This is a genomic window from Candidatus Clostridium stratigraminis (assembly GCF_045310675.1).
GTDB lineage: Bacteria > Bacillota > Clostridia > Clostridiales > Clostridiaceae > Clostridium_AT > Clostridium_AT stratigraminis.
Genome location: NZ_JBJHZZ010000002.1, coordinates 57,672 through 173,014, shown reverse-complemented (window position 1 = coordinate 173,014; position 115,343 = coordinate 57,672). Strand labels below are relative to the sequence as shown.

107 protein-coding genes and 1 riboswitch (2 of these 108 cut by a window edge) are annotated in these 115,343 nt (G+C 33.4%); of the genes, 19 read left to right on the top strand and 88 right to left on the bottom strand.

Annotation, left to right across the window (positions count from 1 at the left end; genetic code table 11):
* The 17 genes from ACJDUG_RS05150 to ACJDUG_RS05070 form a co-directional block, all read right to left on the bottom strand.
* On the bottom strand, nt 1–319 hold the 5' portion of the coding sequence (locus ACJDUG_RS05150; RefSeq protein WP_406768834.1) for a dihydroorotate dehydrogenase electron transfer subunit. 422 nt of this gene lie to the left of the window's left edge; only the first 319 of its 741 coding nucleotides appear in the window; it begins with the start codon at nt 317–319; its stop codon lies beyond the left edge, outside the window.
* A complete protein-coding gene (gene pyrF / locus ACJDUG_RS05145; RefSeq protein WP_406768833.1) occupies nt 285–1,166 on the bottom strand; it encodes an orotidine-5'-phosphate decarboxylase in 882 nt (293 codons plus the stop codon). The genes ACJDUG_RS05150 and pyrF overlap by 35 nt, the downstream gene beginning before the upstream one ends.
* A gap of 15 nt (nt 1,167–1,181) precedes the next feature.
* Nucleotides 1,182–2,369 (bottom strand): dihydroorotase, encoded by a 1,188-nt coding sequence (locus tag ACJDUG_RS05140; RefSeq protein ID WP_406768832.1) that lies wholly within the window; start codon nt 2,367–2,369, stop codon nt 1,182–1,184.
* Nucleotides 2,370–2,429: 60 nt separating this feature from the next.
* On the bottom strand, nt 2,430–2,852 hold the full coding sequence (locus ACJDUG_RS05135; protein ID WP_406768831.1) for an aspartate carbamoyltransferase regulatory subunit: 423 nt from the start codon (nt 2,850–2,852) through the stop codon (nt 2,430–2,432).
* Between the two features lie 43 nt (nt 2,853–2,895).
* Nucleotides 2,896–3,822 carry an aspartate carbamoyltransferase gene (pyrB, locus tag ACJDUG_RS05130; protein WP_406768830.1) on the bottom strand — a complete coding sequence of 309 codons (927 nt, stop codon included), beginning with the start codon at nt 3,820–3,822 and terminating at the stop codon, nt 2,896–2,898.
* Between the two features lie 299 nt (nt 3,823–4,121).
* Nucleotides 4,122–5,369, bottom strand: coding sequence for a phosphoribosylamine--glycine ligase (purD, locus tag ACJDUG_RS05125; protein ID WP_406768829.1), 1,248 nt, complete (start codon nt 5,367–5,369; stop codon nt 4,122–4,124).
* 126 nt (nt 5,370–5,495) lie between these two features.
* Nucleotides 5,496–6,995 (bottom strand): bifunctional phosphoribosylaminoimidazolecarboxamide formyltransferase/IMP cyclohydrolase, encoded by a 1,500-nt coding sequence (purH, locus tag ACJDUG_RS05120; protein ID WP_406769094.1) that lies wholly within the window; start codon nt 6,993–6,995, stop codon nt 5,496–5,498.
* A 71-nt stretch (nt 6,996–7,066) separates the two neighbouring features.
* A complete protein-coding gene (gene purN, locus ACJDUG_RS05115; RefSeq protein ID WP_406768828.1) occupies nt 7,067–7,633 on the bottom strand; it encodes a phosphoribosylglycinamide formyltransferase in 567 nt (188 codons plus the stop codon).
* Nucleotides 7,621–8,616 carry a phosphoribosylformylglycinamidine cyclo-ligase gene (gene purM / locus ACJDUG_RS05110; RefSeq protein ID WP_406769093.1) on the bottom strand — a complete coding sequence of 332 codons (996 nt, stop codon included), beginning with the start codon at nt 8,614–8,616 and terminating at the stop codon, nt 7,621–7,623. The genes purN and purM overlap by 13 nt, the downstream gene beginning before the upstream one ends.
* Nucleotides 8,617–8,797: 181 nt before the next feature.
* A complete protein-coding gene (purF, locus tag ACJDUG_RS05105) occupies nt 8,798–10,198 on the bottom strand; it encodes an amidophosphoribosyltransferase (protein WP_406768827.1) in 1,401 nt (466 codons plus the stop codon).
* 1 nt (nt 10,199) lies between these two features.
* The gene (gene purC, locus ACJDUG_RS05100) at nt 10,200–10,913 is read right to left on the bottom strand and encodes a phosphoribosylaminoimidazolesuccinocarboxamide synthase (RefSeq protein ID WP_406768826.1); all 714 of its coding nucleotides are present in this window, start codon (nt 10,911–10,913) and stop codon (nt 10,200–10,202) included.
* A complete protein-coding gene (gene purE / locus ACJDUG_RS05095) occupies nt 10,913–11,389 on the bottom strand; it encodes a 5-(carboxyamino)imidazole ribonucleotide mutase (protein ID WP_406768825.1) in 477 nt (158 codons plus the stop codon). Before purE ends, purC begins: the two co-directional genes overlap by 1 nt.
* Before the next feature lie 23 nt (nt 11,390–11,412).
* Nucleotides 11,413–15,177 (bottom strand): phosphoribosylformylglycinamidine synthase, encoded by a 3,765-nt coding sequence (locus tag ACJDUG_RS05090; protein WP_406768824.1) that lies wholly within the window; start codon nt 15,175–15,177, stop codon nt 11,413–11,415.
* A gap of 139 nt (nt 15,178–15,316) precedes the next feature.
* A riboswitch (purine riboswitch) is annotated at nt 15,317–15,418 on the bottom strand.
* Nucleotides 15,419–15,696: 278 nt separating this feature from the next.
* Nucleotides 15,697–16,143 carry a P-type ATPase actuator domain-containing protein gene (locus ACJDUG_RS05085; RefSeq protein WP_406768823.1) on the bottom strand — a complete coding sequence of 149 codons (447 nt, stop codon included), beginning with the start codon at nt 16,141–16,143 and terminating at the stop codon, nt 15,697–15,699.
* A gap of 232 nt (nt 16,144–16,375) precedes the next feature.
* On the bottom strand, nt 16,376–16,711 hold the full coding sequence (locus ACJDUG_RS05080) for a hypothetical protein (RefSeq protein WP_406768822.1): 336 nt from the start codon (nt 16,709–16,711) through the stop codon (nt 16,376–16,378).
* A 131-nt stretch (nt 16,712–16,842) separates the two neighbouring features.
* The gene (locus ACJDUG_RS05075; RefSeq protein ID WP_406768821.1) at nt 16,843–17,463 is read right to left on the bottom strand and encodes a response regulator; all 621 of its coding nucleotides are present in this window, start codon (nt 17,461–17,463) and stop codon (nt 16,843–16,845) included.
* A 21-nt stretch (nt 17,464–17,484) separates the two neighbouring features.
* Complete coding sequence (locus ACJDUG_RS05070) at nt 17,485–19,320, bottom strand: HAMP domain-containing sensor histidine kinase (RefSeq protein WP_406768820.1); 1,836 nt, start codon at nt 19,318–19,320, stop codon at nt 17,485–17,487.
* A gap of 474 nt (nt 19,321–19,794) precedes the next feature.
* Between ACJDUG_RS05070 and ACJDUG_RS05065 the strand changes: the two genes are divergently transcribed.
* The 7 genes from ACJDUG_RS05065 (at nt 19,795) to ACJDUG_RS05035 (ending at nt 26,943) form a co-directional block, all read left to right on the top strand.
* A complete protein-coding gene (locus tag ACJDUG_RS05065; protein ID WP_406769092.1) occupies nt 19,795–19,872 on the top strand; it encodes a potassium-transporting ATPase subunit F in 78 nt (25 codons plus the stop codon).
* A gap of 30 nt (nt 19,873–19,902) precedes the next feature.
* The gene (gene kdpA, locus ACJDUG_RS05060) at nt 19,903–21,582 is read left to right on the top strand and encodes a potassium-transporting ATPase subunit KdpA (protein ID WP_406768819.1); all 1,680 of its coding nucleotides are present in this window, start codon (nt 19,903–19,905) and stop codon (nt 21,580–21,582) included.
* A 15-nt stretch (nt 21,583–21,597) separates the two neighbouring features.
* Complete coding sequence (gene kdpB / locus ACJDUG_RS05055) at nt 21,598–23,607, top strand: potassium-transporting ATPase subunit KdpB (RefSeq protein WP_406768818.1); 2,010 nt, start codon at nt 21,598–21,600, stop codon at nt 23,605–23,607.
* Between the two features lie 252 nt (nt 23,608–23,859).
* Nucleotides 23,860–24,420: a potassium-transporting ATPase subunit KdpC gene (gene kdpC, locus ACJDUG_RS05050; RefSeq protein WP_406768817.1), complete on the top strand. Its 561-nt coding sequence runs from the start codon at nt 23,860–23,862 to the stop codon at nt 24,418–24,420.
* A 16-nt stretch (nt 24,421–24,436) separates the two neighbouring features.
* Complete coding sequence (gene kdpDN / locus ACJDUG_RS05045; RefSeq protein WP_406768816.1) at nt 24,437–25,561, top strand: KdpD-like non-kinase potassium sensor; 1,125 nt, start codon at nt 24,437–24,439, stop codon at nt 25,559–25,561.
* A 509-nt stretch (nt 25,562–26,070) separates the two neighbouring features.
* On the top strand, nt 26,071–26,682 hold the full coding sequence (locus ACJDUG_RS05040) for a sugar O-acetyltransferase (RefSeq protein WP_406768815.1): 612 nt from the start codon (nt 26,071–26,073) through the stop codon (nt 26,680–26,682).
* A gap of 21 nt (nt 26,683–26,703) precedes the next feature.
* Entirely contained in the window at nt 26,704–26,943 is a 240-nt protein-coding gene (locus ACJDUG_RS05035) for a PF20097 family protein (protein WP_406768814.1), read from the top strand.
* Between the two features lie 63 nt (nt 26,944–27,006).
* Here the strand turns inward: ACJDUG_RS05035 and galE are convergent, their stop codons facing one another.
* The 6 genes from galE to ACJDUG_RS05005 all read right to left on the bottom strand — a co-directional run bounded on the left by galE (nt 27,007) and on the right by ACJDUG_RS05005 (nt 33,659).
* Entirely contained in the window at nt 27,007–27,993 is a 987-nt protein-coding gene (gene galE / locus ACJDUG_RS05030; protein WP_406768813.1) for a UDP-glucose 4-epimerase GalE, read from the bottom strand.
* Nucleotides 27,994–28,127: 134 nt separating this feature from the next.
* A complete protein-coding gene (locus ACJDUG_RS05025; RefSeq protein WP_406768812.1) occupies nt 28,128–29,285 on the bottom strand; it encodes a galactokinase in 1,158 nt (385 codons plus the stop codon).
* Between the two features lie 108 nt (nt 29,286–29,393).
* Complete coding sequence (gene galT / locus ACJDUG_RS05020; RefSeq protein ID WP_406768811.1) at nt 29,394–30,956, bottom strand: UDP-glucose--hexose-1-phosphate uridylyltransferase; 1,563 nt, start codon at nt 30,954–30,956, stop codon at nt 29,394–29,396.
* Between the two features lie 111 nt (nt 30,957–31,067).
* Nucleotides 31,068–32,090 (bottom strand): LacI family DNA-binding transcriptional regulator, encoded by a 1,023-nt coding sequence (locus ACJDUG_RS05015; protein ID WP_406768810.1) that lies wholly within the window; start codon nt 32,088–32,090, stop codon nt 31,068–31,070.
* Between the two features lie 258 nt (nt 32,091–32,348).
* Nucleotides 32,349–33,068 carry a creatininase family protein gene (locus ACJDUG_RS05010; RefSeq protein WP_406768809.1) on the bottom strand — a complete coding sequence of 240 codons (720 nt, stop codon included), beginning with the start codon at nt 33,066–33,068 and terminating at the stop codon, nt 32,349–32,351.
* A gap of 18 nt (nt 33,069–33,086) precedes the next feature.
* Complete coding sequence (locus ACJDUG_RS05005; protein WP_406768808.1) at nt 33,087–33,659, bottom strand: phosphatase PAP2 family protein; 573 nt, start codon at nt 33,657–33,659, stop codon at nt 33,087–33,089.
* 307 nt (nt 33,660–33,966) lie between these two features.
* On the opposite strand from ACJDUG_RS05005, the gene ACJDUG_RS05000 reads away from it, so the two are divergent.
* On the top strand, nt 33,967–34,275 hold the full coding sequence (locus ACJDUG_RS05000; protein WP_406768807.1) for a hypothetical protein: 309 nt from the start codon (nt 33,967–33,969) through the stop codon (nt 34,273–34,275).
* 236 nt (nt 34,276–34,511) lie between these two features.
* Here ACJDUG_RS05000 and ACJDUG_RS04995 read toward each other — a convergent pair whose 3' ends face one another.
* From ACJDUG_RS04995 to citG, 4 genes are all read right to left on the bottom strand, one after another.
* Nucleotides 34,512–35,279 carry an SDR family NAD(P)-dependent oxidoreductase gene (locus tag ACJDUG_RS04995; protein WP_406768806.1) on the bottom strand — a complete coding sequence of 256 codons (768 nt, stop codon included), beginning with the start codon at nt 35,277–35,279 and terminating at the stop codon, nt 34,512–34,514.
* 15 nt (nt 35,280–35,294) lie between these two features.
* On the bottom strand, nt 35,295–36,992 hold the full coding sequence (locus ACJDUG_RS04990) for a methyl-accepting chemotaxis protein (protein WP_406768805.1): 1,698 nt from the start codon (nt 36,990–36,992) through the stop codon (nt 35,295–35,297).
* 278 nt (nt 36,993–37,270) lie between these two features.
* Nucleotides 37,271–37,852, bottom strand: coding sequence for a 30S ribosomal protein S4 (gene rpsD, locus ACJDUG_RS04985; RefSeq protein ID WP_406768804.1), 582 nt, complete (start codon nt 37,850–37,852; stop codon nt 37,271–37,273).
* A 267-nt stretch (nt 37,853–38,119) separates the two neighbouring features.
* The gene (gene citG / locus ACJDUG_RS04980) at nt 38,120–38,992 is read right to left on the bottom strand and encodes a triphosphoribosyl-dephospho-CoA synthase CitG (protein WP_406768803.1); all 873 of its coding nucleotides are present in this window, start codon (nt 38,990–38,992) and stop codon (nt 38,120–38,122) included.
* 190 nt (nt 38,993–39,182) lie between these two features.
* Between citG and ACJDUG_RS04975 the strand changes: the two genes are divergently transcribed.
* Nucleotides 39,183–39,461, top strand: a complete 279-nt coding sequence (locus ACJDUG_RS04975) for a LapA family protein (RefSeq protein WP_406768802.1) — start codon at nt 39,183–39,185, stop codon at nt 39,459–39,461.
* Nucleotides 39,462–39,515: 54 nt separating this feature from the next.
* On the opposite strand, the gene ACJDUG_RS04970 is transcribed toward ACJDUG_RS04975, so the two are convergent.
* Together ACJDUG_RS04970 and ACJDUG_RS04965 are read right to left on the bottom strand one after the other, a co-directional pair.
* Nucleotides 39,516–41,228, bottom strand: coding sequence for a methyl-accepting chemotaxis protein (locus ACJDUG_RS04970; protein WP_406768801.1), 1,713 nt, complete (start codon nt 41,226–41,228; stop codon nt 39,516–39,518).
* A gap of 262 nt (nt 41,229–41,490) precedes the next feature.
* On the bottom strand, nt 41,491–41,952 hold the full coding sequence (locus ACJDUG_RS04965) for a methylated-DNA--[protein]-cysteine S-methyltransferase (protein ID WP_406768800.1): 462 nt from the start codon (nt 41,950–41,952) through the stop codon (nt 41,491–41,493).
* A gap of 410 nt (nt 41,953–42,362) precedes the next feature.
* Here ACJDUG_RS04965 and ACJDUG_RS04960 point away from each other — a divergent pair, with 410 nt between their 5' ends.
* From ACJDUG_RS04960 to ACJDUG_RS04945, 4 genes are all read left to right on the top strand, one after another.
* Complete coding sequence (locus tag ACJDUG_RS04960; RefSeq protein ID WP_406768799.1) at nt 42,363–42,902, top strand: sigma-70 family RNA polymerase sigma factor; 540 nt, start codon at nt 42,363–42,365, stop codon at nt 42,900–42,902.
* Between the two features lie 11 nt (nt 42,903–42,913).
* Nucleotides 42,914–43,966, top strand: coding sequence for a DUF4179 domain-containing protein (locus ACJDUG_RS04955; protein WP_406768798.1), 1,053 nt, complete (start codon nt 42,914–42,916; stop codon nt 43,964–43,966).
* A 195-nt stretch (nt 43,967–44,161) separates the two neighbouring features.
* Nucleotides 44,162–44,686 (top strand): hypothetical protein, encoded by a 525-nt coding sequence (locus ACJDUG_RS04950; protein ID WP_406768797.1) that lies wholly within the window; start codon nt 44,162–44,164, stop codon nt 44,684–44,686.
* A 140-nt stretch (nt 44,687–44,826) separates the two neighbouring features.
* Complete coding sequence (locus ACJDUG_RS04945) at nt 44,827–45,087, top strand: glutaredoxin family protein (RefSeq protein WP_406768796.1); 261 nt, start codon at nt 44,827–44,829, stop codon at nt 45,085–45,087.
* Nucleotides 45,088–45,264: 177 nt separating this feature from the next.
* Here the strand turns inward: ACJDUG_RS04945 and ACJDUG_RS04940 are convergent, their stop codons facing one another.
* The 14 genes from ACJDUG_RS04940 to ACJDUG_RS04875 form a co-directional block, all read right to left on the bottom strand.
* A complete protein-coding gene (locus ACJDUG_RS04940) occupies nt 45,265–48,450 on the bottom strand; it encodes an ABC transporter permease (protein ID WP_406768795.1) in 3,186 nt (1,061 codons plus the stop codon).
* A gap of 105 nt (nt 48,451–48,555) precedes the next feature.
* Complete coding sequence (locus ACJDUG_RS04935; RefSeq protein WP_406768794.1) at nt 48,556–49,260, bottom strand: ABC transporter ATP-binding protein; 705 nt, start codon at nt 49,258–49,260, stop codon at nt 48,556–48,558.
* 217 nt (nt 49,261–49,477) lie between these two features.
* Nucleotides 49,478–50,080, bottom strand: coding sequence for a TetR/AcrR family transcriptional regulator (locus tag ACJDUG_RS04930; protein WP_406768792.1), 603 nt, complete (start codon nt 50,078–50,080; stop codon nt 49,478–49,480).
* 77 nt (nt 50,081–50,157) lie between these two features.
* Nucleotides 50,158–50,697: a ferritin family protein gene (locus tag ACJDUG_RS04925; protein ID WP_406768791.1), complete on the bottom strand. Its 540-nt coding sequence runs from the start codon at nt 50,695–50,697 to the stop codon at nt 50,158–50,160.
* A gap of 80 nt (nt 50,698–50,777) precedes the next feature.
* Entirely contained in the window at nt 50,778–52,178 is a 1,401-nt protein-coding gene (locus ACJDUG_RS04920) for a glycosyltransferase family 2 protein (protein ID WP_406768790.1), read from the bottom strand.
* A gap of 3 nt (nt 52,179–52,181) precedes the next feature.
* Nucleotides 52,182–53,255: a HEAT repeat domain-containing protein gene (locus ACJDUG_RS04915; RefSeq protein WP_406768789.1), complete on the bottom strand. Its 1,074-nt coding sequence runs from the start codon at nt 53,253–53,255 to the stop codon at nt 52,182–52,184.
* Nucleotides 53,256–53,327: 72 nt separating this feature from the next.
* Complete coding sequence (locus ACJDUG_RS04910; RefSeq protein ID WP_406768788.1) at nt 53,328–55,478, bottom strand: family 2 glycosyl transferase; 2,151 nt, start codon at nt 55,476–55,478, stop codon at nt 53,328–53,330.
* A gap of 237 nt (nt 55,479–55,715) precedes the next feature.
* Nucleotides 55,716–56,519, bottom strand: a complete 804-nt coding sequence (locus ACJDUG_RS04905; RefSeq protein WP_406768787.1) for a Cof-type HAD-IIB family hydrolase — start codon at nt 56,517–56,519, stop codon at nt 55,716–55,718.
* 100 nt (nt 56,520–56,619) lie between these two features.
* Nucleotides 56,620–57,108: a PTS sugar transporter subunit IIB gene (locus ACJDUG_RS04900; RefSeq protein ID WP_406768786.1), complete on the bottom strand. Its 489-nt coding sequence runs from the start codon at nt 57,106–57,108 to the stop codon at nt 56,620–56,622.
* Between the two features lie 6 nt (nt 57,109–57,114).
* Entirely contained in the window at nt 57,115–57,528 is a 414-nt protein-coding gene (locus ACJDUG_RS04895) for a PTS sugar transporter subunit IIA (protein ID WP_406768785.1), read from the bottom strand.
* Between the two features lie 120 nt (nt 57,529–57,648).
* Nucleotides 57,649–58,551, bottom strand: a complete 903-nt coding sequence (locus ACJDUG_RS04890; protein WP_406768784.1) for a PTS system mannose/fructose/sorbose family transporter subunit IID — start codon at nt 58,549–58,551, stop codon at nt 57,649–57,651.
* A 20-nt stretch (nt 58,552–58,571) separates the two neighbouring features.
* Nucleotides 58,572–59,339, bottom strand: a complete 768-nt coding sequence (locus ACJDUG_RS04885) for a PTS mannose/fructose/sorbose/N-acetylgalactosamine transporter subunit IIC (RefSeq protein ID WP_406768783.1) — start codon at nt 59,337–59,339, stop codon at nt 58,572–58,574.
* Nucleotides 59,340–59,507: 168 nt separating this feature from the next.
* Entirely contained in the window at nt 59,508–60,911 is a 1,404-nt protein-coding gene (gene gndA / locus ACJDUG_RS04880) for an NADP-dependent phosphogluconate dehydrogenase (RefSeq protein ID WP_406768782.1), read from the bottom strand.
* 19 nt (nt 60,912–60,930) lie between these two features.
* Nucleotides 60,931–61,920: a D-isomer specific 2-hydroxyacid dehydrogenase family protein gene (locus tag ACJDUG_RS04875; RefSeq protein ID WP_406768781.1), complete on the bottom strand. Its 990-nt coding sequence runs from the start codon at nt 61,918–61,920 to the stop codon at nt 60,931–60,933.
* Nucleotides 61,921–62,517: 597 nt separating this feature from the next.
* Between ACJDUG_RS04875 and ACJDUG_RS04870 the strand changes: the two genes are divergently transcribed.
* Nucleotides 62,518–63,375 carry a MurR/RpiR family transcriptional regulator gene (locus ACJDUG_RS04870; RefSeq protein WP_406768780.1) on the top strand — a complete coding sequence of 286 codons (858 nt, stop codon included), beginning with the start codon at nt 62,518–62,520 and terminating at the stop codon, nt 63,373–63,375.
* Nucleotides 63,376–63,456: 81 nt separating this feature from the next.
* Here ACJDUG_RS04870 and ACJDUG_RS04865 read toward each other — a convergent pair whose 3' ends face one another.
* The 12 genes from ACJDUG_RS04865 to ACJDUG_RS04810 all read right to left on the bottom strand — a co-directional run bounded on the left by ACJDUG_RS04865 (nt 63,457) and on the right by ACJDUG_RS04810 (nt 76,695).
* Entirely contained in the window at nt 63,457–65,307 is a 1,851-nt protein-coding gene (locus ACJDUG_RS04865) for an ABC transporter ATP-binding protein (protein ID WP_406768779.1), read from the bottom strand.
* 4 nt (nt 65,308–65,311) lie between these two features.
* Nucleotides 65,312–67,030, bottom strand: a complete 1,719-nt coding sequence (locus ACJDUG_RS04860; RefSeq protein WP_406768778.1) for an ABC transporter ATP-binding protein — start codon at nt 67,028–67,030, stop codon at nt 65,312–65,314.
* Between the two features lie 239 nt (nt 67,031–67,269).
* Nucleotides 67,270–68,157, bottom strand: coding sequence for an FUSC family protein (locus ACJDUG_RS04855; RefSeq protein ID WP_406768777.1), 888 nt, complete (start codon nt 68,155–68,157; stop codon nt 67,270–67,272).
* 39 nt (nt 68,158–68,196) lie between these two features.
* Nucleotides 68,197–69,057: an FUSC family protein gene (locus ACJDUG_RS04850; protein WP_406768776.1), complete on the bottom strand. Its 861-nt coding sequence runs from the start codon at nt 69,055–69,057 to the stop codon at nt 68,197–68,199.
* 187 nt (nt 69,058–69,244) lie between these two features.
* Entirely contained in the window at nt 69,245–72,328 is a 3,084-nt protein-coding gene (locus tag ACJDUG_RS04845) for an FAD-binding and (Fe-S)-binding domain-containing protein (RefSeq protein ID WP_406768775.1), read from the bottom strand.
* A 179-nt stretch (nt 72,329–72,507) separates the two neighbouring features.
* Entirely contained in the window at nt 72,508–72,843 is a 336-nt protein-coding gene (locus ACJDUG_RS04840) for a rubredoxin-like domain-containing protein (RefSeq protein ID WP_406765370.1), read from the bottom strand.
* Between the two features lie 266 nt (nt 72,844–73,109).
* Entirely contained in the window at nt 73,110–73,382 is a 273-nt protein-coding gene (locus ACJDUG_RS04835; RefSeq protein WP_406768774.1) for a metal-sensing transcriptional repressor, read from the bottom strand.
* 52 nt (nt 73,383–73,434) lie between these two features.
* Nucleotides 73,435–73,998 carry a class I SAM-dependent methyltransferase gene (locus tag ACJDUG_RS04830; RefSeq protein ID WP_406768773.1) on the bottom strand — a complete coding sequence of 188 codons (564 nt, stop codon included), beginning with the start codon at nt 73,996–73,998 and terminating at the stop codon, nt 73,435–73,437.
* Nucleotides 73,999–74,155: 157 nt separating this feature from the next.
* Nucleotides 74,156–75,031 (bottom strand): NAD(P)/FAD-dependent oxidoreductase, encoded by an 876-nt coding sequence (locus tag ACJDUG_RS04825; RefSeq protein WP_406768772.1) that lies wholly within the window; start codon nt 75,029–75,031, stop codon nt 74,156–74,158.
* A 58-nt stretch (nt 75,032–75,089) separates the two neighbouring features.
* A complete protein-coding gene (gene trxA, locus ACJDUG_RS04820; protein ID WP_406768771.1) occupies nt 75,090–75,404 on the bottom strand; it encodes a thioredoxin in 315 nt (104 codons plus the stop codon).
* 204 nt (nt 75,405–75,608) lie between these two features.
* Nucleotides 75,609–75,908 carry a HesB/IscA family protein gene (locus ACJDUG_RS17870; RefSeq protein WP_479723031.1) on the bottom strand — a complete coding sequence of 100 codons (300 nt, stop codon included), beginning with the start codon at nt 75,906–75,908 and terminating at the stop codon, nt 75,609–75,611.
* A gap of 286 nt (nt 75,909–76,194) precedes the next feature.
* A complete protein-coding gene (locus ACJDUG_RS04810; protein WP_406768769.1) occupies nt 76,195–76,695 on the bottom strand; it encodes a hypothetical protein in 501 nt (166 codons plus the stop codon).
* Nucleotides 76,696–77,114: 419 nt separating this feature from the next.
* Here ACJDUG_RS04810 and ACJDUG_RS04805 point away from each other — a divergent pair, with 419 nt between their 5' ends.
* Together ACJDUG_RS04805 and ACJDUG_RS04800 are read left to right on the top strand one after the other, a co-directional pair.
* A complete protein-coding gene (locus tag ACJDUG_RS04805) occupies nt 77,115–77,774 on the top strand; it encodes a response regulator transcription factor (protein WP_406768768.1) in 660 nt (219 codons plus the stop codon).
* Nucleotides 77,775–77,793: 19 nt separating this feature from the next.
* Complete coding sequence (locus ACJDUG_RS04800) at nt 77,794–79,089, top strand: sensor histidine kinase (protein ID WP_406768767.1); 1,296 nt, start codon at nt 77,794–77,796, stop codon at nt 79,087–79,089.
* Nucleotides 79,090–79,110: 21 nt separating this feature from the next.
* Here ACJDUG_RS04800 and ACJDUG_RS04795 read toward each other — a convergent pair whose 3' ends face one another.
* The 29 genes from ACJDUG_RS04795 to ACJDUG_RS04655 all read right to left on the bottom strand — a co-directional run bounded on the left by ACJDUG_RS04795 (nt 79,111) and on the right by ACJDUG_RS04655 (nt 109,190).
* Complete coding sequence (locus ACJDUG_RS04795; RefSeq protein ID WP_406768766.1) at nt 79,111–79,701, bottom strand: zinc dependent phospholipase C family protein; 591 nt, start codon at nt 79,699–79,701, stop codon at nt 79,111–79,113.
* A gap of 145 nt (nt 79,702–79,846) precedes the next feature.
* Nucleotides 79,847–81,115, bottom strand: a complete 1,269-nt coding sequence (locus ACJDUG_RS04790; RefSeq protein WP_406768765.1) for an MFS transporter — start codon at nt 81,113–81,115, stop codon at nt 79,847–79,849.
* Between the two features lie 184 nt (nt 81,116–81,299).
* The gene (locus tag ACJDUG_RS04785; protein ID WP_406768764.1) at nt 81,300–81,923 is read right to left on the bottom strand and encodes a hypothetical protein; all 624 of its coding nucleotides are present in this window, start codon (nt 81,921–81,923) and stop codon (nt 81,300–81,302) included.
* A gap of 27 nt (nt 81,924–81,950) precedes the next feature.
* Complete coding sequence (locus tag ACJDUG_RS04780; RefSeq protein WP_406768763.1) at nt 81,951–84,188, bottom strand: ATP-binding cassette domain-containing protein; 2,238 nt, start codon at nt 84,186–84,188, stop codon at nt 81,951–81,953.
* Nucleotides 84,189–84,459: 271 nt separating this feature from the next.
* Nucleotides 84,460–86,157 carry an acyltransferase family protein gene (locus ACJDUG_RS04775; RefSeq protein ID WP_406768762.1) on the bottom strand — a complete coding sequence of 566 codons (1,698 nt, stop codon included), beginning with the start codon at nt 86,155–86,157 and terminating at the stop codon, nt 84,460–84,462.
* Nucleotides 86,150–87,013: an ABC transporter ATP-binding protein gene (locus ACJDUG_RS04770; RefSeq protein WP_406768761.1), complete on the bottom strand. Its 864-nt coding sequence runs from the start codon at nt 87,011–87,013 to the stop codon at nt 86,150–86,152. The genes ACJDUG_RS04775 and ACJDUG_RS04770 overlap by 8 nt, the downstream gene beginning before the upstream one ends.
* A complete protein-coding gene (locus ACJDUG_RS04765) occupies nt 87,006–87,389 on the bottom strand; it encodes a GntR family transcriptional regulator (RefSeq protein ID WP_406768760.1) in 384 nt (127 codons plus the stop codon). Before ACJDUG_RS04765 ends, ACJDUG_RS04770 begins: the two co-directional genes overlap by 8 nt.
* Nucleotides 87,390–87,880: 491 nt before the next feature.
* Nucleotides 87,881–90,082, bottom strand: a complete 2,202-nt coding sequence (locus ACJDUG_RS04760) for a cell wall-binding repeat-containing protein (RefSeq protein ID WP_406768759.1) — start codon at nt 90,080–90,082, stop codon at nt 87,881–87,883.
* A 170-nt stretch (nt 90,083–90,252) separates the two neighbouring features.
* A complete protein-coding gene (locus ACJDUG_RS04755; RefSeq protein WP_406768758.1) occupies nt 90,253–91,872 on the bottom strand; it encodes an ABC transporter permease in 1,620 nt (539 codons plus the stop codon).
* Complete coding sequence (locus ACJDUG_RS04750; RefSeq protein ID WP_406768757.1) at nt 91,869–92,771, bottom strand: ABC transporter ATP-binding protein; 903 nt, start codon at nt 92,769–92,771, stop codon at nt 91,869–91,871. Before ACJDUG_RS04750 ends, ACJDUG_RS04755 begins: the two co-directional genes overlap by 4 nt.
* Before the next feature lie 24 nt (nt 92,772–92,795).
* Complete coding sequence (locus ACJDUG_RS04745; RefSeq protein ID WP_406768756.1) at nt 92,796–93,416, bottom strand: TetR/AcrR family transcriptional regulator; 621 nt, start codon at nt 93,414–93,416, stop codon at nt 92,796–92,798.
* A 329-nt stretch (nt 93,417–93,745) separates the two neighbouring features.
* Nucleotides 93,746–94,636 (bottom strand): VOC family protein, encoded by an 891-nt coding sequence (locus tag ACJDUG_RS04740; protein WP_406768755.1) that lies wholly within the window; start codon nt 94,634–94,636, stop codon nt 93,746–93,748.
* 155 nt (nt 94,637–94,791) lie between these two features.
* Nucleotides 94,792–95,250, bottom strand: a complete 459-nt coding sequence (locus tag ACJDUG_RS04735) for a hypothetical protein (RefSeq protein WP_406768754.1) — start codon at nt 95,248–95,250, stop codon at nt 94,792–94,794.
* The gene (locus ACJDUG_RS04730; protein WP_406768753.1) at nt 95,247–95,684 is read right to left on the bottom strand and encodes a LytTR family DNA-binding domain-containing protein; all 438 of its coding nucleotides are present in this window, start codon (nt 95,682–95,684) and stop codon (nt 95,247–95,249) included. The genes ACJDUG_RS04735 and ACJDUG_RS04730 overlap by 4 nt, the downstream gene beginning before the upstream one ends.
* A gap of 202 nt (nt 95,685–95,886) precedes the next feature.
* Complete coding sequence (locus tag ACJDUG_RS04725; RefSeq protein WP_406768752.1) at nt 95,887–96,705, bottom strand: trypsin-like peptidase domain-containing protein; 819 nt, start codon at nt 96,703–96,705, stop codon at nt 95,887–95,889.
* A 228-nt stretch (nt 96,706–96,933) separates the two neighbouring features.
* Nucleotides 96,934–97,698, bottom strand: a complete 765-nt coding sequence (locus tag ACJDUG_RS04720; protein WP_406768751.1) for an ABC transporter permease — start codon at nt 97,696–97,698, stop codon at nt 96,934–96,936.
* On the bottom strand, nt 97,699–98,460 hold the full coding sequence (locus ACJDUG_RS04715) for an ABC transporter ATP-binding protein (protein WP_406768750.1): 762 nt from the start codon (nt 98,458–98,460) through the stop codon (nt 97,699–97,701).
* 190 nt (nt 98,461–98,650) lie between these two features.
* Nucleotides 98,651–98,839, bottom strand: coding sequence for a cysteine-rich KTR domain-containing protein (locus tag ACJDUG_RS04710; RefSeq protein ID WP_406768749.1), 189 nt, complete (start codon nt 98,837–98,839; stop codon nt 98,651–98,653).
* Between the two features lie 58 nt (nt 98,840–98,897).
* Nucleotides 98,898–99,197 (bottom strand): DUF1048 domain-containing protein, encoded by a 300-nt coding sequence (locus ACJDUG_RS04705; protein WP_406768748.1) that lies wholly within the window; start codon nt 99,195–99,197, stop codon nt 98,898–98,900.
* A 9-nt stretch (nt 99,198–99,206) separates the two neighbouring features.
* A complete protein-coding gene (locus ACJDUG_RS04700; RefSeq protein WP_406768747.1) occupies nt 99,207–99,554 on the bottom strand; it encodes a DUF1048 domain-containing protein in 348 nt (115 codons plus the stop codon).
* Nucleotides 99,554–99,877, bottom strand: coding sequence for a PadR family transcriptional regulator (locus ACJDUG_RS04695; protein ID WP_406769091.1), 324 nt, complete (start codon nt 99,875–99,877; stop codon nt 99,554–99,556). The genes ACJDUG_RS04700 and ACJDUG_RS04695 overlap by 1 nt, the downstream gene beginning before the upstream one ends.
* 199 nt (nt 99,878–100,076) lie before the next feature.
* Entirely contained in the window at nt 100,077–101,024 is a 948-nt protein-coding gene (locus tag ACJDUG_RS04690) for a metallophosphoesterase family protein (protein WP_406768746.1), read from the bottom strand.
* Nucleotides 101,025–101,141: 117 nt separating this feature from the next.
* A complete protein-coding gene (locus ACJDUG_RS04685) occupies nt 101,142–102,620 on the bottom strand; it encodes an Lsa family ABC-F type ribosomal protection protein (RefSeq protein WP_406768745.1) in 1,479 nt (492 codons plus the stop codon).
* 514 nt (nt 102,621–103,134) lie between these two features.
* Entirely contained in the window at nt 103,135–104,490 is a 1,356-nt protein-coding gene (gene rlmD / locus ACJDUG_RS04680; RefSeq protein ID WP_406769090.1) for a 23S rRNA (uracil(1939)-C(5))-methyltransferase RlmD, read from the bottom strand.
* Between the two features lie 61 nt (nt 104,491–104,551).
* On the bottom strand, nt 104,552–105,613 hold the full coding sequence (locus ACJDUG_RS04675; RefSeq protein ID WP_406768744.1) for a hypothetical protein: 1,062 nt from the start codon (nt 105,611–105,613) through the stop codon (nt 104,552–104,554).
* A gap of 183 nt (nt 105,614–105,796) precedes the next feature.
* Nucleotides 105,797–106,927 carry an ABC transporter permease gene (locus ACJDUG_RS04670; protein WP_406769089.1) on the bottom strand — a complete coding sequence of 377 codons (1,131 nt, stop codon included), beginning with the start codon at nt 106,925–106,927 and terminating at the stop codon, nt 105,797–105,799.
* A 5-nt stretch (nt 106,928–106,932) separates the two neighbouring features.
* Complete coding sequence (locus tag ACJDUG_RS04665; RefSeq protein ID WP_406768743.1) at nt 106,933–107,715, bottom strand: ABC transporter ATP-binding protein; 783 nt, start codon at nt 107,713–107,715, stop codon at nt 106,933–106,935.
* Nucleotides 107,712–108,455, bottom strand: coding sequence for an HlyD family secretion protein (locus ACJDUG_RS04660; protein WP_406768742.1), 744 nt, complete (start codon nt 108,453–108,455; stop codon nt 107,712–107,714). The genes ACJDUG_RS04665 and ACJDUG_RS04660 overlap by 4 nt, the downstream gene beginning before the upstream one ends.
* 120 nt (nt 108,456–108,575) lie before the next feature.
* Nucleotides 108,576–109,190 (bottom strand): TetR/AcrR family transcriptional regulator, encoded by a 615-nt coding sequence (locus ACJDUG_RS04655; protein WP_406768741.1) that lies wholly within the window; start codon nt 109,188–109,190, stop codon nt 108,576–108,578.
* A 363-nt stretch (nt 109,191–109,553) separates the two neighbouring features.
* Between ACJDUG_RS04655 and ACJDUG_RS04650 the strand changes: the two genes are divergently transcribed.
* The 3 genes from ACJDUG_RS04650 to ACJDUG_RS04640 all read left to right on the top strand — a co-directional run bounded on the left by ACJDUG_RS04650 (nt 109,554) and on the right by ACJDUG_RS04640 (nt 111,956).
* Entirely contained in the window at nt 109,554–110,333 is a 780-nt protein-coding gene (locus tag ACJDUG_RS04650; RefSeq protein ID WP_406768740.1) for an arylamine N-acetyltransferase family protein, read from the top strand.
* A 47-nt stretch (nt 110,334–110,380) separates the two neighbouring features.
* Entirely contained in the window at nt 110,381–111,043 is a 663-nt protein-coding gene (locus ACJDUG_RS04645; RefSeq protein WP_406768739.1) for an HAD family hydrolase, read from the top strand.
* Between the two features lie 91 nt (nt 111,044–111,134).
* The gene (locus ACJDUG_RS04640) at nt 111,135–111,956 is read left to right on the top strand and encodes a hypothetical protein (RefSeq protein WP_406768738.1); all 822 of its coding nucleotides are present in this window, start codon (nt 111,135–111,137) and stop codon (nt 111,954–111,956) included.
* Nucleotides 111,957–112,059: 103 nt separating this feature from the next.
* Here the strand turns inward: ACJDUG_RS04640 and ACJDUG_RS04635 are convergent, their stop codons facing one another.
* The 4 genes from ACJDUG_RS04635 to ACJDUG_RS04620 form a co-directional block, all read right to left on the bottom strand.
* Complete coding sequence (locus ACJDUG_RS04635) at nt 112,060–113,202, bottom strand: glycerate kinase family protein (protein WP_406768737.1); 1,143 nt, start codon at nt 113,200–113,202, stop codon at nt 112,060–112,062.
* Nucleotides 113,203–113,551: 349 nt separating this feature from the next.
* Entirely contained in the window at nt 113,552–114,280 is a 729-nt protein-coding gene (locus ACJDUG_RS04630; protein ID WP_406768736.1) for an amino acid ABC transporter ATP-binding protein, read from the bottom strand.
* 43 nt (nt 114,281–114,323) lie between these two features.
* Nucleotides 114,324–115,052, bottom strand: coding sequence for an amino acid ABC transporter permease (locus ACJDUG_RS04625; RefSeq protein ID WP_406768735.1), 729 nt, complete (start codon nt 115,050–115,052; stop codon nt 114,324–114,326).
* A 101-nt stretch (nt 115,053–115,153) separates the two neighbouring features.
* On the bottom strand, nt 115,154–115,343 hold the 3' end of the coding sequence (locus ACJDUG_RS04620) for a transporter substrate-binding domain-containing protein (protein WP_406768734.1). The gene runs 659 nt beyond the window's last position; only the last 190 of its 849 coding nucleotides appear in the window; the start codon falls outside the window, past its right edge; it ends in the stop codon at nt 115,154–115,156.

Below are 115,343 nucleotides of genomic sequence, written 5' to 3'. Positions count from 1 at the left end.
CTATTGCAATTCTGCCACTTATTTTATCTATGTCAAAGCCATTACCCAAAGGGCCTAAAAGCTGTATACTATCATCTTCTTGAAGCTTACTCAGCACTTTTGTCCCTTTTCCCTTAGCTTCATATAAAAAATAAATCCCTTTTTCATTAACCTCATGTATGCTAATGGGCCTAGGAAGGAGGGTCTCTCCTTCTAAGACGCTTAGCATATAAAACTGTCCTGGTTTTACTTTATAATCCCCTTCAATATTAAGCAGAAACATCCCACTTGATATCTCAACATTACTAAGCACTTTGCCTGTTGTATATTTTAAACCCATCTATCTCTCTCCTTATTTTTAAGGCTTCCTCTCTTGCACATAGGTCAAAATCTAGTTCTCTTCCTTCCTGATTCTTATAGGCTAGTAATATACCTCTTGAAGAATTTACAATACCTCCATTGCTATTCTTTAAATAAGGTGCCACATCCTTTGCGCTTCCCCCTTGGGCCCCATAGCCTGGAATTAGAAAAAACATATTATGAAACTTTTCTCTTAGCTCTTTTGCTTCTTCTATATGTGTACATCCAACAACAGCACCAATGTTACTGTATCCACACTGTCCTACATATCCATCAGCCATGGTTTTTAATTTATCCCCTACAATTTCATAAACCTTATTTCCATGCCCATTTTCAATATATTGAAGATCATAAGCTCCTGAGTTAGAGGTCCTCATAAGTGGAAAAATTCCTTTTTCTCCGCTGCTTACATAGGATAAATAAGGTTCTATACTATCCATTCCCATATATGGATTCAAGGTTACAAAATCACACTGAAAGTCTCCTTCAAAGTGAGCCTTAGCATACATCCTTGCAGTGGCAGCAATATCTCCCCTTTTTATATCTCCAATTGAAATTCCACCTATACTTTTTATATATTCAAGAGTTCTTTGATAAACCTTAAGTCCCATTATTCCCATTGCTTCATAATAAGCTATCTGCAGCTTATAGCATGCTGCTGTATCAAATGTAGCATCTATGATAAATTGATTGTACCTAAATATCGCATGCTCTAAAAAGCTATATTTATTCAAGAATTCTTTAGGTATATACTCTACTGCAGTGTCTAGCCCGATGCAAACAGGGCCTCTTTTTTCCACGCTTTCATACAGTCTATCTATAATCATTTTAAAACCATCCTTTCACTTATTTACGTAAACAACCTTTCCGCCCTTAATGGTACTAGTTATAACCCCCATAAGAACTTTCCCATTAAATGGTGTGTTTTTTCCCTTTGAAATGAAGTCTTCTTTTTCTACCATATAGCTTTGGTTAATATCAACAAGTACTAAATCAGCCTCACAACCTATTTTTATTTCGCCCTTATTCCTGTAAAGAAGCTTGGCTGGATTTCTTGACATAAGCTCAGATAATTTATTAAGGGAAATATGTCTTTCAGCTACAAGCTTTGTATAGCATACAGAGAAGGCTGTTTCTAGACCAGATATGCCGTTTGCTCCCTTCTTTTTATCTTCACAGCTGTGAGGTGCATGGTCAGTAGCAATTGCATCTACATATCCTTCTTTGATTGCCTTTATTAGATAATTAATGTCCTCATCTTCTCTAAGGGGTGGATTTACCTTATATTCTACATCCTTTGTTAAAGCTAAGTGATGAGGAGTAACCTCACAGGTTAACTTTACTCCATCCTGCTTTGCCTTTATTACATATTCCATTGCTTCCTTGGTACTTACATGTGCTATATGAAGCTTGCAGCCTGTATATTTTGCTAAGGTAATATCTCTCCAGGTCATGGTATTTTCTGCAAGTCTTGTATCTATTTTAGTTAATTCTTCACTTTCAGCATGAGTTATTACAATTAGATCCTTCTCTTTTGCCTTTATCATGGCCTCTAGCATTATTTTGCTGTTCGCCACACCCTTTCCATCATCTGAAAGCATTTTGACCTCATTGCTTAGCCTATCTAAATGGCTTATGTCTTCCCCCTTAAGATCCTTAGTTACAGAGGCACATTGATGTATATCTATAAGCCTTATTGCCCTGGCTTTTTCCAGCACATAATTTACAGTTTCCATTTCACTGCAAATGGGCACTGTATTTGCCATAAGGTTAACCGTAGTGTATCCCCCTCTAACAGCTGCTAGACTTCCAGAATGTATATCCTCCTTGTAGGTTTGACCAGGATCCCTGAAGTGGCTGTGCAGATCTGTAAAGGCTGGCATAAGAATCAAGCCTTCTCCATCTATGGTTTCGCAATTTTTATTAAGCTCCAAGCCTATTTCCTGTATAACCCCAAAATTTATATAAATGTCCCCCTTAAAATCCTGACTCCAATCTACTATTCTTGAATTCTTAATTAAAAGCTCCATTCTCTAGACCTCCTTGTATTCCTCTGAAATGGGATCACCTCTCATTGGCTAGGTTATCGGTTATGCTGTATGCACTTCCTCACAATACTCACATCTATATTCCCCATTTTCTCTATCTATAAGGTAAAAGCTTTGAGGAATATTGAGTTCAGTATTGGTTATACATCTAGGATTTTTGCACTTTATTACTTCCTGTACCTTTTCAGGGAGCTCAAGCTTAAATTTTTTCGCAATAACTTCATTTTCTATTATGTCTACAGTTACATTTGGACAAATAAGTCCAAGCACCCTTATATCAATATCAATTGCATTTTCTATTTTAATAATATCTTTTTTAACACATTTTTCACTTTCAGCATTCATTATTAGTGCTACAGTAAAATGTGCCTTATCAAGTCCTAAATAATTAAATATCTTTATTCCAAAACCTGCTTTTATGTGGTCAATTACAATTCCGTTTTTTATACTGTTTATAGTTAACATATTAAATCCCTCCTTGTATTCCTCATTCTACATTGAACAATTATTAATTGTTCAGCCCCAAAAGCTTAGCTATTAGTGCCATTCTAACATACATTCCGTACTTGGCCTGTTGAAAGTAGCAGGCTCTCGGATCATTGTCCACCTCGTATGCTATTTCATTAACTCTTGGAAGAGGGTGAAGAATTATCATATCCTTTTTTGCATTCTTAAGCTTAATTTCATCTAATATATAACTGTCTTTAAGCCTTATATATTCATCTTCATTAAAGAATCTTTCTCTTTGAACTCTTGTCATATAAAGGATATCAAGCTTGTCTATAACATCCTCCATTCTTGAAGCTTCTATAAAACTTATATTATTCTTTTGTAATACTTCTTTTCTTATATAATCTGGAATTTTTAATTCTTCAGGTGAAATGAGAATGAATTTATTGTTTTCATATCTTGAAAGTGCCTTTATTAGTGAGTGAGCTGTTCTACCAAATTTTAAGTCTCCACAAATTCCGATAGTATGGTTACTAAGATTCTTCTTTATAGATTTGACGGTTAATAGATCTGTTAAGGTTTGAGTTGGGTGCTGATGACCTCCATCGCCGGCATTAATAACTGGAATATTAGAATACATTGCAGCAGCCTTTGGTGCTCCTTCCTTTGGATGTCTCATAACGGCAATATCAGCATAGCAGCCTACTGTTCTAATAGTATCTGCAACACTTTCACCCTTTGATACAGAACTTGAATTTGGTTCTGAAAATCCAATTACTTTGCCACCAAGTCGAAGCATTGCAGCCTCAAAGCTAAAGCGGGTTCTAGTGCTTGGTTCATAGAATAATGTGGCTAAAAGTTTACCTTCACAAAGCCTAGTAAACTTTTCTGGAGATGAAATGATTTCTTCTGATAGGCTGAAAATTTCTTCTAATTCCTCTAAAGTAAAATCCATGGGGTCAATTAAATTTCTTCCCTTTAACATATTCTTTTCCTCCTTTTTTAACCTCACTGGGCTAAATTAAAAGATTTTTTACATTAAAAAATGCCTTCCAATAAACGGAAGGCATAGTTATACAAAGTTAATAAAAGTATACAACTATTTCTACTATCCTTCCTGGTCTCTCTGGACCAAACTTAAAGGCTTTATAAAATAATAGCATATATTATGTTTTTCAGCAATAGAGATTTTTTTAGCAGCTATCATAATTTGAAATTATGATATTTTATTTGCATAATCTCTAGCTATTTTAATATTTTAATTTATTTCAATTGAATACTTGTTTATTTTTTACCTATATCTTTTCTATAGTATATACCTTTGAAATCAATAGTTCCAATATCTTGGTATGCCTTCACTGATGCCTCTTCTAAGGTGTTTCCAATACAAGTAACACACAAAACTCTGCCCCCAGTTGTTGAAAGCTCTTTATCACTTTTCTTAGCTCCAGCAATAAATACCTTGCCTTTAACCTTCCCAGTTCCATTAATTGCAAAACCTGTATTATATTCACCTGGATAACCTTCAGAAGCAGCAACGATGCAGCAGGAATACCTATCTTTCCATGCAAATTCAGTATTAAGCAAAGCTCTATTTATCGCTTTATTAATTATATCCATAAAGTCACTTTCCATTAATGGTAATACAGCCTGAGTCTCCGGATCTCCCATCCTTACATTATACTCTAATAGGTAAACTCCATTTTCATTTATCATAACTCCGAAAAATATAATTCCTATATAATCCATATCTTCTTCTCCTATACCCCTTAGGGTAGGAGCCATTATGTCATGTTTAAAGCTTTCATACATTTCATTTGTAAAGTAAGGATTAGGTGAAACTGCACCCATTCCACCGGTATTTGGGCCTTCATTATTTTCATAAATTGTCTTATGATCCTTGGCTGATAGCATTGGAACAATTGATTTTCCATCTGTAACAGCTAACATGGAAGCTTCAAAGCCTTTTAAATATTCTTCAATAACTAGCTTTTTCCCAGCACCCTTAAATATGTCCTTTACCATAAAGCTTTCTACAGCTTCTTTAGCTTCCTCATAGGAATTACAAATTACAACACCCTTTCCCGCTGCTAGTCCATCGGCTTTAATAACTATAGGAAAGGTGCAGCTTTGTAGATAAGCTTCTGCTTTTTTATAATCTTCAAAGACCTCATAAGCTGCTGTTTTAACCTTGTATTTTTTCATAAATTCCTTAGCATAGGCCTTGCTGCCCTCAAGCATAGCTGCCTTTTCTGAGGGACCAAATATTTTAAGCCCTTTTTCCTTAAATTTATCTGCAATACCCTTAATAAGTGGTGCTTCTGGACCTACAACAGTTATGTCTATTTTGTTTTTCTCAGCAAAGCTTAAAAGTTCATCTATTTCTCTTATATTAACATTCTCACACTTATCTTCCATGGCAGTACCTCCATTACCTGGAGCACAGTAAATTTTATGAACCTTATCACTTTGTGCCAATTTCCATGCTATAGCATGTTCTCTACCGCCGCTTCCGATTAATAAAACCTTCATATTTCACCTCCTATTAACAATGAACAATTAAGGAATAAGGTTTTCCTCCCGGCAAAATATCCTTAATTTGTTCATAAAATATATTCCAGAGCAATCTACTTTATTATTTTGTTCTTATTATGACTTTTAATGTTTAAAATGTCTGATTCCAGTAAAGACCATTGAGATTCCATACTTATTGCACTCCTCAATCGAATCCTTATCACGTATGGAGCCCCCTGGCTGGATAATAGCCTTTATATTATATTTTGCAGCTTCACGTGCAACATCGCCAAAGGGGAAGAAAGCATCAGAGGCAAGTACTACTCCGTCTTTTGCCCTGTCAAGTGCCTGCACAGCTGACCAAATTCTATTTGTCTGTCCCCCCGCAATTCCTTTCGCAGCTTTATCCTTTACAACTACAATTGCATTTGATTTAACGTATTTAGCTACCTTTATACCAAAAATCAATTCCTCTAATTCCTCTGAGCTAGGAGCTTTATCTGTAACACAGTTTATTTCATCTATTAATTCATTATCTCTATTTTGTACAAGCAATCCACCATCAACTGAAACAAATTCAAGGCTATCAACTGGCTTTACATTGCAGCTTATAACTCTTAAATTTTTCTTAGAATAAAGGATTTCTATGGCATCTTCATCAAATTTCGGAGCTATGACAATTTCTAAAAATATTTTTATAAGCTCCTCAGCAGTAGCCTTGTCCACTACTTTATTAAAGGCAACAATACCTCCAAAGATTGAAACCTCATCACAAGAATAAGCTTTAATATAAGCTTCTTTAGTGCTTTCTCCTAGAGCAACTCCGCAAGGGGTATTATGTTTAACCGCACAGCAGGCAGTTTCTTCAAATTCATTTACTACCTTCCAAGCTATATCCATATCCTTAAAATTATTATAGGATAGCTCTTTACCATGAAGCTTAACAAAGTTTTTCATGGAACCTGTGCCACAGGCAGCTTCATAGTATGCAGCAGCTTGGTGTGGATTTTCTCCATATCTTAAAGCTGTATTCTTTTTATAGGAAATTGTAAAGTAATCAGGATATTTTTCTTCTAATAAGAAGCTGCTAATAGCTGCATCATAGGCTGCAGTTAAATTAAATACTTTTCCAGCTAAAATTTTTCTTGTATTAAAAGAAAGCCCGCCGTGTTCTTTCATTTCATTAATTACACTATCATAATCTTTAACATCACTTAGAACAACTACATCTTTAAAATTTTTAGCTGCTGCCCTAAGCATGCTTGGCCCACCAATATCTATAAACTCAACCTTTTCATCAAATTCAATATCCTCATCTACCTTTTCAAAGAAGGGGTATAAATTAACTACCACCATATCAATTGGCACAATGCCTTTTTCCTTTATCTTGTCCATATGCATTTTATTTTCTCTAATAGCAAGAATCCCGCCATGAATAAAGGGATGAAGAGTTTTTACTCTGCCATCTAAAATTTCCTCAAAGCCAGTTACTTCTGAAACTTCAGTAACATTTATATTATTTTCTTTTAAATATTTATAAGTTCCTCCAGTTGAAATAATCTCAACATTACGATTTATTAAAAAGCTTACTAAATCAAGTAAATTTGTTTTATCATAAACACTTATTAATGCTCTTTTCAAAATTTTGCCTCCTTATTATATTATGAATGCTTCCTGAAGCTTTATGTGGCAATAGGGACGTTTCTTGTGCCACATTATTCAAAGCTTTTTATTACCTCTGATAGGGCCTTATGTTCCTCAATAAGTACTCTCTGTTGAAGCATCTCTGCTGTATCCTCTGGATACACAGGAACTACCCTTTGACAAATTATTGCACCAGTATCAATGCTTTCATCCACATAATGCACAGTACACCCTGAATATTTAACACCATATTTTATGGCACTTTCATGTACCTTTATTCCATACATTTTGGGACCGCAAAAGGCTGGTATTAATGAAGGATGAATGTTTATAATTCTATCTTTAAAGCAGTTTATTATTTCCTTACCCAAAATTGATAAAAAACCTGCCAATACAATTAAGTCTACTTTTCCTAAGGTAACTTTAAGTATCTCATTTGAAAGTGCAGCTCCGTATATTTTCTTGTCAAAGGTATAAGTTGTAATGCTATTTTTTCTTGCTCTTTCTAGCCCAAATGCCCCTGCTTTATCGCTTATTACCATTTCAATGCTGCAATTTAAGTATCCAGATGTAATATTATCAATTATTGCTTGAAGATTGCTGCCATTACCGGAAATAAGTACTGCTATTTTAAGCACAATCCTTCCCCTCCAGCTTCTACATAACCTAAATGATAAGCCTTAAGTCCAAGCTTTCCTAAAGCTTCAACTATATTTTCCACATCTGAATTTTTAATACAAAGCACAAAGCCAATGCCCATATTAAAGGTATTAAACATGTGCTTTTCTTCTGCTCCAAGACTTATTAGGTGCTTGAAAATGTCTAAAATAGGGAAACTATTTTTTTTAACAACAGCAGTATAATTATCCTTAAACATTCTTGGTATATTTTCACAAAAACCGCCGCCAGTTATATGAGCCATGCCTTTTATATCAAAGCTTTCCATAAGCTTTAATATTGGTTTTACATATATTTTAGTAGGTGTTAAAAGCTTCTCTCCAATTGGTCTTCCACTATATTCTTTCTCAATATCCTTTATAAGCTTTCTTACTAAGGAGTATCCATTACTGTGAATTCCAGAGGCTTCTATTCCAATAAGAGCATCCCCTGCCTTAATACTGCTTCCATCTATTATTCTATCCTTTTCTACTACACCGACTGAAAAACCTGCTATGTCATACTCTCCATCCATATAAAAACCAGGCATTTCTGCAGTTTCGCCACCAATTAAGGCACAGCCTGCCTGAAGGCACCCTTCTGAAACCCCTTTTACAAGCTGCTCTGCTACTGCAGCCTCAAGTTTTCCACAGGCTAAGTAATCTAAGAAAAACAGCGGTTTTGCACCATGGCAAAGGATATCATTAACACACATTGCAACACAATCAATACCTACTGAATCATATTTCTTCATTTTAAAGGCTATATCTAGTTTTGTACCTACTCCATCCGTTCCAGATACAAGTACAGGATTTTTATAATTTCCAAGTTCAAACATTCCTGCAAAACTTCCGAGTCCATTTAAAACTCCAGGTATATAAGTTCTTTTAGCATGGTTTTTAATTAAATCTACCGCCTTATAGCCTTCTTCTATATTTACTCCAGAATTTTTATAATCCAAAATAATTACCTCCTTATTTAAGAGCTTATTTATCTAAATATTTAACTTGCCAAATATCTATTTGTGAAGTAGTAATACTATTAATTGTTCCAAGTAATCCCTCTTAGTAAATCCCCATTTGTATGAGCAAAATCCTGATGTCCCTACAGGTTTTGCGAAATACAAATAGCAGATTTACTTGAAATTATTCTAAATGTTCCTTCGAAGCTTCTATTGGTGCAGCTACTGGATATATTCCATTAAAACAACCAAGACAGAACCTGTTTACTCCTCCAAGTGAAGAAAGCAGTCCCTCTATGCTAAGGTAGTTTAAGCTGTCTGCACCTATTTCCTCCTTAATCTTTGAAAGCTCTAATTGTGCACCTATAAGCTCTTTTCTATAAGGAGTATCTATTCCAAAGTAGCAGGGATATTTAACTACTGGAGAAGCTGCCCTAAAATGCACCTCAGTAGCTCCAGCCTTTCTTAAAAGTTCTACAAGTCTCCTACTGGTTGTCCCTCTTACTATTGAATCATCTATAAGTACAACCCTTTTTCCTGAAACATTTATTTTTAAAGGGTTAAGCTTTACTGCAACTGCCCTCTCTCTTATGCTTTGAGACGGGGCTATAAAGGTTCTTCCTACATATTTATTTTTTACAAAGCCCATACCATAAGGAATTCCAGAAGCCTTTGCATAGCCCATAGCTGCTGCCATGCCGGAGTCTGGCACACCTACGACCACATCAGCCTCCACTGGATTTTCTTTATACAATCTTTCCCCTGCTTTAAATCTTGCCTCGTAAACGTCAATTCCATCAATTATACTATCTGGTCTTGCAAAGTAAATATATTCAAAGGAACAAATTTCATGTTTAGCTCTCTCGCTAAAATCAATGGATTTTAATCCATCTTTATCTATAATAACTATCTCTCCAGGCCTTACATCTCTTATAAGCTCTGCTCCTACAGCATCTAAGGCACAGCTTTCAGAACATAGAATGAAACTATCATTTAACTTTCCAATGCAAAGAGGTCTTATGCCATTAGGATCTCTTACTCCTATAAGCTTGTCTCCTGTTAAAATTACTATAGCATAGGAGCCCTTAATTGCCTGAATAGCATCTACAACAGCTTTTTCTATGCCCCTTTTAGCCCCTCTTGCAATAAGATTTAAAATAACCTCAGAATCATTTGTAGTCTGAAAAATGCAGCCTCCATCCTCTAAAAGCTCTCTTATTATATCTGCATTTACAAGGTTTCCGTTATGGGCAATTGCAATAGAACCAAGCTTGTACTTTCCTATTATTGGCTGAGCATTAACTACGTTGCTTGATCCAGTAGTAGAATAACGAACATGTCCAATAGCCAAATTTCCATCTAAAGTATCAATTAAATTCTTATTAAATACTTCAGAAACTAACCCCATAGCCTTATAGCACTCAATTTCACTGTTCTTTGCAACAGCTATACCTGCACTTTCCTGGCCTCTATGCTGAAGTGCATAAAGTCCATAATAGGTTATAGAAGCAGCTTCTATAGCCTCCTTACCGAAAATGCCAAATACTCCGCATTCCTCTTTAAGCTTATCATCCTCAAACATCATATTAATTATCTCCGCTAATTCTTTTTAATATTTCTACATAAGCTTCCTTTACGTTTCCTAAATCCCTTCTAAATCTGTCCTTATCAAGCTTCTCATTTGTAACAGCATCCCAAAATCTGCAGGTGTCTGGAGATATTTCATCAGCTAAAATAATTTCTCCTTCTTTTGTCTTTCCAAATTCCAATTTAAAATCTATTAATTTAATACCCTGCTTTAAGAAAAACTCCTTTAGTATCTCATTAATATTAGCAGTCATTTCATATATAAGCTTAAGTTCTTCAAAAGTAGCTATGCCCATTGCCGCTGCATGATAATCATTAATTAAAGGATCTCCTAAGGAATCATTTTTATAGCTAAGTTCAAACACTGTAGTTTTAAGCTCTGTTCCTTCTGCTAGACCATACCTTTTAGCCATGCTTCCTGCAGCAACGTTTCTTACAATTACTTCTAGCGGAACTATATCCACCCTTTTGCAAAGCTGCTCTCTATCGCTTAATTTTTCTATAAAATGTGTTCTTACTCCGCTTTCTTCTAACAGCTTGAAAAGCATTGAGGTTATAGTGTTGTTAAAAACACCTTTATCTTCAATTTGACCTTTTTTCTCACCATTAAATGCTGTTGCATCGTCCTTATAATAAACTACAACCTTCTCACAATCCTCAGTAGTGTATATTTTTTTAGCTTTTCCTTCATAAATCATTTCTAATTTCTCCATTAAAATTCCACTCCTTCATTATTTTCTCTTATAAATTTTTCTTTTAAATTTGCTCTATATAACTTTAATTTTTCCTTAATTTCAGGGTACTTTAATGCTAAAAACTGCACTGCCAGCATTCCCGCATTGTAGCTGTTATTTATACCAACTGAAGCTACAGGAATTGATTTTGGCATCTGAACTATGGAAAGCAGTGCATCCATTCCATTAACTGCAGCATTTATCGGAACCCCTATAACAGGTAGGGTTGTATGAGAAGCAATAACTCCAGGTAAATGTGCTGCAAGCCCTGCTCCAGCAATAATTCCTTCACAGCCCTCATTTTCTAATTCTTTAATGACTTCTAAAAGTCTTTCAGGAACTCGATGAGCAGATAATATATAAGCTTTATAGTCAATACCAAACTCCTTTAATGCATCTGCAGCTCCCTTCATAATATCCTTGTCAGACTTGCTTCCAAAAATAATTGCAATCACTTATAAAACCTCCATTTTATCAACTATTTGAAGTATGAAACTCCTGCTTCAAAAATCTTCTGTTCATTAATTTCAGGTATATTTTTATAAAGTCCATTTCCTCTTCTCTCACTGTGAGCCATTTTACCAAGTATTCTTCCATCAGGACTTGTTATAGCCTCTACAGCATAGTAAGAGCCATTTGGATTGTGTTTAATGTCATAGGTTGCATTACCTTCAAAGTCTACATATTGAGAAGCTACTTGTCCATTATTAATAAGCCTTTTAATTTCCTCTTCACTGCATACAAAACGTCCCTCACCATGAGATACAGGTAAAGTGTGTATTTCTCCTATTGCTGCATTACTAAACCAAGGTGAAAGCTTTGAAACTACCTTTGTTCTAACCATGCAGGATACATGCCTTCCAATAGAATTATGGGTTAAAGTAGGACTATTCTCAGATAATTCTCTAATATCTCCATAAGGCACTAGGCCATGCTTAATAAGAGCTTGAAAGCCGTTACAAATGCCCAGCATAAGACCGTCTCTTTCATGTAATAGCCTCATGACAGCCTCATTAATTCTTTCATTTCTGAGTATTGCTGTTATAAACTTACCAGAACCGTCTGGCTCATCTCCAGCACTAAAGCCTCCAGGCAGCATCATTATCTGCGAGGCATCAATATACTTAACCATATTATCTATAGCTTCTTCTATATCTTTGTGATTCAAATTTCTAAATACAAAGGACTGCACCTCTCCTCCTGCTTTTTCAAAGGCTCTTTGTGAGTCATATTCACAATTTGTGCCAGGGAAAACAGGAATAAATACTTTTGGTTTTGGTACCTTAATAATTGGTGATTTATTGAAGCTTCTTTCAAAGCAAATATTATGAAGTACCTCTTTATCTTCATGAACTTTTGTAGGAAATACTTCTTCTAATGGGCTTGTATAACTTTCTAAGGCTTCATTAAGGGAAATTATTTCTTCACCAATTCGAATTTTTTCTTCTAGAGTTGTGCAACCTAACTCTTCATAATCAGTGCCTTTTAGAAGCTCATTTATATTTACCTCACTGTTAAGTTCTAAAATCATTGAGCCATAATCGGGGCAAAGTAGTGTATTGGTGGAAATGGATTTTGAAAATACAAACCCTATTTTATTTCCAAAACTCATCTTGCTTATTGCCTCACTTATACCTCCTGCTCTAACTGAAATTGCAGAAAGAATTTTACCTTTTTTATTAAGTTCTATTACTTTTTCGAAATTATTCTTAAGCTTATTGAATACAGGAAGCTCTTTATTATCACGTTCTGCCTTTAATAAAACCACTTTGCTGCCTGCTTTCTTAAATTCTGGTGACAAAACTGAATTTACCTCACTTAAGCAAACTGCAAAAGCTACTACAGTTGGAGGCACATTTAGCTCCTTAAAGCTGCCTGACATACTGTCCTTTCCCCCTATAGCCGGTACCATCAGTTCTTTTTGTACATAAAGAGCACCTAAAAGAGCAGAGAAGGGTTTTCCCCATTTTGCAGGATCTTTCCCCAGTCTTTCGAAATATTCTTGTAGAGAAAGCCTTGCCTTCTTATAATCTCCTCCTAAGGTGGTGATTTTCGCCAAAGCTTCAATTATTGCATATACCGCACCATGAAATGGACTCCATTTACCAATTTTCGAATTATATCCAAAGCTCATTAAGGATACAGTCTTTGTATCACCTTTTAATACTGGAAGCTTTGCTGCCATTCCTTCTGCAGGAGTAACTTGATACTTGCCCCCATAGGGCATCAGTACTGTAGCGGCTCCAATGGTACTGTCAAATCTTTCACCTAAACCCTTTTGCAGACATATATTTAAATCCTTTAGATTATTAAGCCAATCCCCTTTTAAATTTTTAATGTCGTAGTTATAATTATTAAAGTAATTTTTCTCCTCCAGAGGCGCTTGTACTGTTACATCAATGTTTTGTTTTGCACCATTTGTATCTAAAAAGCTTCTAGCTATATCAACAATATGTTTACCCTTCCAAAGCATTTTAAGCCTTTTTTCCTCTGTAACTCTTGCAACAACAACAGCTTCAAGATTCTCTTCCTTAGCAAGGGAAATAAAATCCTCTGCATCCTCCTTAGCTGTAACAACTGCCATTCTTTCTTGAGATTCTGAAATAGCAAGTTCGGTTCCATCAAGTCCTTCATATTTTTTAGGTATTAAATTTAAATTTATTAATAACCCCTCTGCAAGTTCTCCAATTGCCACAGCAACTCCCCCTGCTCCAAAATCATTACAGCATTTAATAAGCTTTGCTGCTTCAGGGTTTCTAAAGAGCCTTTGGAGCTTTCTTTCAACAACAGGGTTTCCCTTTTGAACTTCTGCACCACAGCTAATAATAGACGCTTCATCATGTTCTTTAGAAGAACCAGTAGCCCCGCCGCAGCCATCTCTTCCAGTTCTTCCGCCTAATAAAATTACCACATCAGAAGGTTCAGGAGAGTCTCTTCTAACATTTTGCTTTGGTACTGCTCCTATAACCGCTCCAACTTCCATCCTTTTTGCTATAAAACCTTCATCATAATGTTCAACTACTTGTCCAGTCGCTAAACCAATCTGATTTCCATAGGAACTGTAGCCCTCTGCAGCACCTATGGCTATTTTCCTTTGTGGCAGCTTTCCCTTAATAGTAGCCTCTATTTTAGCCCTCGGGTCGCCGCTTCCTGTGATTCTCATTGCTTGATAAACATAGGCTCTTCCAGAAAGAGGATCTCTAATTGCACCTCCAAGGCAAGTAGCTGCCCCTCCAAATGGCTCAATTTCTGTAGGATGATTGTGGGTTTCATTTTTAAACATTAACAGCCACTTTTCTATTTTCCCTTCAACATCCACATCTACTTCAATGCTGCAGGCATTAATTTCTCTGGAAACTTCTAAATCTTCAAGGAGGCCCTTCTGCCTCATTTCCTTCATTGCAATAGTTGCAATATCCATAAGACATACTGGTTTTACTTTGTCTTTATAAACATTAGCTCTGCTGTCTAAATATCCGTGGAAAGCATCTTTTATAGGTTCTGTAAACTTACTTTTTTCAATCCTTATATTTTGAATATTTGTCATAAAGGTAGTATGTCTGCAGTGATCAGACCAATAGGTATCTATAACCTTTAATTCTGTTATACTTGGATTCCTCTTTTCATCATTTTTAAAGTAATCTTGTGCAAAGCTTAAATCCTCTATGGTCATTGCAAAACCATATTTAACCCTAAGCTTATTTAATTCGTCCTCACTTAAGTCAATAAAACCTTCAAGAATATCCACTTCATTGTTAACTTGAATCTTCTCCATAAGAAAATTTGGTTTTGACATTTCAGCTTCCCTAGAATCTATAGAGTTAATGCAGTAATTCTTAACTTTATCAAATTCCTCCTTGGAAATAGTTCCCTTTAAAACTATTACCTTTGCAGTATTAATTTTCACTTCATCTATATTTAAAAGCAGCTGAATACATTGCAAGGAAGAATCAGCTCTTACGTCATACTGCCCAGGTAAATATTCATAGGCAAAAGCTATATCTCCCTCATCCATACTTAAGTCATCATAAGAACAATCCACAGCAACCTCTGAAAGAATATACTTTCTAACTACCTCAAACTCTCTTTCTGATATTCCGCTAATATCGTACCTGTTAATTACACGAACTGCTGTAAGGCCTTTAATCTTAGCGTTATACTTTAAATCCTTAAGAAGGCTTTTAGCTTCCACGGCATAACTTGGTTTTTTCTCAACAAATAACCTTATTAAATTGTTTTCCATAGACAACACTCCTCTGCAAAATAAAAAATTCCAACACAGACTTAGGTAAGTCCATGCTGGAATTAAATATAAAACTACATAACAAATAAAACTTAGTACATTTAGCCAACTTTAATAAAAGCTGTATAAACATAAGCTTTAATTTCCAGGACTCACCCATAGCCAGAAAATTTACGGTTTTCTCGTAGAAACTTCCGAACCCTATCATCGGAATTATATGGATGAATTATTAAGTTGTTTGATAAATACATAATAACACCTTAAAATATAAATTACAACATTCTGGACAAAATTATTTTTAATATCCGTATTGTAACGAACTTTATATTATTCATGAAAACCATAATTCGTAAATACTGTTTCTCTACCGTACAGCAACAGTTTCTTTTACTTTTACACCGGACATTCTATTTGCATAATCATTAAAACTTTCAAGATATTGTAGTTTACTGCAGTCATAACTCTTATGTTTATTTATAAGTTCTACAACATCTTGATTTCTTATAGCTTATACACAAACTACATCTCAAAATTTATATTATTAATCTTGTTATTTTTTTCATTTTTTTCTGCATATTCTTTTTTAAGCGGAGAAGTTACTTTTACCTTTATGGTATTGCATACAACCTTAGTGCCTCCTGTTACCTTGCTTAAATCTCCGCCTGCTTCTCTCACAACAGGGGCAGATTCCCCTGTCATAGCTGACTCATCAATTATAGCCATTCCTTCAATTATTTCACCATCACAAGGTATAATTTGTCCTGCTGAAATTTCTATTAAATCTCCTTTTTTCAGAGAGTTAGAGCATATATATTTTGTTTTTTGATTCTTACCAAGAACTTTTACTATAGATGTATGGTTGGTAGTTGAATTAAAATTGCTGGATGTTTTTCTAAATAATAAACATCTTTTAATGACACCTACAAATTTTATCAATAATATTATAAATGCATTTACTACCTTCATAATAAAGCCTCCTTATCAGGTAGTTACTTAAAAAAACTAAAGCAAAAACCCCTAAGACCTTTTGCTTTAGTTTAATATGCTAGTATCATATAATATTTGTTATTTAAATACAAATTCTATCTCCTTATCAAAAATAATCAAAAAAACTCAATTTAGCTAATGTAACTAATTTCTTAATGTCTTTTCTCATAGGATATCGAGGCTAGTCTTTTTTTCTGCTATCATCCATTAATTAGTATTCTATGAAATCACCGTGCAGCTCAGAAACAATTATCTTTTTACCTTCTACATTCCCATGCAGAGTCTCGGTAATGAATTTGTCTAAATTGTTTTTATTTGGAGTTAAAGTAATACTGTTATCTTTAACTTGATACTTACCTTTAATAAGTTCGCTGTCTTTACCTACTACATAATACAAAATAAAGCTGTTATCATTATTCAGCTTTAACTCTAAGTTTGAATTGCCTGTAAATTCGTAGGTTCCTGAATAGGGATTGTAACCATTATATCTAAAACAAACAAATATAAGCAAAACTGCAAATACTATAAAAATAATAAGATTTTTCATAAAGAGCTCCATCCCCTTTAATTTGTTGGTATGCTTTGATTATATTATCCAATAATCAAAACACCAATTTTAAAGTCAGACAGGAAATTACATATTCAAATTTAAAACAGCTTAAACAGTAAAATTATACTTCATAATCTCAGTTTTAAATCCTGTTGCTCCCTTTTACGATTAGAATTATTTAAATTGTTGCTAATATTATAAAATCTTTCAGAATCTTTTAAGTCACCTCTAAGTTTGTATACTTTACCTAATAACTCATATATTTCACCGTTATTTACATTTTCAGATAAAGCTTTTTTAAGCAGGTTAAAAGCTTCTTCCAGTTCTCCAATCTCTAACAATTCCTTAACTTTTTTTATATGTTTTTCTGTTGAAGTTGTACCACCTTCCAAGTATGGTTCAACCTCGCTAAGCACATTCCTCACCTTTTCTGCAGTAAATGGTTTTTGAAGGTATGCTACAGCTCCAAGTTTGGTGCACTCTACCGCATTTTTAACTGTCCCAAAAGCTGTCATTATAATAACAGGGGTTTCTATTCCAATACCCCTCATTCTTCTCAATACCTCCGTACCACTAATCTCTGGCATTTTTATATCTAAAAAAATCAAATCTACTTTTTCATTTCCTATTATATCTAAAGCTTCTATACCATTACTTGCTGTAAAAACCTTATAGCCGCTATATTCCAGACAAGTAGTAAGAAGAAGCTTTATATTTTTTGTATCATCTATCACCAGTACCTTTTTCATATTCTATCCTCCCTGTATAATCTATTCTTCCTGAAACAACGGTAGTGTAAAAGTAAAGGTACTACCCTCTCCAAGTTTACTTTCACACCATATTTCACCGCTTTGAGCCTCCACAATTTCTTTAGCTATGGCAAGTCCTAATCCAGTACCTTTATCTTCGGTACCTTCAACCTGCACAAACTTCTCAAAAATCTTTTCAGTATAACCTTCAGGTATTCCGTCACCCATATCCTTAACTGATATACACATCTTATTTTGTTTAACAAAAGCTGTAATAAGTATATTATCGCCTGAATGAGTATATTTTAAGGCATTTGATATTAAGTTGTTTAAAACCCAGGTTGTCTTATCAAAATCCACATTAACTTTTAAACCATTATCCATAATGTTATATTGTAAACTAATATTTTTCTCTTTTGCCTTTTCAATAAAACCTTTAATACTATTTGTAATAATAGCTTCTACGGAGTGAGGTTCTATTTTAAATATTGACTTACTAGACTCCAATTTAGAAATCTGAAGGAGGTTATTGACTAAATTTAATAACTTTTCACTTTCCTCATTTATAGTGCTCATTATTTCTTTTTGTTTTTCATTTATGCTCCCAGCGGCTTCTTCAAAGATCAGGCTGGAACCCATCATTATAGATGTAAAGGGAGTCTTAAACTCATGTGAAACTGTGGCAATAAAATCACTTTTAAGTTTTTCCACTTGCTTTAATCCTGTTACATTTTGAAATAGCACAACCAGACCATATTTTTTATTATTAAACTCATTAAGTTTTGTAACAAGTACATTGTAATAATAATCTTTATTGTTGTAATTAAAATAAAATATATTTTTCTGTGCTTCCCCATCCCGCAAATCATATATATTCTTAATATAATCATATAATTCACCATTTCTAATAACTTCAAGAAAATACCTGTTTATTACGGCTTCTTCCTTAAGGTCAAACAATTCCTCAAAGGCGTCATTTACTAACGCTATTTTATAGTCTGTATCCATAACAAGTATTGGATCTGAAATGCTTTTTACTATTGCTAAGGACTTATTCTTTTCAGCCAAAATTTTGCCTAAGGTACTCTGTTCAAATTCAAGAAGTCTTTGTGTCATATCATTGAATTCTTTAGACAATTCACCTATCTCATCTTCACTAACTATTTCTGTATGTTTATTTAACTCACCTTCTTTAAGTGCTTTCATATTGTCACGCAAAGCGTATAGCGGACTCAAGAATTTACGTAAAGATAGCCACGCAACAGCAAAACCCCCTAAAACAGAAAGCGCTGATAAAATTAGAATAAAGTACATAGAATTCTCAGAGGCTTCTGTTACTCTTTCTCTGCCATTAAACATTGCCTTTTCATTAAGTGAAGATATATCTCTTAGAAGTTTCTTTAATGTATTATATTGGGGGTAGATTTCATTATTATAAAAAGCTGTAGTCTTATCAGTATTAGGCTGCAGCGATAGTTCTTGAAGCTTTGAAAATAAAGTCAAATATTTTACATATGAAGTTTGTACTTCATTAACGAGTTCTTTTTCGCCATTTTCCGTTATGTTTCCGCCTTCCAAGTAATACCACTTATAAAAATCATTGCTGTAATTATTAAAACTACTTATGGCCTGATTTTTATCCATATTTATATAACTTAAGGTTGCGGCGTTCTGCCCATCCAGCGCCTCAAGCATAAAGCTTACTGCACTTATGCTCTTATAATTATCAGTCATTAAATTTTGAATGCTCCTGCTTAATGAATACACGTTAATAGCTGAAACAATCCCTAACACAGCAGTAATAAAAACTAAAAATGAGTAAACAGTTAGAAATTTACCTTTCAGAGTTTTAAGCATGGTACCCTCCTGTAATCCTCATAGGTCCATAATATTTTTAATTGTTATATTTCTAAAACTATGAAGCTTTAATTTAATAAAATTAGTATAAATTTTACAAATATAAAAGTCAAACCATAAGTATCGCTAATTATAAGTTATTAGTAATTTGAGACTAGAGCCCATGTATAGGTATAAAATACTTTTTTATGTACCTGAGTTGTTGTCTAAAACAGACTAACTTAAATATTAGCTGAGATAATATGACGTGAAATCAGTTACATTGCCCTAACCAAGACTTTCTGGCTAATTTAGGCAAGGATTTTCAAATTGTGGAGTAAAAGTTGTAGATATATTATATTAACATAAAGTTAACAGAAGCAGAATGTCTAGTTATCTAGGATTCTGCTTTTTTTATAAAAGCATTAAAAATAGCTTTATTAAACATAATAACTATTAAATAGTTAAAAATAATCATAACAGGGGTGAAGTGTAATGGTATTTTTAAGCGTGATTTTTCTAGCAGTCATTATTTATTTATTTTATGCTCTTTTAGAGCCTGAAAAGTTTTAATTAGACAAGTTTGATTGAGGAGGACTTCGTATGTCTTATTTGGAACTGGCAATTATTATTTTAATTATTATTTTAATTACTAAGCCCCTTGGTATATATCTTTATAAAACAGCAAATTATGAGGATATATCTAATGGCGGCTTCTTTAACTTTGCTGATAATTTTATTTACAAAATTATTGGTGTAGACAAGACGATAGGAATGGGCTGGAGAGAATATTCCAAAGCGTTTTTAATTACCAATGTAATTATGATGCTGGCAGCTTTCATTATTTTGCTTATACAAGGGGCACTGCCTTACAATCCAACTGGTGCTCATGGAATGAATTTAGCTCTTGCCTTCAACACAGCAATTAGCTTTATGACAAATACAAATCTTCAGCATTATGCTGGAGAAAGCGGGATAACCTATCTCTCTCAAATGATTATTATTGTATTTTTAATGTTTACCTCAGCAGCTTCCGGCATCGCAACAGCCTTTGCCATTATAAGAGGTATTGCACAAAAGAGAGATAGCCTTGGGAATTTCTACGTTGATTTTATAAGAATAATTACAAGGGTTTTGCTTCCATTTTCAATTGTAGCAACTCTAATACTTGTATCTCAAGGTGTGCCGCAGACGCTTGGAAAGGTTTATGCTGCTAAGACGCTGCAGGGTGGCACACAAACTATATTAACAGGACCTATAGCAGTTTTGGAGTCAATAAAGCATTTAGGTACAAACGGAGGAGGATTTTTTGCAGCAAACTCATCACATCCTTTTGAAAATCCAACTTTCTTTACAAATATAATTGAGATTTTATCGATGATGATGATACCTGCTGCTTTGATTTATACCTTTGGACTGATGGTGAAAAATAAAAAACATTCAATAGTGCTTTATGTGTCCCTGATGATTATATTTATAGGTTTAACTTCGCTTGCAATATTTTCAGAGACGCATGGTGGAAAACCATATACCAACATGGTTTTAAATAATTCTTTAGGTAATATGGAAGGAAAAGAAACAAGGTTTGGAGTAGGAGACTCTGCTATTTTTTCAGGAGTAACTACAGCTTTTACAACAGGTTCAGTAAATTCTATGCATGATTCCTTTACTCCCTTAGGAGGAGCGGTTCCTTTAACATTTATGATGCTTAATACAATATTTGGCGGAGATGGAGCAGGAATTGAAAATATAATTCTTTACGCTATACTGACAGTTTTTATCACAGGTTTGATGGTAGGAAGAACCCCGGAATACCTTGGAAATAAGATTGAGACTAGGGAAATAAAATTAGCAGCCTTGGCAATATTAATACATCCTCTTTTAATATTGTTTGCTTCAGCAATTACAATAGTTTTAGGGCTTGCAGGCGCTCATATAACAAATCCAGGCTTCCATGGACTTACTCAAATGATTTATGAATTTACAACCTCCGCAGCAAATAATGGTTCTGAATTTGCAGGCTTTAATGGAAATACAACTTATATGAATACACTGACAGGAATTATAATGCTCCTTGGAAGATATGTAACAATAGTACTTCTTATCGCTATAGCCGGTTCTATGGCCAGAAAGACTAAACTTGAGCCATCACCAGGAACCTTTAGAACAGATAATGCTCTTTTTGGTGTTTTATTTATTTCAATAATTATGATAGTTGGAGCATTAACATTTTTCCCTGCACTGATTCTTGGACCAATTTCAGAGTTTTTAAGTTTATTATAAGGAGGTGCTGAGATAATGAATAAAGAAATAATAAGAAGTGCTGTGATAAATTCCTTTAAAAAGTTAAATCCAAAATCCATGGTAAGAAATCCTATAATGTTTATTGTTGAACTTGGTACAGTGCTCACGCTGCTTGTATCGATTTTCCCTGAATTATTTAAGTCTTCTCAAAGCACTGGCTATAATCTGACTATAACTGTAGTACTATTTGTAACTGTGCTGTTTGCTAACTTTGCAGAAGCTATAGCAGAAGGAAGAGGCAAAGCACAGGCCGATACTCTTAAGAAAACCAAAAAAGATACCCAGGCTAAGTTAATGGATAAAGACGGAAATAGAAAACTCATAAGTTCCTCTGAACTTAAAAAAGGTGATATAGTTGAGGTTTCTGCAGGAGAAATTATACCAAGTGATGGAGAAATAATTGAAGGTATAGCTTCTGTAGATGAATCTGCTATAACCGGTGAATCAGCACCAGTTATAAAGGAAGCTGGAGGAGATTTTAGCTCTGTTACAGGGGGAACAAAGGTTATAAGCAATACTGTAAAAATAAAAATAACAGTCAGCACAGGAGAATCCTTCCTTGATAAAATGATAGGTCTTGTTGAAGGAGCTGCAAGACAAAAGACTCCAAACGAATTAGCATTAAGTACACTGCTCATAAGTTTAACTATAATATTTGTAGTGGTTGTTTGGACAATTATCCCTATTGCTGGTTTTGTAAAAATAAATATAGATATTGCTACTCTTATTGCTCTGCTGGTTTGTTTGATACCAACCACTATTGGAGGACTTTTATCAGCCATCGGTATTGCTGGGATGGACAGAGTAACAAAGTTTAATGTTATAGCAATGTCCGGCCGTGCAGTAGAAGTTACCGGAGACATAAGTGCTATGCTTTTGGATAAAACGGGAACAATTACCTTTGGTAATAGGATGGCGGACGAATTTGTTCCAGTAGGCGGACATACAGCCGAAGAATTAACCTACTATGCACTGTTATCATCTCTAAAAGATGCAACTCCAGAAGGGCGTTCCATTGTAGAGCTTGCTCATAAGCTTGGAACAATGGAAGAACATGGGATAGAAGAGGGTGCAGAAGTTATAGAATTTACTGCAGAAACAAGAATGAGCGGTATGATTTTTAAAAGTGGCTTGGCTGTCAGAAAGGGAGCCTCAGCAGCAGTTATTGATTATGTAAAAGCTAATGGAGGAACTATTCCTGCGGACTTAGAGGGAGAGGTTGAAAGAATTTCAAGGCTGGGAGGAACACCTCTTGTTGTAGTTAAAGATATGGAAATATTGGGCGTTATATATCTAAAGGATATAATTAAGCCAGGAATGCAGGAAAGATTTAAACAGCTTAGAGCTATGGGAATAAAGACTATTATGGTAACAGGAGATAATCCTCTTACGGCTCAAACTATAGCAAGAGAAGCCGGAGTAGATGACTTTATTGCTCAGGCAAAGCCGGAAGACAAAATTACAGCAATTAAAAATGAGCAGGCCCAGGGAAGACTTGTTGCCATGACTGGTGATGGAACAAACGATGCTCCGGCGCTTGCCCAGGCGGATGTAGGTCTTGCTATGAACAGCGGCACTATGGCTGCCAAGGAAGCTGCCAATATGATAGACTTGGATTCAGACCCTACAAAGATTATAGAAGTAGTTGAAATAGGAAAGCAGCTTCTTATGACAAGAGGTTCACTTACAACCTTCAGCATAGCAAATGATGTTGCAAAATATTTTGCAATACTTCCAGCTATAATGTCGGCTACTTTGCCGGCTATTGGAGTACTTAATATCATGAAGCTGTCATCTTCAAATAGCGCAATACTCTCAGCTTTAATATTTAATGCGGTTGTAATACCAGCCTTAATACCTATAGCTATGAGAGGGATTAAATATAAACCAGCTTCAGCAAATGCAATATTGACTAAAAACATGCTTATTTATGGTATTGGCGGAGTTATAACTCCCTTTATAGGTATTAAGATAATAGATACAATTGTACACTTGCTTATATAGTATTCATAGGTTAAAGGCCTAAATGGCCTTTAACGGGCAGGCTAGCGAGTGGGAACGAGCGAGCACAGGCTGCCCTGTGGGCGAAGCCAAAGGCCTAAATGGCCTTTAATGGGCAGACTAGCAAGTGGGAACGAGCGAGGTCAGGCTGCCCTGTGGGCGAAGCCAAAGGCCTAAATGGCCTTTAACCAGTAAACTAGCGAGTGGAACGAGAGGGTTAAATTCCCCCGTGTGACCACTAAAAGGAGGATAATTATGAAGGATGTTAAACGAGGAATTAAGCTTACTTTGATTTTTATGATTATGCTAGGCGTTATATATCCTCTTGTTATGACAGGAATTTCAAAAATAATTTTTCCAAGCAAATCAAACGGAAGCTTGGTATACAATAATGGCCTACTTATAGGGTCTTCACTTATTGGTCAGCAGTTTACAGATGGAAGATGGTTTCAGGGTAGGCCTTCTGCAGTAAATTATGATCCTTCGAAATCAGGCGGAACCAACCTTGCTATGTCAAATCCTGAATTCACTAAGGAACTGAATAAAAATATACAGGAATTTTTAAGCAAGAATCCAACCGTTAAGCAGCAGGACATTCCTACGGATATACTAACTGCCTCCGCTTCCGGCTTAGACCCTGACATAACTGTGGTTTCGGCTAAACTTCAGGCTGCTAGAGTAGCTAAAGCTAATGGGATGACTGTTGATGAAGTGGATAAAATCATAGATAATAATAAGAAGGGTAAGTTTTTAGGAATATTCGGACAGGAAAGAGTTAATGTATTAACATTAAATATGCAATTGTTAAATAGATAGATTTGAGGTGCTTGTTATGGTTCAGAAGTCACCAGATCAATTCTTAAGGGAAATTGAGAGAGCAAATAAAGGCAGATTGAAGGTATATATAGGTGCTGCCCCTGGTGTTGGGAAAACCTATCAAATGCTTAGAGATGCAGAAGAAATGAAGGAAAACGGAATAGATATTGTTATAGGCCTTGTTGAGACTTATGGTAGAAAAGGCACTATTGACCAAATTGGGGATCTTGAAATTATACCTCTTAAAGAAGTAAATTATAAGGATGTTGTTCTTAAAGAAATGGATTTGGAGGCTATTTTAAAGAGAAAACCTCAGGTAGTAATTGTAGATGAACTAGCTCATACCAACATACCAACTTCAAAAAACCAAAAACGCTACCAAGATGTACAGGAGATTATTGAAAATGGCATTAGTGTAATGACCGCTGTAAATATTCAGCATTTTGAGAGTTTGAATGATTATGTAAACAGAATGACTGGTGTAAAAGTTAGGGAAACCATACCTGATTCAATTATGGATTGGGCAGATGAGATTGAGGTTATTGATATCTCAATAGACTCTCTTAGAGAGAGATTGAAACAAGGTAAAATTTACTCAAAGGACAAAATAGAAACTGCGCTTAATAATTTCTTTAGGGTTGGAAACCTTACTGCTCTTAGGGAACTGACATTAAGGGAAGTAGCAAATGAGGTTGATGAAGACCTTATGCAATATAAAAATGCTAAAAGCGTTGAGGGTCTTGTAGGTGCACAGGAAAAAATACTTGTATGTGTTAACTTAAACTTTAATGCTGAATATCTTATAAGGCGAGGCTATAGGCTCGCAAAGATGCTTAAGGCTCCACTTTTTATCCTGTATGTTAAGAGTGAAGAGTACACAGGAGACAGAGAAAAGCTTCAGAAACTGGATAATTTAAGCCAGCTCTGTACCAAGCTTGGGGCTGAATTTAAAGTAGTTACTGCATATGATCCGTCTATACCAATAATTGAATTTACTAAGGAGCATGGCATAACTCAGGTAGTTATAGGGCAGTCTGCAAGAACAAGATCTCACGAAATTATAAGAGGGTCTATAGTACGAAAGATAATGAGCGGTATGAAATACGTCGATGTTTTAGTTGTTGCGGATCCTAGGGAATAAAATGAGCACCCTGATAATTATAATTATAATGGCTTCAAGACTAAGTATAAAAACGAACCTAAAATTTGTAGTGGTGATTGGATAAATTAGATAACAACTTAAAAAGTAAAATTTCCACAGATTATAACAATATTAAATTTACTGCATTAAACATAAACTTTAATATTGAATATTTAAAGGTTTATCCAATAACAATTGATGTAAAGAGACCCAGGCAGTCATCCAGACTTTAGACATAAGATACAACCTTTAAGAATAATACTAAGATAATTTAGCTATTAAAAGCAAGGAACTACTAGTAGATCCTTGCTTTTTTCAGATACTTAAAATTAATGCGTGAAACTACTATAAATCTAAAGTTTCAGAATACTTGTAAATATAAATATATAAATACTAACACTAATATATATATTTATATATATAGGAATAAAACCTAAATTATAGTATAATCCATATTAATTGTAAGCATTAAATTAAAGAATATTAAGAAAGAAGAAAGGCGTATAACTATGAATCAAAAAGATAGGATGTTAGCTGGTCTTCCATATAAGGCTTGGTTAGACGGACTAGCTAAAGAACGAATGGAGAATAAGAAGAAGATATATGAGTATAATCACTGTAAGCCAGATGAAAGTGTAAAAATTGATAGCTTAATAAGAGATATTCTTGGTAAAGCAGGTAAAATCATATATATTGAAGCCCCTTTTCATTGTGATTATGGAAAGAATATTGAAGTCGGAGATAATTTTTTTGCTAATTATAATTGCACTATATTAGATGTAGGAAAAGTAACCATAGGTAATAATGTCCAATTTGCTCCAAATGTTTCACTTTATACAGCTGGTCATCCCATACATCCTGATTCTCGAAATTCCGGATACGAATATGGCATTGGAATAACAATTGGAAATAATGCTTGGCTTGGAGGAAATGTTATTGTTAATCCTGGAGTTCATATTGGTAATAATGTTGTTATAGGTTCAGGAAGCGTTGTTACTAAGGATATTCCTGATAATGTAATAGCAGCAGGAAATCCTTGCAAGGTTATTCGTAAGATAACAGAAGAAGACCGTAAGTATTATTATAAAAATTATGAATTTGATGTTGATGATTATAAGTAATAATTTACCGGAGGTATTGTTATGATTTGCCCATTTTGTAGAAGAGAAATGAGTACAGGAACACTAGATACGCCCTCAAGTTTTAGGAATATTGAATGGTATCCTGAAGCAGAGAAAAGTTACTTGGGTAAGGCAGGTAATAGTATAACTGTTCGGAGTGCTGCAAAATTTGAGTTTCCAATAGCAAATCTATGTTTTCATTGTCATAAATTGATAATAGACGTTCCTGAAAGATCAAATTTTAAATTTATTGAGGAGTAAAAATTATAAATTATTTAATAAAAATAAGGTTTTACCTATGCAAAACCTTATTTTTTATTAAATCTAACTGTTATATCCTTCTGGATGGCTCAAATGCCAATTCCAAGCTGTTTTTATAATGGTTTCAAGAGAAGCAAATTTTGGCTCCCAGCCAAGTTCATCTATGGCCTTTTGAGAGGAGGCTATTAGAACAGCAGGATCCCCCGCACGCCTTGGTGCAGTTTCAGCCTTAATTTCTCTTCCCGTTACCTTTCTTGTAACTTCTATAACTTCTTTTACAGAAAAGCCCTTGCCATTTCCAAGATTAAAAATTCTACTGTCTCCGCCTTTTCTTAATCTGTCAACTGCTAAAAGATGTGCTTCTGCTAAATCCATTACGTGGATATAGTCTCTTACACAAGTTCCATCCTCAGTATTGTAGTCGTCTCCAAATATCATTATCTTTTCTCTTTTCCCTAGAGCTGCCTCAATAATTAATGGAATGAGGTGAGATTCAGGTCTGTGGTCTTCACCTATTCTGCCGCTTTCGTGAGCTCCAGCTGCATTAAAATATCTTAGTGCTGTATATTTTATTCCATAGGCATTATCACACCATTTTAAAATCTTTTCTACAGTAAGCTTAGATTCTCCATAAGGGTTTGTTGGAAAGGTCTTATCGCTTTCTAATATAGGAGTACTTTCAGGTTCACCGTAAGTTGCTGCTGTAGAGGAAAATACAATATTTTTAACACCGTAATCCTTCATAGCTCTTAATAAACTTAAGGTCCCGCCAACATTATTTTCAAAATACTTCAATGGTTCTATTACACTTTCACCAACAAGTGAATCTGCAGCGAAGTCAATAACAGCATCAATTTTATTTTCAGTAAATATATTATCTAAAACTGACCTGTCTCTTAAATCTCCTTCATAGACCTTTCCGCCTAAAACAGCCTCCCTATGACCCTTTTGAAAATTATCAAGAACAACAACATCTTCACCTTTTTCAAGCAGTGCAGCAACCATGTGACTGCCTATATATCCTGCTCCACCACATACTAAAATAGACATATTAAAAACCTCCAATTATATATAAATTTTAATTGTGTTTTATTTTAACTTTACCTACTGTAATTTTACACTATTTAGAATTTATTTTTAATCTAAAATAGTTCAATCTTCATTTTAATAATAAAACATAATTACTATATTATCTCATGAGTTCCTTCTCCTACTCCACTTAAGTAAAAGCTTGGTTCATAGCCTATAACCTTTGCATAGCCTTCTTTAACTTCCTTAATGAAGTTTTCTACCTTATCCTTTTCTACAAGAGCAATGGCACAGCCTCCAAAGCCGGCACCTGTCATTCTTGCTCCAATGCAGCCAGCTGCCTTTAAGGATTCAGAAACTATAGTATCTAGTTCTACTCCAGTAACTTCATAAAGATCTCTTAAGGAATTATGAGATTCTGTTAAAAGCCTTCCAAACTCCATTAGCTTACCTTCATTTAAGTAGTTAAAGGCTGCTTTTGTTCTTTCATTTTCATATACAGCATGTTTTGCTCTATTTCTAACATTAGTTTTAGTTAGCTTATTTTCAAGAAGGTTATACTCTTCTGCAGTTAAATCACAAAGTGCTTCTATAGACCTTTCCGCTTTTAGTATAGCAAGGGCTTCCTCACATTCAGCTCTTCTTTCATTGTATTTTGATTCATTAAGAGCCCTTCTCTTATTTGTATTCATAATAACTAAGGTAAACTCGCCTAAATCAACCTTAGCGTAATTATACTTTAAGGTTCCGCAGTCTAATAATATTGCTTCGTTTTTCCTTCCCATGCCCACTGCAAACTGATCCATTATTCCACAGTTCACACCTACAAAGCTGTTCTCTGCATTTTGTGAAATTTTAACCAATTCTACCCTATCAGCCTTTCCTTCATTAAATAAGGTATCAATAATTACAGCACTAAGCACTTCTAGGGAAGCTGAGGAAGAAAGACCTGCACCATTAGGAATATTACCACTAATTAGTATATCCATTCCTCCAAGTTTAAAGCCTTGAGCTTCCATAACCTTCATAACACCCTTAGGGTAATTAGCCCAATCATCTTCCTTCTTATAAGCTATGTTCTCTAAATTTACGTTAACCTTTAAATCAAAATTCGTTGAAGCAAAGTTTACATTTTTGTCCTTTCTTGTTCTTACTAATCCATAGGTTCCAAACTCTAAAGCACAAGGAAACACGTACCCCCCATTATAATCGATATGCTCCCCTATTAAATTTACTCTTCCTGGAGAAAAAAACACTCTAATTTCGCCCTCTCCATAAAGCTCAATAAACTTCTTTTTTAATTCCTTTAACATCAAAGCCCCTCCACAAACAATTTTTTATATAACCTCCAGAGACAGTTCCTTATGATTTCACTGGGAATCGACCCCTAAGATTTACACAGAATCATTAAGAACCGTCCCTTATGATTTATTAAACCCTAGTTTGTTCATAAATCTTGTAAAACCCTGACTTCCAGTTTCATTTCTCTTATAAACTCCGGAATCTAAAAGTACCTTAAGGAACTTGCTTCCTACTTCTTTCTTTAAAATTTCCTCTGCTCTTTCCTTTGTGCAGCTTGTGACCTGCTCTTTAATAAGTTCTTTTATCCAAGCTGCATGTTTATGAAGTATATGATTTTCATTTTCTACAGCAGCCTCTAGCGTAAGTAAATCACCTTGTAATACTTTTTCAATTTCCTTAAGCTCAGTATTTAATCTTCCAGGGAGTACTGCAAGACCCATGACCTCTATTAGCCCTATATTCTCCTTTTTTATGTGATGAAGCTCCTTATGTGGATGGAAAATACCATCTGGGAACTCTTCACTCGTTCTATTGTTTCTAAGGACAAGGTCTATTTCATAATGTCCTTCCTTGTTAATTCTAGCTATTGGAGTAATGGTATTATGAGGTACTTTTTCACCGTTAAACTCTGAATGTGCATAAATATCAGCTTTCTTGTCAGTATAATTTCTCCATTCATTTAAAGTCTTTATTGAAAGCTTTATTAGTTCTTCTTTATTAAAAGAGGAAAGTCTAATAACTGACATTGGCCACTTTACTATTCCAGCCTTAACATTTTTATATTCCTCATTTATAAAATAAGTTTCTATAGGTGCCTTTGCCATAGGGAACTCATGCCTACCGCCTTGAAAGTGTTCATGGCTTAAAATAGAGCCTCCAACTATAGGCAGGTCAGCATTAGAGCCTATAAAATAATGCGGCAGCTTTTCTACAAAATCGAAAAGCCTAACAAAGGTTTTGTCAGATATTTGCATTGGCACGTGATTCTCATGAAAAACTATGCAGTGTTCATTATAATAAACATAGGGAGAATATTGTAAATACCAATTTTCATTATTTAATTCCATTGGAATGACTCTATGATTTTGCCTTGCTGGATGGTTCACATGGCCTGCAAACCCAACGTTTTCTAGACATAATAGGCACTTTGGATAATTTGATTGGGGCCTTAATTTTGATGCTGCTATTTCCTTTGGATCTTTTTCTGGCTTGGATAAATTAACTGTTATTTCTAGATCTCCAAATTCTCCACCTGAGATCCAATATAAATTTTTCTCAATTCTATCCATTCTTATATAATTTGACGCTTTAGATAAGGCATAAAAATCATCTGTAGCCTGCTTTTTTCCTATTTCAGAATAAGTTTTATAAAATTTTTGTACTACTTCTGACTGTCTTGGCATTAATAATCCCATTATTTTTGCGTCAAGTAAGTCCCTGTTTGTAGTTGTATTCTCCTCTATAAGTCCCATATTAAAAGAGTAATCTAAGAGCTTTTCTAATATTTCCACCGGACTTTCAAGTTCCTTAAAAGCTATATTTCCTGTATAGGGCTCCTCAAGTTTAAATAAATCAAGTAAGAGATTTCTACTTGAAATTAAATCCAACTGCTCAATCATCTTATGCCTTAGAGCAAACTGCAGCAGTCTTTCCACATGGTAAGCTGCATTTATATTTTCCATTGTACCACATCTCCTAATCTGTATAAATTTATAAAATAGTTATTGATGAGTATTATACTTAGAAAACCTTTTCTATAATCTTGATATAAATGTGTTTAAACCCATTTATATTTATAAGCTATTAATTTTACTGCAGCTTTCTCTAATAACTAAGTTGGTATCTAATATAAGCTTTTTTCTGCTTTTAGTGTTGTTTTCAATAATGTCTAGTAGCTCGGCTGCTGCCCTTGCCCCTATTTCCTTCATGTTTAAGTCCACTGTAGTTAGCTTTGGCTGTGTTATGCTAGCAAGCAAAGTATTATCAAAGCCAATAATGGAAAGCTCGCTTGGAACCTTGATACCAAGCTTGTTACAAGCATTAATTATACCTACAGCCATTAGGTCATTACAGGCAAATACTGCAGTTGGTCTATCATCTCCAGTTAAAAGTGCCTCAAGCTTTCTTTCAGACCTTTCCACTACCTCAATGCTGTTTCCTTTTCCTACATTTACAATCTTCTCATAATCAAGCTTTTCTTTTTCTATTATATCCTCATAAATTTTTTGCTTAATATCATAAGAAAAGCTCTTGTGCCCTCTGAGGAAGGCAATTTTCTTATGCCCAAGCTCTAGTAAATAATTAAAGGCTTCAATAGTTCCCACTTCTTCATCATAGCAAACAAAGCTGCATTTATTACTATCTGCAGAGCCGCTAATAATTATAAGCGGCAGTGACTTTGAAAGCTTATCATAGACACCCTTTTTTAAATTTTCTATTGTGGGATCAATTATTATAATCCCATCTACTTGTCTGCCTATGTGTTCTTCAACAAGCTTAAGTTCCTTTTGTGCTTCACCTTCAGTGTTAGAAAGAGAAATGCTGTAGCCCTTAGATTTCACAGCTTCATCTATAGCTTCTACTATTGTTGGGAAAAATAAATTTGTTATCCCAGGAACAATAACTCCTATCATAGAACTTTTTTTAGTAATAAGGCTTCTTGCCATAGCATTTGGCTTATAATTAAGCTTCTCAATGGCACCTTCTATTTTAATCCTAGTTTCTTCTTTAACGGGATAATTATTGTTTAATACCCTAGATACTGTAGTAATTGATACCCCAGCTTCTTTGGCAACATCATTAATTGTTATTGACATATTCTCACCCTTTAGAAAACCTTTTCTATAACTTGATTGTACCATATAGGAATTCTAAATTCAATACTAAGTAAATTGAAATTTATTGTAAACATAATAAATTTGGATACTAAAAAAAGCCAATTGCTTCATAGAGATTAGATATATGCTCTAATTGGTAAATTGACTTTTTACTTATATTGCAATATTATTCAATAAACTATGATAACAACCTGATATGTTAGCATTTGGATTTTTAAATTAATATGAAAATTAAAATTAATAGTAGTATTTTTCATCTCTAAAATTATTTATTAATTCTATTATCTTTTCAGTAAGCAGAGTGAAAATCTCTTTTCCTTTTTCCTTTGTTGCTAGCGTTGCATCACCAGTCAGTGCGTTTTCAAATAGTTCCTTCCCCCTATCCTTATAGAAAACCTTCATACGCGGCTTTTTATCATTCTTCATAGCTTTGTCCATTTGTACAAGTTTTTCATCATAATATAAAATTGCAGAAGTTTCATCTTCACCGCCGTGACCTTGCCCTTCTGTAATTGTTAGTATTTCCTTGGAAAAATCAAGCCACCAATTTATTATAATTACATTCAAACCAAGCTGCATAAGCCTTTCTGCTGCAAGATTCAGTGCATTTATATTTCCCCCATGTCCATTTAATAGGACAAGCTTCTTGATTCCATTATTAAAAAGGCTCTTACAAGCATAATAAACATAGTTTGCCATAACCTCAGATGGTATATGAATAGTACCGTCATAAATAGACAAATCATAGCTTTGGCCAAATGGAATTTCAGGGGCTATCCAAAGCTTATCACCTATTTTTTCATTGATTTTACTACAAAATAGTCTTGGCGAAAACACATCAGTTCCAAGCGGAAGATGGTGTCCATGTGCTTCCACAGAACCTATAGGCATAATAGCCATATTAGCTTTGTCCAAATTTTTCTTAAAGTCATCACTTGTATATTCTACTAAGTACATTAATATCACCTACTTTTATTAAATATTACTCACTATTTGAGTTACAAACCTTTGTAAATACTGCTCATTTAGTAAAAAGAAAATTAATTTAGAACATAATAACCCAAAAATGATTCCTGCCATTACATCAGATGGATAATGCAGGTAAAGATAAATTCTTGACAGTGCAATTAGAAATGCTATAAACAAAAATACCAATCTATATTGAGTAAAATACACTGATAAAACCCCTGAGACAGCAAAGGAAGATAAGGTGTGTCCCGAAGGGAAGGAATAGGAAATTGGTTTTGATATTGAGGGTACTATATTGTTATGGGAATTAAACGGTCTTGCTCTTCTTACAATATGTTTAATTACTCCCTCTCCTATAACTGTACTTATAATTAAGGTTACTAATACAACTTTCCCTATATCCTGTTGATTATCCAAAATAAGTCCGATGGCAATTATAATCCATACAACTCCTAAATTTCCGAGATCAGTCATTATTGGCATTAGAAAATCTAAAAACTTACTTTCCAAATGTCTATTTATAAATAATAATCCATTTATATCAAATTTATTAATTTTTTTAGGAATATTATATTTCAATGCCCCACCTACTTTACCATTTTTATTTTAACTATTATTTTATATTTATTTTAATATAAAAATAAAACAAATAATAGATAGAAAATTGTAAAATAACAAAACTTAATATTTTTATAATAAATATTTAATCTATAATAGTAAGCAGTGTGGTAAGTAATGGATAATTTTTTGAAATATATTCTGAGTTAATTACAACAGCTGTATTTTTTATTAGTTGAATATAGAAAATACTGGAATGATGTTCGTGCTTAAGATATAATAATAGAAGAAGTTCTTTATTTATTATGAAATAAATGGGGGTATTTTTGTGACAGATAAACATAGAAATATTTTAAAGTATAGAAAATTTGCCTTGGGTTGTTTATTTATTTCTATAATACTAAGTATATTAGCCCGAATTTTATCTTTTAGCGGCTCCTCAGTGTTAACAAAAATATTTCTATATCCAGGAATAGCACTATTAATATGTTTCATTGTTATATCTTTTGTTTTCTGGAGATGTCCCCGCTGCAAAGAACGATTACCTATAAGATTTGATTACAAAAATAATGTTGATGAGGTTTTATGTCCATATTGCAATATGAACCTCCTGCATGATGACGTTAATAATAAATAAATTATAAAGATAACGGTGGAATAATATGAAGTTAATTAAAAACTCAATATGAGACAGTAGTGATGATATAAGCTTCATAATTTCAACTTATATTATTAATAAAGAAAAACCAAATGGAAAGATAGGGGAATTATGAATGTAACAAGATGTAGATATTGTTGCAGCATGATAATAAATCAAGAATTGACGAATATAAAATTAAAACAGGTTTTACCAATAGGTAAAACCTGTTATTTTTACTTTTCTTTATAAACAACCCCGCCAGTTGCTTGATTTGTTGGAGTTATTGTAACTTCACAGATTTGTACATGTTCTGGAACTGATGCTGCATAGAGTGCTACATCTGCAATATCATCAGCAGTGAGAGCCTTAATTCCTTTATATACATCTGAAGCTTTATCCTCATTTCCGTGGAATCTTACAACACTAAAATTAGTTTCTACCATTCCAGGCTGGATATTTGTTACCTTAATAGGGGTATCCACAACATCCATTCTTAGTCCATCACTAATAAACTTAACAGCTGCCTTTGTAGCGCAGTAAACAGCACCATTTGGATATGCGAAAATACCTGCAGTTGAACCAATGTTAATAACATGTCCTTTTCTGTTTTCCACCATAATTGGAACTATCTTTCTAGTCATATATAAAAGACCTTTAATATTTGTATCTATCATTGTGTCAAAGTCTTCTAAGCTTCCTTCCTGGAGCTTTTCAAGTCCTAAGGCAAGCCCAGCATTGTTGACAAGTATATCAATACTATTAAGTTCTTTTGGCAGGTTTTCAAAAACCTTATCTACAGCATTTTTATCCCTCACATCAAGCTCGTAAGCGTATACCTTAGCTGCATAAGTCTTTTCAAGCTCAGCTTTGAAGGCATTAAGTTTTTCCATATTTCTTGCACAAAGTAGTAATACTGCTCCTTCCTTTGCAAACTTTCTTGCAATTGCATTCCCAATTCCGCTTGTAGCACCTGTAATAAAAACAATTTTATTTTTCAGCATAATATATTCCCCTTTTTAGTTTAATTTAAATTGGTCTACTATATCTCTCATGGACTTTGCTTTATAAGTAAGTTTTTCAGCTGATGCTGCTACCTCTTCTGAGGATGCATTCATTTCCTGCATAGAAGCTGCTATTTCTTCTGAGGATGCAGATACTTCTTCAGCTGAGGCTAAAACCGTATCCATATTATTGATTATAGCATTCTTTTCCTTATCTATATTTATTACAGATCCATTTATATTTTCTATTTTAGGTAAAATATCTTCCACTGCATTTACAATTTTCTTAAAGGATTCTATAGAGGTTCCAATAATACCAATCTGGCTATTTAGCTTATCGTTAACACTTTCAGTAGTATTTATAACAATAGTACTCTTTTCAGATATCTCGCTAACTAAACTGCTTATATCTTCAGAGGATTCCTTAGCCTTTTCTGCTAGCTTTCTTATTTCATCTGCCACAACAGCAAAACCTTTTCCAGATTCTCCAGCTCGTGCAGCTTCGATTGCTGCATTTAAAGCTAGTAGGTTGGTCTGTTCTGCTACATTTAGAATTAAATTAGTAATTTCATTTATTTTAGATATATCTTGTCCAAGGTTTAAAACCCCATCCTTTGTTTCCTTAAAGCCAATACTGATTTCTTCAATAGATTTTGCAACTAAATTCATATCTTTATTACTTTCAGCAGACATTTGATTAATTATTTTTGTATTACCGTCCACGTCTTCCACGGCATTAACAATTTTAACTACATCAGTACTAAATGTATTTAAAGTATCATTTACCTCTGATACTTCTTTTGCTTGATTATTAGCACCACCTGCGACATCCTGAATTGTTGATGCTACTTCCTGAGATGAAGAAGCCATTTCTTCCGATATTGCAGAAAGTGTTTCTGATTGGCTCATTATGTCTTCTGAATTATCTTTTATTGTTTTTATCATTGAGGATATATTTTCCACTAACTTCAGTAGCTGTTTATTCATTTTCCCAAATTCATTTTTGCTGTCATCTTCTATTTTGATTGTGAAATCTCCATTTGATACCTTAATTAAATTTTCGCCAATTTCTTTAATTGATATACTGATAGTTTTTGTTATGAAAATATATAATATTAATAAAATTAAGAAGGTACATAATGCTATTATCATAAATACATATCTAGAATTATTAAAGATTAAATTACCTTGATTATTAAGATTATCTGCCTCATCTACATTATATTTAACTAAATCCCCAAGCCTTGTAATAGTGGCATCAGCAATTTTCGCAGCTGCTTTTGACTCCTCTTCTGTTGGTTTAGTATCTATAGTTATTTTTGAACTTAAAGTATTCCATTGCTGCATATAGCTAGAAATGTCATTTTTTACATCTGACATTATCTTTTTTTCATCATCCGACATATAAGTTTGTTCTAATTGCTTCATAATATTATTTATTTCCGAATAATATCCATTTATGGCTATATTTGTGTCAGCTTTATTGCTGTAATCTGCACTAACTACCTTCATATTAATAAATATAAAGTCTCTTCTTATATCAGCTACCTTAGTCGAAGGAAGTAACCTGTCAATATACATTTTATCCATATTACCTTTAATTTTATTCATATCATTAATACCAACAATGGATATAGAAATTATTGATATCATTGCAAAGATAGATATAATACGAACGGCGTTAGTTACTTTAAAATTTTTAAAAAATTTCATTTCATACTCCTCCAAGCTTTATAAGTTAGTGTAGTTTAAATTGAAGTATTAATATTTTAAAATGCAATTTAATTTGATAATTAATTTTGCTTTTTTAAAATTACTTCTAAATTAATTTTATAAATTTTAATAATATCACCTATATCTTACACTTATTACTATAAAATATCAATATAATACAGCTTTTAACATATGGTGACACACTTTTATAAAATTAAAATAATAAAAATAGTGGCATGTACATGAATTGTTGCTCATGTGCATGCCACTATTTTTTTCTAATTTTTAGAATAAAACTCAAGAACCTTTGAATATTTAACTTCTACAGGAACCTCTTCTGTATTTGGAAGTTTTAAAAACTTGCCTGAGAAATGATCTGTATCTTTCTCCATATAATTTACAGTGAGTCCTGAAGCTATGAAGTTAGATGTAAAGGTTTCTACCTTTTGAGATTTTTCCCTTAAGGCTACTACATCATTGATACTTACTTTGTAAGAAGGAATATTAACCCTTTTCCCATTTACGAGAATATGGCCATGACCAACCATTTGCCTTGCTTGTCTCAAGGTTGATCCGAAGCCTAATCTATATACTACACTGTCAAGTCTTCTTTCTAAGCTTTGAATCAAAATATCCTCGGATTTTTCTTTTGATTTTAATGCATCAAATACAGCCTTTTTAAATTGTTTCTCCAGCACACCATAGTATGCCTTTAACTTTTGTTTTTCTAGTAACTGCTCCCCATACTCAGAAAGCTTGTTTTGTTTTTTTACACCCCTTTGTAAGGCCTTAGGGTGATAAAATACATTTACACCTAGACGTCTTGCTAATTTGAACCTAGGTCCCATATATTTCGCCATTTTTATACCTCCAATAATTGAAGAGCATATGCTAAGTAGGCATAGCCCTAGTATTTTTATCGCGGTAGTAATTTGGCGCCAGTCAGCCGTAATTTTATAATAGCATATAGAGATTAAATTGTAAATGATAATATTTATCACTTACAGAAATAAAGAAAAGTATAACTATGTTTAAAAGCATATATAATCAATATTTAATTTATTAATTAAGTGTTTCTTAAACCTTACATTTAGAATAATCACAATATAATAAGTTGTTAGATAATGTTATAATTTATTCATATATTCTTCTACTAAATTTAAAAACACAGTTACTCCAAGTAAATCAGCACTGCCCCCTGGACTTATGTTTTTCTCTATAAATTCCTCACATAGTGCCTCTATCTTCTCTTTGCCTTTAATAGTCCTCACTCCGCCATCATTAATTATGTCCTTAGCCTTCTCCTTTACAATCTGCAGTACCTTAGGATCATGTCTATGTATTATTGTGGAATCATTACAGATTTGCATAATTCCAATTAAGGTATTTACTAATCTGTCGTTTTCACTTAAGTCTAAGGATTTTTTATAGTACTCTAAGGAAAAGTTAAAAACAGTGGGAATACCTTTCTCCACTTCTCCTCGGACACCTTCATTTCTGTATTTCAAATACAGCTTTTCGCCATGGGATAAATCACCATTTTCCTTTAATACAGAAAGTTCTTTTTCAACAATACCTGCTGTCATCTCTTTAATAATATTTTGTATTCCGTTAAAGCCTTTTTTTTCATAAATAGCCTTAGTAGATGCAGCACAGGCTATGCCCATTAGAAACAGCATACCTTTGTGAGTATTTATTCCCTTTGTTTTATTGAACATATCCTTTTCGGCCTCTATGCCAATACTTCGTATAGAATTAAAAATACTTTTACAGCTCTCATCTGAATATCCCACTTCAGCAAATAATACAAAATACTTACTAAGTGCTGATATACTGTCTATAAAAGTAAAATAATTCATATCCTTATGGGCCCCATTAGATATGGGAGATACTAATCCTGGAGAAGGGTAACAGCTGACTTCATAAAGCATTGCCTGCACAGCAAAGCTGCTAATTGTTTGAGATGCTTCCTTTAATGTAATTACTTTCTCAATTTTCATTTCTAACTCCTAAGACAGCTGCAAACCCGTTAAACTTCCAGCTGATATTATATTATACTTTATTATAATTCATTTTTTTAATGGCAGCCATATGAACTTATTACTTATTTCTAATTCGGTATTAAATATTGAGTTATGTTAATTACTTAAGTATAATTAAATAAAAAGACATAAGGAGGTAAACATTCCTATGCAGCTATATTTTATTTTATCTCTTATCGCTTCTGTTCTGGTTGTAATTTTTGCGGTTATGAACGCTGGTGCTGTTCCTGTGAAAGTTTTTTTTGCAACCTATAATTTTTCACTGGCAATAATTATATTTATTTCTACGGCCTTTGGTGCAGTAATTGCTGCAATGCTTGGCCTAGTTAAACAATTTAAACTAAAAAAAGAAATAAAAAAAATTACTAATGATAATCAGCTACTTAAACAAGAAAATTTGAAATTAAAAGATGAGAAAGTGCAATAAATGAAAATGACATGTGTTATTATCACACATGCCATTTTCATTACCATGATTATTTTATATTTTAAAACTTAAAGCTAATCTGCTTAACTTATCAGCTATTTCTGCCTGGCTTTGAGCGGTCATTGCAACTTGTTCAATAGCTTTATTGGTTTCATTCATGCTTGCTAAAATAGCCTCTGAACTTTCAGTATTATTTTGCATATTTCCTGCAATAGTTTGTACTACACTGGATATTTCTTCTGTAGATGCATTTAATTCCTCTGTCATAGATGCAATATTCTGAGACAATTCATTAACATAAACTGCATCTTTCTCGTAATTGTTTCCCGTATCAATTAATAGATCATAATCTTTTCTAACCCTGCTGTCAATATAATCTAATACATCCTTTGCGTTAACTGACAGATTATCAACAGCCTCCTGCACATTTGAAACCACACCTTGGATTTTTCCAACATAATCTGAGGATTGCTCTGCTAGCTTTCTTACTTCATCTGCTACAACTGCAAAGCCTTTTCCCTGCTCACCTGCCCTAGCAGCTTCTATGGCAGCATTTAAAGCTAATAAATTAGTCTGTTCGGCAATTGAAGCAATAGAATTAGCGATTATATTAATTTCACTTACAACTTTGCCTTTTTCAATAGCATTTATAATATTTCTTTGTTTTTCTTCATATAAATCATCAGCTATATTTTTAGATTCAAATCCCTTATGCTTTATCACAGAAGCTCTCTCTTTAATTTGGATAGATTCTTCACTGCTTTCCATAGAATTTGAGGACAATTGGCTAATTCCTGAATTAACTTGATCCATAGTTGCTGATAGTTCTTCAGTAATTGCATTTACCTCTTGTATATTCTGTACAATAATGGATGTACTCTGATCAATATTCTGAAAATTTGTTGTCATTTCTTCCATAGTAGCAGACAATTCTTCACTTGATGCTGTAACTTCTTGTGATTCTTCTATTATATTTTGAATCATTAATTTAACGTTTTCTTTTGCAGTATTTAAAGCCTTGATTAATTTTCCTAATTCATCATTGGTTTTAACTTCCAAGTTATGTGTTAAATCGCCCTTTCCCATAGCTTCAGCAAATTCTAAACCGGTTTTTATTACTCTAGATATATAAAGTGCTAATACTAACCCAATTGCAATTGCTAAAATTAATCCAAAGACAATAACAGAATACATTATTATAACTTCTTGCTTATAAAATGCTTTATTATTTATATCAGCTTGCCTAGCCATTTCCTGATTTTTTGTTATTAGTTCATCAAGCTTTGTAAACATATTCTTTCTAACATCAGTTACTCCAGCCAATTCACTATTTGCCTCGTCAAATTTGCCACGCTGCACTGAATCTAAGACAATTGTTCTTTTAGTTCTATAGTTCTCCATTAAGTTATTAAAATCATTAAAGGTTTTGCGAAGATCATCAGAAAGAGGTCTTTTACTATAAGAGTCTATGTATTTTGTATTAATATTTTTTAATGAATCTATTTGATTTACAGCATCTTGTATTTCAGCAGAATCTCTAGATAATACAGCTGTTACTAGATATCCTCTTATATCTAGTAAGTTTTCCTTGATTAAATGTAATTCATCAATACTTTGAAGATTATAGCTATAGATTGTTTCTGCATCCTTTTCAATTTTACCTATTCCATAACTTCCCAAAACTCCTACAACTCCAAGCAAAACTGCAATAGATATAAATCCAGCTACTAATTTTACCTTAATTGATAAATTCCCGATAAATTTCATCCATATTCCCCCAATATTCAATATCATTAACAAAATATCCACATACCATGCTATTATTACATTATTCGCTATATTATGTCAAATTAATAGCCCTAGTAAAAGAATAAAATACAAGCAGCATGAAATTTAAAACTGTTTCATGTTGCTTGTACTTTTACAACAAAAATTAATTACATTTTATAATTTTAGCTAAAGGATAAATGAACTTTAGCTTCCTGAAAAAATTACAGTCACTCTTAATTAATAAGTTATGTGAATGTCGTTATAAAGCTTTTTCCATTGTTAATAGCATTTCTTTTACGTCGAGGCCTCCAGCATACCCCACCAGTTTTCCATTAGACCCAATAACTCGATGACAGGGTATAAAAATTGCGATTGGATTTTTGTTATTTGCCATACCCACAGCACGACATGCTTTCTCATTTCCTACTTTTATAGCTACATCCTTATAGCTATAAGTTTTGCCATATGGAATTTCCTGCAGAACCTTCCACACCTTTTTCTGAAATTCTGTACCCTCTGGTGCAAGAGGTAAATCAAACACTTGTCTTTTCCCATCGAAGTATTCCTGAAGTTCTTCATTTGCTTTTTTAAGCAAAGCTGTTTCAGATAGGCTTACATCCTTAGGAATTATTTCTCCAAAATCAACACGAGTAATTGCTGTACCATTTTCAACAATTCCTATTTTCCCAATTTTAGTTTCGTAATAAAATGCATTATTCATGTACTAGCACCTTCCCAAAATGTAATATACACTGCAGCTCAGTTAGTTTTCATATTTAAGTCTCACTTCTTATAAAATACATAGATCACATATACTGATGAGCCATTATAACTAAAGATATTATAACATATAATGGGTCAAAACCTCCACCCTACATTAGTTTTAGCCTTAAAATATTAAGGGGTGTAATATACCAATAATATACAAAATTAATCAGTTAATATACAATTGGATTATGTTGTAGTTACGTTAAGTATAAATTAAGAGAACTTTTAATGACTTTATAAGAAATCTCACATTATCTTTGCAATTCTTTATGAGAAATTTTTCAGAATATATTGATAGAAAATATATATATAAATTGTATTAATAGGTGTAAGAGCTCTTATACGTAAGGAGGAGATTAAATAATGGAGGATAGCTTAATTATAAATTATATAAAGAAGAAAAATGAAAAAGGCATGGAAATGCTTATTGATATCTATGGTGGGTTAATTACCACTATAGTAAGAAAGCATTTATTTAACCTGCAAAATGTACAAGAAGAGTGTATTGATGACATATTACTTGCTATATGGAACAACATAGACAGCTTTAATAAAGATAAGAATAGTTTCAAAAATTGGATAGGCGCCATTTCTAAATATAATGCTATTAATTATAAAAAGAAATATATTAAGGGACTTATACATGAAGACATTGATATATATTCATTTGAAGCTAGCGATAATGTAGAAAATGACTTATTAAAGAATGAATTAAAAGCAGAAGTTAAAAGTTTATTAAATAATTTAAAAGATGATGATAAGGAAATCTTTATAAAACACTACCTTGAAGAAAGGGACATATACTCCATTTCAAAAGAAATGAATATGAAAGCCTCAGTAGTATATAACAGGTTGTCAAGAGGACGAAAAAAATTAAGAAGTAAAACTGAAACATTAATATAAGAGGTGAGTTTATGAACAATGATTTTGATATTTTTAATGATATTGTGATGGACTTTGATGAATATGAACAAGTTAACGTAACTGATTTAGATACAGCAAGGATAAAGAAAAGATTTATAAATAAAATAAAGAGAAATAACAGTAAAGTTGCCAAAAAAAATATAATAGCGGCTTCTTTAGTCATAGCCATTGCTAGTAGTATGATTTTTAGTAATGAGTCTGTAAGGGCACAGATAAATTCAATTGGTGTAAATATTGTAAGCTTCTTCAATAAAAGTGATAATGATATAGAGAGCTACACAACTAAAGTAGTAAAATCTGTTACTGATAAAGGTGTTACATTTGGCATCAATGAAGTTATGCTTGATTATGGTCAAATAATTGCAAGCCTAAGGATTGATAGTAGTGGTATTGATAGAAAAGAATTGAGTATAGAACAAAATGGTGATTTAAATATAATACCAACTGGAATAACGGTATTTGTAGATGGTAAAGAGCTAGTGGACCGTAGTGGTGGATTCAAAATGCAGTATAATGACGATGGTACAGTTGACATATTAATGACCGAAGACTTTAATGAGGTAGATTTAAACAAAACATATAATGTTAAATTTGTTTGCAGACAGCTAAGAACTCAAATTAATGGCGAAAGTAATAGAATTATAAATGGGAATTGGAGTATTGATTTTCTTTCTAGTGGTAAGGCTATGGCAGATTTAATAAAGACTATTCCTATTAATAAAGAAATATCAATAAATTATGCTGGAGATGAAGTAAACATATTTCTAAAGGAATTAAGATATTCTCCATATTCAGTAAAGTTAATATGCGATGAACACGGTCCCAAAGAAAAAATGTACATGTATGGCTTTACACTTTTTGATGAAAGTGGAAACCAGTTTGATTTAAATTCGGGAGGAAGTATTGAAACAGGTGATTCGATGTATGAGTATATAATTAAAAATACCACTAAAAAGATTAAAATTATACCCCATATTTATGAAAATAAAAAGATGACCTTTTTAAAGGATAACGGTGTTGATGTAGATTTATCAACAATTTAGTAATAAAGCATTTATAATGGGTGTAGGAAAAGTAGAAGTTTGGCAATGTGTATTTAGTATTAAAATTAATATGTCTAAAGATTTGCTTATATTCTATTATTAATTGCTTATAGAAAATATTGGAATTACATTTGTGCTTAAGATATAATAATAATATAAACTTTTAATATGTTTTATTAGGGGTGAGATTTATAAATGTTTAAAAAGGGAATTACTGTAGTATTTTTTCTTTTATTCATTATGACTGGATGTACCGCTAAGCCTGTGAAAAATAACCAAAACAATTCAATTCCATTTAAGTATCTTTATGCTGGCTTTGTATTGCAAACTAATACTGAGCAAAGTAATAGTGATAATGGGTTCCCTATAGGGACAATTGTATTTAACACAAGTAAGGAATGGACGGACTTTATAGACAAATATTTTATTGATAAAAATTCTGTAAATCATGATTTCAAATATGCTGATATTTCTTATAGACTTCCTAGCGATAAAGTAGATTTTACAAAGGAATCTATAATTTATAATTCAGCGCTTAGTGCTAAAAATGACGTTTATGCGGCGGCATATCAAATATATAAGATAGAAATAGAGAAACATCAGCCTAAGGTTATTATACAAGATCTAGATAATAATTTAAGCATTAGCACTGCATGTTTGAATGGTTTCCAAAGATATATTGTTCTTGTTTCTGTAAATAAATCTGATTTACAGAAATAGAAAAAGGAATCTGCAATATTCTTAAACATTAATTTCTAAGGAATAATAATATTCCGATAATAACACCTATTATTTTGAGATTATTTGATGTATAATAAGGCTAAATTAATACATTCTAATGATAAAGGTAGGTGTTTTTAATGAAACCTGTAACAATGTTTATAACTGACTGGTGTCCCCACTGCAAAAGGGCACTATCTTGGATAGATGAACTAAGAAATGAAAATCCAAAATATGCAAGTATTGAAGTAAAGGTAATTGACGAGGAACGTCAACCTGAAATTGCTAAAAAATATGATTATTACTACGTCCCAACCTACTACATTGATAAAACTAAAATTTTTGAAGGCGGTACCACAAAGGATGTAATTAGAAGGGTCTTTGAAAAAGCTAGTGAATAATTAAGTTTCTAAATGCTGAAAGTCTAATCTTCATATAACTGGATTGTTTATTAGCTGCTGAAATATATGGTATAAAAATACCCCCAATCGTAGTTTTATTATCCTACAATTAGGGGTATTTTCACAATGTCCGTTTTTATTGGTTTAGTTCACAAGCATGGTATTATTAATTAAAGCTTATTCAGCACTCTTAAGGGATTCAATCATGTCTATCTTATCGAACTTTCCGTACATAGCAATATTTACGATGGCAGAAAATAAAATGGTAAGTAAAACTGAATAAAGGAAATAAATTGGATCTATTGTTTTGTAAAACATCATTACATTTGTTTCAGCAGCATTTAAAACAAAACTGTTTAAAATTATTCCAAAACCAATTCCAACTATACTTCCTATAATAGTTAATAGAATATTTTCCCTATATATATAGGCTGCAAGCTCGTTATTGTAGAACCCTAAAACCTTTATTGTGGCCAATTCTCTTTTTCTTTCACTGATATTGATATTTGTAAGATTATAAATTACAACAAAGGCCAACACCCCTGCTGATATTATTAAGATCAATACCACTGAATTTATACTGTTCATGCTCTTGTTGTAGTCTAGATGGACATTGTTTTTGAAGCTTACAGAACCTACATCTTCAATACCAGTTATTGCTTTTGAAGTATTATTTTCTGCATTTTCAGAGGTATCTTTTATAAGGCCGTAAAAACCGTTAAACTGTGCATTTTCACCTGTTATCTTCTTATAGTAATCAGGGCTCATATAAATAAAATGAGATAGGTAATGCTCAGTTACCGCAGATATTTTAGCTTCTATTACCTTATCATTTAAGGTAATTTCTATTGTATCTCCAGCCTTTTTATTAACAAGATTTGAAAGCTTCTCTGTAATTATTACTCCGCTATCATCAAGCTTTAAGGAGTTGCTATTTATTGTAAGATCAATATAATTGTTAAGCTTCTCCTTATTTTCAGGAACTACTATATAGGCATCTTGGTTTTCATTATTTTTATTCTTAACTGTGGCATTTTTGGAATAGGTAAACAATATTGATTTAACATTTGAAATACCCATTACCTTGTTTTCTATATTATATTTATCAGACTCATCTATGGATTTTGTAAAGGAGGTTGTCATATCATATTTATAAATCTTACTAAATTGCTTTCCCATAGCATTTGTAACACCGCTTCTTAGGCCAAAGCCTGTTAACATCAGCCCCGTACAAGCTGCAATTCCTATTACTGTCATAAGAAGCCTCTGCTTATATCTAAATAAATTCCTTGCAGTAACCTTTTCTGTAAAGCTTAGTCTCTTCCATATAAAGCTTATCCTCTCAAGTAAAATGGTTTTCCCTGACTTAGGTGCCTTTGGTCTCATTAAGGAAGCTGGAGCTTCTCTTAATTCCTCTAAGGTTGAAGCAACAGTCGCAGCAGTAGTAAACAGCACAGCTATTAATGAAGCCTGAAGAGCAAACTCATAATTAAAGGAAGTAATTACATAAGGTATAGTATATAGAGATTGATAGGCATTCATAATCAGCGGCGGAAACAGTCTAAAGGCAAAGGATAATCCTACTAAACTTCCTGTAAGACTTGCAATTAGTGCATAAATTAAATAATGGGACACTATTGCAAATCTAGAATATCCAAGTGCCTTAAAAATTCCTATTTCAGTTCTATTCTCTTGAACCATTCTTGTCATAGTTGTAAGGCTTACAAGAGCTGCTACTAAGAAAAATATAAGGGGGAACGCCTTACCAATGTTGCTAATCCTATCGCTGTCTTGTCTATAGGTTTCATATCCTATATTTGCAGATCTACCAAGTGCATAAAAGCTTGGTATTTTAATATCCTTAAGCTTTTCCTTATTTTTTTGAATTTCAGCTTCAGCATCCTTAAATTTAGAATTTGCCTTAGCTTCTTCATCCTTTAATTCCTTTATATTCTTATCAAGTTCCTTTTGCCCAGTCTCAAGCTTCTTTCTTGCATCATTTAACTTTTTTAGCCCATCTTGCTTTGCACTATATAGTTCTGCTTCTGAAGCTGCTAGCTTATTCTTATTTACTGCAATTTGTGTACTTGCATTATCAAAGTTATTTTTAAGTTCATCAAGATTAAAAAAGGAATTAATTTGTACTAAGGCACCATCAGCTTTTAATGCGCTATACATGCTATAGAAGTCTTTACCTTTAATGTCCTTTTCATATACTCCATTTAAGGAGTTGTACTGCAGAATATAACTTTCATTTTGCGGATCCGAGTCTAGGAGCATCTTTGCCTCATTTACCTTGGCTTCAATGCCTTTAGAAATATTAGCTGCTGCCTCTGAAATTCCTGAATTAAGGGAAGCTTCACTTACTGAAAGCTGATTTTTGCCTTCTGACAATTGCTTTTGTCCATCAGCTATTTTCTTATTAAAAAGTGATTCATTATTTTTAAGCTCAATCTTCCCCTGATCTAATTTCTTTTGCGCCGCCTCAATAGCTTTATAACCTTCAGCAAATTTATCTGCAGCCTCCTTTTTCGAGGTTTCTAATTTTACTTCTGCATCATTTATTTTACTTTCTGCATCCTTTAACACTTCATCATATCTAATTTTACCTCTATCAGCACCAATGTCCTTAAGCTTTTTTTCTATTTCATCTGCAGCCTTTTTATAGTCCTCATTATTTAAGAGGCTGGTATTAGAAGTAATGCTGCTCATTTTTACATAGATTTCTGAATAGACATCGCTTTTAAATACAGTTGGTAGTATATAAACAAAACCTCTTACTGAGCCATTTCCAACTGAGCTAAGCTGTCTTTGTGCTGACGAATAAAGTGGAGACTGGGCTGTTCCAACTATTTTGAATTTATTATTATTAAGATCATCTAAAATGCTGGTGTCCTTGCCAGAATTAAGCTCTATTTCGTCTCCAATTTTCAGCTTATTATCCTTAAGAAATTTATCTTCAACAATGGCCTCGTTGCTGTTTTCAGGCATTCTCCCATTTACAACTCTCATAATATTCATGCCGTCTTTAGCTGGCAAAGAATTAACGTTTAGCACTAAGGAATGCTTATCTTTTTCGAATACTGCATCTATGGAATGTGAACCCTCAGCTGCCTTTATACCCTTTAGTTTTCCGATTTCCTGCACATCCTCTTTAGTTAAACCAAGGGTTGAAATTAATTTAAAATCCATAAGGTTGTTTTGGTTGAAGTAATAATCAGCGGAAATTTTCATATCTGGACTAGTAGCCCGCACACCAGCATAAAAGGCTACTCCCACAGCTATAATTATTACTATGGATAAGAACCTAGAAATAGTCTTTTTTATATCTCGAAATAAATTTTTTATAAATGTCAGTTTCATAATATCACTCTTAACTTCCTATCAACTTTATTAGTATACTTACAGCTTTTTAACAAACACTTTATTACTAGCAATTAATACTCTCTTTAATTGAAAAACTTTTGTCTACCACTCGATACTTTCAATTGGTATTGGGTTAGGATTTTTCTTAACATTTGCAATTTTGCCGTTTTTAACAGTTATGACTTTATCAGCAATTGGAGTTATAGCTGAATTATGTGTAATAACAATAACTGTCATATTGTAATTCTTTGAGGTATCTGATAAGAGCTTAAGTATTGCCCTGCCTGTGTTATAGTCTAGTGCTCCTGTGGGTTCATCACAAAGCAGAAGCTTAGGATTCTTAGCTAGAGCTCTTGCTATAGAAACTCTCTGCTGCTCTCCCCCGGAAAGCTGAGAAGGAAAATTGCTCATTCTCTCTGTAAGTCCCACATCTTCAAGCACCTTTTCAGGCTTCATTGGGTTTTTGCAGATTTCCACTGCAAGTTCCACATTTTCAAGTGCATTTAAGTTTTGAACCAGATTATAAAATTGAAACACGAAGCCTATATCCTCACGTCTGTATTTTGTAAGCATTTTTTTATTATATTTACTTATTTCGTTCCCATTAACATATATGCTGCCGGAAGATACCTCATCCATACCTCCTAGAAGGTTTAAAATAGTAGTCTTTCCTGCACCACTGGCACCAACTATAACAACGAATTCACCCTCTTCAATAGAAAAGGACACATTATCCACTGCTTTAATAATTACTTCTCCCATTGAGTAAATTTTTTCAACATTTTTTAGTTCTATAAAGCTTTCCATACTATTCTCCTTTAATGGCATATATGAGTTATTACTTTTTTAGTGAACCGTGGTTCTCTTTTAATTCAAAAAAATTGTTACTCCCGTAACAGCTAATTTTATATTCGTTCCACAACAGGTAAATTATATAAATTAATACCTGCTTTTCATTCATTATAAATCTTAAATGAAAATTGCTATTTAAAACATTAAGATTTTAATGCTTCAATAGTTTTTCCTATTTTCCCCTAATTTCCAGTTTGCTGTTAATATCCTTAAAAAGAATATCTATCATATAAATAATAAGTATCCTGACTTCCCTGCCATCTTCTTTTTCTCTTAAAATGATAGAGATACTCTCCACTATATTATAAGCAATAAGATAAATAATGAAGTTATCTTTTAGCTCTTTATTTTCAAGTGACAGCTCATATTTACACTTTTCGGTTACAATTCTTGTTATGAAATCTATAAAAGTACTTTTGCAGTTTTCATATTTAGAACCCTCACTTTTATTGAGCAAAATAGTTAGCTCTGTACTGTTCTCCTGAAAGATCTCCATTATTTTTTCCATAAGTTCATAAAATATATTTTCTGTATTGTCATTAAATTCCACTTTATTAAACTGATTTGTATATTCCATCAGCTTAAGGTACACAGAGCCAATAAGATTTTCAAACAAATCATCTTTGCTTTTAAAGTATTTATAAAAATTACCTACTGATGTAGCAGAGTTTTTAGCAATATCCCTTATGGACGCACCTTTATAACCCCTTAGTTTAAATTCCTTTAAGGCTTCTTCGGATATTTTCATTTTAATTTCCTCTTTTAAATATTGCATTAGAAAACCTCCGTTCTCTTTTAGTTTAATATAAGTAATGAATACTGTCAATAAAATTAATAGGTAAAAAAGTTAGTTTATTTAAGTTCATGAAGCTTTTTTAATATAAAAAGCATATGTTTTTTTTCCTCTTCTATTAAATTATTAAACAAATTATATTCCTCTGTATTCTTTTTAAAATTTTTTATAATTTCACTGTAAGTATCAATACCCTTCATTTCTATTGAAAAAGCAAAGTTGAAAAATTCCTTTTCTTTCCCGAAATTTATATTTTTATTATTATTTTTAATAAATTCCTCTTGCTCTCTAATTATCTCTTTAGCTTTCTCGCTTAAATCAAGATTAACATTTTCAATATTCCCAAATAACTCCTCAATTATATCCTTATGCTTTTCTTCCTGCTTGGCAAAAGTTATAACTGTTTCCTTAATCCTATCCTCACAGAAACCAGCTAGCTCTTCATAAAACACTCTTGCGTTTTCTTCTATTTGAATCATATTTTGACAAAATTCATTAAGTCCCATTATATCTTCTCCTACTCTAATAATGTCAAGTTGTCCTCCAATATAAGTAATGGATGTTTTTGAACATTCTCTTTTTCCAGGCACTCTAAACATAACATACACCTGTTTTATATTAGCTTAAAGCAGCCATTTTAAAACAGGTATATTTTATATTTCAAAGTTAATGCCTTATTTTACTGTTTATTATCGTTTGCAAAAGAGGTTCTTTTTATATAACCCCAATTCTTGCTTCCTTTTTTAAAGTTAAAGAAAGCCTGTACACGCCAAAATACTGTTAATTGCCTATAAGAAAGTTGCTCAAAGAAACTATAAAATATTAATTTAATTATCTCAAAGGCCTTGTTATACCTTTTATACGAAAGTTGTTCTAATAAAATTGCAAAAAGTGAAAATAAAAGACCATATAAGTATGCCATTAAAAATACAAAAATGAAGAACTTTGATAGAATTCCAAAAACTATAGAAAGAATTAATATTATATACCCTGTTGTTTCTATTACTGGTCCAAACATTTCAACTAGTATAAAATATGGCATGGACAGCATACCTACTATACCATACTTAGGATTAAATAGCATTTTCTTATACTTAAGCAATGAATCTATAAGTCCCCTATGCCATCTAACCCTTTGACTTCTAAGACTGCTTAAATTATCTGGTGCCTGTGTCCAGCATACTGCATCTGAGGTAAAATCTATTTTGTATTGAAGCTTGTTCCGTCTGTAATATTCATGTAGTTTTAAAGTTAACTCCATATCTTCACCTATGGTTTTACTATACCCTCCAACTCTAGTTACAGCTGACTTTTTAAAAACCCCAAATGCACCTGAAATTATTAGTAAAGCATTAATTCGTTCTAAGCCTATTCTGCTGCTTAGGAATGCTCTAAAGTATTCTACAATCTGAAATACAACAATAGCCTTTCTAGGAAGCTTAGCCTTTTGCAAATTTCCATCCTTAAAGGTACAACCATTAGCAATTCTTACTATCCCCCCTACTGCTATAGTTTCTTCATGTTTTAAAAATGGTTTAACTATCCTTAATAAAGCATTTTTTTCAATTATACAATCTGCATCTATTCCGCAAAACAGAGGATATCTTGCTACATTTATTCCTGCATTTAGAGCATCTGACTTACCTCCATTTGCCTTATCTACAACTACTAAATTAGTTATTTCAAAAGATCCATAAACCCCCTTAATTTCTTCACATGGAATTTGCATATTAACTTCTAGGTCTATTTTTCTTAAGTTAAAGTGATTGATTACCCTGCTTAAAGTTTCATCCTTTGAACCATCATTAACTAATATTATTTCAAATATTGGATAATCAAGGTCTAAAAGAGATTTTATATTATCTATTATAGTTTCTTGCTCATTATAGGCAGGAACTATTATAGAAATTGGTTTTGTATAATTGCTGATTATAGTAATATCATTATTAGCAACATTTATAAACTTTCTAAGTCGTCTTGTAGATAATACTATTAAAACAATATAAAGCATACTGATAATGAAAAAATAGGTAAGTAAAAAAATACTAATTACATTAATTATCTTTATTAATATATCCATCTATTATCCTCCTATATTCTTTACTGTTTCATAAATATCTTTGTTAGAATTAAGAAAATAATATGCTAGTGCTGAGGCATCTTCATCATTTTTATCTATAGACAATTCAATTAATGTATAAATTCCTTCTTCGCCCATTGAAGATATTGCCTTAGCTGCATTAAATCTAACCCACCATTCCTCATCTTTTATCATATAAATTAACTTGTCCTTAATCAGTTTTGAATCAAAGTTAGTCATTCCCTTTGTTATAGCAACTCTAACTTCCCATTCTTTTTCTGACATAAACATGTCATAAAGCTCATCTATATATATTTGATTTTTACTGCTGCATATAGCTGTTACAGCAGCAATTCTTACCTCTTTTTTGTCCTTTAAGAATTTTACAAGTCTGTCAGAATATACTTCTGTTTTTAATTCTTCTCTGCCAGTTAAGATTTTTAAGAAGATTATTTTCCCAATTTCGCTTTCTTCCGCTTCTAGAAGCTTAAGCCACTCTTCAAATTCTAACTTAATTCTATTCAATATTTCAATAATTCTATCACTTAATATATCTGAATTTACTAATTTGTGAATTATAAAATACTTTTTATCCTGCTCAACATTTAACATTGACAGTCCAAAATAACAGGTATACTTAATATCTAAGTCTTCCGAGTTTGAATACTGTAAAAGGATTTCATAGGCAGAAGCCACTTTCATAAATGCTAGCTTTCTTAGATATTTCAAATTTGGACTTCTCTTAATTTTATTAATTAAAAATAAATCTAGTTTTAATTCTTCTATAATTTCACTAATATCATTATTATCCTTTTCCGAACACTCAATTAATATGTCAATAGCAATCATTTTTCTATAAGTACTATTTGTTACAGCTTTTAGCTCAAGTAGGTCTCCAGCCTCTTCTATATGTTTGAAAATAAGTGAGCTTATTTCAGCTATAATTTTACTATTTCTATTTTCTACAATCTTTGTTTTAATAATTTGATAAAATATAGCTATAAGTATAAAAGCATTGATAACAAATAAAACATATATATTTATAAGTATAAAAGCTTGCATATTATTTGAAAACATAAACTATCACCACCTTATTTATTTTATCCAAGTAGGAAAACTTATTTTTCTTCATTTTCATAAATAACCTCCTTAATACTTACTGAAGGCATCTTTAAGAATAAAGTAAGACTGTTTTAACCTTTCATGATATACTGGAGTTTCCCAAGTCTTTAAATTATATAGCTTCATATCTACATATTCACTACTATTATCCCTTTTTACACTAACACCAGCATAGATTCCATCAATTTTAATTGGTGAAATTCCATTTTTATGTAGGTCGTCAATAATCATCCTTGAAGAAGGATCCATAAAACTCAGAAGCTGCCATGGTATTCTTACTTCTATTACATTATCCTTTACATAAAAATCAGCAAGTGAATTATAATCTTTGCTGCTAGGATTGCCATTGCCATAGTTAAGCTTTCCAGTTTCAACCCTTTGAAATGGCACTACTATCTTGTCCTCAGGCAATGTTAAAGGTCTGCTTATGCATAAATACATCTGAGTAAAAATACCGCTGTCCTTTGTATCATAATTTTTGTCTTCTGGAATCATATTAAGTTTTTTATTATATAAATAGTAAAAACTATTATAATATGAGTCAACCATTATCCTTGAATTATCTTTACCGTCAATAACTATTGCAAAATCTGCAGGTCTTCCAAAGCTTACATTATATTCTTTAAAGGTACTGTTTCCTTGATTTTGTATAGTATCAATGGGTATTATTACCTTGTCTTTACTAAAATCAAATTTATTAGCTTTTACCATAAAATAAACATAGGCTTCATCTGATTTTACATAGAGCTCTGCATCTTTACTTTTAGAAATAGGAGTATCATTTTTAAAGTTATCAATATTACCGTCTATATAGCAAATTGATGTTTTATTGCCAGGCTCAAAGGCAAGTAAACCAAAATGCTGCTCATTAGTTTCTACATTATCCCAATAAGGTCTTCTATCTGCTAAATCAAAGTCCATAGTATTCCAAGTTTTTTTAAACCACTCATCTTGCCAAGCAAAAATCATTCCTCCTGCATAACCCTCATCGTAAATATCCTTAAGCATTGAGGACTCCATTTCGCCTTGTTCTATTTCAGTAAGATTTCCTTGATTAAATCCGGTATATACATTCTTGTGAGCTATTCCTCTACTAGCAGGAACTCCAAATTCTGCCACAAGTACAGGCATACTATGTTCTTTTCTAAGGTCCCTTAAATAAGCTTTATAGGTGTCTATCTTTCCATTGCTATCTTTAAAATTAGCATAATCCTTTTGATAAACTATACCATCAGGATAATATGGATAAATATGATATGAAGCAAATAACCCTGTTTTAAAGGTATCTTTCTTTTTTATGTGCTCCATATTTACTGATACCTTATCTTCATTTTCACTTGGTTCATTAGGGTGTTTAAGCATGTCTGTTGTAATCCAATTAGTAAAACTTACAGGCCTTTGCATTTTATATTTACCTGTTTCATAGTCTACAGCGCTTTCTCCAATTTCACATAATAAGGCTTCAAATGGAGAAGCTCCTTCTGTATATAGATATTTCCCATCAAACTTATTCTTGTCCTTATTTTTTTCATTTGTATTTATAACAAAGTCAGGATCCCATTCTATTCCTAATATAAATCCCATTACATAAGGGGATATATCCTTCTCATACTTTCCACCTGCATAACCTGGAACTTTGGTTAAAGTCTTATTGCCATGAATTATATCTATTATGGCCTTAGTATCTTCAATAAACTTATCCTTAATTTTTGGATCATAGCCATTATTTATATTTGCTATATCCTCCTCATTGACCCATATTCCTTGAAATAAGTATAGTTGTTTTTGTGAATTTTGATTATATTCATACAGAGCATCATAAAAGTCAGGAGTTAATATGGTATAAACTCTTATAGCATTAGCATTCATATCACTAATTTCTTTAAACCATCTTAAATAATCCTCTTTAGTTATTCCAAATTCTCCTGGAAAACTTCCTGGCTTTCCGGCTCCAATATTTACTCCTTTTATAAAATCTTTTTCCCATTTATTGTCTTTATAGCTGTAAAAATTCTTTGTATCAACTTTAGATATGTACCTAATAGAATCGCTATCTGTAAACACATTATTATTCTTATTTTTGCTGTTATAAAACTTAATACCAACTACAGCTGCTGCACTTATTATGATTATGATTATGACTATTATGAAAGTTTTTTTCTTTATCTTCCCATTCATAAATTCACCTCTTAAATCTTAAACATATTTTGTTAATACTTTACTTTTTTATATGCTTGTACTATGAATTCTTATATATTTATTAATTTGTTTTATCGATAATAATTATTATAAGATAATTATATCTTATTTAATAATTTCTCTCAAGCTATTTTTTGAATTTTGCAAAAATAAAAAATGGCATCCATATTACTTATCTTACAAATAAGTAATATGGATGCCATTTTATTATTATTATTAAATTTCATTTATAGCATGGTAAACTGCATCTTCATTATTAGTGTAGGAAGATACGTTGTCCCACTCTTTTAATAAACTTATGTCTGAGTTTTTCACAGCAATTCCTATACCTGCATATTTTAACATGTCGATATCGTTAAAGCTGTTCCCCATTGCTAAGATATTTTCCCTTTTAATATTTAATAGCTCTGCTATCATCTTAAGAGCTTTTCCCTTAGATATTCCTTTTGGAATTACATCTAGAGCAAAAGGTGCTGATGTAGTAATAGCAGCATCTACGTCTCTTAGTTCATCATCAATTGCACCGTTAATATCTTCATTATAATAGATGATGATCATATTTACATCTTCTTTAATATTTTCGCTTAATTTTCCAACAACCTTATAATTAATATTTCTGCTCTTAGAAAAATCAATAGATCTCTTATCAGGCTCTTTTATATACAAAACGTCATCAATATAAACTTTAACGTATAAATCTCTTTCTTCTCCGTATCTTATAACCTTCAATGCCTCTTTTAAAGGAATTTTATCAGTAAAAACCTCTTTTCCTCCTGGAATAATTATCCTACCTCCGTTATAAGCCACAATAGGTATATCTATATCTAAATCTTCTCTAACTAAATCGGCAGCTTTATAGGGTCTTCCCGAAACTAAGGCAATTTTTATACCTCTATTATATAAACCTTTTAAAGTTTCTTTTGTTCTTTGAGATATGCCAAGATGGTTATTAAGTAATGTACCATCAAGGTCCAAAGCAACTAATTTAACGTTTTTAAAATTATAGCTGTCCTTAGCCACTTATGCTCCCTCCCCCTGCTACATTAAGCATTACTAGTTTTTGATTGCATCTTGAAGCTGCTACTTCAATAGAGCCTTATCAAAACCGCTGCTTAAAACATTAGTAATTTTTAATTGCATCAGCTAATGAAACAGCTTTTGTATCTGGTACTACTTGAAAAAATACTTCTACACCTTTATTTTCAATATCTTTTAGCACATCAAAATCAGTTGGTTTAACTGCTACATTTGGAATAACAAATTTAGATTCCTTTGTTTTTGCAATTCCACCGAGGTTCAATTTCTTAACAGGAAGTCCCTTGTCTATAACATCTTTTACATCAGCAATTGTCTTAAATAGGAGTATTGCCTTATACTTTTCAAAATTCGTTGTATTCCAGTATTCAACAACTTCATCATTACTTAATACCTTAATTGTCATGCCTGAATTTGCTGTTGACATCATATATATATCCTTCATAAATGGATCCTTTGCAGTAGCGTTATCCACAACAAACAATGCATTTGTTCCCATTCCCTTTGACCACTTTGTCATTACCTGTCCATGAATAAGTCTATCATCAATTCTTGCTAATACTACTTCACCCATTAAAAATCACTTTCCTTCCATATTGTTTTCAAACTTTTTTATTCCATCAGTGCCAGAAGTAATCATTAAATTCATCAAATCATCTAATTCATTAGATTCTCTGGATTGTAAAAATTCTATTAGCACCAGCATATTTACTCCTGTAATAAGTTTAATATTATTATACTTCTTTAACATATATAAAGCTACATTAGATGGACTTCCCCCTAATATATCTACCAGTAATATTGTATCCATATCAGCCTTTTGATTTTCAAGGATTATATTTTCTGCTGCAGCTCTAAGCTCGTCAACACTATCACCTAAACTAAGGCCTAAAGCTTTTACATCTTCTTGTTCTCCCATAATCATCTCAACGCTATTTAGTAATTCTTTACCAAATAGCCCATGAGTAATTATTAGCCCAGCTTTTTTCTTCATATACTTTCGCCTCTTCTCTATAATTTATAGCTATTATATTTTGAGTTGATTTAAGTGTCCCCCTTCCAATTAAAGAATATTCCTCATGAAAGGGAGACATGTTTTTATCTTTATATTATCTTATAGAATTCTTAAAACTGCAAGAATTGCTAAAACTACTGAAAGACCAACAAGTGCTCTTGTAATCTTTAAGCCCTTCTTATCAAAGTATAGGTAAACTCCACCAACAGTTAGTAATGGTAATAAACCTGGAAGTATTGAATTTAAAATATCCTGAAGCTTGAATGCCTTTCCAGAAATAGTCCATGCATAGGTAGCGCTAACTTTAACATAAGAAGCTGCTAAAATTCCCATCATGAATAAGCCAAGTATGGATAAGCCGCTTATAATTTTTCTCATGTTCTTGCCGCCGATAATTTCAGATGCAGCAGTACGACCTAATTTAAAGCCAAGTCTTGTAAAGTAATTTCCATATAAAAAGGTTACAAGAGTAAAGGCAATCCATGGGAATAGTGCACCCATAGCGCTTCCTGCCTGAGCCCATGGTAGTGCAATTGCTATAAATATATACTGAACGGTACCTGAGTCTATGGCATCGCCTATACCTGCTAGAGGTCCCATTAATCCTATCTTTGTACTATTTATTACTTCTGGTGTAACTGCCTCTTCTTCTCTTCCTTCTGCTAAAGCCTTAGCTCTAGCTTCTTCTAAGGATGAAGTTATTCCAAGGATAGTTCCGCCGCCCCATTGAGCCTGAGTATTAAAGAATTGAGAGTGTCTTTCATATCCTTCTCTTAAGTCTTCCTTATTCTTATAGAGCTTTCTTAATATAGGTGTAATAGCCCAAAGGAAGGAAGGTGCCAGCATTCTATCGTAAGTATGTGGAATTTCATTTGCATACCACCATCTAAACCAGCTCTTAGTTAAATCTCCCTTTGTAATTTCCTCAGGAGCTTCTCTTTTTCTATCTATAGATTCTGCAACTTCAGAATCTTGAACTTTTATTCTTTTTTCGTCACTCATTTTAATCTTCCCTCCTTTTATTAAGCTTCTCTAGTAGTAGTTACAAGTGTGAATAGATATGCAACAATTACCCCAATAAATGCAAAGGTAACTGTGTTAATCTTAAGAGTTTGAAGCATAACTGCCATGAAGTATGCCAATAAGAAAAATACAAGATATTCTTTTTTTCCTATTACCTTTAGAATTAATGCAATACCTAATGCAGCAAGCCCACCACCTATTACATCAAGAACATGGAATAAAAGACTTCCGGAAAGTGATGATGTAAAGCTAGCTATTACTGGCGCTCCAAAATAAAGAGCTATGAATACTGAAGGTATAAATAATACAAAACTTATTAATATTGGTATAATTATAATTGATAAGGTCAGTCCTCTATCATTAGTTTCAGATGCATACTTATCTGTTAGACGTATAACAAATGTGTTAAGCAGGAATCTAGTCTGATATAGGTAGTTTCCAAGTAAGCCTACAGGTACTGCTACTGCAATAGCAGCTGTTGGCTTTAAGCCTGCTAATATTGCAACTGGTACTGCTATAGCTGTTGCTACAGAAGGTTCAGCTGGCATAGCTCCTCCCGGAGCAATCATTCCCATATAAATTAATTGTATTGCAGCAGTAATTATCATTGCTTGAGGTACATTACCCATAACAACACCAACCACCAAACCAGTCATCAATGGACTGAATCTAAGATTTAATGTTGCATAACCAAGACCACGTGATTCAACAAGAGCAACCCAAACAGCAATTATTAATGCTTGTGCTACACTTAAACTATGTCCCATTATTTTATCCTCCTCATAATTTTAATTTTGTTTTTAATATCTGAAAATTTGTGTAAAGATAAATGATAATGCCTAATTGCCACCCCCTTTTTATTTAGTATTAGGCTTATTATTCTTAATTTATTAATCCGTTAAGTTTATCGTTTACACAAATTTGTGCAGTCTTTTCTATTCCCAATCCTTTGTATGGAAGATTCCTTTCTTATCAATTCTTTCATAAGTATGAGCCCCAAAGAAGTCTCTTTGTGCTTGAATAAGATTAGCTGAAAGATTTTCTTCAATCATACTGTAAAAATAATCTATTGCAGTATTAATTACTATAACCGGCACATATGAATCCTTTGCAATTGTTGTGATGTCCTTTATTGAATCTAATTTTTCCATAAGAAAATCCAAGGACTTTTGATTATTTAAAAGATTAACATTTGTTTTGTCTTCATCAATAATGCTTCGGTAGGAATCCAACATTTTTGATCTTATAATGCAGCCACCTTTCCATACCTTAAGAACTTCAGAAACATTAATATTGAAATCATAAACCTTAGAAGCATCTGCCATAAGCCATAGACCTTGTGAAAACAGTATGAAATTTGTAAAAAGCAAGGTATCCTTTAATTCCTCTATTATCTTCTCCTTCTCATAAGAAGCTTCATAGTAAGTTTTGAATACTTTTTTTGATAAATTTGTTCTCTCACCTTTAAAGAAGGAAATTACTCTTTCTTCTACTGCAGCAGTTAAAGAAGGTGTTGGTATTCCAAGATCTAGAGAAGTTTGTGCAGTCCACTTTCCTGTTCCCTTTTGACCTGCTTTGTCTAAAATCAAGTCTACCAAAGGTCTTGAAGTTTCACTGTCCTTATGTCTCATAATCTTATAAGATATTTCCATTAAAAAGGAATTTAATTCTCCTTTGTTCCATTCTTCAAATATATCTCCAATTTCTTCTGCAGATAATTTAAGTGCTTTACGCATTATGTCATATACTTCAGAAATGGCCTGCATCATTCCGTACTCTATTCCATTATGAAGCATTTTTACAAAATGCCCTGCGGAACCTTCTCCAATATAGGCACAACATGACCCAGCCTCTGTTTTTGCTGCAATTTTCATGAGCAGCTCTTTAACTAATTCATAAGCTTTTCTCGAACCTCCAGGCATTAGTGAAGGTCCATTTAAGGCACCTTCTTCGCCGCCGGATACGCCTATTCCAAGGTAATCGATGCCTTTATCTTTTAATTTTTTAAGTCTTCTATCTGTATCGTGGAAATAAGAATTCCCACCATCCATAATGATGTCTCCATCTTCAAGCAGCTTAAGAAGCTTATCCAGCATATCATCTACTGGTTTTCCAGCCGTTATCATAAGAAAAATTTTTCTTGGTTTCTTTAATGATCCTACAAATGCTTCTAAGTCGTAATATGCTGAAATATTTTTACCCTTTGCTTCCTTTTCCATAAAAGATTTTGTTTCCTCTGGAGTATAGTTATAAGCTGCTACAGTATAGCCTTTATCTTCTACATTTATTAAAAGGCTTCTGCCCATTACTCCAAGCCCAACTAAACCTAAATCATTCATCCTTATGCCTCCCAAAATCCTATTTCAATAACTCCTTATTGATTACATTATCTGGATTTACTCCTTTTAATACATTCTCTACATCACTTACCACCTTATCCCCCATGCCCTTTAAGCATTCATAAGTATAAGCCGAGGTATGTGGTGTAATTACAACGTTTCTATAGGCTAGAAGTGGATGGTGTTCATCTATTGGTTCATTTTCAATAACATCTGAACCTAGTGCCCCAACAATTCCGTCATCTAAGGCTTTTAATAAGCTATTTTGCTCCATAAGTTCTCCTCTGGCAGTATTAACTATAATTACTCCCTTTTTCATAAGTGAAAACTCTTTTTCAGAAATCATATGATAGCTATTTTTATCAATTGAAGCATTTAGGGAAATAATGTCTGCATTCATAAGCAGTTCTTTTAATGATACAGGCTCTGCTCCCTTTGATCTTATCTGTTCATCTGATAGGTTAGGATCATATGCAATAAGCCTTGCATTAAAGCCATATTTTAAAATTTCACCTACTCTGCTGCCTATGTTACCGAGCCCAATTACACCAGCTGTTTTATCTTTTATTTCATAACCCATAAAACTAGCTCTCTCTGCCCATTTACTTTCCTTAACCTTTAAGGAAGCAGGTACAACTTGTCTTAAAACAGCCATTAAAAGAGAAATTGCATTTTCTGCTACAGCTTCTCTCTCAACAGGGGCATCAACCTTTGTAACAAGGGTTTCTTTCTCTGTAGCGGCATTTACATCAATATTGTTGTAACCGATGCCATGACGGGTAATTAATAAGGTCTTATCTTTATAGTTAAAGAATTCCTGATTATATAAAGCAGTAACACTTGCTATTATTATGGAATATCCCATAAGCTTTTCAGCTAATTCCTTGCCACCTATGTCCTTTGGTAAATCAAACCTGTCTACTTTACCTAAAGTTTTTAATCTTTCAATATGTTCTGGAAAAATTCTGCCAAAACTACTGGAATTAACGATTGCAATATTTGTGGTCATTTAATTTCCTCCTTTTAGTTGGAACACGGGGTAATTTAAGTGTGTTCGTTTCCTTTCAGACACTGGGTAACTTAAAATCTTCCCTCTCGCTCAAAGTTACCCTTAAAAGTTCATTTAAAACTTTTACCTCACTAATTACCTGTTAAAGTCCATTTATGACTTTAAACTCCTTTTGTTTTATGATTTTTTTAGTATTTGCTAATTTTAAATATAAATACTAAAGCAGTATGAAAATTATTTTTACACTTTTAACATTTATGAAAAAAATTTATTTTCTTTATTATATATTACATGAAAAAAAATATCAACTATTGTTAAAAAATAAATAATTTTAAAAATAGTTAAACTTATTCAAGATATTATTAATTATAAAAACGATGTAATTTATTTTCATAAATTCATATTGCATATAAAATTTTTTTAAAATATAATTAATTTGTTGTTAGTAAATTATCAATAATAAAACTATTTCGTAGATTATGTTTTAAAGTTATCTTCGGGCTTAATATTTATAATTCCCTATAAAATTAAGAAATCTTTCCGAAGAAAGATTTTAGATTTGCATATGCTTAAAAATATTTAAATGAAGGTGATGCCATGAAACCTGTACTCAATATAATTCTTCAAATTAAATCTCAATACAATACCTTTAATGAGACGGAAAAAAAAGTTGCAGATTATATTATTAATAATACTAGAGAGCTCATTTACTCTACCATAAGCCAAGTCGCAGAAAGGCTTCAGGTATCAGATGCTACAATATTTCGTTTTTGTAAAAAAATTAACTTAAATGGCTTTCAAGAGCTTAAGATTACCTTGGCTACAGAATTTACTGAAGGACTTGATAACAATTATGCAAATGAGCAAATAAATGAAAATGATACTGAGCAAACCATTGTAAATAAAGTATTTAATGCAAACATTACTGCCTTAAATGATACCTTATTTTCTATTAATTCAAAACTCATTGAAGATGCAAGCGATGCCTTACTTACAGCGGAACAAATTGTGTTTTATGGTAATGGCGGCTCTGGCATCGTGGCAATGGATGCTCATCATAAATTTCTTCGAACTGGGCTAAAGGTATCAGTCTATACAGATAATCACTTACAGCTTATGTCCCTTTCACAGCTTTCTGAAAAAGATCTTATAGTGATAATTTCCCATTCAGGCTCTAATTTGAATATGATAAACTTACTTGATATTGCAAAGGATAATGGAACAAAGGCCATTGCAATCACTTCATTTTCTAAATCTCCTGTAAGTGAAAAAGCAGACATTGCCCTTAATGCCATTTCTCAAGAAACCGGTTATCAATTTGAAGCTTTTGCATCTAGAATTGCGCATCTGACTATAATCGATGCTTTATATATGAGTGTTGTGCTAAAGAGAAAAGACTTAACCCATGCTGCAATTCAAAAAATGAGAAATGCTATTTCATACACTAGAATGTAAAACAAATAAAATAGATGGCAAGAAGATGAGTTATTACTTATTTTTAAAAAAGTAATAACCCATCTTCTTGCCATTTTTATATTAATGCTTATTAATATTCCCCATTTGGCTTATGACCATATTGTAATATTGTCCCTTTTTAGCCATAAGAATTTCATGATTTCCTTGTTCAAGTATTTGCCCATCTCCTATTACCATAATGCAGTCTGCATCTCTAATAGTTGACAAACGGTGTGCTATTAAAAAACTAGTGCGGTGTTTCATTAAACTTAATAAAGCACGCTGAATATCTTTTTCAGTTTTTGTATCAACGCTGCTGGTGGCCTCATCAAGTATTAAAATAGCACTGTCGCACAATACTGCTCTTGCAATGGCTAAAAGCTGCCGCTGTCCCTGACTTAAATTGTCTTGAGCTCCAGACACCATAGTATTGTAGCCTAGAGGCAATTTAGTAATAAAATCATGAGCACGAGCTAGTTTAGCTGCCTTAATAACTTCCTCATCAGATGCATCACTTTGAGAGTATCGAATATTGTCCATAATTGTACCAGTAAATAGGCAGGTATCTTGAAGCACTACTGAAAAACATTTTCTGAGGCTTTCTCTTTTTATGTTTGTAATGGGCTCCATATCAATATATATTTGTCCACTGTCAGCATCATAAAGACGAGTTAAAAGATTTACAATAGTAGTTTTCCCAGCACCTGTCTCCCCAACCAAGGCAACCACTTCACCGCTTTTAACCTTAAAGCTGACATTTTTTAGAATAGGCTTTACTTTGTTATAAGAAAAGCTTACATTATCAAAGGATACTTCACCTTTTGGATTTTCTAGTTCAATGGCATTTTGTATGTCAGAGGGTTCCTCCTCATAATCTAAAATTTCAAAAACCCTTTCAGCTCCTGCAAGAGCAGATTGAATGGTGTTAAACATCCCAGCTAATGAATTAAGAGGCTGTGAAAACTGCTTAGAATAACTTAAAAAGCTCACAACTGTCCCTACAGCAAGTCCATAGCCTACTGATAAAATGCCCCCTGCAATTGCAACCATTGCAAAGACTAAATTGTTAATAACATTCATTAGGGGCATCATATAACCAGACCATATTTGAGCCTTTTTACTGCTGTTGTAGAGTTCTTCATTTATTTCTTTAAAATTTCGTAAGACTTCCTGCTGACGGTTAAAGGCCTTTACCATTTTTAGTCCTAGTATGTTTTCCTCTATAACTCCATTTAAAAGACCTAAACTTTTCTGCTGTGCTAAAAAATATGAACGGCTTCTAACAGCTATGGTTCGAGTTAAAAGCACCACAAGTGGTATGCATAATAAAACCACCAGAGTAAGAGGTATATTTAGTGCTATCATAACTGCAAAAGAACCTCCAAGAGTTAGAACACTTGAAAGCAGCTGAGTAGTTGTTTGTGCAATGGTAGAACTGATGTTGTCTACATCATTTGTAATCCTACTCATAGTATCTCCATGAGACCTTGTATCATAAAATTCCAATGGTAGAGACTGCATCTTTTCAAAAAATTCTGTGCGAAGAACAAATACCAACCTCTGGGAAACTTTTAGGATAATTACTCCATTAATAGTATTAATGAGCCAATTTACAGCATATAAGGCTAGGATAAGAAGTAAAAGCCACTTAAGCATATTCGAATCAACTGTTTTAGTTGTAATTTTAAAATTGTTAAAGGTTTTTCCTGTATAATAAGGAATTGCAACAGAAACTAGTGAAGACAAGATTGTAAGCAGCATGGCAAAAAAAATTGTTTTACCAAAACGCATCATATATATTTTTACAATTCGCATTAGGGTACCTTTTGCATTTTTGGGTTTTGCAGTTGGTGCAAATCGATTATTACCTCCACCTGGCCTCCCGCCGAGAGATGGTACTTTTAACTGCTGTTTTGAAAATTGTTCTGACATAACTTTAGTCTCCCTTACTGCTCTCTATTTGAGTTTTGTAAATATCTCGGTATATCTCACAGCTTTCCATTAGCTCACTATGATCGCCATAACCAGCCTTAACTCCATTATCCATTACTAAGATCTTATCCGCAAACATAGCTGTTCCGCAGCGCTGAGTAATAGTAATTATAGTTTGATTTCTACTTTTAGAATTAATATTTTCTCTTACCCTTGCTTCAGTAACTGCATCAAGAGCACTGGTAGCATCGTCTAATATTAATACTGAAGATTCTTTTAAAAGACCGCGAGCTATGGAAATACGTTGTTTTTGCCCACCAGAAACATTTACCCCTCCGCTTCCTAAAGGACTTTCATAGCTATTTGGCATCTGTTCAATAAAGCTGGCCTCTGCCTTTAAAGCAGCCTCCTTCAGTCTTTCATCAATAGCCTCCATATCTCCCCACCTAATATTTTCAGCTACAGAGCCTGAAAAAAGCATTGGCTTTTGAGGAACAATGGAAATATTATTCCGAACTGAATCAATATTTAATGTTTTAATATCCTTTCCATCAATTAAAATTTTACCGCTTTTAACATCATAAAAACGAAGCAGCAGCCAAGCAATTGTAGATTTACCACTTCCAGTTGGCCCAATTATTGCAAGGCTTTGTCCATTTTTAATAGAAAAGGATAGATTTTTTAATGCTGGTACCCCACTGCCATTAGGATATGCAAAGGTAACATTTTTAAATTCAATTTCACCTTTTAAATTTTCTATTTCCCCGCTATAAATGAAATCATCTTCACAGTCAAGTACTTCTTTAATACGCATGGTTGAAGCCTTTGTTCGAACAAAGGTGTTAAATATATTTGTTATCATAATTAAGGAAGTAAGAATTTGGGCCATATATATTGTAAATGCACTTATATCACCTGGTTTTGCAAGGTTTATGGTAAAAAGCCTGCTTCCTATAAAAATTACAATAACTGTACCAATTCCTACTGTAAGTGTCATTAATGGCGATACAAAGGTAATAATTATTTGTGTAGCAATACCCTTTTCCATTAAATTTTCATTAGCAGCTTCAAATTTGTCAGTTTCCTTTCCATAGGTTCCAAAAGCCTTGACCAACCGTACACCAATAAGATATTCCTGCACAACTGAATTTATTTTATCCATAGCACTTTGTAATTTATAAAACCTAGGATAGCTTAGGCTCATACTAATTATAATAAGAATAGCAACTATTATTACAACCCCGTAAATAATGAGGCTTAGCCTAAAATTAAGTAGGCTTGCCAGCACTATACTTCCAATGCAAGTAATAGGTGCTTTTAAAAAAATTCTCATAATTCCATTTACAAACTGTATTATTTGTGAAGTGTCGTTAGTCATTCGTGTAATAAGTGATCCGCTTTCAATTTTATCTGCACTTACTTCAGAAAAATGGACTATTTTTTTAAATAAATCATACCTTAAGTCTGCCCCCATGTGCTGTGACACAGTACTTGCTAAGATACTTCGGGTTACTGCAAAAAATGCTCCAAATAAAGTTACTATAAGCATTAGTGTTCCCCAATAATAGACACTTGATAGGGAGCCCCTTTCAATTCCTGTATTAATTATGTTTGACATAAGTGTAGGTCCAAGCAAGTCGCAAATTGCCTCAAAGGCAACACAAAAAACGGCTATTAAGAATGGTGTTTTATATCTTTTAAAATATTTACTGTATAAGTTCATGTTAATTATCCTCTTTTTCGTAAATGTTGTAATTTTTATATCTGCAGTTCAAATAAATTGTTATATGCTTCCAGTACCTTAATATCTGCCGTATTAACAAAAGAATTTATGCCTATTATAAGTATAGTATTATTATATAATAAATCCTATCTTTTTATCATTCAAGTTAATAAGGTGAAAAGCTGTAATGGCAGCCACTGATTATTTCTTATATAAGTGGCTGCCACATGAGTAATTACTTATTTTAAATTTAAGCTTCTAAAATTATCAAGATATTTCAAAAGTTCTTTTACATGGTAGTTAAAAGCTTCATTGTAAGGAGTATCTTCATATTTGAAAAAAGGAAGCTTATGATTGTATAAGTCTCTAATATAATCGCCATTTTCTTCATTCAAAATGCAATTATACCCTAACTTACTGAGCTCATTTATTAGACCAAGATGATTATATAGTTCCTTAGAGTCTTGAATAAAGAGATTAAATTTATGGCTGTTAATAATTTTAATTCTACTCTTCTTTACATCCATCTTATAATTTTTTATTAAATTTTCTAATTTCATAATTCCAATTGCAATTGTAGATAATTCAATTTCTTTATTGTGAATTAGAAAATTACCACAGCATATAAATAAATCATCAATTAACTTATTAGATTGATTATGTATATCCTCTGCATATTCTGGGGGAGATAATAGTAAATTCAAAAATAATGCTATTAATATTCCTATTAAAGTATCAGTGGTTCGGTGCAAGCTATAAGATATTGAAGAACCATGATTAGGCATAAAAATTGCTAAGAATACAATTAAGGCAACGATAAATGCATCCTCAAAATTTATGGTCTTTAAAAAATAAATTAGCGCCAAAACTCCAATTCCGCTTATCCAAGGATTATATGGAAAGATAAATACACAGAAAGTTCCTAGTAGAGAACCAATTATAGTTCCTAAAGCACGGCTTTTAGCAGCATTAAAAGAGTCAGTAACAGTACTTCGAATGCATAGAATAGCTGATATAGCAGCATAATATGGATAATATAAATCTAATAATTTTGAGATTATAAGGCAAATAGCCACTGCCAAGGAAGTTTTAATAGTTCTCATTCCTGGAGCCCTTAACTTCTGCATAAATAAACTCCTTTCTTTACTTAATATTATATTAAATAATCAAATTTCCTCAATTATTTCCAAGTAATCTAAAAGTTTATCTACATGAAAATTAAATAGGCTGTGATACTGATTTTCAACGCAATCTAAAGCAATTAAATCTAGCTGCAAGAGATTATTAACCCTACGGACATTGCTGTCATTTAAATTATTTCCTTCTAATTCTATAATTGAAGCAATAAAAAAATTTATTCCATCAATATTTTTGTATAAGGTTTGTATTTGCTCATATTTTAACTTTTTATCTTGAATTTTAATATACTCTTTATTGTATGATTTTACTAAAGTTTTAAAGGTAATGACCTGTGAATCAAAATCCTCAAGCTCTATATTTTCATTAGCAGTAAAAATTTTTAAATATAGAAAGAATATATTTTCCTTTAGCTCATAATAAGATTTATTTAAATTTTTTATAAGCTCAAAGGGAGATAATAACATGTTTACAATTATAGCTATAAAGACTCCCATAATAGTACTTATGGTTACATTAAGTGCATTATAATTTGGAGACGGAAAAAAAATAATTGAAAGACATACAGTTGCTGCTATAGCTACACTGCCTTTTAAATTTAGTAGATTACAAGCATATATGATTAGGAAAATTCCAATGGAAGTAATGATAACATCATGAAGTAGATAAGTTACAATAATAATACCCACTAAAGCCCCTATAACTGTACCTAAAACTCTATCCTTTCCAAAAGAAACCGAGTCATATATAGTACTTTGTACAGCTATAACTGCGTTAATAGCTATTAAAGCTGGTGAATAAAGCTTAAATAGGCTCCCTATTAATAATGATATAATGACAACTAAGGCTATCTTTACACTCTTCGTTTCTATTTTTTCTATATTTAACATGGACAGCCTCCTTTATAAACATTGTTTTTTGTATCTAATTATAGCAAATAATATTAGTGGCATCCATATGAGTTATTACTTATTTAAATAAACATAATGACATACACATGAGTTGAAAGTTATAGATACAAAAATAAATCAACCCATTTTCATGGGTTGATTTATTTTCTATTGCCATTGGCATGAATTATTTCTTATTTAAGGATATATTTGTACTTGGCAATTTTTTTGTCTTAATATACTGTATCATAGCAGGAGTTACGATGACTGCAATTTCCGGGAGTACATGTGGCAGCATATTGTCCATAGTTTTTGGCATTAGATCCGGCATCTGTTGTCTCATAAAATCAGGCATTTGAATCATGCTTTCAACTTCACGAAGCATATCCGGCATTACCTTTGGCATAAGCATTGGCATTAAAATAGGCATCATCTTTGGCATTAACGGTTTAAATATTTTATCCATACCTGGTACTTTTACTAAGCCCATCATACCTCTTAATGGAGGTGGTAAAGCATCCATCATATTTGGGATAAGCTTAGTCATTAATTTAGACATATTAGGTACCTGCATTAATGCTATTACCTTTTCAAATACACTCCACATTTCAAGGGCATAAGGAGTATAATCAGGAAGATCAATTCCAAGACCCTTTGCTGAAATAGCTGCAAGATCCTTAACTGGAAGATCAATATTATTTTCCTTAGCTGAAACCCTCATTTGGAACTGACAGCATGGGCATAGTGCAACAATTGCATCTGCACCAGTAGCCACAGCTTCATCAAGCTTTTTCTTGCCCAGTAAATTGGAGGTAGGATTTGGCTCACTAATGCGTGTAAGCACAGAACCACAGCACAGTGAATTTTCCTTATTATGCTCCATTTCTACTAGTTCAACCCCTGGAATAGCCTTAAGCATTTCTCTTGGTGGTTCATAAACTCCACCGGCACGACCAATATGGCAGGAATCGTGGAAGGTCAATTTCATATTTACAGGTTTTGTAAACTTCAATTCACCCTTCTTAAGTTTATCAACTATAATTTCTGAGTAATGTTTTGCTTTAAAATTATATTCAATACCTAATTTCTTTGCCCACTCAGGATATATATTATTCCAGACTAACCAGCAGGCAGGACAAGATGTAACAACTGTTTTTGCTTCATGTTCCTTCATGTGTTTTACGTTATGTCTTAGAATTTCCTCAAAAACATCCCATCTTCCTGATACCAGCATTGGTATACCACAGCAAGCCTCATCCTTTCCGAGAGTAGTAAACTCAACTCCTGCTGCGTCTAATAATCTAACAGAAGCTTGACTAATATCATTTTCTACAAAAGCTGCTGTACAACCTGCAAAGTATGCTATATCAGCCTTATCCTTTATTTTAGGCTTAATATCCTCAGGTATCCATTTATCTCTATCCTTTGAAAAATTCGCCCAGATATTTTTTTCCTTTCTCGCACTGGATGCCATTAGCTCAAAAGCTGGAAAGGTCATTTGCTTTCCTGTATTAACTAATTCTCCACGCATTGCACCCCATGAAGGTTCAATTGGTAAATCTAGTTGGCAAACAAAATCACAGCGCTCACAGGTGGTACACATAAGAAATTTATCTGTCATTTCCTGATCAAATTTATCCTTACCTTCTGCCACCCTTCTTATAAAGGCCCATTTCCCCCTAGGACTGCTGGACTCCCATCCCTTGCCATCATAAAGCGTACATACATTTCTGCAATATCCGCATTTTGCACAGGAATAAGCGTACCATACAACATCACCTGGAACTCCTTTCTTAGACTTCCACTCTTCCTTTAATTTAGGTTTTATTCTATTCCCAACCATTCTCACCATAGGTTCAAACATTAAGGTCATGGAAATCATTTTATTCATAAGCCAAATGCCTGAAAGCTTCCTTGGATTAAATATATCTTTTGGATCCATTTCCTTCTTAAAATGCTTCCACTGACTTATCTTCGTACCATGAACCTTATTAGCCTCACTAGCAAGATATAAACCAGAAGCATATGCTCTTCCACCATAGCTTTTTGCAATCTTAAGTATAGATAAAGATAAAGTAAAAGCTAAATTAAAGGTAAATTTTCTAACATCGTGAGGAATTAGGCATAAAAGCACCACTTCGTTTTTATTTATCATAGTAGCTTCAATAAAAACTAATGGTTTAACTAATGCATTAATCTCATTAATAACCATTGAAGCAGCACTTAATGGAACTAATACTTCGGCTGGAACAATTGAAGGCCCTATTCTTTTTATCTTCATAGGGTTAAATCTATCTTCCCATTCATGCTGGCTTATTTCACGTGAAAGCATTTTCGCCCCTGTTTTTTCAGTGAGTTCCGTAAGCTTTTTTTCAGCTGCCTTTGCTAGAGATTCTCTGCAGGCAGTCATTATTATATATGCTTCAGGAAGTATAGGCCTTTTCTCTATATGTCCCTGATGTGTTTTGGGAGGCACTTTATTTTTAAGTACTGAAGCTGTTGGGTTAAAAAATCCAATATGCCACAGAGGAACATTGTTCTGCCCAATTAGCTTTATAAGCTCTTGTACCATGGATGGGGTTTCAGCCTTTATAGCAAAAGGAACATATTTTTCAAATGCTTTGATTCTTAAGGTTATACTAGTTATAATACCTGTGGTACCCATAGCACCACTTATTAGCGAAAGTTCCTTACTTTGTAAAACCTTCTTTGTTCCATCTGGTAAAATTACTGCTGCCGACTCAACATTATTTTCGAACCACCCATAAGAGTAGCTTCCAATGCCGCCGCCACCCTGTGCAAGCCATCCACCCACTGTTGCAGCTGGAGTACTAGTTGGCATTAATCTTACAGAAAGATTTTTAGCATTTAACCTAAACTCTAAATCCTTCCATACAATACCTGGTTCAACAGTAACTGTATTATTCTTCTCATCAATTGCAATTATTTTATTAAAATGAATTAATTCTAAAACAACACTTCCTTTAACTGGCACAACACCACCGTAGCCAGATGAAGCAGCTGCACGAGGTATTATTGGTGCATTATACCTGTTAGCCCATTTTACTATTTCTATAACTTGTTCTTCATTTTGGGGCTGAACAATAGCACCTGGAGTTGTCTTCCCTACCAAAAGTTTCGGCATTGATGGTAATTCACCCATATCTTCTTCATAAAGATGACGTTCTCTGATATCAGTGTTAATCCTTAGTGCCTCAATTTTTTTAAGTTCTTCAATCGCTTCATCCATTAATCCTTTACTTTTTTCCACCAAAATCCCACCTTAAATCGTTATCAGTATAATCATACACTTTTTATTAGTATATTTCAATATCGTAATATATAGATATATAGATATCTAATGGAATCCACGTGATTTATTACTTATTAAAAAATAAAGCCATCAGATTTTTATCTGATGGCTTTCACATTCTTATTACTTATTTAATATTACCACTTTCCTAAACTCATATGTCCTGCAAGCTCAGTTTTGCATCTCTGCTTAATAATCCATGCCTCATTTTTTGCTTGATTGAAAGCAGCAACACATTTAGGATCTAAGTTATCTTCTATACCTTCCTTGCTAAGAGCTATTATCTTTTCAGCTAAAGTAATTATTTCCATGTGTATTCCATTTGTCTTGTCAGAACGGTATATCTTTCCTGCAGCTTCCTCGCTAAGTTCTTCAAACTTATCTGGTCCTACACCACACTTAGGACATTTTTCTGGAGCAGCCTCTCCTTCAAATATAAATCCACAAACTGAACATTTAAATAATTTTTTCATAATCTTTCCTCCATATCACAATTAATTTTTTACTTGAATTAGTTAATTAATTTTAAATTCAATTTATAATAATTATTCCTAATTAATAATAATTATTTACTTGATGTATTTATTATTGCACTAATTTTCTTTTATGTCAATAGATTTTGTCAATATTTTTTAATATTCTGATAGCTTCTCCGTACTCCAACCTCCAAATAATATTTTATACCTGTTTCATTATTGGAATACATAATAGTTATCAAAATTTATTCATCAGTAATTGCTTAGTACAAAAATCTGCTTAAAAAATTATTTAAATCATTAATTGCAGCATCGTCATTACTTTCAATAGCATTTTGTATGCAATTATTTACATGATCCTGCAGTATCAGTTTTGATACGCTTTCAAGAGCTGATCTAGCAGCAGATACTTGAATTAGTATCTCTCCACATTCTCTCTTTTCCTCTGTCATACGTTTAACTGCCTGGAGTTGTCCTATTATTCTAGATAATCTATTTCCTATTTGTCTTATTTTATCTTCGTCGTATTTTTCCATGGATATTTTACCTCCATTTTATAAGTGTAAATAATATTAATATTAAAATAAATTATGAAAAAGTGGCTTTTATTCCATAGTGAGTTGAAGATATATCTATATTTTCAGTTTCTTTAAAGCCTACCTGTCTACATAACTCAGTCATTTCCTCTTTAGATATTCTCTCATGAACAGGAGGCCCCATCTTCATTTCTTTTTTGTCCCAATCAATTATTAATAAGTACCCGTCCTTTTTTAAAACTCTTTTTACCTCCTTAAAATACTTTATTTTATCTTCAACCTCATGAATTACATTTCCTATTAATACATACTTTACAGAATTATCTTCAATAGGAAATGAGTATTCCTTGCTTTCCTTAAACTCTACATTTCTTCTTCCTTCAGCTTTTTCTTTTGCAATTTCTAAAATCTCAGGCATTATATCTATGCCAATAACCTTATTGTTTTCAAGAATTTTGGCTGCTGGGATTGTAAAATACCCTATACCACACCCAACATCTAAAAGTACCCCATCATCCTTAATATTAAATTTTTTCAAGGTTTCCTCAGGAGGCATTATTCTTCTTCTTTCCGGATTATCTAATTTTTCTATATTTTTAATGTTAAATTTATGCATTTTATCCCTTCCTTTGTTCAACTGATTAATAATAATTAACTATTTACATGACATTACTTCTAAAAAACAAAATTAGTATATCCTTGTTTTATAAATCCTATAATAGCAAAAAAGTGATAACCTCAATTTCTAGTTATCACTTTCTGACAGAAAATATTTACAAAACTTTTTTACGAGATAATTTATCTAAATAGGAAACTGCATTTAAGGCTGCTACCTGACCTTCACCCATGGATTTTAGATACTGATATGGCTTTCCTACAACATCACCAGCTGCATAGCATCCAGGTAAGTTGGTTTCCATATCCCTATTTACCTTAATATGCCCCTCTTCAACTAACAATCCAGGTACTAATTTATCCGGTGATATATTATCTCTTAAAATAAATACTCCATCTGATTCTAATTCAATATTTTTTAACATTACTTTGCTGACATGATTATCACCAATTATTTCTAATGGTTTATCATTTATGATTTCTATATTATTATTTAAATCATATTCACCTTTGAACATTGGTATAAAGTAAACCTTAGAAGCTAGTTCACTTACATAGTTTACTTCTTCCATGGATTCCTTATTATAACCTATTATTGTAACTACCTTGTTCTTATATAGTGGAGCATCACAGGTTGCGCAATATCCAACCCCTCTGCCAAGAAACTCACTTTCACCTTTAAATGGCTTTCCAAAAGACACTCCTGTAGCTAAAATTAATGCTGCAGCCTCATAGGTTTTATCGTTAACCATTAATGCATAGTAATCTCCCATAGCATATATACTATCAACTTTTTCATAGGTTATCTGAATATCCATTTTATCTAAATGTTCTTTAAACCTTTCAGTCAAGTCCTTACCGCTGATTCCATAAAAACCAACGTAATTATTTATTTTAGGTGCAAGGTACAGTTTATTGCTTAATTTCTCGTATCCTAAGATTATTATCTTCTTATTTCTGATATTTGCATTGATTGCTGCTGTTATTCCTGCAGGCCCACTTCCTACAATAGCTATATCATATCTTTCGCTCATCTTATTATTCACCTCATAAACGCATTACTTGATAAACTAAATATATTTATTCTTTCTTTTACATATTTATGTGTTTTTGAAGTTTAGCTAAAATAGGTGCCTTTGGCATAAATCCAACAAATTGATCAATAGCCTTACCATTTTTAAATATTATAACTGTTGGAATGCTAAAAACATTATATTTCATTGCAATATCTTGATTTTCATCAACATTTAGTTTCCCAACTATAGCTTTACCTTCTAATTCATTACCAATCTCTTCAATAACAGGCCCAAGCATTTTACATGGTCCGCACCATGGAGCCCAAAAATCTACTATTACTGGAGTATCACTGTTTATTATTTCATTAAAATTTAATTGATTAATATTCATTCCTGAAATTTTCCTCCTTGTATATAGAAACATAAAAATGTCTATATGTTATGCATTTTATCATATACATATACGGGGTATATGTATATATTGCAACTTTATATTCAATTTGTCAATACCCTTATTTATTAAGAATAAATTAATGGCATCCATATGAATTATTACTTATTAATAAGTAATAACTCATATGGATGCCATTTAGGTTTAGCAAGATGATGATCTTGCTCCTCTAATAACAAAGCCTCTTTCAAACCAACTATTTGCATAGTCAACAACTGAGTTACGTACATGATCTTCAAGATTTGATTCATATACAACAGTAATTCCCTGTGATTCTACAACAACATCATTCGGCTTCTTTAACTCATCCAGAGTTAATTCTAATCTTGGACCGCCTCATCCAAATCCTCCAAATGCTATTCTAAGCATTTGATTATCAGAGTTTTTCTTTTTCTTGAGTATCTCTTTGAGTTTTGCAGCAGCTATTTCTGAAACCTTTACCATTTTGTTTTCACCTTCCCTTCCCCGCATCATCACTAATTAATGCAATTATTACTTAAATTGAATTATGTACCCCCGTATGGTATATTCTAATTTTATTATTTTTATCCTAAAGTGTCAACATATTATTTTAATATAAATATATTTTTATTATCGGCAGTATATTAAATACAAAAAAAGAAGAATGTCAAATTGACACCCTCCGTTCCAAACCTCATAGTATTACAAATTACTTTCCTGATCCCTTTGAGTTTTGATATCATTTAAAAGCCCTTAAATTACATAAGTATTAATTACTTGATGCAGCAAAGCAACCTCTTCCTTGGCCATTACCCGTCATTCCTAGGCCTTGACCTCTTCTTTGACCTTGTCCTTGGCCAAAGTTGCCAATACAATTTTGAATATTAGTTTTCAAATTTCCTTTTATATTTTCTCCCTCCTCCTTAGTAATTGTTCCTTTTGCTACTGCCTCATCTATTGCCTTTGACTTATCTTCCAGTAGAGCTGCTTTTACCTGATCCTGTGTCATGCCCTTCTCAGCAGCTAATTCATAAGGTGTTTTACCTGAATTTATAGCGCTTGTAATATCTGTATCAGATAAACCCAGCTTATTTTTTAGGATATTTCTTATATAATCATATCCTCTCATAGATGTTATTCTCCCTAACCCCAACCTTACTCTAGATGAAACTGTATTAGCAGTGTTATCAGTAGTTGCAGCATATGCAGTTGCTCCCGTACCTATTGCCAAAGTAAGTACTATGGCAGAAATAATGTTTCTTTTTTTCATCTTCAATTCCTCCTTTAGTCGGAAACACTGAGCAATTAAGCTCTCTCGCTCCCGCTCGATAATTGCTCGTTAAAGTCCATTTAGGACTTTAACCTCCTTTTAATATGTTTACCACTCAGTGGTACATCTTTATAGTAATCAAAAGTTTTGGTTAAATAATGATGTAATTGTGATGGAATTGCAAATTATTTAAAGGCGCCTGCAAATCATTTATATTTGCAGGCGCCTTTATAGATATTTAAACATTGTATGCTGTTACTATTTAAGTTATATATTATAAGCCGTTTATATAACGAATAAAATTAGAAAATCTATAAAGATAATTTCACAAATTCATCACATTTAAAACAATATTTAGTCAAATGTATAAATTACAATTATAATGATATTAAACTATTAAATAATAAGGATGGTTCATAATGAATAAAAAAATACTTATTGTTGAAGATGAGACTAAGCTTTCAGATGTAATGACTATATATTTAAGAAAAGAAAATTATGATGTGATTTGTGCTTCTAATGGTAAAATCGCTGAAGATATGTTAACTAACGAATCCTTTAATCTAGTAATTCTTGATATTATGCTTCCAGGGAAAGATGGCTGGGCACTTTTAAGAAGAATCAAGTCCATGAGTAAAACTCCAGTTATATTAACAACTGCAAGAGGAGAAGAAGATGATAGAATTTTTGGCTTAGAATTAGGTGCTGATGACTACATGGTTAAGCCAATCAGTATGAGAGAACTGGTTCTACGAGTTAATTTAAGAATTACTAAAGATAGTAATCAGAAATCTTTGAGCTTTGGGGATTTAACAATCCTAGAAGAAAGCAGAGAAGTTATGGAAAATAATATTCCCATTTATCTAACTCCAAAAGAATTTGATCTTCTGCTGTTCTTTAGTAGTAATACGGAAAAGGTTTTTAACAGAGAACAGTTATTAAGTACAGTATGGGGTTACGATTTTATGGGCGACTCTCGAACAGTTGATACTCATATAAAAAAGTTAAGGGAAAAAATTAAATTTTGTGAAGCCCATCTTCAAACTGTATGGGGAGTTGGGTACAAGCTTATGCCCTAACGCCATGAAAGGAGTATTTATGGACAAGATAACAATAAAACTTATAAAATATTTCATGCTTATAATTACATCAATTGTTGCCTTTTGCCTCATTACAAGCAGCATATTCCTATCTAAATTTTATATTAATCAGCAGTATGACAGTTTAGAGTCCTCTGCTAAGGAAATATATAATTCACTAAGTAATAAAGAGCAAATTACTGATACAAATATAAGCGCAGTGCTTATAAATGGAAGCAAAATCACATCTTTAACTCGTAGTAAATCAGGTTTTATGCCACTTTTACGTTCTACAGGTGAAAATAGCTTTAAAACTAAAGGAGTTTTTCAAAATGGCATGGGAACAGAATTCTTATACTATAAACTACAAACTGATTTAGGGGATATTGTAGTTTTTCAAAACAATCAATATTCTTCAGATTATTTAAAAGTAGTTTACATTATTTTGTTTTTTATATTTATATCTTCAATTTTACTTTCAATACCCATAATATCTTATGTAGGAAAAAAATTTACAAGACCTATTCTAAAGTTACAAAAGGTAGCCTCTTCTATATCAAAAGGTAACTTTGATGTAGACTGTATTGTTAATACAAATGATGAGATAGAAGTATTATCAAATAGTCTTAGACAAATGGCTGCTGGTTTAAAAAAGAAGTATCAGCTTCAAAGAGATTTTATTGCAAATGTATCTCATGATTTTAAAACTCCCTTAAGTGTAATTAGATGCTATAGCGAAGCAGTATCAGATGGAGTAGTTGATGAAGAAACATCAAGAAAATATGCTGGTGAAATTATTAAAGAAGCAGATAGATTAAACGCATTAGTTATGGATTTGCTACAGCTTTCAAAGCTTCAAGATGGTGCTCTTTCCCTATCTAAGGAATTATTTAGTTTATCTGAGCTTGTACAAAATTGTGTTAATAAATTTTATCCTCTAATTAATAAAAAAAATTTATCCTTTGATATTTCTATTGAATCTGTAGAAATTTATGCAGATAAAAAGTATCTTGAAAGAGTTTTATATAATTTCATTGATAATGCAATTAAATTTAGCTATGAAAATAACAAAATAGAAATCTATACCACTCTTACAAAGAACACTATAAAATTATCTGTAAGAGATTATGGATTAGTGATCGAGAATCACTTACAAGAAGATATTTGGGATAAGTATTATAAAAATTTACAAAGCGGTGGTATGGGTTTAGGGCTTCCAATCTGTAAAGAAATTTTAAAAGCACATAATTTTCAATATGGTGTCCATAGCTCTGCTTCAAAGGGCACTGAATTCTATTTTGTTATAAAAATATAATGGTTTCCATATGACTTTTACTTATGCAGCTTTTTGAGAACCTTGAATTATCAATGATTTTATTATTCCTATAGCAACTATAAAGCAGCACTGAAGTCCATAAACCACATCATTTAATAAGCTTGGACACTCTTTCATATACTGGCTATGCTTCAATTCAATAAAATCTATCAAGGAAACATTTATATTATTGCAGGCCTTAAGATCTAGGTTATTATTTATAACTTCTAAAGGATTAGCTAAATATTGTCTTAATTCCCTATCCAAATTTAATTCATAAAAGAAGTGACCCGGCATCTTATCAATCATGTTATTGTTATGAGGATAGCAAAAATAATCAGTAATATAATGAAGTACAACACCTAGTTTAGCTGAAAAATGCTTAAGTTGCTTTGAATTAACAGGAAGTGGTGTATTTTGCAGAGCTAAGATCATGTCTGATATAATTCCAAAAGATTCGTTTTTATAATGTGGTATGGCAATTAACTTAGGTGAAAAATCAGGTTTCATACACCCATACCTTAGATTTCTAAGCTCCAGTTTAAATTGAAGGTTGTCTAAAATATATTTGTGAATAGTTTTACCAATTAGATTATGACTATAGACAAGCACAAATATCACTCCCTTAAATACATTTCTAATTTTATTACAAATTAAGTATAGAAGGGAGATACTAAGTTAACATTAAATTTATGTTAATAGAATATTAAATTTAATATTGTTATTACAAATATTTTTTTTATTACTGCTTATACTTTTAACTATTCAAACTTGTGCCTAAATCTTTTGCTTCGTATGCCTCATCACATGCAAATATTAGAAATATAGCAGCTGTTATTGCTGCTATAATAATCACTGCAGCCATTAAATAATAATACCTCATTAAATCCAGCAATATACCAAAAATTAGTGAACCTAAGGGAATTGCCCCTTGAGAAAACATCCCAAGTATAGCAAAAAACCTTGATCTCATTTCTTGTGGTACAAGATTCTGCAGGTTAGTTGAAATTGGAGTATTTACAAAGGCATTGAAAACACCCATAAATACAGCGCAAATAACAATGCCAATAAGCAATTTTAAGCCTGCACCGCCAAAAAAACTTACCGATGCTGGGAAAATTAATAAACTAAGTATTAAGGATACTACAGTTTCTATAATAAGTCCCCATCTCATAAACTTTTTTAGTCCAAGTTTCTTAAATCTCATTGATATTGCTATATTACCAATTAGAATACCTACTGTAAAAAAGCCCATAACATAGCCGTAATCCTGAGAGGTAAAGCCTATTCCTTTTTTTAGAGCATAGGGCATTACAATATCAAATATGGGAGCTAATAAAAAATTGGAAATCATTGCGAAGCTAAAGAGCTGAATAAGTCCCCTCTTTAGCCTTATGAATTTTAGAACTTCTATATTCTCCTTTAAAAACACCTTAGGATTTATATTCTCTTTTACCTCATTAACATGTTTATATAAAATTAATATAGTTAGGAACCCTGATATAAAAAAGGAAAAGCCATTAATTATGAATACCATTTTAATACCCCAAAGTCCGTAAATTACTCCACCTAGGGCAGGTCCTAATATATATGCTGCCGCATCCATTCCTCCTTTTAAGGAATTACCCTCTATTAGCTGCTCACTGGATAATAAATCAGGCAGCAAGGCCTGTGAGGATGAATTAAATATACTGTCCATAATTGAAATAAAAACCTGTAATGCAAATAAGGTATATATACTAAAGGCCCCCATCATAGCAAGTAATGCCATTATGCATATAAGAGCTCCTCTTCCGAAATCTGTAGTAATCATTACATTTCTTCTGTTTTTTCTATCTCCTATAATTCCAGAGAAGGGTGCGGTTAAAAGCATAGGAACTAATGTCAAAACTGAGAAAACTCCCATGAGGGTACCAGAGCCTGTCTTATCAAGTATATATAGCGGCAGTGCTATCATTTGCACCCCACTACCTGTATAAGAAATAAACCTTGCAGCTAAAAATAACCATAAATTCTTCTTACCCATAAATCCACCTATTCTTATAATTTCAACTACTATAAGTAGTGATATAAATTTCTCATTATTCTATTATAATATCTTTGATTTCATAATTATAGTAATTTTGTAACAATATTATATAATTCAAAAAAATAAAACAGACATGTTCCATTAAATTGGCGGAACATATCTGCCCTGTTTATTTCATGATTTATAGTTTTCCCATGGATATCATAATGAAGCCGCAAAAAGCAGCATTATCAGATTGCATTGAAACATGAACTTCATTTTTCATTTGATTAATTTGTTCTCGATAAGCTTTATAGAACTCAAAGGTTGGTTTTGGGCTGTATGTAATGCCCTCCAACTCAAAGGTTTCAATTATCCATTTAACTGTTGTAGGTTTAATTAAAACCTCCACATCTGGTCGATAATATACTGGACAGACAGTTAACAAGGGCCATTTCGCAAGCCTATATTCATTAAGTAGAGCTGTCATCATTTCGAAGCCAAATTTTTGATCACCATGTAAGAATTCCTTAAGTCCAAGGGATAGCCGTTCCTTCTCACTTTCATTCATTGCTTTTACAAGATCTCTAAACTTAGGTTTTTCAAAAATTGAAACCAAAGAAGACTGACTAACTACCTTATTTATGGAATCAATAATTCTGCTAGGACTTTCAAATTGTTCAATTGTGAAGCTCTCCTGCGCCAATTTATTCATTTTCTCTACCTTATGCTTCTTGGCGATTTCAAGGACCTTTGGATTATTAAAGCCACCGGGGTATTGCATTAAAAATCTCTCTTCGGCTTCCTTCAGTTTTTTAATGTTCAACTTAATCACCTCCATACTCCCACTGCATTACAAGTATTTTGCAGTAATCGACTCCTTGCAGTTTTTAAGGTTAGCTGGTGTTCCTTCAAAAAGAATCTGCCCACCTTTGCTGCCACCCTCAATACCAACATCGATAATCCAGTCTGCATTACGTATAATGTCCAGGTTGTGTTCAATGACAATAACTGTGTTACCCTTATCAACAAGATGGTCAATAATAGCCAAAATACTAGTTATATCGGACATATGCAAACCAGTTGTAGGTTCATCCATTATATAGATATTTCCCTTTTTGCTTAATTCTTTAGCGAGCTTTAGGCGCTGACACTCTCCGCCGGAAAGGGTATCTAAAGGCTGACCCAGTGTCATATAATGCAGACCTACATCAACTAAATGCTTCAGTTTGTTTCTTATTTCCTTTTGAACAAAAAAGTCAACAGCTTCTGCAATAGTCATATCAAGCACCTCAACAATGGATTTGCCATTGTACTTATACTCTAAAACCTCCTGCTTAAACCGTTTGCCGCCGCATTCCTCACAAATGGTTTCAACTGAATCCATAAAGGAAAGATCAGTCTCTATAAATCCTCGCCCATTGCAAGCCTCACATGCGCCCTCTGAATTATAGCTGAACAAGCCGGCACTTACCTTATTTTCATCTGCAAATAATTTACGTATATGATCCATTATTCCTGTATAAGTGGCTGGATTTGAACGTAGATTTGCGCTTACTGCAGACTGGTCGATTATAATGGCATCTTTATATTCCTTAGCAAAGACACCGTTAACTAGGGTAGATTTACCAGAACCTGCAACACCTGTAACAACAGTGAATATGCCTTTAGGTATTCTTAAACTCACATTTTTTAAATTATGCAAGTTACTTTTTTTCGTTTCAAAGTATTCGTTGCTAATCCTGGGGTTGCTCTTTATTGGCAGTCTCCTCCCCATATATTCTCCTGTTAGCGTCTTAGATTTTAAAAGGTCGTTAAAGCCTCCTTCAAACATAATCCTTCCGCCATTTGTACCAGCTGTAGGCCCAACATCAACAATATAGTCTGCAGCTTTTATTACATCTGGGTCATGTTCAACCACTATTACCGTATTGCCTTTATTTTTAAGTTTTACCAGCAATTCGTTAAGTCTGTGAACATCTCTAGGGTGTAATCCAATACTTGGCTCATCAAAAATATACATTACATCCGTCAAACTGCTTGTAAGGTGTTTGACCATTTTAACACGCTGTGATTCGCCCCCTGACAAGGTAGATGTTTCCCTATCTAAGCTTACATAGTCAAGGCCTATTTGAATTAAATCATTGAGCCGCTCACTCAGGTTTTTGATAATAGGTTTAACCTTTGGATTATCTATTTTTTCAATTAACTTTAAAAGTTCATCTACCTGCATAGCTGTAAAATCTGCTATTGAATACCCCATGATTTTTGAGGATAAAGCACTTTCGTTGTAGCGTCTGCCGCCGCAATCAGGACACAGCTCTTCAATTGTAAAGGGAGCAATTTTCTTCTGAGAGGCCTCGGATTTTTCGTACTCGGTTTTAATATACTGGCTTATGAATTTCGGGACGAGCCCGGCGTAGGTGGTATTAATTCCCTCCATAAGAACCGACTTGATTTTTTCTGGTTTGTGATATACCAACTTATGGTATTCCTCTTCTGTATAATCCTTAATCTTCTTATCACAATCAAAAAAGCCAGATGAAGCATACATTTTCCACTGCCAATTACCAGGTTTATATCCAGGCAGCAAAATTGCTCCTTCGTTTAAAGATTTTTCTTTGTCCAAAGCCTTGTCAGGATCAAGGGTAACAATCCTACCGATACCCTCACAGGTCTTACACATACCATTTGGGTCATTAAAAGAAAAATGATTGGAAGGTCCTATATGGGGTTGCCCCATTCGTGAAAACAAGAGCCTTATTAATGGATTGATATCCGTAATAGTGCCTAAAGTTGAACGAGAATTACCGCCTATCCTCTTTTGATCAACAATAATGGCTAAGGATAGGTTTTCAATTACATCAACCTCCGGATGACCATACTTTGGTAAAAAGCCTTGAATAAACTTGCTGAAGGTTTCATTCAATTGCCTGCCAGCTTCCTGGGCAATGGTTTCAAATACAATAGAGGATTTGCCAGAGCCTGATACCCCAGTAAAAATAGTTATCTTCTTTTTAGGAATTTTGAGGCTAATATTCTTTAAATTATTGGCACGTGCACCTACTATTTCAACATATTCCTGTTCCATCTTTAGTCTCCTTTATTTTTTTATGATTTAATAAACTTAAAAAGTTGAATGAAATACTAATTTTGCTGGATTGTACTTTTTCTATGTCTGATTATTGTGCATTCAAGTATACTATTAATTATAAATAATATCCAGTATTTTTCTTGAAGCCCAAGTGCTGGTGGTTATTTCTATTAAAATAAGGCCTAAAAAAGCACCTACACATGTAGGTGCTATATGACAACTTTAGAATACTTTTGTCTGTCTTACTATTATAGAAGATCCTCATTTATTATATAATTTTTTTCACATATGGAATCATGCGAACTATATAGGCAGCTCCAAAACAGAGTGGTAATCCTATCACACCCACCAAGCCAATTTTCAGCATCTGATTTATTTGAATTCCGCTAATTGCTAGTGCAAGAAAAATAATAATCGGCATGTGAATGACGTACACTGTAAAGGAATGCTGTGAGAGAAACTGACCGAGCTTTTTTCCACCCTTGAGAAAGCGTCGAAAGAAGGTAATCAACGCAAGACTCATCCCCACGGCAAAGGTGGAATCCCACAGCGCGAACACAGCTGATTGCCAGGTGCCATGGCCTATGAACGCGCCTGGGCCTATGAACACCACAGGGAACAATAAGACCGTCGCCAGCACAGCCAAAACGAAGCCCAATTGTCCGAGTGAACCTGGGATTGATCGGAGCCAGTCCCGCCTAAAGGCAAGTATTCCCATGAGGAAAAAGCCCACGTACTCTGGAAAATAGTCAAGGGATGGAAACTCAAGTATGGACGTGCCATACGGTATGACGATGCGAAGCAGGTAGCTGACAGCCGCCAACGCCAGCGTGAAGAGTGCAACTTTGGAGAACGTAAGCTTTTGATGGTTCTCCGATTCCGAGTGCAACCCTCCGTTCTTAGTAATCCTTACATAGGCAAGATAGCCTAGGTCGAATAGGATCAGCATCACTGCGAACCACATCGGCCCTAGGGCAAAGTGAGCTACAGCCGCATTACTGGTAGTTGAATGCATCTTTTGAAAGCCCCAGCTTACTATGGGGTTGAGTATGAAAACATAAACTAGCGTTGGGATTCCAAGCCGCAGCAACCTATCCTTCAAGAATGTTCCAAACCCTTTGCGCTTCATGGATCCTGAAGTAAAATACCCAGAGAGCAGGAAAAGCATGCCCATAAAGTATGCCTGATTCAGCATAATGAACAATGTAAGAGTATTGTAGATGACTCCTACATGCGATAGTACCACTAGTATAACCATCCATGTACGCAGATTGTCTACAAAGTGCAGACGTTTCCCCGGTTCTTCTGCAGAAAGACTTATCGCCTGGTTTCCCTCGGTAAGCGCACAGGATAAAAGACATGAAAGGGCAAGCAGTATAAGCCCCAGAAAAAACCCCATGGCAGCTATCATACCTAGGTTGAAGGTGAGATACTGGGCCGTCTGTTGCAGAACATTGGTCTTTCTCGTAAGGACAAAGAGAAGGACGAAAATTAGATAAAATGGTAAGTTGGAAAAGATATATACCTTTGAGAACGAAAATTTAAAATACAGCGGAAATATCACCGCGGTCATCAGGCAGGCATAAAGAAAGCCGACTGACATATAGGTCAGGAATTCAAGGCTGTTCATTCCCTTATTAGTGAAAATAGAAACGCTATATGCCACTATCGCCGCCATGATACCGTTTAAGACAATAATGCATAGAGCATACAGGTATCTTCCTATGACGATTTCAGACTTCTTAAGTGGCAATATTCCATATAGTTTTTCCAGATTGTCTTTTTCATATATATTAAAGTACTGACCGGCAATGGGCGTAGAAATAACCATTATAATCAGGGCGCCATAAATGGGTATCTTTGTAATGAAGGCAAAGAAAACCCCGATAATGTCAATAACGAACATGGGATAGCGCGACTTCATTATATTATGATCCAGCTTTATAGATTTAAGAATATTATTCATAGTTTCTGCCTCCTTTGCTTATTGATACTAATATCTCGTCTATAGAGGGTGTTTCCGCAACGATCTCGGGAGCTAGATGTTTCAGCTCGGAAGTTGGCAACAGCCCCGCAAATCCAGCTATATTTGTGGTGAGCCCAATGATTTTTTCCCTAAGTGAGTCTGTAAGATCATGAGGGCCGCCTCTAACTATGCAAAAGTTTTCCATCAAATCATCTTTTGTTCCGGAATAAAAAATATTCCCATGCTCAATTACAGTTATATAATCGGCGATTTTTTCAAGATCCGATGTTATATGGGTTGAAAAAAGTATGCTCTTTTGCCCGTCAGAAATATATTTTCCCAATATTTCAAGCAGCTCATCACGGGCAACGGGATCAAGTCCACTAGTGGGCTCATCAAGTATTAAGAGCTTTGCCTCATGTGACATTGCAACAGCTAGCATCAGCTTCATTTTCATACCACGAGATAATTCTTTTACCCTTTTGTCCATGGATAGATGAAAGTCGCTTACATATTGATTGAATAGTTTACTGCTCCAGTTCTGGTAAAAGCCTTTCAGGGCTCTTTCTACTTCCCTTACCTTCCAACTGTCAACAAAATATATATCATCGAAAACTACTGCAACGTCCTGTTTTATTTTCTGCTCGTCTTGCACATTATCCAAGCCCAATATTTTTATTTCACCGCTATCACGGTTAATCATATTTAGGATGAGCCGGATTGTTGTGGTCTTACCAGCACCATTTTGACCTACAAAACCCATGATATAACCCATTGGTAAGGTAAAAGAGATATTATTCAATGAAAAATCTTTATAACTTTTGCAAAGCTTTTTTATTTCAATAGCATTATTCATATGAATTTCCCTCCAACATTGATTTAAGTATTTGTAATAATTCATTTTGAGACAATTTAGCAATCCTTGCAGCATTTATGGCATCCGTGAAACCATCTTCGATTTTACGAAGCAGTTGTTCATGTACTAGCTCACTGTCCTTCGGAGAAACAAAACAGCCTTTACCTTGTATGTTTACAATAAACCCCTCTTGCTCTAAATCAGAATAAGCTCTAGTTGTAGTAACTACACTTATTTTTAATTCACTGGCAAGCTGCCTAATGGATGGAAGTATCTCTCCTTCATTTAATTCATCACTAAGTATGGCTTCCTTAATTTGTTCTTTAATCTGTTCATAAATAGGTTTTCCAGATGTGTTTCTAATAATAATACGCAATACAAATTCTCCCTCATTACGATAAACATATATTTATTATTTTATTGTTATTAGTGTATTCACTGTATTTATTACATGATAACACTTGCACTATAAAATGTCAATTTTTGTTTTTATTCTAGTTATCCCTATAGTATCTTCTATTCTCCGTTCCTCATAGTCTATATATTTGAATGAAATTTTGTATTATAATAAGACCACCAATCAAGGTTAAAAATCCTTAATGGGCAGTCTTAATTTTCCATAATCTTATTTATAATATTCAATTATAGTATTTTCAACAATATTATAGCACTTCTTCATAAAAAGAGATATGTCATTTCATAAATCAAGGCTATATCCATATATTATGTTAATGGTATTTTTTCAAGGCATCTTTAAATTTAATTCAAGAGCACTAAACGGTCAAAGAAGTAATATCTTCTTTGACCGTTTAGAAAGATGATACAAATACGAGGTAATATTGATTTTCAGTAAAATTTGATACTATATTATTTAAATATCTTATTTATTATAGAATCTGAAACTGCACCTGGCCCACCAAGAATCTTTTTCGTTTGCATCATAGCTTTATTTTGCTTTAGCAAGTCGATAATATTACTTGGCATAGAATCATGGACTAAAATAATTGGATTATTCCAGTATCCTGCTAAAGCAGCCCCTGATAAGGCGTCTGCAAAGTTTTCACCAGTAGCAATAAAAGTTTCACTATAGTAAAATGGGAATGTGGAGAGTACTTTAAAATTAGTTTCATACCTGTTACTTCCAGCAATTCTTGTTGCATTTGGAAGCGAATTAAGTACAATATCGCTAATTATACCAGTGCCCCCTATAACGTAGGTTTTCGTTATTCCTTTACTTGTTATATAATTTTTTATATTATTAGTAAGATTATTTTTCTTAGTCAACAGGATAGGTATCTGATGATTAGCTGCATAAGAACCTATTGATAATGCATCTGGATAGTTCTCTCCCGTTACTATAAAAGCTTCTTGTTTTGGATTATTAATATATTTTGCCACTTCAAGGGAAGTTTCATAACGATCTGCGCCTGAAATTCTAGTAACCTTAATTCCCTTGTTCGCTAGAACTACTTTTATATTATCCGATATTACCCCAGTTCCGCCAACCAAAAAAACTTCCTTTGGCTTAAGTCTGTCAATTTCATGTTCTACTGAAATAGGTAGAGCATTTTTATTGGTTAATAGAATAGGTGCTTCATATTTAGTAGCTAAAGGGGCCGCACACAATGCATCTGGAAAATCTTCACCAGTAGCAAGAATTACGTAGTTACCATAAGGGCTTCCATATTTAGAAATTGCAACACTAGTTTCATATCTGGAAGCTCCCCATAATCTTTCTAATTCTGCTCCTGTAGTAAAATTTAAATTGTAATCTCCTGATAACGAATTCCCAGCGCTGTCTGTAATCGCTGCTGCATTTAACTTCAAATTATAACTTGTATTAAAACTAAGGTTATCATAATAAAGTACCAGTTCGTTATCTATAGATGCCTGGTATTTAATAAAATTCTTAATAGTACATTCACCTAGAATATCTTTAGTTGAGTCTAAATTAACAATTTGACTAAAATCAATAAAGATATATCCACTATTGGAGACACCAGTCATATTCTGTTCTGGAAAGCTTCCAATTACCATAAACTGTGGATTTTTAGGGCTAGAGTTTACAAGATTTATTACCTCTACACCATAGGTATTGTCTTGAAGCTTGCTTAAGGATATCAGTGAATTATCCTTATAATAGAGATTTATAACCTTTCCGCTTGTACTAATACTACTACCAGTATTTTTGAAGTTACGATAATCATACACCCCTATATTTCCATTGCTATAACCTATATAAATTTTATTAGTACTAAAAGTTACATCAGTAAAAGAATTATCTAATTTCCCTACATAGGTCATATCTGTGCTTTGCAGGTTTGTACAATTAAAGATGGTTCCAGCACCATTAAAAATGTACCTTCCATCTGGAGATATCCTCATATTTGTGTTCATATTATAGTCTCCATGATATGGAGAGTCATATAGCCGATTAAAAGTATTTTGAGAAAATCCATAGGTTTCTATATCCCTTGGAGACACATCCGTTGTAATTAAATACAACTTTGAATTAATTGGATTATACTGTATAAACGATTCAAATCTTGTGGAACCTGCTTGTCCAATCTTTGTTTTAGTATTAGATGAATAAACCTCCAAATATCCCCATTGGTTAGAACCTGGAGTTATGTATATATTTCCGTTGGTATCAGCTTCAATATCATATGGATCAGTATCTATATCAAACTGGCTTGTTATACTAAAGGTGCCTGCATCAATTACACCCACTGCACCTTCTAATGGATTATTAGTCCAATACTGATGCTGCATTTTTAAAAGGGTAACATAAATTTTATTATTTGCAATTGCTATTCTTTCTGGCTGTAAACTGAAATCTACCTTCTTGATTTCTCCAGTTTCATAATTTATGGAATACACTGATTTGGAATTAGAGCTTACTGCATACATTATCGGCCTGTTAGGATCTATAACGCTATCTACAGGTATAAAGTTTAGTTTAATAACATTTGATGGTGCTGCCTTAACTTTATAGGTCCCTAAAGGCAAATTGATACCAAATAAAAGAAATAAAATAAGAGTAAAAATGCACAGTTTTTTATTTTTCAAAACAACCCCTCCCCCTGATAACCATATTCTACCATGCAAGTATTATTAAGTAAATAGTAGTCTAATACCAATTATTATTTAATTCAATTATAAAAAAATTCCCTCAAACCTTAGCTTGAGGGAAAACAAATATATTTATGACCTCTATATTCTGATCTTGTGGAATCTCCTTATCTTGGCACATCTCTTTTTCCAAGACCTATCATACCTAGTAGAACGAATATTATCGCAGCGGCTAGGTATACGAAAACAGATGCATCAAAGGCTTGATACGGAATTCTTGGTGTTCCGATAAAAGGTATAATATTTAACACCCACTGAGGGAGTTTAAGAGCGTCGCTAAGTAAAACAGCGAAATACATCATTCCGTAGATAAACCAGGTTACTGGAATAGTAGCACGTGGGATTAAGCCAAAGAGCAAAACCACTACGCTGGTAATCGCCATGATTCCCGGCAAATAAATCAATGCATCAATTGCTAGTCTACCTACCTGTGACATATCATTTGCAGCTGCCCCGTAGGACAGACCGAAGGAGGCGCCCCCTAGCATCAGTAGCAAAGCTGTTACAAGAGTTCCTACAATAAATCTCTCTAAAACCATTCTGTTGCGGGAAATTCCTCTGGCAAGCTGTGCTTCAAGCAAACCTTTTGCCTCATCAGAACGTAGTCCTGTCATAATCAGCATTGGTAACACCACGCTGACAAGCCCTATGAAGCACAGAAGCAATCCCATCAAAGCATCAATACCGCTGCCCTTAAGCATTGGGACATTGGCATCGGCAAACAGGCTGAGCATTGATTTTGCAACGGAACCGAACATGAGCCCAGCAATTACAATACCGATAGACCAACCGATAATACTACCTTTATAAAGATGTAGGATGAACCCCCAGGATCTGCGCATAAACGGTGTAGCTTCGGATTTACCTTTTTTATCCTTGAGTACGCCAGAACCGTAATCTCTGCGTGATTCGATAACAAATGCCACTGCTGTAAGAGCAGCAGTAAGTATGATAATCGGGATAATAAGCCAGCCTCTGTTATATGCCCATGGCTCCATTTTTTCCCCCCAGCCGATGGGAGATAGCCAGGTAAGAGTATCATTGCTGCCCATATCGCCAATCATACGCATACAATAGAATACCATAATAATAATTGAACCGCTGGAATTTGCAATGCTTGCACTTGCCGATAACTGATTAGTCAAAGCACCGATTCCCACTCCAAGCCATCCGATTGCTGTAATTGACAAACCGAATATTAAAGACCCGGTTACTCCTGTACCGGGAGGATCTAGTTTAAGTGCAATACTGGCTATAGCAGTAAGTATACCAATTACCACACATAATAGAAGCGCTCCGCTGACAACTGATGCAAGTGTAGAATGTATTCCGAAAGGTCTTGAACGAAATAGTTCGGTACGACCGTTTTCTTCATCGGCTCTTGCACCTTTTGTAACCTGAAATACCATACCGATTCCAAGTGTCAAAGCCGAGAACATCCAGATCTTGGTCCACACCGCACCACCAATAGTAGCCATATTACTAATTTTACCAATCATAGCCACCATTCCACCAGTAGAACCCACAGCAGCAAACTCATTAAGCTTCGCTTGAGTATCAAACATTGATTTGTAATATACACCGACATATGCAATCAGGAAAACGATTGTGGCAATCCAGATAAGATATCTAACAAAATTGTGTTTTAAAGTAAAACGTAGATATTTCCCTAATGCTGAAAGAGTATCTTTCGGTGTTACAGTGGTACTTGAAACGGATTTGCTCATTTACCACTCACCGTCCCATCTTCACTCTTATAATGGCTTAAGAACAGATCCTCCAGACTCGGCGGATTAACAGTGAGGCCAATGGGATCCATTGCAGCGATTTGCCCAAGCACAGCAGGCATAGCCTCATTGTCCAGGGAGAAGGAAATATGCTGTCCATCAGCACGGAAATCATGTATTCCACTAAAGCTGCGGAGTGCAGAGGCATCTTTTTTCAAAATAACCGAAACGTGAGTGCGAGTAAGATGGCGCAACTCAGCTAGTGTACCTGATTCAACAGTAACACCTTCTTTAATGATGGTGATTGTATCAGCAAGCTTCTCTACTTCTGAGAATATATGTGAACTCAGCAGAACCGAACGTCCTTCTTTCTTGATTTCCTGGATGCAATCAGTAAATGCAGCTTCCATTAAGGGATCAAGACCTGATGTTGGCTCATCTAAGATAAGCAGCTCAGCGCGAGAAGCCAGAGCAGCAACCAAAGCTACCTTCTGACGGTTACCTTTTGAATAGGTACGGGCTTTCTTTGTGGGGTCAAGGTCAAACTTTTCAATCATCCTTTTTTTGCGTTCAGGTTCCAAACCGCCTGTCAAAGAGCTCAGAACGTCGATAACCTCTCCACCTGTCAGCTTTGGCCAAAGAGAAACATCACCTGGAACATAGACAAGCTTTTTGTGAAGCTCCACTGCATCCTTCCATGGATCCCCTCCAAACAAAGAAATTGTGCCCTTGTCAGATCTTAAAAGGCCGAGCAAGATGCGGATTGTAGTGGTTTTACCGGAACCGTTGGGACCTAAAAAACCTAAAACCTTACCTTGTGGCACTTCCAGGTTAAGACCTCGCAGAGCCTGTACTTTTCCGAAACTTTTGTGTAATTCGCGGACTTCGATAACATTCATAGTGTTGGTCCTCCTTAAATAATTTTAACTCTTAAAAAAACATTGCTTTAATATTTCTAGATAGGTTGCCAATTCAGTAACCATATCTGAAAATTCCACTTCACCCATCGTTTTGAACTCAGGGATTTTACTGTTTGCATAACCTTCTAGCGCCCATACTATTAAATTCATTGCCTTTTGATGGTCAACACCGTCCCTTAGATTTGATAAATCGATGTTGTCATAAACTCTCGGAAGGTTGATTTCCATCAACTTTTGATTTCTATCAGCTACTTCATTTTTGACTTCACCATCAGTTTCGGAATAAGCCGTTAGGAAAAACTTGAATATCAGCGGATATTTTCGGAAGAGCTCAAGCTTTGTAAGTGATGCCATCCTCATTTTTTCCAAAAAATCCTTCTCATCAAGCCATAATTTTTGAAAATATTCCTCTTTCATGATTTCCATTAAATAATCATATAAGAAGAGATAAAGCTGCTTCTTATTTTTGAAATAATGAAAAATAAGGCCTTTTGAAATTCCGGCTTCCTTAACTATTTCATTTGTTGACGCGTTTTTAAAGCCTTTATGTGCAAATTCATTAATAGCCGCATTGAGGATTCGCTCGCGCTTTTCAGGTTCTAAATTCAAAAACTTTGAAATCATTTTTCACCACTTCCTTTGTATTGACCCCTTTAGTCAATATTATCACGATTGACCACATCAGTCAATAAGCAGATAGAAAATTTCTGTTTTACTTCCATAACATTATATATACACCAAATATATACTTTAATTAGCGTCACTAATAGTTGGTATAGATAGACATTGAAAAAATCATAGGTAGAGATATATTTCATTTTCTGCAAATGAAATATATCTCTACCTATAAAATAAATAACAGAAAGCTGCTGCCTTCCCTCCATGTCATATATGAAGCAGTAGTTTTGCTATCAATAAACAAGACACAAATTACCCCTTTAACAGTGATAATTTTATTTATAACCTAGCCTTGCCTTTTCCAAAGCAGCAAGATCAAACTTCTTCATTTTCAAAAATGCTTTAGTGACACGGCTCACCTCTTCTTTTGTACCCTGACCAAGTATATCTCTCATATAATCAGGCACAATTTGCCAAGACAAACCAAATTGATCCTTTACCCATCCACACTGCTCAGCTTCTGGAATAAAGGAAAGTTTATCCCAATACCTATCAATTTCCTCTTGATTATGGCACATTACCATAAAAGAAAAAGCTTCATTAAAGGTAAAATCTTCACTAAAACCATGATCCATAGCAACAAATTGAGTTCCAAGTAAATTAAACTCTGCGTAGTTAACCTTTGCCCTAATATCCATTGCTTCACCATCAGCATAAAAGCTAGTAAAGCCCTTATTTGAATTTTCAAAAATTGAAGTATAGTAGTTAATAGCTTCTTCTGCCTTACCACAGGTCACTCCTGAAAACAGTAGAGTTGGTCTTATTTTTTTTGTGTGTTCTTCTATATTTGAAACTAACATAAGCTGCCAATTTACACCAAACTTATCCTGTACCCATGCATATCTCTTGCTGAAAGGATACTCTCCAAGCGGCATTAGCTCTGTTCCATCTGAAGATAATTCGGTGTGTAACCTATCCACCTCTTTTGAAGTGGCACAGGCTACCATTAAAGATATCGTTGGATTAAATTTAAAATATGGTCCTGCACTTATTGCTGAAAATCTAAGATTAGCAAGCTGAAAATCCACAATTTCTGACTCCCCTGAGGGAGTATCCGAAATTGTGGAAATATTAATCACTTTTGAGTCCTCAAACAAGCTAACATACCATCTTGCGGCTTCTACTGCCCCTTTGTCAAACCATAAATGTGGAATTATCTTTTGCATAGTTTAGCCTCCTTCTGTTATAACTTATAGAATATTATCCCACAAAAAGTCTCTTTTGAATAATGACATTACAGGATTTATTACTTATTGAAAAATAATGTAATTCACTAGAGTTATTATTTGCGGAAATTTCATATTTATAAAGGCGAAGCAACTTATCTATTTTTTTTCTTATACTCCTCCAAATTATAAGTGTAACGTTTCCCTGTAGTCTTAAAATACAGCTCTCCAAGAATGGCAATACCTGAAACAAAAATGATGAATATTCCTGATATTATAAGCCATAGCTTCGCCCAATTGGTATGAAAAGCGAAAAAGGTCAAAAAGCACACCGAAAGAACTGCTACAAGTGACACTACGAATATTATTATCCGCATGTAAAAACGCATTTTTTGTATGAGTGAATCGCTTAATAAAACATACCACAATACCGAAATCACAATTGCTATTAATAAACCCTGTAAAATAAATATGAGAGGAATGGAGTATTCAAAGGACTCTTTCTTGAAGCTGGAATATAGCCATCCAGCAGCAATATAAGCCAGTATCAGTCCTGTAAAAACCATAGCGGCCATAGCCTTTATCTGAATAAGAATATTTAAAAATTTTTTCATTTAATTCCCAACCTTTCTTTAAGCAACTTTGTGTATTGTCTTGAAACAATTAGTCTTTCACCATTTATCATGGTTACTTCCATTCTGCCGCCAAAGTCTGGGCAAAGTGACTTGATTTTGTCGATATTAATAATCATAGACTTTGAACATCTTATAAATCCTATGCCTGATAACTGCTCCTCAATCTCATATAATTTAAGAACTGTGTCAAAAACATCGTTTTCAGTATATATGAAATTACGCTTATCAACTGTGTCAAAAAAAAGTACATCCTGACTGTCTATAAGAAAAGTTTGCCCTTTCTTCACGCCTAGCAGCTTTTTATTAAGACCTTGGAGCAAAGTTACCAGCTTCAAAACATCCTCTGATGTCTTAAAACAATTTATTATAACCTCTGTGTCAGAAAAACCTTCATTAACGGTTATCTTCAACATATCACCTCATTTCCGTAGCTACAATTAAATTATATAAAACTCCTTGTTTATTATCAATGCAACTTAGAGGGTTACAATGGCAACTTAGTAATCCCTCTCTGCATCTAAAATTTACCTTTATTTAGAAATATTATTTCTTCAAAATATAGAAAGCATCTGCCATTATCACAGCAGATGCTACAATCTTTATTTTCTATAATCCTTAATGCTTCCATTCCTCCAAAAAATTAAGAATTTGGTTACTTGGCATAGCCATCCCGTAAATATGCTGATGAAATATATTCTTGCCACCGCCCAAATTTATTCCTACAAGCTGCAGGTTTTCGTTAAGTAAAGCACTGCCGCTGCTTCCTTCGGATATTGAAGATGTATGCCTTACAATTGGATACTGCACTTTTCCCGCTTCATCACCAAAAGGCACTGGTTTTTTGCTGCTTATCTTTCCAGCAGTAACAATATTTCTTTTACCATATGGATTACTCATAGATACCACTAAATCTCCATACTTAGGCGCTGCATCTGCAATTGGCAGAACTGTATAGTCTTTATTAGTAGTAAAACTAATAATGGCTAAATCATATTTATTATTTGAGTATTCTATTACAGCTTCGGGAAATTGCTGATAATAATTGGCTACACCCTGAAATTTTCCTCCTTTGTTTAGTGAATCAGCAAAATCCAGGTCATCGTATCCCATAACAATAACCTGAGTTTTATCTATATTGTCAAGTTCTTCAATTACATGCTCGGCTGTAAGAGCATAGTACTTATTACCTTCCTTACGGATAATCACTCCGCTGGCACCTGCCGAAACCGCTGTGGAGCTGCTGTTTCCATCATTCCTATACTTTAATTGAACTATCTTTATATTTGCTGAAAGTGCATATCTGGTAACCTTTTCTATTAATTCACCATTGGTCGACTGGTTTAAGAACGCTTTAATTGAGGGAAGGGAAAGGGAAATGAGCAGTAAAATAACAACTATTGAAAAATTAAGAACTATTTTTTGTTTTCTTTTCATGTATATCCTCTTTTTATTTATATCTAAAACTCACTTTAATAATAATGTTTTGATTTATTAGGAGTTATATAAAATTATTATACTATAACTGGAAAAATTTTTGGATAATATTTTGCTAAATAGTTTTCATCAATACATCCAACGGCATGTTCCCCTGAACCGATTTTTATGATTAAATCAGTTGATAATCTTTAATGGGTGAGAAATTGTACTTAGTATAAAGTTAGGTTACATTTTTTTATAAATCCTCATTGCAAAGATATAAGCAACAACTATAATTGCAATACACCAAGCAAGAGCAACCCAGATATTATGTCCTACCGGCTTACTTGCTAATAAATTACGAATAGCGTCTACAATAGGTGTTACAGGTTGATTTTCTGCAAAGGCATGTACTACTGAAGGCATTGTATCTGTTGGTACAAATGCAGAACTGATAAATGGTAAGAAGATGATTGGGTAAGAGAACGCCCCTGCACCATCTGGTGTTTTAGCAGCAAGTCCAGCAATTACAGCAATCCAAGTTAAAGCAAGTGTAAATATTCCAAGAATTCCAAATACCACGAGCCACGCTAAGATTCCTGCTGAAGAACGGAAACCTATTAATAACGCAACAAGTATAATCACTACTACAGAAATACCATTTGAAATTAATGAGGTTAATACATGTCCCCATAATACTGTAGAACGTGCGATAGGCATAGAGTGAAAACGTTCAAAGATACCTCGCTCTTTATCCGTAAACAAACGGTAAGCTACATATGCAATGCCACTACCAATAGTCATTAGCATTATACCCGGTAATAGATAATCAATATAATTTTCTGTGCCTGTTTCCATTGCTCCTCCAAACACATAAACGAATAATAACATAATCCCAATTGGTGTAATACTAACTGTAATAATTGTATCCATACTTCTAAAAATATGGCGCATAGAACGCCCAAACATAACACTTATATCTTTAAAAAAATATTTATTTGCTGTTTCCACTTAATTCTCCCCCTTTTTCCCAATGATTGTTAGAAATATTTCCTCTAATGTAGGTTGTTTTTCAACATATTCAACTTTTGCAGCTGGGAATAACTTTTTCAACCCTTCTAGTGTATCTAGTGCAATGATTTTTCCGCCATGAAGAATAGCGATTTTATCTGCAAGTTGTTCTGCTTCTTCTAAATATTGAGTCGTTAAGAATACCGTAGTGCCTAAAGCTGATAGCTCTTTTACAATCTTCCAAGCTTCTAAACGCGCTTCTGGATCAAGACCTATCGTTGGCTCATCAAGGAAAATTATCTTTGGATTTCCCACAAGACTCATTGCGATATCAATTCTTCTTTTCATTCCTCCTGAGTAAGTGCCCACTCTGCGGTCTGCAGCCTCTGACATACCAAAACTATTAATTAACTCATCTGCTGCTTGATTTGGATTTTTAAGATGTCTAAGTTTTGCTATCATTTGAAGATTTTCACGTCCAGTTAAAATTTCATCAATAGCAGCAAATTGACCAGTAAGACTGATAGAACTTCTAATCTCTCCTGGGTTTTTTTCAATATCATAACCATTGATCTGAGCACTGCCAGCATCTGATTTAAGTAAAGTAGCCATGATTCTAATCATTGTTGTCTTTCCAGCTCCATTAGAGCCTAGTAATGCAAAGATAGTTCCCTGCTCTACTTCAAAATCTACTCCTTTGAGTACTTCTACATCTTTGTAAGATTTTCTTATCCCTTTAATTTTTATGATATTATTTTTCATTTTCTTCCTCCTTTTAGTCGGAACCAGGGTAAATTTCCCCACTCGCTCCGCTCATAATTTACCCGTTAAAGTCCGTTTAGGACTTAACCTCCTTTATAAAATAGTAACCTCAAGTCTGCATTTAATCCTTTCGATGCAGCATGAGTAGTTATTATAAAAAAGAGCCGACAACTGTGATTTCACTCACATGTTATCGGCTCTGCGTCTTAGCGTCTGGTTCTTTAATAACTGATATATTCAGTTGTTTTACATTGATTATCCTTTCCTGTTTACACTTGGGACAAAATAGTGGGAAGTTTTCAAGTACTGTATCAACACCTATCTTGACCCTTGTTTTGCTGCCACAGACCGGGCATAATATCCACTGGTATTTACACACTCTACCATCCCTTTAGTTGATTTTTTTGTTACCACTATCATTTTAGTGACTACAAACATTAAGATTCTTGATGTTTGTCAGCATAAGTTTTTGAATCTTTGATAAGATCGTCGCAGAAAGCCGCTGCGTCACCGCCCGTAACTTCCAGCACGCCCTTCCCCAAGGCTGCGCCCTCTTCGAAAAGATCGATAATTCCCGTGAGCAAACCCGACTCGCCAGTTAGCTCAATGGGTCCGACCTTAAATATATATTTCTGAATCTCTTTATATACAATTTGATAATCTTTTGGGAGCGCTTTGACACGCGCCACATGCGCTCGCCACTCTTTTTTGCCTTGGATGATATCTTGTATTTTCATTTTATCCTCCTATTTACCTAATTTTTTAACGATATTATTGTTGAGTTGCTTGCGCCACTTGTCGCGAAAAGAGTTTGCCCCTTCTTCGCCCATGAGTGCTGAACAGAAGCCTTTGATATCGTCACCCAAAACCTCTTGTATGCTCTGACCCTCCGAAGCTGTTTCTTCAAGTAGGCCAAGTACACCGTCGAGAATTGGCATTAGGTTGCGACCAGTTAAATCTGAGTGAGGCCAAAGATTATCATTAATTTTTTCCCATGCCGCTTGATAATCAGCCGGTAGCTTCTTGGCTCTAGATTTAAAAGCTTTCATTTCTTTAGTCATGTCGCTTCCCGTGATTTTTTCCCAAAAATTCATTACTTTTTCTCCTTTAACTCCTTAATTTTTGATGATACAAATTCCCACTTCCCCCAAAACTTCCGTAGTTCCTCATATCCCGCGTCATTAAGGGTGAAAAATTTTCGCGGCGGTCCCATATCGGATGGCTTTTTCGTAATTTCCACCAGCTTGTTTTTCTCAAGCCGTACCAATATGGTATAGACTGTACCGTCTACAACATCTGAAAAACCCAGGGCATTCAGCCGCCGCGTGATCTCGTATCCATAGATTTCCTCGTGGCTGATGATTTCAAGAACACAGCCTTCTAGTATACCTTTTAACATTTCTGTAATATTTTCCAGACCAATCACCTCTTCACTATCTAGTATTACCGATATTCAGTATTACTTATTACTACTATATAGTAACACGCAATAGCCGTGGTGTCAATATATTTAAAAATAAAAGAAGCCCCTGAAAATTCCGTGAAATTGGCATTTTCAAAGACTTTGTTTTAGCATGCTGCAGTTTAATAGAATTTTAAGTTTTTTAAGCTTTGTTCTATTTGGATAAAGTAAACTGGTCTATTGTTCTTCCTTCATAAGAAATGGCATGAACCATAATAAGATTATCCTCAACGTCTACAACTATAAAGTGGTATTGAGGAACCGGGGGGACAATAACCCCTTTTTTACTAGAATATGCGTCTCTTAACGGTGCTCCTCCTCCACCGGTTACAACTTGATAAACTTCTCTGTTATATTGATACTTTCTGGTACTAAAAGAACTATCAATTAGACGTCGGGAATAGTTGTGCTCATGCCCTGGGAAAACTATATCAATATTGTTGTCGTCTACCACCTTCCAGAAGCGATCTCTTTCTTCAGGATAACGATCAAGGGAAGACCCAATATGGGCACCGGTAGGATAAGCTGGGCCATGAACAAAAACAAATTTGTGTTGTCCACCAGCTTTAGATACTGCGTCAAACCATTCCAGTTGTCTTCCTGTAATTCGAAAACTTTCTTGATAATGATAGGAATTGAGAAGAATTAATCTGATGTGACCCAAATCTACATAATACACTGTTCTATTGTAATTACGTAATTGTCCATGCGGTCTGAATTCTGAAAACACTTCTGCAAATACTTTTTCCCTTTCAAGATCCACTGGGACGCTTCCAACCTCATGATTTCCTACTGTTGGGAGAAACATTTCTATTGGAAAATATGAAGTAAAGACACTCTTGAATTTTTCTAATTGGGGCCTTAATCTTTCCGTCCTCCGGCTGCCTGAGACTAGATCCCCTGGGTAAACAATGTATTCTGGTAACGGGTCTAATTTTGAGATTTGTTCCAATAAATCTCTTAAAATTCTTTCGTTAATACCATCATCCCTTCCCCGTGAGTCAGCCATAACAACAAAACGATAGCGTTTCCCCCGTATATTTGTATTATTGCTGCTTGACCCAGTAGGAAAATGTAGTATGGGATAAGCACCAAATTCCATATTAATCCTCCTCCATATTTTTTACATATAATATACAGTATTCTTTGGGGGTGCTTAAGGTTCTTAATGGAGGATTATTCTATTTGCCTATTGGAAAAATCCTCAAGATCACTACCTTTACAATTTTATTGCTTTTGTTGCAACATTTTCACAAAACGCACTATCATGCTCAACAAACAAAATTGTAGATTCATGTTCAATTAACAATTTCTCAATCTGCATACGAGAAATGACATCAATAAAATTCAATGGTTCATCCCAAATATACAAATGTGCCCGTTCACATAAACTTTTTGCAAGCAATACCTTTTTCTTCTGTCCTCCACTAAAATCCTCCATATTCTTTTCAAACTGCTCTCTTGAAAAATCAAGTTTTCTAAGTATGGATTTAAATAAACTCTCGTCAATACAATGTTTATCTGCATACTCAGATAAGTTACCATATAAACCTGAAGTATCTTGTGAAACATAAGAAATGATTAACTTATTATTCTTTCTTACAATTCCACTATGGGGGATGTCTTCTCCATAAATTAATTTCAATATGCTTGATTTTCCGCTGCCATTCTTTCCTTGAATAGCAATTCTTTCACCTTGCTCTATAGTGAAGCTTACTCCCTTACAGACAATTCTATTATCATATTCAATTGCAACATCTGTAAGTTCTACAAGCTTTTTATCATGGAAAGTAAGCGGTACTATTTTTAAACTTTCATTAGATTCAATATTTTTAAGAAGCTTTGATTTTTCTTCAATCATATTTTGTTGTCTAGCTTCTATATTTTTAGCACGCTTCATCATTTTGGCAGCTTTATGTCCAACATATCCTTTATCTAATTTACTCCCAGAATTAGTAGTTCCATGCTTGCTGCTTTCAACATTATCTGACCACGTAGAAGTACGTTTTGCCGAGCTGGTAAGTCTGTTAATATCCTTTTTCAATTTTTCGTTTTCGGCTAGCTCAAAACCATCTTGTAATTCTTTGTTTCTCCACCATGAAGAAAAATTTCCTTTTTGTATTTCAATATTAGTTTTATTAATAGACAAGATATGGTCTACACAATTATCCAAAAAAGACCTATCATGAGAAATCAGAATAAATCCTTTCTTTTTTTTCAAGTAATTACTTAATTTTTGCCTAGCTTCTGCATCCAAATGATTAGTAGGCTCATCAATAAGTAAAAAGGATTTCTCCTTCAAAAACATAGCAGCCAACAATGCTTTGGTCTGTTCTCCTTTAGATAGTGTATAAAACTGTCTATATAAAGCATCGTAGTCCATATCTAACAGAGATAATTCTTTTACTATTTCCCAATCCATTGAATTTGGACTAATCTCCCTTATGACATCTATAGTGAAATTACTTTGTTCCTGCACCTCATAAGGAAAATATTCAAAAGTCACATCAGATGAAATGTTTCCATTATATTCGTATTTCCCAAGCAAAAGATTTAGAAAAGTAGTCTTTCCTCTTCCGTTTCTTCCAGTAAAGCCTAATTTCCAATCGGTATCAATTTGAAAACTTACATTTTCAAAAATATTATCATAACTACCTTCATAAGCAAAAGTTAGGTTTGTAACATTTATTAAAGACATATTTTTGTCCTCCTCTGTATTTAATAGTATAAATAACAAAGTCGGAACAATAGGCGACCATGTTATTACTCCATATAAGTGTCGCCTTCAGTATCCGACTCTATATGGAGATTATCATGTGTTAGCAAAGTGTCTTTATTTATCATAATATTATTTATCCTCCTTATTTGAATTATTTTTAAAAAAATAAAAGCTGCAAGAATTAATTATTCTTACAGCTTATAGATATACGTAGTTAAGCTAATCATTATAGCATAACACAAGTGTATATATTAAGAGAAAAAAGAATAACTTTCTTGCATAAGTACAACAAAACAAACAGAACGCAGCTGTTTATCTTTGTATTAAATGTACTTTAAAAATTAGCAAGAAATATTAATCATTTTTTCACCTCAAATTTCATATTTTTTATCAGTATACTATTATACATGGGAAAAGTCAATAATGAGTGAATCAATCCTTATTGCGGACTTCATGGAGCACACTCCTTGTTAACCTTGTTTAAATGCTTAACTTATTTTCTTGATAATAATACGCAATTTTCAACATGAAACGTTCCCGGAAACATATCCACTGGCTGAACTTCAACAGTTTCATAGCCTAATTCATTTAGTATGGCTAGATCTCGAGCTAAAGTTGCTGGGTCACAGGACACGTAAACAATTCTCTTTGGCTGCATTTTACTTATGGCCTCTAGAAGACTTTTCTCGCAGCCTTTCCTAGGAGGATCTACTACTACAACATCAGCACTTATGCCTTGATCAATAAGCTCTGGAATTACCTTTTCTGCTTCTCCTGTAAAGAATTCTGCATTTGTAATATAATTTTCTACAGCATTTTTCTTTGCATCCTCAATTGCCTGAGGTACTATTTCTACTCCATAAACCTTCTTAGCCTTTTGAGATAAAAATAGAGAAATGGTTCCAGTACCGCAGTAGGCATCAAATACAGTTTCATTTCCAGTTAAGTTAGCATACTCAAGAGCCTTCTTATATAAAACCTCAGTTTGCACAGGATTAACCTGGAAGAAGGAAAGAGGTGAAATATTAAACTTAAATTCACCAATATAATCAGAAATCTTATCTTGTCCCCACAAGGTTATATTTTTATCCCCAAGTATGATATTTGTTTTATTACTATTAATATTTTGAATAACGCTTTTCAAGCCATCTATATTATTAACCATAATATCTATAAATTCTTTAGAATAAGGCAGCTTTTCTTCCTTAGTAACTAGAACTACCATAATTTCTCCAGTTTTGAAGCCTTTTCTCACCATTATATGTCTAATTAGCCCACTGTCAGTAGTTTCATCATAGGGCTTAATATTCAATTTTGTTATCCATTCCCTTGTAAGCCTAACTACCAAATCTGCACTTTCATCTTGAATAAGGCAGCTATACATATCGATTATATTATGGCTTCTTGGAGCATAAAAACCTATTTGAACCTTTCCATCTGCATATCCTACAGGAAGCTGCACCTTATTTCTATATCTAAAAGGAACCTTCATGCCTAAGGCATCATGGACTACAACATTATGAAGCTTTCCAATCCTCTCCATAACATCTTTAACCCTTTGAGTTTTAAAGTCAAGTTGTGCTTCATAGGTCATATGCTGAAGCTGGCAGCCACCACACTTTTTATATATTCCGCACTTAGGTTCAACCCTAAATTCAGATGGCTTTATAATCTCCATTAGCTTACCATGAGCATAGCTCCTTGCTACCTTAACTATCTTTACTTTAACAGTTTCACCCTTTAAGGCTCCCTGCACAAATACAGTGAAATCATTAATTTTACCTACACCTTCGCCTTCGAAGCCAAGTGATGTTATTTCTATAATATATTCTTTATTTTTCTCAACCATAATTTCTCCTTTAGTGGCATTCACATGAATTATTACTTTAAAATCCTTGTTAGTTTTGTTGTTAACGCATTCCACTTAAAGAATCCATTGTTTTACCACTGGTATACCCAATTCCCCATTTATTATTATAGTCACAAGCAGAATACCATACACGATACTGATTATTTTGAATTATAAATGAAGATCTGTAAATGTTATGAGAATCCCATCCATTGGCTGAAGGGTAAATTGTGGGGTTTTCACTTGCAGTCCAATCAATCCCATTAGTACTTTTTATATAAAATAATGCGGTATAGCCTTCTTGATTCTTTCTAGCAGTTAATAAACCTTCATACCCTATATTAGACTTTATCACATTAATATGCCAGGACGTCCAACCTGGGATTTTGATTTTACAAGTTTCTCTACTGCTCCAGTCTAAACTATTTTTGCTTGTAACATAGGACATAATATTGCCTTCACTTATATACCACATTTTATAAATGCCATTTTCTTTGATGACTGCTGGTGAATATCCCGAAATTGGGTTCTTGCACTGGTATATCAACTGAGGTTTTGACCAATTTATCCCATCACCTGAAGTTGACCTATAAAATTTAGATGGTCCCAAAACATTTTTTTTATTGTAAACATAATATACTGAAAGCTCGTTGTTATCAAATATTAAATCAGTATCACTAAAGTGTCCTCCAGTTAAAACATCTTTAGGAGGGGGCGCGATGGGGTTTTTAAGTCCATTTGGGGTTATCCATTTAAGCCCATCATTACTAACTGATATACATGGATTTTCAAAATCGTCATTTTCATAAGGATAAGGTGTATAAGCCATCCAGTAGTTAAATCCATGAAAGCCAGAACTTATAAAGAGAACATCAGGATGCATTGGCTGGTTAAATCCGTCATAAGTTTTTATATCTAAATGTCTTAGGGCATTCGCATTAGTATTTACTAATTTAAGATAATCCTTTTTTGCTTCTTTTTCTTTGTTTATTTTTATTATACTTTGATGTTCAATGTAAACCCGGTTACTATGTCGATGTATCAGATAAGCAAAACATGGAGTAGACACTATCAATATAAATATAAATACAGAAATAACAGTGAATTTGTTTTTTCGGTTCATTTTAACCAATACTCCTTCATGTTAGATTTATGTCATAACGCTAAATGTAGATGTTATTATATCATATTGTCTAGCAAGTAGCACGTTATTTTTGTTTACATTTTTATTGATTATTAATTGCATTATTTACATCTTATTGTCGTAATTTCTGAACTTAGGAAAACTCATGTGGATGCCATTAGTCTAATCCAACTTCTTTCTAAATCTTACAATACTTATAACTAATAATATCAGTCCTAGAGCAAACAGGAGCGCTACATCATTAAACAAATATTCCACTCCTACCCCCTTTGTTATTATGCCTCTTAATATATTCAAGAAATAAGTTAAGGGAAGAACATAGCCGATAAGCTGTATTATTTTCGGCATAGCTTCTCTTGGAAATACAAAACCTGACAAAAGAACACTGGGTAAAATCGTAACTACGCTAAGCTGCATTGCCTGAAGCTGAGTTTTAGAAACAGTTGATATAAGTATTCCAATGGCAAGAGCACATATTACAAAGCCGGCTCCTAAGAATAATAATAGTCCAAGATTACCGTGAATAGGTACATTAAACCACATCATTCCAAGTGCTAAGGAGAACAAAAAGTCTAAGAAGCCAATCATAACATAGGGTACAAGCTTTCCAAGTATAAGCTCAGTGGACTTTATTGGAGAGACAATAAGCTGCTCTATAGTTCCTCTTTCTCTTTCACGTACTAATGCAAAGGCTGTTAGCAATACAGTTATATTCTGCATTACAAGCCCTACAAGTCCTGGTATTGTATAATTTTGATTTCTAAGGCTTGGATTATAAAGCACTTTTGTACTTACATCAATCCCGCCAATCTGAGGTTTTTGTGATAACTTCTCACTTAGGCTTGACATTACCTTAAGTCCCTGACTTTGTCCTGCCAAAACCCCGCTGCTAAAAGCAGTTCGGGCTGTTGTGGGATCTGATCCATCTATTAAAAGCTGAATAGTAGGTTTCTCTTTGTTTAATACTAAGGTTGAATAATCAGGAGGAATTATAATAGCTGCATGAGCTGTACCGCTGTTTATTTCCTTTTCGGCAGTATCCATACTGCTTACCTCTTCCTTAATATTAAAATATAAAGTATTTTGGAAGCTTTTAATAAGTTCTCTGCTTTCAGCGGTTTTACTTTGATCCAGCACAACGGTTGAAATATTTTCAAGCTGTGTTGTTACTGCGTAACCAAATAAGAGTATCATCATTATGGGCATTCCAATAGCTATTCCAAAGCTTGCCTTATCTCTTTTTATTTGTATAAATTCCTTTTTTATAATAGACTTAAACCTCTGGAAATTCATCCCCATCACCTATCTTCCTTTATAATGCTTTTAAGCTCTTCAAAGGAGGCTTCTATTTTTTGATTCGTTGACTTTTCCACATATTTAATAAACACATCCTCCAAGTTGTTCACCTGTTCTCTTTCAATGAGCTCCTTAGGTGTGCCAGTGGCCATTATTTTACCATCAAATATAAAGCTTAATAAATCGCAGCTAGAAGCTTCATCCATATAATGAGTGGTAACTAGAATAGTTATTCCCTGCTTTGCTAAAGTATAAATCATCTCCCAAAATATCCTTCTTGATACGGGATCAACCCCAGCTGTAGGCTCATCAAGCACTAATAACTGAGGCCTATGAATAAGAGCACAACCTAGAGCCAGCCTCTGCTTCCAGCCCCCTGAGAGATTCTTAGTTATATTCTTTTCTCTTCCATTTAAGCCTGCCATAGCAATGATTGCCTTTTTTCTTTCTTCTCTAAGTGTCTTAGAAAGGCCATAGATGCCCGCATAAAAATCAAGGTTTTCATTTACAGTAAGGTCCTCGTAAAGGCTGAATTTCTGAGACATATAGCCAATATTTTGCTTAATTTTCTCTGCATCTTTTTCTACATCGTAGCCAAGCACCTCTGCTGTACCTTTTGTAGGAGTAAGCACACCGCAAAGCATTCGTATTGTTGTGGATTTCCCTGAGCCATTAGGCCCTAAAAAGCCAAAGATTTTACCCTTAGGTACTTCAAAGCTAATACCATCTACAGCAGTAAAGCTTCCAAAGTTCTTCGTTAATTCCTTTACTTCTATTGCATTCATTTTATCACCACATCCACCATCATACCTGGGTATAAATCAGCAGCATCACTTAAACTAATTTTCACTTCAAACACAGTTTTATCCTTGTCACTTTTGCTTTCTGTATTTTTAGGAGTAAATTCAGATTGAGGCGCTATAAATACAATCTTGCCATCTGCTAATTTTTTATCATTATAGTATATAGGTAAGCTGTCACCGAGCTTAACAGCGTTTCTCTTAGCTTCTTCTACATAAACCTTAATATATTTGTCCTTAAGATTTATTACCTTGGCAATATTCATTCCTTGAGCAGCCATTTCTCCCTTGTGAATAAATACATCTGAAACTGTTCCAGCAATTGAGGAAGTAATTGCGGCTTTTGAAATTTGAAGCTTAGTTAAGTCTACAGCGGCCTGTGCCTGATCAACTGCTGCCTGTGCCTGCTGTTTTACATTGTCTGAAGCCTTACTTGGCAAATCATCAAGCTTAAGCTTTGCCATAGTTAGACCTGCTTCTGCCTGTTTTTTCTGAAGCACAAGTGCAGATGTATCAACAACAGCAATTTTATCGCCTTCTTTAATTGTATCTCCCTGCTTGATAGATAAATCAGTTAACTTACCATTAGTCTCTGATGGAATATATACACTTTCAGCCTCAACTGTAGCTGTATATTTATTGATATCCTCAGTTTGTTTTGCTGTGCAGCCTGTAATAGCTGCTAAAATTGTGCAGGTCATTAATAATGTTAATATTTTTTTCACCGTTAATTCCCCCTTTATGAATTTCTTTGTTTTTTATGTAATTAGATAGACAAAAGAATTGTTCCACTTGGACAGGCCTCCATAAACTTGCTTCATTAATCACTAACAGGCAAAATCAATCTACTCATTAATTTTATTTGAAATACCATATAAAAATATATCCAGCATGGTATCCAGCTGCTTATCATCATCAATTGTAATTAGTTCAGGCATAAATTGTTTTTGTACAATAAACATTCCCATCATTCCAAGTAGGGATCTTATAGCAATATTTATGTCTATATTTTTAAAAATACCCTTTTTAATTCCTTCTTCAAAATAAAGTGACAAAATATCCTTGCCCTTCATAATAATATTATTTATAAAAGCCTCTTTTAAGTCCTCATGGTATTGTATTTCCGTTAAAACAACCTTAACCATGTCAAAATACTTTAGGGCAATAGCAAGCCTATCCTTTAAAAGGTATTTAAGCAGTTCCCTTTCGTTTAGATGCTTGTTGTTTTCAAAGATTTCTGTAAGTCTTTTGGACATTATTCTTTCACCCATAACAGTAACCATCTTTACCATTACCTTAGTTAGAATATCCTTTTTTGTTTTAAAATATCTAAATATAGTTCCTTCAGCAACTCCAGCTTCCTTTGCAATTTCACTTGTGGTTGCAGCGCTGTAGCCCTTGTCGGAGAATATCTTAACTGCCGCCTCAAGTATTTCCTCTTCTCTGTTTCCTCGGGTCAAGTTATCACGCTCCTTTTATTTATGTTAATAATTTAATGATTAGCTGATTACATCTAATATTTCAAGACTTATTTCAGCATGAATATATACGCTTTAGTAAATGAGTGATTACTCACTTTTATTATAAATCCATTATTTAGAGTAGTCAATTCTTAAACAGAGAACTTTTTTATTTTCAATCTATAATTTATAAAAGGATATTTTTATTTTCTGAATTATTGTATCTAACTTGATTTCTTTTTATTAGAAGTAATATTATTGTTAGTTGTGTTACAATAGATTTACACCTTACCTATTGTAATGATTTAAAATCAAAATATACGTCATTAAATATTTAAAATATAATTAAGGAGAACATCAATTATGTTATATACTGAAGAGCAAATCAATATCTACTTACATAAAATTGGGTACAATAAGAAGATTGAATTGAACGGAAAAACACTTGAACAATTACAAATTGCTCATTTAAAAAATATTCCATATGAAAACTTGGATATTTTAAACCAAGTTCCGCTGTCTCTTAATTCAGAAGACTTATTTACAAAAATGATATTAAAGCCTAGGGGGGGCTATTGCTTTGAGTTAAACGGATTATATAGCAATTTGTTAAAAAGCCTTGGATTTAATGTTACAAATTTGGCAGGGCGTTTTGCCAATGATGACACTACTATTAAGATGCGAAGTCATCGAATACTTAAGGTAACAACTAACGATGGTATCTATATATGCGATGTGGGTGTGAGAAATGAATCCCCTAGGACTGCACTGAAATTCATAGATGGATTAATACAAAATGATGGTGTAAGTGAATATAAATTTGAGCAAGATGACTTTTATGGACATACTCTTTGGCAGAAGGAGAAAAATAAGAGCTGGAAAAGAATTTATGGCTTTACAGAAGAACCTCAACAGGATATTGATTATGTTATGCCTTCTTTCTTCTGTGAAAAACATCCACAATCGCTTTTTACTGGTTATAAAAAGATATCTATTTTTACTGATACATCTAATATTACACTTGTAGACGACACTTTAAAATTTTATGAAAATGCAAAAGTAATAAAAAAAGTGGAGTTAAAAAATAAAGAAGAAATTGATGACACTCTTGAAAAATATTTTAAAATAAAAATAAATGATTAGTAAAATTAGATAAGAATTTGTTTAACGTAGTTAAGGGGGAAATTAAATTGAAATACCGCTGCTTAATTTTAGACCATGATGATACAGTAGTTAAAAGCACACCTGACATCCATTACCCATCCTTTATAAATGCCCTAAAAAAATTAAGACCTAATATGAATCCCTTGAGTCTTGAAGAATTTGTCTCATATTGTTTTAGTCCCGGATTTTCTGAGTTGTGTAAGGATGTACTAAAATTCAGCAAAGAGGAGCAAGAATACCAATACAAAGTATGGAAAAGCTATACAAAAGAAAAATCCCGTGACTTTTATCCAGGTTTTACTGAACTAATAAAAGAATATAAAAAATTAGGCGGAATAATATGTGTTGTATCACATTCAGAAAGTGAACAAATATTAAGAGACTACAGTTTACATTGTGATTTAAGTCCGGATTTAATATTTGGCTGGGACTTAGAAGAGTACCAGAGAAAACCAAATCCATACCCAATTATAGAAATTATGAGAAGATTTAATTTAAATGCAGATGAAATATTAGTTTTAGATGATCTGAAACCAGGATTAGATATGTCAAGAAGCTGTAATGTAACCTTTGCAGCAGCAGGATGGTCTCACATAATTCCTGAAATAGAAGAGTACATGAGAAATAACTCAGACTACTATTTTTCAACAGTAGAAACATTTAAGAAGTTTATATTATCTTCAAATTAGTAACATCTTAATTTCTTTATCGTAAACTATTGTAAACTGCTGTATTATAAAATAAACAAATGGTAATTTGGATTTAACAGGAGTGATTTGAATGAAAGTCAAAATTATAAGTATGCTTCTTGTGTTTCTATTAGGTGTTTCAATTTCTGGATGCTCTAATAGTAATTTAGGTAATATCAGTAGTACGAGTAGTTCTAGTAATGTAAATAGTGCGAGTACTACAAATAGTAACAGTAATATAAGTAGTACAAATAGTAACAACATACCTAACAGCAGTGTTCCACCAAGTCCTTCTTCTAGTTCTTCAAATGACAAAAATAAGAATACAAATAATCAGGTTTTAACTAATAATTTCACCTTGGAAGCATATAAAGCAGTATTACAAAATAAGGCTGAATTTTTTAGCACAGACAATAAAAAAAGTTTATATTTAAATGATTTTTTATCTAATAAAGAAATTTATGGAACCATCTTCAAGGTAACACACTTTACGGTACTAGACATGGACGGCGACAATAAGCCTGAAGTTGTTCTTGAATTGTCAGTAGGTGGTGAGCCACAGTTTTATGAAATCTTGCATTATATGAATAGTGTAGTTCATGGATACCTTATTGTATACAGGGGTTTAGAAGAACTAAAAGCAGATGGAACGTTTCATTTCTCAAACAGTGCAGCAGATAATGGTTGGGGAAAATTAAGCTTTGAGCCAAATGCCCCTAAAACTGACATGCTAGGATACAGTAAGTCAAGTCAAAATGGTGCAAACTTAACCATAACATACTTAGTTAATAATAAGCTAGTTACAAAAGAATCCTTTGATTCTTTCTCTAAGGAACAATCTGAGAAAAAGAATGCAACTTGGTATGAATTTTCTCAAAAGAATATTGAAACAGAACTTTCTGCAAATCCATAGGCATCTACAAATATCATTAATAGAACTATTACAGGTAGCAGCAAAGTTGCATATTACTTAATAGGACACAAAAGGCGGCCTTTTAATTTTAATAAGTAATAACTCATACGGATGCCCTTACAGCTTTTATGAGCCGAAAAATTTGTTCTGTGGTCTTAACCACATTCTTCCTTGCAGTTTCGTGATCCATGGCTTCCTGCAGTGAAATAGCTTTTGTTAAAATTGAGAAATATGCATCTATACCCTTTTCATTGCATTTGACTGCATCTTCAGTAACACTGCCAGCCAAGGCAATAACAATTTTGCCATATTTTTTAGCTAACCTTGCTATTCCCACTGGAGCCTTCCCCATTGCTGTCTGCTCATCCAGGCATCCTTCTCCTGTAATTACATAATCAGCCTCTTTAATACATTCTTCTAATTTTACCGCACTTAAAACTAATTCAATTCCCGGCTGCAGCTCACTATTTAAATAGCTTAAGAAGGCAAATCCAAGACCACCTGCTGCTCCAGCTCCGGGAGTCTCAGAATAATCACTCTTAAAATGCTCTTTTGTTACCAGCGCATAATGAGCCATATCCTTATCCAATTTTTCTTTTATCTCCTCGGTTACGCCCTTTTGAGGGCCATAAATATAGGTGGCTCCGTTGGCCCCGCACAAAGGATTAATTACATCGCAGGCTATTTTAAAATTACATTTAGAAAGCTCAGTCATAATATTTTCAGTGGAAATTGCAGAAATCTTACCTAAATCCTTTGCTCCAAACCCTAATTTATTACCATTTTTATCGTGAAATTCAAAGCCTAAGGCTGTGAGCATCCCAATACCGCCATCATTAGTAGCACTTCCTCCAATACCAATAATGAAATTCCTGCACCCCCTCACTATGGCATCTTTAATCATTTCTCCCACCCCATAGGTTGTTGCTTCCATAGGATTTTTTTCTGTTCCAACTAATATAATCCCTGAAGCTGCTGCCATTTCAATAATTGCCGTAGCTGATTCACTAATATATCCATAGGAAGCCTTTATTTTACCCCTTTGAGGCCCCATAACACAAATGCTAACCATTTCTCCGCCAAGGCCTTCAACTAATGCCTCAGTGGTTCCTTCTCCGCCATCAGCTAATGGTTTAACAATAACGTCTGCATCAGTTACATTCAAGATTCCCTCTTTAATAGCATTACCAGCTTCAACTGATGTAAGACTGCCCTTTAAAGAGTCAATTGCAATAACTACCTTCATCCAATCCACCTGCCTTTCATTCAATTGAATATATGTTCAGTTTCCCATTTCCCTGCTAAAAAAGCAATACCTTTAGCTCCCAGATATTTTGATTAGTCTATGATTCTAATTAATATAGCTGTTTTTTTATTTAGGAAATATTTCTTAATGCATTTCAGCTTCCTATCCTTTCAGAAATTTTAAAATGCGGCAAGCTAAAAAAAGAACGGCTAAACGCGGCAGGGGGACGTTTCTCCTGCTGCATTTAGCTGCTCCTTCAAAAATCACTTTATATATCTTTTACACAATAAGTAATAACTCATATAAATACCATTTAAATTTTAAATAAGTAATTCTTATGCGAATGCCATTAAATTATTTTTAAAAACTCTTTTGTACGCTCTACTTTAGGATTGGTAAAGATTTGCTCCGGAGTTCCCTCTTCTGCTATAACACCTTTATCCATGAATACAACACGGTCTGATACTTCTCTTGCAAAGCTCATTTCATGAGTAACTACAAGCATTGTAAGACCGCTTTGAGCTAGTTCCTTCATAACCTTTAGAACTTCGCCAACCATTTCAGGATCCAGTGCTGAGGTTGGTTCATCAAAAAGAATAACATCGGGCTCCATTGAAAGTGCTCTAGCAATTGCTACACGCTGCTTCTGCCCCCCAGATAGCTGCTTTGGCTTGGCATTAACATACTGCTCCATGCCTACAACCCTTAAATACTTTAAGGCTACCTTTTTAGCTTCTTCCTTTGAGCGCTTCAGTACCTTTATTTGTCCAACAATACAATTATGCAGAACATTATGATTGTCAAATAAATTAAACTGCTGAAATACCATACCTAGCTTTGTACGATACTTATATATATTATGCTTATCATCTAAAATATCTTCTCCGCTGTAGATAATTTCTCCGCCGGTTGGTTTCTCTAAAAGATTAATGCAGCGAAGAAGTGTTGATTTTCCTGAGCCAGAAGAACCTATAATGCATACTACTTCTCCTTTTTTTACTGAGAAATCTATGTCCTTTAGTACTTCATGAGTTCCAAAGGATTTATTTAAATGCTGAACCTCAATTACATTTTCCATTTTCCTAATCTCCTTGCAATTTTTATTTTTATAAATACATTTCCTATACCTGCATCTGATTAGCATACATAGTGTAATTTTCTGGTCCATCTATTTTCTTCTCTATAAAACGTAAAATTCTTGTTACTGTAAAGGTCATTATAAAATAAAGAATACATGCAACGAAAAAGGATTCAAAGTATCTAAAATTATTTCCTGAAATTGATTTAGTTTGGAAATAGAGCTCTGTTACAGAAATTACGTTAAGTACTGATGTATCTTTTATATTAATTACAAATTCATTACCCATTGCCGGTAGGATATTGCGGATTGCCTGAGGCAGTACAATATTAACCATAGTTTGAAGATGGGTCATACCAATAGCCTGTGCTGCCTCAGTTTGTCCTTTATCGATTGAAACAATACCTCCGCGTATAATTTCAGACATGTAGGCACCTGTATTAATTGAAACAATAAAAATTGCTGCTGTTAACCTGTTCATATCTACTCCGAAAGCTAGAGCAGAACCATAGTAGATTACCATAGCTTGTACAATCATTGGGGTTCCACGGAATAATTCTATATATATAAAAAGAACAGAATTTATAATTTTAAGAAATATCTTCTTTATACCTCTTTCAGGCATTGGTATAGTCCGTACAACACCTATTATAAGACCAATAAAAAAACCTAAAATAGTACCAATCATTGAAATAAAAAGTGTCATGCCCGCTCCTCGAAGGAACATTGGCCAGTTATCTGTAATAATTTTTAATACCCATTGAAAACTCATTTTTAATCACTCCTGCTTTATCTGTGCCGGGTAGCTTGTCCAATCTAAAATCTAATTTAAGCCAAGCCCCCTCTATAATGTCTTAATAATTTTTATATTATTTATTTTGCTGCTGGCTGATTCTTAATAGCACTATCCATAATGGATTTTTGCTGATCAACAGGTATAGTGGCTAAAATTTTATTAATCTTTTCAGTTAAATCACTGCCCTTAGCAACACCTACAGCAATTGCTGTATCGTCTGGTGAAGTAACAAAGCCGTCTTTGAACTCTACCATTTTAAAAGCTGAG

Bases quoted from the DNA above. Each gene is read 5' to 3' on its own strand.
- pyrF (WP_406768833.1), bottom strand. From the start codon at position 1,166: ATGATTATAGATAGACTGTATGAAAGCGTGGAAAAAAGAGGCCCTGTT.
- ACJDUG_RS05140 (WP_406768832.1), bottom strand. From the start codon at position 2,369: ATGGAGCTTTTAATTAAGAATTCAAGAATAGTAGATTGGAGTCAGGAT.
- ACJDUG_RS05135 (WP_406768831.1), bottom strand. From the start codon at position 2,852: ATGTTAACTATAAACAGTATAAAAAACGGAATTGTAATTGACCACATA.
- pyrB (WP_406768830.1), bottom strand. From the start codon at position 3,822: ATGTTAAAGGGAAGAAATTTAATTGACCCCATGGATTTTACTTTAGAG.
- purD (WP_406768829.1), bottom strand. From the start codon at position 5,369: ATGAAGGTTTTATTAATCGGAAGCGGCGGTAGAGAACATGCTATAGCA.
- purF (WP_406768827.1), bottom strand. From the start codon at position 10,198: ATGATGTTTGAGGATGATAAGCTTAAAGAGGAATGCGGAGTATTTGGC.
- purC (WP_406768826.1), bottom strand. From the start codon at position 10,913: ATGGAGAAATTAGAAATGATTTATGAAGGAAAAGCTAAAAAAATATAC.
- ACJDUG_RS05090 (WP_406768824.1), bottom strand. From the start codon at position 15,177: ATGGAAAACAATTTAATAAGGTTATTTGTTGAGAAAAAACCAAGTTAT.
- ACJDUG_RS05085 (WP_406768823.1), bottom strand. From the start codon at position 16,143: ATGAAGGTAGTAAATGCATTTATAATATTATTGATAAAATTTGTAGGT.
- ACJDUG_RS05080 (WP_406768822.1), bottom strand. From the start codon at position 16,711: ATGAAAAATCTTATTATTTTTATAGTATTTGCAGTTTTGCTTATATTT.
- ACJDUG_RS05075 (WP_406768821.1), bottom strand. From the start codon at position 17,463: ATGAAAAAGGTACTGGTGATAGATGATACAAAAAATATAAAGCTTCTT.
- ACJDUG_RS05070 (WP_406768820.1), bottom strand. From the start codon at position 19,320: ATGCTTAAAACTCTGAAAGGTAAATTTCTAACTGTTTACTCATTTTTA.
- ACJDUG_RS05065 (WP_406769092.1), top strand. From the start codon at position 19,795: ATGGTATTTTTAAGCGTGATTTTTCTAGCAGTCATTATTTATTTATTT.
- kdpA (WP_406768819.1), top strand. From the start codon at position 19,903: ATGTCTTATTTGGAACTGGCAATTATTATTTTAATTATTATTTTAATT.
- kdpB (WP_406768818.1), top strand. From the start codon at position 21,598: ATGAATAAAGAAATAATAAGAAGTGCTGTGATAAATTCCTTTAAAAAG.
- kdpC (WP_406768817.1), top strand. From the start codon at position 23,860: ATGAAGGATGTTAAACGAGGAATTAAGCTTACTTTGATTTTTATGATT.
- kdpDN (WP_406768816.1), top strand. From the start codon at position 24,437: ATGGTTCAGAAGTCACCAGATCAATTCTTAAGGGAAATTGAGAGAGCA.
- ACJDUG_RS05040 (WP_406768815.1), top strand. From the start codon at position 26,071: ATGAATCAAAAAGATAGGATGTTAGCTGGTCTTCCATATAAGGCTTGG.
- ACJDUG_RS05035 (WP_406768814.1), top strand. From the start codon at position 26,704: ATGATTTGCCCATTTTGTAGAAGAGAAATGAGTACAGGAACACTAGAT.
- galE (WP_406768813.1), bottom strand. From the start codon at position 27,993: ATGTCTATTTTAGTATGTGGTGGAGCAGGATATATAGGCAGTCACATG.
- ACJDUG_RS05025 (WP_406768812.1), bottom strand. From the start codon at position 29,285: ATGTTAAAGGAATTAAAAAAGAAGTTTATTGAGCTTTATGGAGAGGGC.
- galT (WP_406768811.1), bottom strand. From the start codon at position 30,956: ATGGAAAATATAAATGCAGCTTACCATGTGGAAAGACTGCTGCAGTTT.
- ACJDUG_RS05015 (WP_406768810.1), bottom strand. From the start codon at position 32,090: ATGTCAATAACAATTAATGATGTTGCCAAAGAAGCTGGGGTATCAATT.
- ACJDUG_RS05010 (WP_406768809.1), bottom strand. From the start codon at position 33,068: ATGTACTTAGTAGAATATACAAGTGATGACTTTAAGAAAAATTTGGAC.
- ACJDUG_RS04995 (WP_406768806.1), bottom strand. From the start codon at position 35,279: ATGCTGAAAAATAAAATTGTTTTTATTACAGGTGCTACAAGCGGAATT.
- ACJDUG_RS04990 (WP_406768805.1), bottom strand. From the start codon at position 36,992: ATGAAATTTTTTAAAAATTTTAAAGTAACTAACGCCGTTCGTATTATA.
- rpsD (WP_406768804.1), bottom strand. From the start codon at position 37,852: ATGGCGAAATATATGGGACCTAGGTTCAAATTAGCAAGACGTCTAGGT.
- citG (WP_406768803.1), bottom strand. From the start codon at position 38,992: ATGAAAATTGAGAAAGTAATTACATTAAAGGAAGCATCTCAAACAATT.
- ACJDUG_RS04975 (WP_406768802.1), top strand. From the start codon at position 39,183: ATGCAGCTATATTTTATTTTATCTCTTATCGCTTCTGTTCTGGTTGTA.
- ACJDUG_RS04970 (WP_406768801.1), bottom strand. From the start codon at position 41,228: ATGAAATTTATCGGGAATTTATCAATTAAGGTAAAATTAGTAGCTGGA.
- ACJDUG_RS04965 (WP_406768800.1), bottom strand. From the start codon at position 41,952: ATGAATAATGCATTTTATTACGAAACTAAAATTGGGAAAATAGGAATT.
- ACJDUG_RS04960 (WP_406768799.1), top strand. From the start codon at position 42,363: ATGGAGGATAGCTTAATTATAAATTATATAAAGAAGAAAAATGAAAAA.
- ACJDUG_RS04955 (WP_406768798.1), top strand. From the start codon at position 42,914: ATGAACAATGATTTTGATATTTTTAATGATATTGTGATGGACTTTGAT.
- ACJDUG_RS04950 (WP_406768797.1), top strand. From the start codon at position 44,162: ATGTTTAAAAAGGGAATTACTGTAGTATTTTTTCTTTTATTCATTATG.
- ACJDUG_RS04945 (WP_406768796.1), top strand. From the start codon at position 44,827: ATGAAACCTGTAACAATGTTTATAACTGACTGGTGTCCCCACTGCAAA.
- ACJDUG_RS04940 (WP_406768795.1), bottom strand. From the start codon at position 48,450: ATGAAACTGACATTTATAAAAAATTTATTTCGAGATATAAAAAAGACT.
- ACJDUG_RS04935 (WP_406768794.1), bottom strand. From the start codon at position 49,260: ATGGAAAGCTTTATAGAACTAAAAAATGTTGAAAAAATTTACTCAATG.
- ACJDUG_RS04930 (WP_406768792.1), bottom strand. From the start codon at position 50,080: ATGCAATATTTAAAAGAGGAAATTAAAATGAAAATATCCGAAGAAGCC.
- ACJDUG_RS04925 (WP_406768791.1), bottom strand. From the start codon at position 50,697: ATGTTTAGAGTGCCTGGAAAAAGAGAATGTTCAAAAACATCCATTACT.
- ACJDUG_RS04920 (WP_406768790.1), bottom strand. From the start codon at position 52,178: ATGGATATATTAATAAAGATAATTAATGTAATTAGTATTTTTTTACTT.
- ACJDUG_RS04915 (WP_406768789.1), bottom strand. From the start codon at position 53,255: ATGTTTTCAAATAATATGCAAGCTTTTATACTTATAAATATATATGTT.
- ACJDUG_RS04910 (WP_406768788.1), bottom strand. From the start codon at position 55,478: ATGAATGGGAAGATAAAGAAAAAAACTTTCATAATAGTCATAATCATA.
- ACJDUG_RS04900 (WP_406768786.1), bottom strand. From the start codon at position 57,108: ATGGGTGAAGTAGTATTAGCAAGAATTGATGATAGACTTATTCATGGA.
- ACJDUG_RS04895 (WP_406768785.1), bottom strand. From the start codon at position 57,528: ATGAAGAAAAAAGCTGGGCTAATAATTACTCATGGGCTATTTGGTAAA.
- ACJDUG_RS04890 (WP_406768784.1), bottom strand. From the start codon at position 58,551: ATGAGTGACGAAAAAAGAATAAAAGTTCAAGATTCTGAAGTTGCAGAA.
- ACJDUG_RS04885 (WP_406768783.1), bottom strand. From the start codon at position 59,339: ATGGGACATAGTTTAAGTGTAGCACAAGCATTAATAATTGCTGTTTGG.
- gndA (WP_406768782.1), bottom strand. From the start codon at position 60,911: ATGAATGATTTAGGTTTAGTTGGGCTTGGAGTAATGGGCAGAAGCCTT.
- ACJDUG_RS04875 (WP_406768781.1), bottom strand. From the start codon at position 61,920: ATGACCACAAATATTGCAATCGTTAATTCCAGTAGTTTTGGCAGAATT.
- ACJDUG_RS04870 (WP_406768780.1), top strand. From the start codon at position 62,518: ATGAAACCTGTACTCAATATAATTCTTCAAATTAAATCTCAATACAAT.
- ACJDUG_RS04865 (WP_406768779.1), bottom strand. From the start codon at position 65,307: ATGTCAGAACAATTTTCAAAACAGCAGTTAAAAGTACCATCTCTCGGC.
- ACJDUG_RS04860 (WP_406768778.1), bottom strand. From the start codon at position 67,030: ATGAACTTATACAGTAAATATTTTAAAAGATATAAAACACCATTCTTA.
- ACJDUG_RS04855 (WP_406768777.1), bottom strand. From the start codon at position 68,157: ATGCAGAAGTTAAGGGCTCCAGGAATGAGAACTATTAAAACTTCCTTG.
- ACJDUG_RS04850 (WP_406768776.1), bottom strand. From the start codon at position 69,057: ATGTTAAATATAGAAAAAATAGAAACGAAGAGTGTAAAGATAGCCTTA.
- ACJDUG_RS04840 (WP_406765370.1), bottom strand. From the start codon at position 72,843: ATGAAAAAATTATTTAAATGTTCAGTTTGTGGATTTATATTTGAAGGA.
- ACJDUG_RS04835 (WP_406768774.1), bottom strand. From the start codon at position 73,382: ATGGAAAAATACGACGAAGATAAAATAAGACAAATAGGAAATAGATTA.
- ACJDUG_RS04830 (WP_406768773.1), bottom strand. From the start codon at position 73,998: ATGCATAAATTTAACATTAAAAATATAGAAAAATTAGATAATCCGGAA.
- ACJDUG_RS04825 (WP_406768772.1), bottom strand. From the start codon at position 75,031: ATGAGCGAAAGATATGATATAGCTATTGTAGGAAGTGGGCCTGCAGGA.
- trxA (WP_406768771.1), bottom strand. From the start codon at position 75,404: ATGAATATTAATCAATTAAATTTTAATGAAATAATAAACAGTGATACT.
- ACJDUG_RS04810 (WP_406768769.1), bottom strand. From the start codon at position 76,695: ATGAAAAAAAGAAACATTATTTCTGCCATAGTACTTACTTTGGCAATA.
- ACJDUG_RS04805 (WP_406768768.1), top strand. From the start codon at position 77,115: ATGAATAAAAAAATACTTATTGTTGAAGATGAGACTAAGCTTTCAGAT.
- ACJDUG_RS04800 (WP_406768767.1), top strand. From the start codon at position 77,794: ATGGACAAGATAACAATAAAACTTATAAAATATTTCATGCTTATAATT.
- ACJDUG_RS04790 (WP_406768765.1), bottom strand. From the start codon at position 81,115: ATGGGTAAGAAGAATTTATGGTTATTTTTAGCTGCAAGGTTTATTTCT.
- ACJDUG_RS04780 (WP_406768763.1), bottom strand. From the start codon at position 84,188: ATGGAACAGGAATATGTTGAAATAGTAGGTGCACGTGCCAATAATTTA.
- ACJDUG_RS04775 (WP_406768762.1), bottom strand. From the start codon at position 86,157: ATGAATAATATTCTTAAATCTATAAAGCTGGATCATAATATAATGAAG.
- ACJDUG_RS04770 (WP_406768761.1), bottom strand. From the start codon at position 87,013: ATGAATAATGCTATTGAAATAAAAAAGCTTTGCAAAAGTTATAAAGAT.
- ACJDUG_RS04755 (WP_406768758.1), bottom strand. From the start codon at position 91,872: ATGAGCAAATCCGTTTCAAGTACCACTGTAACACCGAAAGATACTCTT.
- ACJDUG_RS04750 (WP_406768757.1), bottom strand. From the start codon at position 92,771: ATGAATGTTATCGAAGTCCGCGAATTACACAAAAGTTTCGGAAAAGTA.
- ACJDUG_RS04745 (WP_406768756.1), bottom strand. From the start codon at position 93,416: ATGATTTCAAAGTTTTTGAATTTAGAACCTGAAAAGCGCGAGCGAATC.
- ACJDUG_RS04740 (WP_406768755.1), bottom strand. From the start codon at position 94,636: ATGCAAAAGATAATTCCACATTTATGGTTTGACAAAGGGGCAGTAGAA.
- ACJDUG_RS04735 (WP_406768754.1), bottom strand. From the start codon at position 95,250: ATGAAAAAATTTTTAAATATTCTTATTCAGATAAAGGCTATGGCCGCT.
- ACJDUG_RS04730 (WP_406768753.1), bottom strand. From the start codon at position 95,684: ATGTTGAAGATAACCGTTAATGAAGGTTTTTCTGACACAGAGGTTATA.
- ACJDUG_RS04725 (WP_406768752.1), bottom strand. From the start codon at position 96,705: ATGAAAAGAAAACAAAAAATAGTTCTTAATTTTTCAATAGTTGTTATT.
- ACJDUG_RS04715 (WP_406768750.1), bottom strand. From the start codon at position 98,460: ATGAAAAATAATATCATAAAAATTAAAGGGATAAGAAAATCTTACAAA.
- ACJDUG_RS04705 (WP_406768748.1), bottom strand. From the start codon at position 99,197: ATGAAAATACAAGATATCATCCAAGGCAAAAAAGAGTGGCGAGCGCAT.
- ACJDUG_RS04700 (WP_406768747.1), bottom strand. From the start codon at position 99,554: ATGAATTTTTGGGAAAAAATCACGGGAAGCGACATGACTAAAGAAATG.
- ACJDUG_RS04690 (WP_406768746.1), bottom strand. From the start codon at position 101,024: ATGGAATTTGGTGCTTATCCCATACTACATTTTCCTACTGGGTCAAGC.
- ACJDUG_RS04685 (WP_406768745.1), bottom strand. From the start codon at position 102,620: ATGTCTTTAATAAATGTTACAAACCTAACTTTTGCTTATGAAGGTAGT.
- rlmD (WP_406769090.1), bottom strand. From the start codon at position 104,490: ATGGTTGAGAAAAATAAAGAATATATTATAGAAATAACATCACTTGGC.
- ACJDUG_RS04675 (WP_406768744.1), bottom strand. From the start codon at position 105,613: ATGAACCGAAAAAACAAATTCACTGTTATTTCTGTATTTATATTTATA.
- ACJDUG_RS04670 (WP_406769089.1), bottom strand. From the start codon at position 106,927: ATGAATTTCCAGAGGTTTAAGTCTATTATAAAAAAGGAATTTATACAA.
- ACJDUG_RS04665 (WP_406768743.1), bottom strand. From the start codon at position 107,715: ATGAATGCAATAGAAGTAAAGGAATTAACGAAGAACTTTGGAAGCTTT.
- ACJDUG_RS04650 (WP_406768740.1), top strand. From the start codon at position 109,554: ATGTTATATACTGAAGAGCAAATCAATATCTACTTACATAAAATTGGG.
- ACJDUG_RS04640 (WP_406768738.1), top strand. From the start codon at position 111,135: ATGAAAGTCAAAATTATAAGTATGCTTCTTGTGTTTCTATTAGGTGTT.
- ACJDUG_RS04635 (WP_406768737.1), bottom strand. From the start codon at position 113,202: ATGAAGGTAGTTATTGCAATTGACTCTTTAAAGGGCAGTCTTACATCA.
- ACJDUG_RS04630 (WP_406768736.1), bottom strand. From the start codon at position 114,280: ATGGAAAATGTAATTGAGGTTCAGCATTTAAATAAATCCTTTGGAACT.
- ACJDUG_RS04625 (WP_406768735.1), bottom strand. From the start codon at position 115,052: ATGAGTTTTCAATGGGTATTAAAAATTATTACAGATAACTGGCCAATG.